Source organism: Polaribacter sp. AHE13PA, from assembly GCF_019278505.1.
GTDB lineage: Bacteria > Bacteroidota > Bacteroidia > Flavobacteriales > Flavobacteriaceae > Polaribacter.
Genome location: NZ_CP058985.1, coordinates 3,788,357 through 3,903,699 on the forward strand (window position 1 = coordinate 3,788,357; position 115,343 = coordinate 3,903,699).

The following is a 115,343-nucleotide window of genomic DNA, read 5'->3' on the forward strand; positions in this document are numbered from 1 at the left end:
AACCAAAATGCTCTCTGTAATGTTGTCTTTAATTGATGATTTTTCTGAGTATCAGTTTGTAATTGGTGGGGCTCCAAGTCAAGATTTTAGTTTTTATCAAAGTATTATTGGTGATCGTAAAGTTTCTTTTATCAACAATAAAACGTACGATTTATTAAGTATTTCTTATGCAGCAATTGTTGGGTCTGGCACTGCAACTTTAGAAACCGCTTTGTTTAAAGTGCCACAAGTGGTTTGTTATAAAGGCGGAACAATCTCTTATCATATTGCAAAAAGAATAATCACTTTAAAATTTATTTCTTTGGTTAATTTAATCATGGATAGAGAAGTGGTAAAAGAATTAATTCAGAATGATTTTAATAAGCAGAATTTAAAAATTGAATTGACCAAGATTTTAGATGATACCTATCGAGAAAAATTGTTTTTAGAGTACTTTGAATTAGAAAAGAAATTGGGAGGTAAAGGTGCTTCAGAAAAAGTAGCGAAACAAATTGTAAGTGATTTAAGAAAAGGAGATAACTAATTCTAAATTGTATGAACTATAATAATAAAAAGTTTAGAGTTGTTCAAAATGCTGATAATGGTGAAACTTCAAAAGAAACCATTTTTACATACAAGCAAAAAGGTACTATTTTAACGTCTGAATATAAAGGAGGACAAATAGTTAAAGGTCATTTAATCGGTCTTGTAGATGAGCATGGGAATATAGAAATGCGTTATCATCAAGTAAATCTTAAAGGGGAATTAATGACAGGTATTTGTTATTCTAAACCTGAAATAGAGGTTAACGGAAAAATTACTCTTTATGAAAATTGGACGTGGACTTCTGGTGATAAAACAAGTGGAATGTCCGTTTTAGAAGAAGTTTAATGAAGGTACAAATGATACGTAAAAGAATATTAATATGAAGAAATGGAGTTTTTTAATAGTTGTATTTTCTTTATTATTAAGTTCTTGTTCATCCACTAAAACGGTTGTTAAAAATACACCAAAACCAATTACTAAAGCGGATAAAATAGTAGCAAATGCCTTAGAATATAAAGGTGTTCGTTACAAATTTGGAGGAACTACCAATAAAGGGATGGATTGCTCTGGAGTGGTATATGTTGCCTTTGGAAACGAAAACGTACAATTGCCAAGAATCTCTAGGGATATGGCAAAGAGAGGTGATAAAATTGCTTTAAGTAAAGTTAAAAAAGGTGATTTATTGTTCTTTAAAACAAGTAAAAACAGACGAGGGAATATCAATCATGTTGGCTTGGTGGTTTCCCATTTAAAAGGACAAATTAAGTTTGTACACGCCACTACTTCTAGAGGTGTAATTGTTTCTGCACTATCAGAAAAATACTGGAAAAATGCCTTCGTAAAAGCAACAACAATCTTGTAATTAATAGTTAACGTTTTTTTTTAGTAACTTTAACTTGCTATGAAAAGGTTGTACAATTACATACCCTTGCACTTTGTTGTGCTTGTAATTATTGGAATTTGTTTCCAGTTTTTCACTCAATTTTGGACTTTTAGTTTTCTTAGGGCCACTATTTTTTTGGTAGGTTTATCTGTTTTATTTTTTCTGATAAAACATAAGGTTTTAAGAACATGTACTGCTCTTGTTTTATTCTTTTGTATTGGTGTTTCGGCTGTTTATGTGGGTGATGACAGAAATTATGATTCATATTATAAATATCATTTAAAAGACAATTCTAAGGTTGTTTTACAGATTCATAAAATATTAAAACCTGGTAATTATTACCAAAAATATGAGGCTGCTATTATTCAGGTTGATGATCTGAAAACTACAGGAACAATACTTCTAAATGTAAAGAATGATAGTAGTGTAAATTCGTTACAAATTGATGATCAGTTATTCTTAAAACCTACTTTAAAAGAGTTAATTCCGCCTTTAAATCCGCATCAATTTAACTATAAGTCTTATTTAGCAAAACAAGGTATTCATCATCAATTATTTGTGGATACAAATCAGTTTTTAAAGCTTCGTACTCAGTCAGCCACTTTATTTGGTTTGTCGGCGAAATTTAGAAATCAAATTCAGGAAGCATTACAGAAATACCATTTTAAGAAAAATGAATTAGCGGTTATTAATGCACTTTTGTTGGGGCAACGACAAGATATTTCTAAAGAATTGATTGTAGATTATCAAAGAGCAGGAGCAATCCATATTTTGGCAGTTTCTGGTTTACACGTTGGTGTTATCTTATTAATTTTATCTTTCGTTTTTAAACCTGTTGAAAGAATTAAGTACGGAAAGTTTATAAAAACACTCATCATTGTTTCTTTACTTTGGATGTTCGCATTTATCGCAGGTCTTTCTGCATCTGTAGTTAGAGCGGTTACCATGTTTACTTTTTTTGCTATTGGGTTGTCTTTTCAAAGAAAAAAGGTAGTAGAGTTTTCCTTTATCTCTTCCATGCTTTTTTTACTATTGATAAAACCTATGTTTCTTTTTGATGTTGGTTTTCAACTTAGCTATTTAGCAGTTTTTGGTATTCTTTGGACACAACCTAAATTGTATGCAATATGGAAACCTAAGTTTAAATTTGTCGATTTTTTCTGGCAATTGTTTACCGTTTCAATAGCAGCCCAAATAGGAATATTGCCTTTAAGTATTTATTATTTTCAACAATTTCCAGGGTTATTTTTGGCATCAAACTTAGTTATTATTCCTTTTTTAGGGGCAATTTTAATCGGAGGGATTTTAGTCATTATTACATCACTTTTAAATATTCTACCTCAGGTTTTGGCAAATATCTATGGAATGATTATTTCTTGGATGAATGGTTTTGTAAGTTGGGTTTCTCTTCAAGAAGAATTCTTATTTAAAGAAATTTCCATTTCATTTGTTACGATGTTGTTTTGGTATGTATTCTTGTTTTTAGGAGTTTCATTCTTAATCAAAAAATCATCTAAAAATTTGATTTACTTTTTAGTTTCAATAGTACTTTTACAAACTGTTTTTCTATTTGAAACGAAAGAAAATAAATCGAAAGAAGAATTGATTGTGTTTCATAAAAGTAGATTTTCTGTGATTGGAAAGAGAGTAGGAAGACAACTCTTTTTGCAACACGACATAGATAGTATGAGGTTTAAGAATGAAAATAGTATTAAAACGTACCGAGTTTCAGAAGGTATTGATGAGGTTAAGGAATTCAATTTTAAGAACTTTCTTCAATTTTCTAAAAAGGATATTTTACTGATTGATAGTTTGGGGATTTATACGATTTCTGGAATGAGGGAACCAATTGTAGTTTTGCAATATTCGCCAAAAATAAATTTATCAAGATTGATAAAAACAATAAAACCATCACAAATTATTGCTGATGGTTCTAATTATAAGAGTAGTGTAAATCGTTGGGAAGAGACTTGTTTAAAACATCAAATTCCATTTCATTATACAGGTCAAAATGGAGCGTTTATCATTGATTAAAATAAACTTGTAGGTGTTTATGTCTATAATAGTATTATTTTAAACTGCTTTTAAAATCGGTATTAAAGTCTTCCCATTTTTTAGTTTTGTATACTTCTTCAGAAAAATAGACTAATATTTTTTCCATAATTTCTTTGTCTAAATAACCAGGGATTTTATCTAATAACTGTACATCTTCCGACAAAAAGAGGGTAGTTGGATACGATAATTTTCCATCCATTAAAGAAGCTGCTAATTGGTGATAGCCACGTCTACCTTCTTTTTGAAATTTAAATGTATGATCATTAAAAACAATGTCTTTTTTACCTTCTCCGTCTAGTTTAACAGCGTAAAAGTTTTTATTTATATAATCACCAATGGTTTTGTTAGAGTAAGTGTTTAAATCCATTTTTTTACAATAGCCACACCAATCTGTATATATATCAACTAAAATAGGTTTAGGATTTGCTTTGTTTAATTCGATAGCTTCTTCAAAATCAAGCCATTTAATATTTTCTTGTCCATTTGTATTTATACAAAATAGGCAAACAGCAATAAGTAATATCAGTTTTTTCATAATTATTGAGTCGTAATATTTATGTCTAATTTACAAAAAAAAAGAGCCTTTAAAAAAGCTCTTTTTTTCATTTATTTTGATGAAGTTTATTTTACTCCGTGCATTAGTTTTTTTAATAAAGGCGTTAAGCTCATAATTAAAAGACCTGCAATGATAGGTACAAAAGTGAAAATTAAAAAGAAGGTACTCATAGAGTATTTCGTTGTTATTTCATCAATCATTCCTCCCATCAAACCAGCTAATTTATTTCCCATACCAACAGCTATATACCATAGACCAAACATCATAGCAATCATTTTTCCTGGTACTAGTTTAGAAACGTAAGACAAGCCTACAGGAGATAAACTTAATTCACCTAAAGTGTGAAGTAAATAGGCTAAAATAAGCCAAATAACACTTACAGATGCTGTTTGTGCACCTTGAGGTATACTAGCAGAACCATAGGCCAAAACTAAGAACCCTAGTCCTAATAATATTAATCCGACACCAAATTTTACGGTTGCAGGTGGATTGAATTTACTTTCCCATATTTTAGAAAATAAAGGCGCAAATGTTATAATAAAGAATGAATTTAAAATACCAAACCAAGAAGCAGGTATTTCCGTAGAAACTTCACTAAACTGGTTTTTTAACATGATGATTACGATGATCCAAATTATCGCAAAACTGATTCCTAAGAAAAGATTAGATAATGCATATTTTTTAAAAGTAATTTTAAATAAACTAATTAAAACATAGGTAATAATCATTAAAGGAACAACAGTAAGTAGTGTATTTGCTATTCTAAAAATATTTGCAGCGCTACCTTCTAATACTCTATTGGTATAATCTTTAGCAAAAATAGTCATAGAACCACCCGCTTGTTCAAATGCAGCCCAAAAGAAAATAGTAAAGAATGCTAAAATACCAACAACAATATATCTGTCTCTTTGTACATTGCTAGGTACATCGTCATAACTCTTTTCATCTTTGTTAGCAACTGCATCAGATAAATCAACAATTTTACTTGGCTTTGTACCAACATTACCAAAAATGCTTTGAGCGAAATAGAATTGTAACATTCCGAAAAACATAAAAATACCAGCTAAACCAAAACCAAAATGCCAACCATAAGTTTCACCTACATAACCACAAAGCATAATACCTAAAAAAGCACCAGCATTTACACCCATATAAAAAATAGTAAATGCACCATCCTTTTTTTCTTGAGCGTTTTTATAAACACCATTAATAATTGAAGTAATATTAGGTTTAAAGAAACCATTTCCTGCAATTAGTAAACCAATACCTACATATAATGCCCAAGGAGTATCGAATGCCATCGCTGCGTGTCCAAGTGTCATTAATAAAGCACCTATAACAACTGCATTTCTGTATCCTAAAAATCTATCGGCTAAAATACCTCCAATAATAGGAGTAAAGTAAACTAACATTGTGTATGTACCGTATAAACTTAAAGCATCTTCACGACTCCAAGCCCAACCGCCATCAGTTAATGATGAAATTAAAAAAATAACTAATAATGCACGCATTCCATAATATGAAAAACGCTCCCACATTTCTGTGAAAAATAAAATAAATAAACCTGCTGGGTGTCCTAGCAATAATTTATTGTTCATTTCTGAACCTTCAAATCTGTATTTGGCTGTATTCATGTAAAAAAAAATAAAATTATATAAGTATAACAAACCTCATTAAGATATCATTTATGAGGTTTATTATTTTGTTTCATTAATTATCAGCTAGTTCGAAACCTTCTGTTTCTTCATTTTTAATTGCTTGCCTATCTTCAGCTCCATGTGTTAGCCTCTTTAGAGGTTTTAATATTGCAATAATTAATAAACCAAAAATTGTACATGTTATTGCGATTCCTGTAAAAACTTCAAAATCTCCAGCATCTTCAGATAGACCTCCAATAAAACCTGCGACTTTATTACCTAAACCAGTTGCAGCAAAATATGCTCCCATCATTAGAGAAGCGTATTTTAACGGTGCTAACTTAGTGATAAAAGACAATGCAACCGGAGAAGCACAAAGCTCACCAATAGTATGAAAAAGGTATGCTAATATTAACCAAATCATTGCAGATTTTTCTGCTACTTCATCTCCATTCATAACCACTTCAGAAGCAGCTTTACTCATAAAGAAAAAACCAAAAGCCATAATAATTACACCTATCGCCATCTTAAATAAAGAAGAAGATTCTCTTCCTTTCTTTTTCCAATTATACCAAAACCCACCAACTGCAGTACCTAAAACAATAATAAAAAAGGCATTAACAGATTGAAAAACAGCTGCAGGAATTTCATTTCCAATTAAAGGTAAAGAGAAAGATAAAATTCTATTTGTTTTTTGTTCTGTATATAAACTCATTAACCCACCGGCTTGTTCAAAAGCACCCCAAAAAACAATAATTATTAAGAAAGAAAGAAACATTACTAACATTCTATCTTTTTCAATTTTAGTTAAAGGCTTTTTTAGTAATTCTTTATCAGGTGAATCTGCATTACCGATAAAATTTCCAACACTACCTAAATATTTTAAGCCATACATATATACAATTTGTCCCAGTGCCATACCAATACCTGCAAGACCAAAACCATAATGCCAGCCATATTTAGCGGCAACTGCACCAACTAAAATAGCTCCTAAGAAAGCTCCCAAATTAATTCCTATATAGAAAACGTAAAAACCTTTATCTCTTCTTTCGTCTCCTTGTTTGTACAAACCACCAACCATTGTAGAGATGTTTGGTTTTAAAAAACCTACACCAATAACAATAAAAAGAAGTCCTGTAAAGAATGCCCATTGTGCTTCTACGGCTAAAATTCCATGACCAATACATAGTAAAATTCCTCCCAGCATTACTGCTTTTTTCTGTCCTATAAATTTATCTGCAATCCAGCCTCCAGGAATGGAAGTTAAATACACAAACATGGTATATGTTCCGTAAAAAGATAAAGTTTCTCCATTAGACCAACCAAAACCAGATTGAGGATCTCCTATAATAATTGGAGCAGCAAGATATAAGGTTAAAATTGCACGCATTCCATAATATGAAAAACGTTCCCACATTTCAACAAAAAATAATACGTACAATCCTACAGGATGCCCAAATAATTCTTTTTCGTGTGGTTCTTTTATTAAATTACTCATAGTTTATCCTTTTATTTAGTTGATTCTGTATTTAAATTTTCGTCGATAAAGTTAGTCATTTTTGTGAACAAATTTAAACGAGTATTTCTTCCTTTATAAATTCCGTGTGCTCGGTCTGGTACAATAAACATATCAAATTGTTTATTAGCTTCAATTAAAGAATTTATCATTCTGTAAGAGTTTTGTACATGTACATTATCATCACCAGTTCCGTGAACTAATAAGTAGTTTCCTTTTAATTTATTTGCATAATTAAATGGCGAATTATCATCATAACCACTTGCATTTTCTTGTGGAGTTTGCATATAACGTTCTGTATAAACAGAATCGTAAAAACGCCAAGAAGTAACCGGAGCTACTGCTATTGCTGTGGTAAAAATATCATTTCCTTTTAAAATACAATTGGTGCTCATAAAACCACCATAAGACCATCCCCAAATACCAACATTATTATTGTCTATATAAGAACGTTCTACTAATTTTTTTGCTGCTGCTATTTGATCTTCAACTTCATATTTACCCAATTCTTTCTGAGTTACCTTTTTAAAATCGGCACCTTTAAAACCAGTACCACGTCCATCAACACAAACTACAATCATTCCCTTTTGGGCTAACATATTGTGCCAATAATCATTGCTACCGTTCCAAGTATTTCCAACTTGTTGAGAACCTGGACCAGAATATTGAAACATTAATAATGGATATTTCTTGTTTTCATCAAAATCTAAAGGCTTAATCATCCACATATTTAAGTCGTTTCCGTTAATGTTGATTGTAGAAAACTCTTTAGGACTCATTTTATATGCCGATAATCTTTCTTTTAAAGCATCATTATTTTTGATCACCTTTAACATTTGTCCTTTAGCAGTGTATAAAGAATAAATAGGTGGTGTTTCTGCTGATGAATATGTGTTGATAAAGAAGTTTAAGTTTTTACTGAATGACGCAGTATTTTGTCCGCTTTCATTACTTAATAACTGTTTCTTTTTTCCTTTTATGTTGATAGAATACACACCTCTATTGATAGATCCGTTTTCTACAGATTGATAATAGATGGTTTTCTTTTTTTCGTTAAAACCGTAGTAGTTGGTTACTTCCCAATCTCCTTTTGTAATTTGATTGATTAATTTACCATTAAAATCATAATGATAAATATGGTTGTAACCATCCTTTTCGCTTGTCCAAATAAAACTGTTATCAGCTAAAAAAGTAAGATTGTCTGTAATATCTACATACGCTTTATCAGTTTCATTTAATAATAAAGAAGCAGTAGCATTTTGAGAATTAACTTTGTGTAGGTTTAAGTTATTTTGATGACGGTTTAAAGTCGTTGCAACTAAAATATCTGAATCATTAGACCATTTAATTCTAGGAATATATTCATAATCTCCTAAAGAAATTTTTTCTGTATTTTTAGATGAAAGCGTATACATGTGTAAAGTAACATCTGCATTTTTTTCACCTGCTTTCGGATACTTAAAAACTTGTTGTGTTGGGTATAATTCTGTACCAACAACATCCATAGAAAAAGTAGGAACGTTGGTTTCATCAAAACGTAAAAAAGCTAAATGAGTTCCTGTTTTATTCCATTCAAAAGCTCTTACAAAAGCAAATTCTTCTTCATAGACCCAGTCTGTAATTCCGTTGATGATTTCATTTATTTTACCATCCGTTGTTACCTGAGTAATTTGGTTTGAAGCTACATTTTTAATAAAAATGTTATTGTCTTTTGCATACGCCACATTTTTATTGTCCGGAGAAAAAACTGGTTCTTGAATTGCCTCACCAATCAACGTCAATTCTTTAGAAGCAATATCATAAGCATAATAGGTTCCTTTTTTAGAATGACGATAAATTTGTTGGAAGTTGGTTCCTAAAATCAGTTTGGTTTCATCATTATTAAAACTATAAGAAGAGAAACTACTTAAACCTTTTAAATCGGCACTATTTACAATTGTTTCAACTTTTTCTAAAGTTTTGTAACTGTATTTATCCACAGTAACCGATCTAGATGATCTATTAAAATCTAAAACAGCATAATAATCGCCATTCATAGAATTTAAAGAATTCATTCTATCTGCAGAAAATGTTCCGTTCCAGATTTCTTCTAATGTTATGTTTTTTTTGTTTGATGTTTTACTTGCATTTACTTGTGCAAATGTTATACAGTTAATTAATAGTAAAATAACTGTAAGGGAGACTCCTTTTCTCATTGTAGACCTTGTATTTGATAAAAGTTTGCCAAGTTTACGCAAAAATCCATAAAAAATATCTTAAAAATCCATAAATGTTGATTATCTATTAATGTTTTAACAGTTTGACTTATCTTTGTTGTTGATAGTTTTATACCCAAATTAATGAGCAAACTTATTTCTGGTTTTTCTAAGTTAACGAAAGATGAAAAAATTACGTGGTTAACAGAGAATTATTTCCACAATCATTTCCATACAAAAGATATAATTAAACAATATTGGAATGATGATGCTGAATTGCAACAACTTCATGATGACTTTATTGAGAATACAATTTCTAACTTTTACATGCCTTTTGGTATTGCACCAAATTTTGTGATTAATGATAGAGCTTATGTAATTCCTATGGTGGTAGAAGAAAGTTCTGTAGTAGCAGCTGCTTCTTTGGTTGGTAAATTTTGGAGTACAAGAGGAGGTTTTAAAACCAAGGTAATTGGTACAACAAAAATTGGGCAAGTCCATTTTATGTATGCTGGAGATAAAACCAATCTTGAAGACTATTTTAATAAAAATAAAACAGAATTATTTGCTGCAACGGCTTCTATCACTAAAAATATGGAAAAACGTGGTGGTGGAATTTTAGATATAAAATTAGTTGATAAAACTGATAAATTAGAAAACTATTACCAACTACATGCAACCTTTGAAACGAAAGATTCAATGGGTGCAAATTTTATAAACTCATGCTTAGAAGCAATTGCTAAAAAGTTTGAAAAAGACGATATAGAAATTGTAATGAGCATACTTTCTAACTACGTTCCAGAATGTTTGGTTAGGGCAGAAGTGAGTTGTAAGATAGAAGAATTAGGAGGTGAAAATCCTCAGAGATTTGCAGAGAAATTTTACCAAGCAGTAAAAATTGCAGAAATAGAGCCTTATAGAGCGGTAACGCATAATAAAGGAATTATGAATGGAATTGATGCTGTTGTTTTAGCAACTGGTAACGATTTTAGAGCAGTAGAAGCTGGTGCGCACGCGTACGCTTCTAAATCCGGACAATACTCTAGCTTGTCTCATTGTACTATTGATGATGGAATTTTTAAATTCTGGATTGATATTCCGTTGGCTTTAGGAACCGTTGGTGGCTTAACAGGTTTACATCCTCTAGCAAAGTTATCTTTAGAAATGTTGCAAAAACCATCTGCAAGAACTTTAATGCAAATTATGGCAGCAGCAGGTTTGGCTCAAAATTTTGCAGCTTTAAGAGCTTTAACGACTAAGGGAATTCAGCATGGACACATGAAAATGCATTTACAGAATATCTTAAATCAGTTTAATGCTACCGAAGAAGAAAAAGAAATAGTTACAGCTTTTTTTGATAAAAAGACAGTGACACATTCTGCAGTTGTAGAAAAAATAGATGCTTTAAGAAAACCTTCTATCAATTGGATTGATTTTTTTAATAAGAACTTGGTAAGTTATAAACTGGCTAAGATTTATGAAAAGACAAAGCCGCTTTTTGGGAAGATGAATGGGCAACAAATGATAGAACATTTAAGTTTTTTATTACAAATTTCTAATGGAAAAATAGCTGCTGATTATTATGTTTCTGATGAAAAATCAGCAAGAAGAAAACCTTTTTTAAATACAGAAGGGGAGTTGCAAGTTGGGTTTAAAGCAAGTATGTTGTCTGAAGAACCAAATGCCTTAAAATTTAATTCTGTAGGTGAAGCAATTCATGATTTATTCATTCAAATTGATGCTTTTAAAGTTCATTTTGAAATAGCCAAAGCTGAAAATCATCCGTTTTTTGGAGAGTTAGATTATGAGTATTGGCAAAAATTTCATGTAAAACATTTTACACATCATTTTAAACAATTTGGATTGGTATAATGAATTTTTATTCTAACGGAAAACTTTTATTAACAGGAGAATATCTTGTTTTAGATGGCGCAAAATCTTTGGCAATTCCAACTAAATTTGGACAAAATTTAAGTGTTGAGAAAATAAAAGAACCTCAAATTATTTGGGGAAGTTTTACACACACCGGAGAATGTTGGTTTGAGGCTGTTTTCGATTTAAAAAAACTACGTTTGATAAATTGTACCTTCAATTCCGATAAAGAAGGAAGTGGAGAGGTTATTGCAGAAACGTTGTTAGATATTTTAAAAGAAGCTAAAAACTTAAATCCAGATTTTTTAGCATCAGAAAACGGATTTGTTGTAAAAACAAACCTTACATTTCCAAGAAATTGGGGATTAGGAACTTCATCAACTTTAATAAATTCTGTTGCATCTTGGGCAAAAGTAGATGCTTTTAAGTTGCTTTGGAATTCCTTTAAAGGAAGTGGTTATGATATTGCTTGTGCACAAAACGATACGCCAGTTTTTTATCAAATAGAAAATAAAGAACCTGTTGTTGAGCAAGTAACATTCAACCCGAGTTTTAAAGAGAATTTGTTTTTTGTTCATTTAAATCAGAAGCAAGATTCTAAAGAAGGAATTGCAAAGTTCAGGGAGAGTAACATTAATTTTGATAAAGAAATAAAGAGAATTTCAGAAATTTCTGAGGAATTTTTAACTACAAAATCATTACAAGAATTTGAGGAATTAATAGTTGAACATGAACAAATTATCAGTTCAATTATAAAACTAAAAACAGTTAAAGAGAAGTTGTTTCCAGACTATTTTGGATCGGTAAAAAGTTTAGGTGCTTGGGGAGGAGATTTTGTTTTAGTAACAGGAGACGCATCAACACCAAGCTATTTTAAAAATAAAGGATTTGAAACCATATTGACTTACAGTCAGATGGTTTTATAATAAAATATTAGGTCTCGACTGCGCTCGACCTGACAATTAATATTCTAAATGTCTCCTCGAGCGCAGTCGAGAGGTTTTATACAAGATAAACAAATGAGTAAAGTAATAATTATTGGAGGAGGAGCAGCAGGATATTTTACAGCGATAAACGCTAAAGAAAATAACCCTGAATTAGATATTACAATTCTCGAAAAAGGAAAAGACGTTTTACAAAAGGTGAAAATTTCTGGAGGTGGAAGATGTAATGTTACACACGCATGTTTTATACCAAAGGACTTAACAGAATTCTATCCAAGAGGAAAAAAAGAATTGTTAGGGCCTTTTCACCAGTTTATGACAGGCGATACTTTTGAATGGTTCGAAAACAGAGGAGTTCCTTTAAAAATAGAAGACGATAATCGTGTTTTTCCAGAAGCAAATACAAGTCAGGCAATTATAGATTGTTTTCAAAATGCTGTTGATAACTTAGGAATTAAAGTGTTAACAAACTGTGGTGTAAATTCGGTTTCTCAACAAGATAATAAATGGATTATCAACACAAAAGAACAAGTTTTTGAAGCAGATAAATTAGTAATTGCTGCAGGAAGTTCTAAAAAAGTATGGGAATTATGCCAAACATTAGATCATAGCGTTGTAGAACCAGTTCCGTCTTTATTTACCTTTAATATTAACGATAAAAGATTGGTAGATTTATTAGGAACTTCTGTGCCAAATGCTACAGTTACCATTTCTGGAACAAAATTAGAAGCATCCGGACCTTTGTTAATTACACATTGGGGAATGAGTGGTCCCGCGGTTTTAAAATTATCCGCCTTTGGCGCAAGAATTTTGGCTGATAAAAATTATCAATATAACGTAGAGGTAAACTGGTTGTCTAGACCAACCGATAAAGTTTTAAATGTTCTTTTAAATTTAAAAAAGAAAGAACCTAGAAAAACGGCTATTTTAAAATCGCCATTTGCTGAGGTTTCTAAAAGATTGTGGGAGCGTTTTGTACTTGCAGCAGGAATTAGTGCAACTCAGAATTGGGCAGATTTAAATAATAATCAATTAGAAGGTTTAGCAAGTCAATTGACAAAAGGTGTTTTTAATGCCAACGGAAGAACTACTTTTAAAGATGAATTTGTAACTGCTGGAGGAATCGATTTAAAAGAAATTAACTTTAAACGCTTTGAAAGTAAGAAACACCAAAATCTATTTTTTGTTGGTGAAGTTTTAAATATTGATGCTGTTACTGGAGGTTTCAATTTCCAGAATGCGTGGACAAGTGGTTTTATTTGTGCAAATGCTTTGGCAGAAGATTAAAATATTAAAAATGTCATTGCGAGGAACGAAGCAATCTGTTATTTAACGGAGAGGTTGCTTTGTTCCTCGCAATGAAGAGTGGTGTAAAAATAATAAAAGAGAATATAATTATGGCAAGAGCAGAATCGAACGAGTTTAAAAACGGAACAATAGCACCTGATTTTACTTTATTAAATACAGTTGATAACTCTTTTGTTTCTTTAAATGAAGCAAAGGGAGGAGAAGGAACTGTAATTATGTTTATTTGTAATCATTGTCCGTTTGTAATTCATGTAAATAGTGAGTTGGTAAAAATGGCGAATGATTATCAGGAAAAAGGAATTAACTTTATTGCGATAAGTGCTAATGATGTTGAGAATTATCCACAAGATTCACCTGAATTGATGAAGCAACTTGCTAACGATGAAAACTATTCTTTTCCGTATTTATACGATGAAACGCAGGAAGTAGCAAAAGCGTATGATGCTGCATGTACCCCCGATTTTTATGTTTTTGATAAGGATTTAAAAGCTGTTTATCACGGACAATTAGATAATTCTAGACCAGGAAACGGAAAACCGGTAACAGGAATTGATTTACGTAATTCTCTTGATAATTTATTAGAAAATAAACCCGCTTTAGAAAACCAAAAACCAAGTATGGGGTGTGGTATTAAATGGAAATAGGATCTATTAGACATCATTATTTATTTCAATCCAATATCCGTTTGGGTCTTGAAAATACACCTGTAGAATACCATCATTTCTAACATAATCTTTGTTTGGTGTACCGATCCAATCGGAATACTCAATTTTTAATTCTTTTAAATGGAGTATAAATGTTGCAATATCCTTGGTTGATAAAGCAAAGTGCACAGCTTTATTCGTTTTAATGATCGCATCAGGACGAGGAATTATATGAAGTTGTTTTCCTTCACCAAGAGATAACCATCTTGTTTTTGAATTAGAGGCAGTATTTTTAATTTCTTTTAGTTGTAGTACTTTTTGATAAAACGCTATAGATGTATCTACATCTTTTACAGAAAGGGCAATATGATTAAATATAAAAGGTTGCATTTATAAAGTTTTATGAGGAGTTTACTTTTCCTAACAACAAAACTAATAAAGAATATCTAACTTCAATTGACGTACCTCTTTTATTTTAATCAAATTCAATGTAGTTTTTTACATCGATCTCTAGGAAAACGTCAATAACCTATTGATTATTGAGTGCTGTATAAATAATAACGAATCTTACTTGATGTATATAAATAAGTAAGATTCGTTATTATTTTAAGGGTATTATGCAGCTTTATTTTGTTGCTGATTTTGAAGTAATGAATTAATTATTTTGTTCCATTTTTCTATAGAATCAAACTCATTGCCAGGTTGAAAATTAATATCTGAATTATAAAATTCAAGAACAATACTAGGTTTGTTTTTACCGATAACGTTTAGTTTTAAGTTTAACTTGTCTAGTGTTGTTTCGTTCTTTCCTATAGATTTACTGATGTTATTTATCTCGCTGTTTTTAATAGTGTTAAGATCTATAAACTGAAGATTAACTTGCTCTTTTGTTTTTTGTAAAAATGAAATTGCATGTTTATTTTCATCTAAACCAATTGCATAACATTCACTAATTTCGTGCTCTGTAATTTCAGAATTATGCTGTTTTGCAAACTCTTTCAATGAGTTTAATACTTTTTTTTCTTTATTTTTTTTGTTTTTATTTGTTAATACAAAAGGTAGTGCACATAATGCAATACATATTACTCCTATTATTATTGTACCTAAATCCATTTTATGTTTTTTAATTTTTTTAATATATTGATTTTTATATGAAACGGGTATCCGCAACATATAAATGTTTTATTTTAACTACGTAAAAGGTAGTTGTTAGTAAATAAAATAAAGGGTTACCAAAAATTATGGAAAGGAAAAATAAGATCAGACTTTCGTTGTCTAATTAGGGTGTTTTCTAAGTAGTTTTTATACTGTTTAAACTTAGAATTGAACTCTAGTTTAGTTGTATAAGAAATTGCTAATAAATCGTCTGAAGACAATTTAAAATTGGGTAATGAAAAATCTATTGTTTCAGAAACTAAGTTTTCTGATTGTTGTGTATGCGCATGAAATACTTTAGAAGCTGTAACTAAATAGGTAAGCTGTTCTGTATCTTGGTTCGCATTTTGTGCGTTAAAATAAGAAGTTGTATTTGCAGAAAGATACATCCCAGAACAATAAATTGAAATGAGTAATAGTACTTTTAGTATTTGGTGTTTCTGCTTCATTATTTTTTGCCATACAAGTTATGACATTGCAAAATTAGTTAATTTTATATTAGGAAAAATAAAAAAGTGTATTTGTTGTATAATAATTAACAATCTTATCCAACTTCACCTCGATGAGGTTTTAATGCATCTCTATAAACTTTCATATCTTTTTCATCTACTGTAATGAATGCAGAAAATAACATTGGATTTTTTTCTTCAATATTAATTTCAAGAAAAGTTAAGTTTTCCATTTCAGCAAATTCTTCTAAATGAATGGTATGATGTTTTGCGGTTTGTTGTGCATCTGGACCTCTAAAATCCCACAATAATTTTATTTTTCTACTCAATGTCTTCGTTTTTAATGGTTGATAAAAATGAATAATTCTCCACTTTCAAAAGTAATTTTTATATTGTTTGTAATTGCTTTATTTCTTGTGCCAATTCTTTCTCCGAAAGTTAAGTCTTCCTTATCTAAAGGATATTGCAATCCTACAGTACTAATGTTTTTTGCTTTTGGGAAAGGAACTAATGAAATGATCTTACCTGCAGAATTAGAAATAGAAGTGCTTTTATCCGCTAAAAAATAACGACTATGATTGTCAAAAAAAGTAAGACTTAATTTATTTTTCCACTGAATGGCGGTGTGTAAATTTCCTAAAAAATGGTCTTGTTCTTTTCCGCTTGCACCAAAAACATCAACTTTTTTAAACCCTTTATCAAATAAGATTTGAAGTATTTTATCAAAATCTGTAAAATCTTGATTCGGAGTATGAATTACTTCAATACCTTTTGGTAGGTTTTCTATAGAATCAAAATCGCCGCTAATAAAATGGGGTTTTATTTTATTTTTTTCTAAAAATTGATAAGCGCCATCTGTAGCACAAATAATTTCGTATTCCTCCAAATTAGGAATTGCTATTGGAGGTTCTCCGTTTAGAAGTAGAAAAACTTTTTTTGTATGCATAGAATGCAAAAATACCCATTTCAGAATTAATGAAATGGGTATTTTTATCAAGTAATTTTTTACTTATTCTTTTTTAATCCACGTAAGTGCAATTACACCTAATCTACCAATAAGAAAAATGATAAAACCAAATAAAGTTGCTGTAATTGCACATTTTAACCCCACAGCTAAAACACCGTGAGATACACTGTTTGCTATTGCAATCACAGTAAACATTTGGTATAATCCGAGAAAAAGACCAAAAAAACCAAAAACAAGCGCAAATAAACTTACAGATTTAATAAGTTCTCTGTTTTTATCTGAATTTACTTTAAAACTTTTTGCAATTAAAAAAAGTGTTAAAAAGAATAGAATTAATAAAGGGATCATAAATTGAGTACCTCCTTCGGTTATGTAAGTCATAATATAAGTTTTTAAATTCGTTTCAAAAATATTGGTAATGTTTGTTCTTAAAATATATTTGAGATGAATGAATCCTTTTTACTTGGTTTCTACAAAAAACAGGTAGTTTTAGTATAATAAGTGTCAAATTTGTTTTTTAGAGATTAAAATAAGTAATCCGTCGCTAATTATCCTAAAAATTAAATCTTTATTTTTATTTTGTAACATATGCAAAAAGAACTGATATTAGTCTTAAAAAAAATACCAATACATTTTTTATGTTGGATGATTGTTTGGTTTTTCTTCAAAAGTTTTTTTAGTGTAGGTTCATCAAACAAAGCTTTTTTATTTTGGTTTTCTTCTCTTTTAAGTATTGTAACATTAATTATTGCGTATGTTTTTGTATATGATTTAATTCCTAAATATTTATTAAAAAAACAATATAAGAAATTTGTTCTTTATACTATTTATTCAGGTGTTTTTGTCGCTACAACTATTTTAATGATAGAAGTAGTGGGGTTTGTGTTTTATTTTAATTTAGAATTTAAAAAAATGCCAGCATTAACTACAAATCCTGCTGTAATTTTGGTTTGTATTTTTTTTATTGTGATTTTGGCAAGCGGAATAAAAATATTAAAAAGTAATTATAAGTCTTTAGATGAAAAAAAGACTTTAGAAAATAAATTTTTACAAACTAAGTTAGAGTTAAAAGAACAAGAGTTAAAGTTCTTAAAAATGCAAATTCATCCACATTTTTTATTTAACTCTTTAAACACAATTTATGGTTTTGCAATCGCTAAAGCGGATGAAGCACCAGAAATGATTTTAAAATTATCTAATTTATTAGATTATATTCTATATCAAGTAGAAAAGCCAAAAGTGCCGTTAGTAGAAGAGATACATCATTTGGAAGATTATATTTCATTAGAGAAAATGCGTTTTCATGATACTTTAAAAGTGAATTTCAGTAAAGATAAACTGAACGATTCTCTTCAAATTCCGCCAATGTTATTAATTCCTTTTGTAGAAAATAGTTTTAAGCATGGTGTAATTATTGACGGAGTTTTAAATGTTGATATTCGTCTAAAAACAGCAAATAATTGTTTGTTTTTTGAGATTGAAAATTCATCCAAAAGAAAAGAAGAAACGAATACTGGAATTGGACTTCCGAACATTAGAAAACGTTTAGAAATGTTGTATCCAGGCAAATATCAATTAGAAATAATTGAAAATAATGATACTTTTAAAGTACATTTAAAAATTGAGTTTTAATTAAAATTGTCATTTCGACAGAAAGAGGTACGAATGACGAGAAATCTCAAGGTACTTACAATATGAAAACAAATTGCTGAAAAATGAATACCATTAATTGTGTTATTGTTGATGACGAGCCAATTGCTAGAAATATTTTAGAAACTTTTGTGGCTAAAATTCCGAATTTAAATTTGGTGAAAAGTTGCAAAAATGCCATGGAAGCTTTCGAAATAGCAAATTCTAATAATATAGATTTATTCTTTTTAGATATTAATATGCCAGACATTTCTGGTTTGTCTTTGGCAAAATCAATAAACAAGAAGTCTAAAATTATTTTTACAACAGCTTACAGAGAATATGCTGTTGATGGTTTCGATTTGCAAGCCGTAGATTATTTGTTAAAACCTATAGCTTTTGATCGTTTTTTACAAGCCGTTAATAAGTTTTTTGAAACGCAAACTGTTATTGTGAGTCAGGTTGATGTTGAAGAACCCTCTGTTAAAAGCGATTATATTTTTGTGCGTTCAGAACGTAAAATGGTAAAGATTAATTTTGATGATATTCTATATGTTGAGAGTTTATCTGATTATATCAAAATTCATACAAAAGACACCGTTTTAGTAACTAGAGAAACGATTAGTAATTTGGAAATGAAATTGCCTTCTCAACAATTTTTAAGAATTCATAGGTCTTATATTATCAATTTAAATAAGACAGATTCTTATACGAATGAATTTATTGAAATTGAAAAAAATGCAATTCCTATAAGTAGAACGTACAAAGAAAATGTACTTAAAAAGTTAACTGAAAATTCTTTGAAATAGTTTTATCTTTGGTGCAAAATCAAGACGTTTGGATACAGCACAATTTATTTCGAAATCAAATAACAATTCGGTAGAAAAAGCAAGCTTTACTTGGCAAACACCAAGTAATATTGCGTTGGTAAAATATTGGGGAAAGAGCAATCCGCAAATACCAAAAAACGCTTCTATTAGTTTTACATTAAACAATTGTCATACAATTACTACGATTGATTTTGAGAAAAAAGTAAAGTCGGAAATAGTAGATTTCGATTTGTTTTTCGAAGGAAAACAAAAAGATGCATTCAAACCAAAAATTGCAGAATTTTTCACAAGAATACAAGAATATTGTCCTTATATTTTTGATTATAAAATGATAATTAATTCGGAAAATTCTTTTCCACACTCTAGCGGAATCGCATCATCTGCAAGCGGATTAAGTGCCATTGCTATGTGTTTAATGAGTTTAGAGGCTGAATTAAATCCTGATTTATCAGTAGAAGAAATTAATAAAAAAGCTTCTTTTTTAGCACGTTTAGGATCTGGAAGTGCCAGTAGAAGTATAGAAGGGCCAATGGTTGTTTGGGGAAATCACCCAGAAATAGAAGGAAGTTCAGATTTGTATGGCGTACAATTTCCATACAAATTACATACTGTTTTTCATAATTATCAAGATGCTATTTTGTTAGTAGACAAAGGCGAAAAACAAGTTTCTAGTACAGTTGGTCATAATTTAATGCATGAGCATCCGTATGCAGAAAGTCGTTTTACACAAGCAAATGATAACTTGAGTAAGATATCAGAAATTTTACAAAACGGAGATATAAAAGCATTCGTCAGTTTGGTAGAAAGTGAAGCATTAACGTTGCATGCAATGATGATGACAAGCAATCCGTATTTTATTTTGATGAAACCAAATACCTTAGAAATTATCAATAAAATTTGGGAATATAGAACCGAAAATGATAGCAATATCTGTTTTACCTTAGATGCTGGTGCAAATGTGCATGTGTTGTATCCTGAGGTAGAAAAAGAAAAAGTGAATCAATTTATAGATAAAGAACTTTCTAAATACTGCCAAAAAAATCAGTATATTTATGACTCTGTGGGGTTTGGAGCTAATAAGAAATAAAATGTCTGAATTAAAAATAATTTAAATGAAAGCTTTTATAAAGTTACTATCAATTTTAATTTTCTTTTTAACAATAACCATTTCTGCTCAAAAAACTACGTGGTTAGATGCAGACTTAAAGGAAACAAATAAAGTTAAATCATATTATTACAAAGTAGTTCCTACTGATGGTAACGAAGTAAAGTATTACTACAAAAGCGGTAATATTTTTAGAAAAATAGGCTATTCTGAAGGGAAGTATGATGGCGTTTTTTCTGAGTTTTATGAATCTGGCGAATTAAGAACTTCTGGAACCTATGTGGATGGTTTAGAGGAAGGTGTTTGGAAAACGTATTATAAAAACGGAAAGAATAAGGAAAAAGGAAAATATACAAAAGGAGAAAAAGTTGGTGTCTGGAAAACTTTTTACAAGAATTTTTAATAAGGTTTTGTTAATTTATTAATTCGTATTTTTGCAACACTATAAAAAAGAAAAATGAAAGGACCATTGTTTTATGCTAAAATTCTTCTCTTCGGAGAATATGGAATCATCAAAGATTCTAAAGGGTTGGCTATTCCGTTTAATGCTTATAGAGGAGCGTTAAAAACGTCATCAGATTTATCTGAAAATCGCAAGGTTTCAAATGAAAATTTAGGACGTCTTTGCAATCATTTATCTGCTTTAAAAACAGATTTAGTTACTTTTAATTTAAAAGATCTAAAGACAGATATAGAAAACGGAATGTACTTTGACTCTTCTATACCACAAGGTTATGGAGTTGGGAGTTCTGGTGCTTTAGTAGCTTCTATTTATGATAAATATGCTGCTGATAAAATAACTGTTTTAGAAAACTTAACGAGAGAGAAGTTATTAAAGTTAAAACAGATTTTTTCTTTAATGGAATCTTTCTTTCATGGTAAAAGTTCTGGTTTAGATCCTTTAAATAGTTACTTAAGTTTGCCAATTTTAATCAACTCTAAAGACAATGTAGAGCCAGCGGGTATTCCTTCTCAAAAACAAGGAAAAGGTGCTGTTTTCTTGTTAGATTCTGAGCAAATAGGAGAAACGGAGCCTATGGTTAACATCTTTATGAATAAGATGAAAAACGAAGGTTTTAGAAAAATGATCAGCGAAGAATTTGCAACTACTACAGACGCTTGTATCGAGGATTTCTTAGGAGGAAACGTGAAATCTTTATTTGGAAATGTAAAATCATTATCCAAGATAGTTTTAAAGAACTTTAAACCGATGATTCCTGATGCTTTTCATAAAGTTTGGGAAAATGGAATTAAAACAAATGATTATTACCTGAAACTTTGTGGTTCTGGTGGTGGTGGTTATATTTTAGGTTTTACTGAAGATTATGAAAAAGCTCAAAAAAGTCTTAAAGATTATAAGTTAGAGTTGGTTTATAGATTCTAAATATATGCCTAGTTTTAAAGTCAAAAGAATTATTTTTAAACTTTTAAGCTTAGTTTCTGTAATCAGGGGGTATAATATTCTTGTTTTAGTTTTAGCGCAATACTTAGCGGCTATTTTTGTTTTTTCGCCTACAAAATCTCTCAGAACAATTGTTTTTGATGCAGACTTGTTATACATTGTTTTAGCAAGTATATGTGTGGTGGCGTCTGGTTATATTATTAATAATTTTTATGATGCAAAGGTAGATCGCATAAATAGACCATTAAAAACGGGCTTAGATAATTATGTAAAACAGTCTACGAAGTTAAAGCTTTATTTTACTTTAAATTTTTTAGGTTTTATTTTTGGTTACCTAATATCTGTTAGAGCAGCTTTGTTTTTTGCTATTTATATATTTGCTATTTGGTTTTACTCTCACAAGCTTAAGAAGTATCCTTTTACAGGTTTAGTTTCTGCTACTATACTTACCATTTTGCCTTTTTTTGCTGTATTTGTGTATTTTCAGAACTTTTCTAAAATCATTTTTGTTCATGCAATTTTCTTGTTTCTAGTAATAATGGTTAGAGAGTTGTTGAAAGATTTGCAGAGTATGAAGGGAGCAATTGTGAATGATTACGATACTTTTCCTGTTTTTTATGGAGAGGTAAGAACAAAGAAATTATCAATATTCTTATTGTTTTTAACGTTGTTTCCTATTGTGGTTTTGTTTAGTTACCCAGCTTTAAGCTACATGAGATATTATTTTTACTTTGCTTTATTTGTTCTTGTTTTTTTAGGCTTTTATTTATGGAATTCTTCCGAAACGAAACATTATAGATTAATGCATAACGTTTTGAAAGTGTTGCTTTTAATAGGGGTTTTCTCTTTAATTTTTATAAAGCCTGAACTAATTGTAGAAAAAGTAATAGACCGATTGAATTAAGGTTTTTTTGCGTATTTTTGCAAAAATTTTTAAGTAATGAATTCAAATAAAAACTCGTCGAGAGGACGACAAGAAGGTAAAAAAAGTACTCCTTTAAGTAGAAAAAGCAAACCTGTAGCTAGAAAAACTCCAAAGAAAACTTTTACCAAAATTAAAGAAACTCCAAAGGCAAGTAATGACGCCTCAGGAATCCGTTTAAATAAATATATTGCAAATTCGGGTGTATGTTCTCGTAGAGAAGCAGATACGTATATAGAGCACGGTAGTGTAGAGGTAAATGGAAAGTTGGTGACAGAAATGGGATATAAAGTTCAGCCAGACGATATTGTTCGTTTTGATGGAACTTCTATTACACCAGAACAAAAAAGATATATTTTACTGAATAAGCCTAAGAACTACATTACCACTATGGATGATGATAGAGGTAGAAAAACAGTAATGGAATTGATTGCAAATGCATCAAAAGAAAGAATTTACCCTGTAGGTAGGTTAGATAGAAACACAACTGGTTTGTTGTTGTTTACTAATGATGGTGATTTAGCAAAGAAATTAACACACCCAAAACATAATGTTCGTAAACTATATCATGCATCTCTAGATAGAAAATTAGAGTTAAGAGATTTAGAGAAACTACGAGGAGAGGTTATTATTGAAGGTAGAAAAGTGTTTATTGATGCTGTTTCTTATGTAGATGGTCAACCGAAATCAGAAATTGGTATCGAAATCCATTCTGGTAGAAATAGAATTGTTCGTAAGATATTTGAACATGTTGGTTATAAAGTAAGCAAGCTAGATAGAGTTGTTTTTGCTGAATTAACTAAGAAAAACTTACCGAGAGGTAGGTGGAGAGAGTTAACTAATTTAGAGGTTACCAATCTTCAGATAATGAAATAGAATAATTAAGAATCCAGCTTTTAGCTGGATTTTTTTTTACATATAATCTTATGTTTATAGATAGTTGATCTGAGTGCTTTAATTCAGTTTAGGTTCATAAGGTGTTTGTTTACATTATATACTTTTACGAAACAATATTTAGGTATAATAATCAAAGGATGTAACAGTTGTGAGTTGGGCGGAAAGTTTATAAAAGCAAAAAACCGTTGAAAATCGAAAGATTAACAACGGTTATTGTACTGAAGGCGGGACTTGAACCCGCACGGCCATTACTGACCACTGGATTTTAAGTCCAGCGTGTCTACCAATTCCACCACTTCAGCATGGTATTTTTATTTATAAAGTAAAGATGATAATTAAATCAAATTTTACTTTTTTATTTTTAATGAACTTTTTTATAGTTGTCCTTATTTCTAAGGAGTGCAAATATATTATCTTTATTAGTAGTACGCAATGTTTAAATGGAGAAATAATTAATTATTTTTATATTTTTACATAAAGTGTTAATAGTCTATTGTTTAATGTTTTTTTTATTTGATATAGAGCTGTTATTATTGATGATCGTTTAAGTATAAATTTAATAAAAAGCGAAGAGTAGGCGAGTGCCTAAGTTTGTAAAAGCAAAAAACCGTTGAAAATCTAAAAGATTAACAACGGTTATTGTACTGAAGGCGGGACTTGAACCCGCACGGCCATTACTGACCACTGGATTTTAAGTCCAGCGTGTCTACCAATTCCACCACTTCAGCATGGTAATTGAATAGAGCGAAAGACGGGATTTGAACCCGCGACCCCCACCTTGGCAAGGTGATGCTCTACCCCTGAGCTACTTTCGCAGTCATAATTTTAAAAGAACTTTTCTTTTTAATTACCCTTATTCCTAAGAGCGGTGCAAATATAATATCTTTTATTATTCTGACAAGTTTTTTATTTATTTTTTTTCACTTTTTTATTGATAGCGATTTTTACATGATTAATTGGTTCTTGATACTGTAATTACATGATGTAGGGGTTCAGTAATTTAGCTTTTATAAATTATGCGTAGATTTACGTGATAACAATTAATGTGTTTAAATATGAAATTAATAAAATATGTAGCTTTTACTTTTTTAGTGCTTCTTGCAATATCATCTTGTAAAAAAACATCAGAAAAAGTGGTTATAAATGATGTTAAGAGTCAGCAACCTAATATTATTTGGTTAATGGCAGAAGATATGAGTACCGATTTGGAAATCTATGGAATGCCAAACGTAAAAACGCCATATTTAAATAAAATGGCATCAGAAGGTATTCGTTTTGATAATGCTTTTGTAACCAATCCAATATGTTCGCCAAGTAGATCTGCAATGATGATTGGTACACATCAAGTTAAAACAAACTCACAGCATCATAGAAGTAATAGAAAGGTACCTCTAGATTCTATATATAAACCGTTTACAAAATTGTTAAGAGATGTAGGTTATACTACAATATTAGGTCATCATGGAGTGATGAAAAAAGGAAGGAAGACAGATGTTAATTTTAAAAGTAAGCCTATTGGGAAATGGGATGGAAAAACGGAGTTTGGTTTGTTTGATAAATATGATACGTTTACAAAAGAAGATCAACCTTTTTTTGCTCAGATACAATTAGATGTTACACATAGGGGAGATTGGTGGGATGACGTTAGAGAGAAGTCTAAACATCCTGTAGATGCTAAAACAGTAACGTTACCTCCATATATGGCAGATGATCCTGCAATACGATTGGATTGGGCTAAGTATTTAGACCAAATCGAATATATGGATAATGAAGTTGGAATGATTTTTAAGGAATTAGAAGACAAGGGAATGGCGAACAACACAATTGTAATCTTTATTGGAGATAATGGTCGTTGTAATATCCGAGGAAAGGGGTATTTACAAGATACTGGGTTAAGAATTCCTTTTATACTGTATTATCCGAAGCAATTTAAAGGTGGTCAAGTTAGAAAAGACGTGGTTTCATCAACAGATATTACTGCTACAATTGTAGATTTTGTAGGGATTGAAGTTCCTGATTATATGACCGGAAAACCAATTTTTAAGAAAGACTTTGAGAGGGAATTTGTTTATGGTACAAGAGATTTATGGGACGAAATTGAAGAAAAGTCTAAAGCTGTAATTTCTGAAGATTGGTCTTATATTAAAAATGAGAAACCAGAGATTCCTTATGATGCACAACAAGCTTATTTAGAGTTTTACAGACCTGCTGTACATGTGATGAGAAAACTGTATAAAGAAGGTAAATTAAATGACGCTCAAAAACCATTTTTTGAAGCAACAAAACCTAAAGAGGAGTTGTATAATTTAAAAGAAGATCCACATCAGTTAAATAACTTAGCTTCTAATAAAAAATACAAAGAGATATTAGAAAAGCTACGTGTAAAAACATTAGAATTTGAGAAAGCTATGACTCCAGATAATATTGTTTATAATCCGGCTCCTGTTCCAGGTTTAGCTTTTGTTAAATGGTTTGAAAAAGAACATCCAAAAGTACATCAGCAAATGAAAGAAGGTGTTGAGGTTGGTTATAAAAAATATAGTAAAGCTTATAAAGAATATTTAAAAAAGAGCAACAGTAAGTAAAATAAAAAAGCATCCTAAATTTAGGATGCTTTTTTTATGAAAATTAGTAATCTTACTCTTAAGTTAATTCACTTTATGAGTGCGATATCTAAAAGCAACTGTGTTACTTATTTTGCTGCTGCGTAACGTTTTTCAACTTCGTTCCAGTTAATTACATCAAAAAATGCATTGATATAATCTGGTCTTCTGTTTTGGTAGTTTAAGTAGTAAGCATGTTCCCAAACGTCTAATCCTAAGATTGGAGTTCCGCCACAAGTTACACCTGGCATTAATGGATTGTCTTGGTTTGGTGTAGAACAAACTTCTACTTTACCTCCTGGTAAAACACATAACCAAGCCCAACCAGAACCAAACTGAGTAGCTGCTGCTTTAGAAAAAGCGGCAATAAAATCATCTTTAGTACCAAAAGCAGCTTCAATAGCATCTTTTAATTCACCAGATAAATATCCTCTATCATTTGGGTTTAAAACTGACCAGAATAATGAATGATTGTAAAAACCACCACCATTATTTCTAACAGCTCCATTGCTCATATCTAAATTAGCAAGAATATCTTCAATAGATTTTCCTTCTAAGTCCGTATCTGCAATTGCATTGTTTAAGTTATTTGTATATCCTTGGTGATGTTTACTATGGTGAATCTCCATAGTTCTTGCATCAATATTTGGTTCTAACGCATCATAAGCGTATCCTAATTCCGGTAATTGAAAAGCCATTTTTTTATGTTTTTTAAAAGTTAGTATACTATTTACGTTTGTAAAATTAACCATAAATGGATGGTTTTACAAGTATTTTATGTTTTGATAATTGATTACAGTATAAATAAGATTTATTCTCCGTGTATTTGCATAAATTCCTCTAACTGATTTACCATATTTTTACTTCCACAAATAAAAGGAACTCTTTGGTGTAGCTCAGTAGGCTCCACATCCATAGTCCTTGTATAACCATCAGAAGATTTTCCGTTAGCTTGTTCTGCAATAAAAGCCATTGGGTTACATTCATAGAGTAAACGTAATTTTCCGTTTGGGTTTCTAGAACCTTTTGGATACATATAAATACCTCCTTTTATCATGTTTCTATGAAAGTCAGAAACCAAAGAACCAATATATCTACTGGTATAAGGTCTGTTTCCTTCTTCTTCCTGGCAGTATTTAATATATTTTTTTACACCTAAAGGAAAGTCTAAATAATTTCCTTCGTTTACAGAATACATTGTTCCGTCTTCTGGGAACTCCATATTTGGGTGAGATAAGTAAAAAGAACCAATTGCAGGGTTTAATGTAAAGCCATTAACACCATCTCCAGTGGTGTAAACAATCATCGTAGAGGTTCCGTACACTACATAACCAGCAGCAACTTGTGCACTTCCTTTTTGTAAAAAATCTTTTAATTCTACAGGAGTACCTGTAGGAGTAATACGTCTATAAATAGAGAAGATCGTTCCTACCGAGACATTTACATCAATATTAGACGAGCCATCTAAAGGATCAATTAAAACAACATATTTATTTTGATGATTTTCATCGTTACTATTAATAGAAATAAAACTATCTTCTTCTTCACTAGCAATACCACAAACAATATTCCTTCTTGTTAAAGTCTGTATAAACTTATCATTAGCATACACGTCTAATTTTTGTTGATCTTCACCTTGAATATTTGTGTCTCCAGCTGCACCAATAATATCTACCAAACCAGCTTTGTTAACTTCGTGATTTACCACTTTTGCTGCTAATCTTATAGAATTTAAAAGACTAGAAAGTTCTCCAGAACTATATTTAAAAGCATGTTGATGTTCAATAATAAATTCACCTAAAGTTTGTTTTTTTCCTGTCATTTTGCGTGTTATGTTGTTAATTTTAACAAATATCTATATTTTTTAAAGTTACTACAACGTTTTAGTTATTTAATTTTCCTTTAGAAATTTAAACAATTCAAAAATAATTGTCTAAAATCTTCAAATATTTTTGGTAGATATGTAAATAACTATCTTTGATTAAAATTTATAAAAAGATGGACTTTACTGTAAGATTAGGAGAAGAAAAAGACATGCAATCTGTACTGAATTTAATCACAGAATTAGCAGTTTTTGAGAAAGAACCAGATGCTGTAGAAGTAACAGTAGATGATTTAATAAAAGATGGTTTTTCTAAGAATCCTAAGTTTAAAGTTTTTGTAGCAGAGCAAGAAAATAAAATTATTGGTATTGCTTTGTTTTACGAACGTTATTCTACATGGAAAGGAAGAACTATTCATTTAGAAGACTTAATAGTAACCCAAAGTAAACAGAAAATAGGCGCAGGAAAAGCTTTGTATACAGCTGTTTTAAAATATGCTCATGACAATAATTTTAAGAGAGTTGCGTGGGAAGTAATAGATTGGAATACCAATGCAGTAGAATTTTATAAAAGTACAGGTGCCACGTATTTAAACGATTGGTCTGTAGTACAAATGGACAAAGAAAACTTATCAAAATTTATTCAAAATAATTAAAATGAAGATTTTTAAATTTGGAGGAGCGTCTGTAAAAGATGCAGCAAGTGTAAAAAATGTAACACAGATTTTACAAAGCGAAGGAACAGAAAATACAGTAGTTGTTATTTCTGCAATGGGTAAAATAACCAATGCTTTTGAAGAGGTTATAGACGCATATTATAATAAGACAGATAAGTTGTCTGAAAACTTAGGTATTATAGAAGACTTCCATAAAAATTTAATGAATGATTTGTTTGATAAGGGTGATGAAATTTATAAAGAAATTGATATCCTTTTAGGTGAATTAAGCTGGTTTTTAGCCAGAAATACTTCGCAGAGATATAATTATGTATATGATCAAATTATCTGTTTTGGAGAGCTTTTATCAACAAAAATAGTAAGTGCATATTTAACTAAAATTGGTGTAGAAAATAACTGGTTCGATGTTAGGAATTACATAAAAACAGATAGTAATTATAGAGATGCAAAAGTAGATTGGGATTTAACCCAAGAACTAATTAATAAAAAATTAGATGCTTCTAAATTAAATATTACTCAAGGTTTTATTGCAGCAAATGATACAGAAAACACCACTACTTTAGGTAGAGAAGGTTCGGATTATACGGCAGGTATTTTTGCGTATTGTTTAGATGCAGAGAATGTTACAATTTGGAAAGATGTTCCTGGGGTTTTAAATGCAGACCCAAGAGTCTTTGAAGATACTACTTTATTAGAGCAAATTTCTTATGAAGAAGCTATAGAAATGGCATTTTACGGAGCTTCTGTAATTCACCCAAAAACATTACAGCCCCTAGAAAGAAAAGATATTCCGTTATTGGTGCGTTCTTTTGTAAATCCAAAGGAAACAGGTACAAGAGTTTCTAAAGGAAAAATGTTAGAACCTTTTATACCTTGTTTTATTGTTAAAAAAGATCAGATTTTGGTTTCTATTTCTGCATTAGATTTTTCTTTTATGGTAGAAAATAATATCAGTTATATCTTTCAAAAATTACATGATTATCAATTAAAAGTAAACTTAATTCAGAATTCTGCCATTAGCTTTTCTGTTTGTATTGATAATAAATTTAACAAGTTCGATGAATTTTATAATGAGTTAAAAACGCAGTTTAAAATTGATGTTCAGAAAGGTGTAGACTTGTTTACTGTACGTCATTTTGATGATAAGGCTGTAGCGAGTATAGAAGCTAAGGGAACTCCTTTATTAACACAAGTAAATAAAGAAACAATTCAAATTGTTTTAGTAACAAAATAACTTCACAATATAAAAAAGTCACTAATTTTACACGTTTTCATGGAAGTAAAAGCTTTAAGTTTTAATAGCTAGTAAATCTTTGATGCATGTAAAACTGGTGTCTTTATTCTGTTTTAGTAACTAAATAGTAATTCAATATTTATTTTTAGTAAGTTTGCAGTTCCGTCTAATTATAATATATGGCATTAGTAACAGCTAAAGAGATTGCGCAAGTAATTGGTTTACATAAGTTTGGTTTTTTAGGAACTTTTATTGGGTGGATTCTATTAAGGATACTTCGTATTTCTGCAATCAATAGAATCTACGCTAAGAATAAAAATAAAAAAGATTTAAATTTTTTAAACAGTATTTTAGATGATTGCGATATCAAATTTGAAATTCCGGAAGAAGATTTAAAGAGAATTCCAAAAGATGGCCCTTTTATTACGGTATCTAACCATCCTTTAGGCGGTATAGATGGTGTTTTATTACTAAAATTACTCATTGAAAAAAGAGCAGATTATAAAATTATAGCCAATTTTTTACTACACAGAGTTGAGCCTTTAAAGCCTTTTGTAATGCCTGTAAATCCTTTTGAATCAAGAAAGGATGCTAAATCTAGTGTAGCTGGTATTAAAAATGCATTATTACATTTAAGAGAAGGGAATCCTTTAGGTATTTTTCCTGCAGGAGAAGTATCTACTTATAAAGATGGAAAGCTAAATGTAGATAAACCTTGGGAAGAAGGCGCTGTTAGGTTTATTAAAAAGGCGAATGTACCTGTAATTCCTATTTATTTTCATGCAAAAAACAGTCGTTTATTTTATTTTTTATCAAAAATATCAGACACTTTAAGAACTGCAAAATTACCATCTGAAGTAATATCTCAAGGAGGTAAAGTTATAAAAGTAAGAATAGGGAAGCCAATTTCTGTAAAAGACCAAGAAGAATATAAAGAGATTTCTGCTTATTCCGAATTTATCAGAAAGAAAACATATATGTTGGCTAATCCTTTTGAAAAAGCACATAAGTTAATATCTGCCCAAGCTTTAAAGATTCCTAAAAAGGCTGCTAAAAAAATAACACCTCAAAGAAATACAGATTTATTTATTAAAGAAGTAGATGCTTTAAGAAAAGGAGATGGTAGGTTGTTAGAAAGTAAGAACTACGAAGTGTTTTTTGCCAGTGCAAAAGAGATTCCTAATTTATTACATGAAATTGGTAGATTACGAGAAGTTACTTTTAGGGCTGTAGGTGAAGGAACCAATAAGGAAATAGATTTAGATAAATTCGACAAATATTATCACCATTTGTTACTGTGGGACAGAGAAGCGAACTGTTTGGCAGGAGCTTACAGAATGGGACTTGGAAAAGATATTTATAAAAAATATGGTATTAATGGTTTCTATATTCAAACTTTGTTTAGAATTGAGCCAGAATTATTTCAAATGATGGACAATACCATAGAAATGGGTAGAGCTTTCATTATTGGTGAATATCAACAAAAGCCAATGCCACTATTTTTATTATGGAAGGGAATTGTACATGTTACTTTACGTTATCCAGAATATAAATACTTAATGGGCGGAGTTTCTATTAGTAATCAGTTTTCAGACTTCTCAAAATCTTTAATGATAGAGTTTATGAAATCTCATTATTACGATCCATATATTGCACAATACATTCATCCGAAGAAAGAATACAAAGTAAAATTAAAAGACGGTGACAAAGATTTTGTGTTTGATGCTACAAAAGCAGATATGCAGAAATTCGATAAAATTATCGATGAAATTGAACCAGGAGCACTAAGAATTCCTGTATTGATTAAAAAATACGTAAAACAAAACGCACGTTTGGTTGCGTTTAATGTAGATCCTAAATTTAATAATGCCGTAGATGGCTTAATGTACATCAAAGTATCAGACATACCAGATAGCACTGTAAAACCAGTTATGGAAGAATTTCAGGCAGAGTTAGAGCGTAAGGCTACAGAGTTACAGGATAAATAAAAAAAAATATTTTTATTAGGGCGTTACCCAAAAGGGTCGGGCTTTACGTTTCAAGTCCTCGGTCGTTCCTCCCTGTGGGCTTTTCACTGCAATCCCTAACGCGGGCTTGTTTGTAGAAATATGTCTTCTAATTTTATATTTTACTTCTTTAAGATGAATTTCTGTCGCTAGTTTCTAAAGAATGATATATAAATTTAGTATTTAAAAAAAATTTGGTTTTCCTGCTTTATAACAAGAAAACCAAAAGTTAATATAATTTGTGAAATAGGTTATGCACGCACATTTCCATCTCCAATAATATAATACTTATTGGTGACTAATTTCTTTAATCCTAACGGACCTCTGTGGTGTAATTTGTCTGTACTTATCGCTAATTCTGCACCAACACCTAACTGACCACCATCTGTAAACCTCGTTGAAGAGTTTTTGTAAACAGCAGCACAATCTACTTGTTGCATAAAATTATCAGCATTTTCATCATTAGTTGTCATTATTGCGGCAGAATGACCTCCAGAATATTTGTTAATCATTTTGGTAGCTTCGTCTAGATTGTCTACAGCACCAATACAACACTTTAAAGCTAAGAATTCTTCTTTCCAAACACTATCTTCAGGAATTACCTTCTCGTCTGTTAATGTTTTTTGAATACTCTCATCAACTAAAATAGTAACCTTCTTTTCTTTTAAAACAGTTTGTAAGTCTTTTAATTTTGACTCGTAACCTTCTATGTTTTTATTGATAAGGATTTTATCTAATGCATTACATGCAGAAATTTTAGCAGTTTTTGCATTGATGATTACCGCTAATGTTTTGTTCCAGTCGGCACTTTCATCAATATAGATAAAGTTATTACCTCGTCCGCTAATTAAAACGGCACAAGTTGCATGTTCTTTTACAAAACTAATTAAGCGTTCTCCTCCTCTTGGTACAATTAAATCTAATTGTTCTGTTGGGTTTCTTAAAAATTCTTGTGTTTCGGTTCTATCCATTTGCAAGAACTTAATATAATCTTCACTTAGATTATTTTCTGTTAATGCTTTGTGCCAGAAATCTACTAATATTTTATTACTGTATAAGGCTTCTTTACCACCTTTTAATAAAATTCTATTGTTAGATTTAAAGGCTAAAACGGCCGCTTCTACAGTAACATCTGGTCTCGATTCATAAATAATCATGATGGTACCAAATGGTGCTGTTTTGTTGGTTACTTTTAATCCGTTTTCTAAAGTAATATCACTAATAATTTGATTTACGGGATCTTCTTGTGCTTTAACTTCATTGATGGCTTTTATCATTCCATCAATTTTTTGATCGTTTAAAATCAAACGGTCAAACATTGCCTGATCTTCTTTATTAAAAGCATCTAAATCTCTTTTGTTTGCTTTTAATAAGGCTTCTCGATTTTCATCAAGAATCTTGGTCATGCTTGTTAGTACGTTATTTTTAATGGTTGTTTCTAATAATTTCATCTTATAGATTTTAAAGTGCCACTTTTGTACCGACGGACTTTCCGTCAATAATATCAATAATGGTGTTATCTCTTTTTCCGTTTGCAATAAAAGTAGGGATGTTGTTAGATGCAGCTTCTTGGGCATAATCTAACTTAGAACCCATTCCGCCTCTACCTTCACCAGGTTTTTTATTACTATCTTTTATATATTTATCTAAATCGTCATCTGGATTTACATTGGTAATTAAATTACTGCTTTCAGCTTCCGGATGTCCTGTGTACAATCCGTCTATATCTGTTAGAATAATTAATTTATCAGCATTTATTAATTGTGCAATTAAACTAGCCAGCTCATCATTGTCAGAAAACATAGACATGGTTACAGAAACAGCATCATCTTCATTGGCAATAGGAATTACGCCTTCTGCTAACAAACCTTCGCAACAATTAATCATGTTTTGTCTGTGTACGCCAGGAGAAAAATCTCTTTTTGTAGGTAAAACCTGTGCACATTTCATACCGTAATCATTAAAAAGGTTGTAATAATGACGCATCATTCTTGGTTGCCCTATAGCAGAATACACTTGCCTTCTTTGCGTATTATTTTCAATACTAGATTCTCCTAGAATTTCTTTACCTGCAATTACAGATCCAGAAGAAACTAGAATACAAATAATACCACGTTCGTATAATTCTGCAACTTGTTTTACCAAGCGTCTTAAAACAGGTCTAACAATTCTGTTATCTCTGTTTGTCATTACATTGGTACCTACTTTAATTACTATTCTTTCTTTATACATTTTAATGTTCTTTACCCATTTCTACAGCTCTGTTAAAAGCGGCAAAAGCGGCGTCTTTAATTAATTCATTTACATTATTATCTTCCATAGAGTCTAAAGCGGCACGAGTTGTACCTCCTTTAGAAGCTACTCTTTCCATCCAAGAATTTGGCGATAAATTAGATTGATTAAATAATTCGATAGCTCCAGTAAAAGTCTGACTTACTAAAACAGAAGAATCGTTTTTAGAGAAGCCCATTTTTAAGGCAGCTTCCATCATACTTTGCATAAAGTAGAATACATAAGCAGGTCCACTTCCTGAAATTCCTGTAGAAGCGTCAATCAGTTTTTCGCTGCTTACTTCCATAGATTTACCAGTGGTGTCTAATAAGCTTTCTACGGTTAATTTTTCTAATCTAGATACTTCTTCTGAAGTTACATAAGATGTTAAACCTTTACCAATTTGGGCTGGTAAATTAGGCATTGCTCTTACTATTTTTTTTAATCCAGAATATTTTTTAATGTTATCTATATTAACACCAGCCATAATAGATACAATAACCTGACCCGGTTTTGTAAAGGGTTTTAATGCTTTAAAAAGTTTTTCTGCATGGTATGGTTTTACAGCAATAAAGATGATGTCTGCTTTTGGTACGCAGTCTTCTAGTTCTTTAAAGGCATCAAAATGAGAAATTTCATTTAACTCTTCTAACTTTTCTGCAGAATTATCTAAAACCATAATGTTTTTTTTCTTTAACAATTTAGATTTAGACATTCCTTGAGCATACGTTAGCCCCATATTTCCTGCGCCAATTACTAGTATTTTCATTTTTTTATTTTAAGTTACTATTATTCTTTTTGAATTTTATTCTGAGTGTTATTTATGTAATGTCATTTGAATTTTTTGTGATACAAATCCGTTTTTCTTGAATAACTCGATCGCATTATTATTTTTATTAATGTTTAGAGATAGGTTTCCGTTGCAGTATTTGGTAGCTTCTTTTATTAGTTTTGTAGCAATTTTTTGTTCTCTATATTCTTTATGAACTGCCAGGTAGGTAATTAGGTTTTCAGATTGATATTCACTCATCCCCGTTTTATTAACTACAATTGCTCCAATTATTTTGTCTTTTTCTTCTATAACAAATGCATAGCCACCTAGATTAGATGTTTCTTTGGCAGCATATAAAAGTGATTTACGAATGGCACTTTTGTCCTCTTTACAGTCGTCTTCTAAGTGCTTGTGTAAAAATTTTGAAATTTTATTAATATTTATGTAGGACATCCTCGTAAAGGCGTCAAAAGTTTTAATCATCATCATTATTTCTATTGATTTGATTTATCTAAAACGATAAAAAATGAAAAGCTAAAAAGCTTAAAAAAGAAGTTAAACGCTAGGAGCGTTTATTTAAAAAAAGAGTGAGGAGGTATGAATTTTTTAGGTTGGTTTTTAAACACTAAAAAATTAAAGTTGAATATTCTAAAGTTACGCTGTTTGTGTATCCTTATTTTCATAATGCAAAGGTACAAAAAGCATATGCTACTATCAAATTATATAGGTTTAATACCAAAATATCTTGTTTTATAGATTTATAAAGGTAAAAAAATGTAGTTGTCTAAATATTATGTGTCAATATTGTTAGCGGGACGTAAAATTGTTTTTTTTTAAGTGATGCATACATCCGAAGAAAATGCTCCCAAACAAATGATTGTGGTGTTTTTTGTTAAATCCGATATCCATAACATTTTGTAAGTGACACTGGTTTCTTTAGGGGGATGATCTCTTGTTTTATTTTCGATAATTTTAAAGATTTGATTCTTTAAAGGATTGTTGGTTTTAGTTTTTACCTATTAATGTATGATACATATTGATTGGCTTGAATTCTGTTTAGCATAGTTATTCGTATTTAAGCTTAAATACAAGCTAGCTCAAATTCAAAGCATGACAAAAAAGCAGACTTTTTCATTTGGTACAGTTTTGGCAATTATCTCTAAAAATAAACAGTATGAAAACCTTTTTAAAAATTTTATTAACGGCTTTAGCAGTAATTGTTTTAGCTAATATTTTACCAGGTATTTCTGTAGCAGGTTATGTTGCGGCAATTATTGTTGCTGTGGTTATATCGTTACTAAATATGTTTGTAAGACCACTTTTAATCTTTTTTACATTACCTGCAACTATTGTCACTTTTGGCTTATTTATTTTTGTAATTAATGCGTGCATTATATTATTGGCAGATAAGTTAGTAGATGGTTTTGCTGTTTCTGGATTTTTTGCTGCCCTATTATTCAGTGTTTTACTGTCTATTTTTAGATCGGCATTATTTTCATTATTAAAAGAGGATACCAAAACAATTCAAAACTAAATAACAATACTGAATTAGAAGTATTTAACATTTGTGCAATCAATTAAAATTATTAATTTTGCACTCGATTTTTCAAGATAAAAGAACAAGAAATGAATATTACAAAAGAAAGCATTGATGCGTTAAACGCAGTTGTAAAAGTAGATATCGTAGCAGAAGATTATCAAGCAAAAGTATCAAGTTTATTAACAGATTACCGTAAAAAGGCAGATGTTCCTGGTTTTAGAAAAGGACATGTACCAATGGGGATGATTAAAAAGCAGTATGGTAAATCTATTATGATAGATGAGGTTAACAAGCTTTTACAAGAGTCTTTAAATAAATTTATAGCAGAAGAAAAATTAGAAATGTTAGGTAATCCTTTACCTAGAATGACTGAAGATTTTAACTGGGATGCAGAAGAGTTTTCTTTTGAATTTGAATTAGGTTTAGCACCTGTTTTTGAGGTAGATTTAAAAGCTAAAGATAAAGTTACACAATACAATATTATTGCAACAGAAGAATTACTTGACGAAGAAGTTAAGAACATTCAAACTCGTTACGGTAAAGTAAGTGCTATAGAAGAAGCTACTGAAGAATCTAATGTTACAGGTACTTTTGTAAATGAAGAACAAGAAATCAACAAAAAATCTACTTTTATCGTAAAAGACTTAAATGGTGATGAGAACATCGCTAAATTAGTTGGAGCTAAAGTTGGTGACGTAGTAGAGTTAGGTACAAAAGATTTATTTGAAGATGCTCATAGATTAGAACATGTTTTAGGTGTTTCTCATGATGTAATTCACGATTTAGATATTACTGTTTCTTTTACTGTAGAGGAAGTTACAAAAACAGAGCCAGCAGATTTAGACAAAGAATTGTTTGATAAATTATTTCCTGATGGAAGTGTAACTTCTGTAACTGAATTAAGAGAAAAAATTAAAGAAGACGCAGAAAAGCAATTTCAACAACAAGGAGATCAACAATTATTAAATGCTATTACAGAGTATTTAGTAGAAAGTACAAAGTTTGATTTACCAGCAGATTTCTTAAAGAAATGGTTAAGAACTGCAGGAGAAAAGCCTTTAACAGAAGAAGAAGCTACTGCAGAATTTGAAAAATCAGAAAAAGGTTTACGTTATCAATTAATCGAAGGAAAGGTGATGAAAGATAATGATATTAAAATAGATTATACAGAATTGGTAGACTATGCTAAAGGATTTATCCGTACGCAAATGGCTCAATTTGGTAATACAAATCCAGAAGAAAAAGAATTGGATGATATTGCTGGTAGAATTTTACAAAACCAAGAAGAAGCTCAGAAATTACAATCTCAGTTAATTAGTAACAAGTTATTAACTTTTTACAAAGAGAACATGAGTTTTAAATCTAAAGAGCTTTCTTACGAAGACTTTATTAAAGAAGTATATAAATAACAGTAAGTTATTTATAGGTCACCTCGAGCACAGTCGAGAGGTTTTAAAATTATAAATAATTAAAAACCTGAATTGTTATATTCAGGTTTTTTTAGCGACAAACTGAAACAAAATAGTAAGAAATAGTTCTTATATTTACAATATTAAACTTAAAAAAGCATCATAATAATGGATTACGGAAAAGAGTTCGAGAAATACGCAACAAAACATCACGGAATTAACAGCAACTATTATGGCAAGATTACAAGTAGTGTAACGCCATATATTATGGAAGAGCGTCAAATGAACATTACTCAAATGGATGTTTTTTCTCGTTTAATGATGGATAGAATTATCTTTTTAGGAACAGGAATTAATGACCAGGTAGCAAATATTATTCAAGCTCAGTTATTATTTTTAGAAAGTGTAGATGCTAATAAAGATATTTCAATTTATATCAATTCTCCAGGTGGGGGAGTGTATGCAGGTTTAGGTATTTATGATACTATGCAGTTCATAAAACCAGATGTAGCAACAATTTGTACAGGTATGGCAGCTTCTATGGGAGCCGTTTTAATGTGTGCAGGAGCAGCAGGTAAACGTTCTGCATTACCACATTCTAGAGTTATGATTCACCAACCTTTAGGTGGTGCACAAGGTCAGGCTTCAGATATAGAAATTACTGCAAGAGAAATTATAAAGTTAAAAGGAGAGTTGTATGATATTATTGCAAACCACTCTGGTCAAACTGTAGAAAAAGTACACAATGATTCTGATAGAGATTATTGGATGAAAGCAGATGAAGCAAAAGCGTACGGAATGATTGACGAAGTTTTAGCAAGAAAAAAGTAAATAGTTTGCTTTAAGCAATAAGTTCTATGCAGTTAGACTGCCTAGAGCTTAAAGCCTAGAGCCTAAAGCGAGGAAAAATGTCGAAAGAAGAAAATTTAGAATGTTCGTTTTGCGGACGAAAAAAAGCAGAAACAGACTTGTTAATAGCAGGTATGGATGCTCATATTTGCGATAAATGTATAGAGCAAGCGCACGGAATTGTAGAAGAAGAAATTACTGAAGCAAAATCTAGCGACTTATCTAAAGATTTAACGCTTAGAAAGCCTTTGCAAATTAAAGAGTTTTTAGATCAATATATTATTGGTCAATTAGAAACTAAAAGAGCAATGGCAGTAGCAGTTTATAATCATTATAAAAGATTATTACAAACCAAAGACGATAAAGACGATGTAGAAATAGAAAAATCTAACATTGTTTTAGTTGGAGAAACCGGAACCGGAAAAACCTTAGTAGCAAAAACAATTGCAAGAATGTTAAACGTTCCTTTTGCTATTGTAGATGCCACTGTTTTAACGCAAGCTGGTTATGTTGGTGAAGATGTAGAAAGTATTTTAAGTAAATTATTACAAGCTGCAGATTACGACGTAGAAAAAGCGCAAAGAGGTATTATTTTTATTGATGAAATTGATAAAATTGCTCGTAAAGGAGACAATCCTTCTATTACAAGAGATGTTTCTGGAGAAGGAGTACAGCAAGCTTTATTAAAATTATTAGAAGGTACAGTTGTAAATGTAGCGCCTAAAGGAGGTAGAAAACATCCGGAGCAAAAATTTATAGAAGTAGACACTAAAGAGATTTTATTTATTGCAGGTGGTGCTTTTTCTGGAATCGAAAGATATATAAGTAAGCGTTTAAATATGCAAGCTGTTGGTTTTGGTGCTTCTTTAGATGATGATAAAGTAGATGAAGACAACTTGTTACAATACATTATTCCTTCAGATTTAAAAGCTTTTGGTTTAATTCCAGAAATTATTGGGCGTTTACCAGTATTAAGCTACATGAATCCATTAGATGCGACCACGTTAAGAGCAATCTTAACAGAACCTAAAAACGCTATTATTAAGCAATATTCTAAGTTGTTTACAATGGATGATGTGGAGTTTATGATAGAAGAAGAAGCTTTAAATTATATCGTAGAAAAAGCGGTAGAATATAAATTAGGAGCAAGAGGATTACGTTCTTTATGTGAGGCAATTTTTACAGATGCAATGTTCGATTTACCAAGTTCTGATGAAAAAGAACTAAATGTAACTAAGGAGTATGCAGAAGCAAAATTATCTAATTCAACTTTAAAGAAATTAAAGGCAGCTTCTTAATTTTCTTTGGGCGTTACCACAAGGGTCAGGCTTTTGCACTCGCTTTTTTTGTAGAAAAACAAAAAAGAGCTCAAACAATTGCGCAATCCTTAACGCGTATCGCAAACTAAAAAAGGAAGTTTGTAAAAACAATTTTTTAAAATTTATACAAACCTCAAAGGTTTTTAAAACCTTTGAGGTTTTATTTTGTTAGAACTTTTTATAATAGAAAAAATAACGTTCTAATTATTATCTTTGTCATCACTTTCCAATAAAACCAATAAATGATATTAAGAAGTACCATAGACCGCATTTTCGAAACAGCTAGAGTAGAAGAGGTTATTGGAGAATTTGTTGTGCTTAAAAAAGCAGGAAGTAACTTTAAAGGTTTGAGTCCGTTTACAGACGAAAAATCACCTTCTTTTATGGTCTCTCCAGTAAAACAGATCTGGAAAGATTTTTCTACAGGAAAAGGTGGGAACTCTGTTTCCTTTTTAATGGAGCATGAACATTACACCTACCCAGAAGCATTAAGGTGGTTAGCCAAAAAGTACAATATAGAAATTGAAGAAGCAGAGCAATCATCTGAAGAAAAAGCTCAGATGAATGAACGAGAAAGCATGTATTTGGTTTCAACCTTTGCCAAAGATTATTTTCATGAGTTAATGCTTACTTCTAATAAAGGAAAAGCCATAGGATTGTCATATTTTAAAGAACGTGGTTTTACAGATGAAACTATTAAAAGGTTCGAGTTAGGATATTGTATGGACGAGTGGGATAATTTTACAAATGCTGCTTTAAAAAGAGGCTACGATTTAAAGTTTTTAGCATCCACAGGACTTACAATTGTAAAAGAGAACAAACAATTCGACCGTTTTAAAGGACGTGTAATGTTCCCGATACATTCTATGTCTGGACGTATTTTAGGTTTTGGAGGACGTATTTTAACAGCCGATAAGAAAGCTGCTAAATATTTAAATTCACCAGAAAGTGATATTTACCATAAAAGTAAAATTCTATACGGATTATACCAAGCTAAGAAAGAAATAGCCAAACAAGACAATTGCTTTTTGGTAGAAGGCTATACGGATGTAATTTCTTTTAATCAATCTGGAGTAGAGAATGTAGTAGCGTCTTCTGGGACTGCTTTAACACCAGATCAAATTAGGTTAATAAATAGATTAACAAAAAATATTACTGTACTTTTTGATGGAGATGCAGCCGGAATTAGAGCTTCCATTCGTGGTATCGATTTAATTCTAGAGCAAGGAATGAACGTAAAAGTAGTTCAGTTTCCTGATGGCGAAGATCCAGATAGTTTTGCAAAAGCCAATTCAAATGCAGAACTAGCAGCTTATTTAGAGGATTCTGCACAAGATTTTATCAATTTTAAAGTATCCCTTTTACTAAAAGATTCTAATAACGACCCTATAAAAAAAGCGGGTGTAATTAGAGATATTGTAACAAGTATAGCTAAAATTCCAGATGGTATTCAGCGAGAAGTTTACGTACAAGAATGTTCTAGAATTATGGATATTTCAGAACGTGTACTGTTTAGTGAGTTAGCGCAGTTGTTAAAAAAGGGATTACAAGAAAAAAGTAAATCTAGCAGACAGCTAAACACCCCACAACAAAACCCAAACGAGCCTCCACCAGATTATGCTAGTGGACAAGAACAAACTAAAATGGGCTTGGTTAAAGGTGGTGTAGTTGCTAACCAGAAAATAGATCAACTTTCTATTTTAGAAAATGAGATTATTAAAATTTTACTTTTATATGGAAATGAAGAAGTAGAGTTTACGGAAGAGGTCATAAATGTAGATGATGCAGGTAGAGAGAAAATAGATACAAGGAAATATGAAAATACGGTTTCAGCAGAAATTTATGTGCATTTACATGAAGATGAAATAGAATTTTCTAACGTACTTTTTCAAGAAATTTATACCGAAATTATTCATCAGTTAAATCAGTTAGAAAAACTAGATATTGATGGTTTAATTAATCATAAGAATTCAGAAATATCTACCATTGTAACTTCTATTTTAATGGAAAAAGAAAATCCTAATAGACAGCTAAGTAATTGGGAAGGGCAAAACATAGAGGTAAAGTCTGCTTTAGAAGTTTTGGCCAAAGATGTGAATGATGTGGTGTATAATTTAAGACGCGTTTTAATAGGAGAAAAGATAGATGAATTGATGAGTGAGGCTGTAGCAAACCAAGGCTCACCAATAGATTTAGAGGTTATTAGGAATTATACAAACCTGAAAATGAGGCTCTTTGAAAAGCTGAATAGAGTTGTTTAATATTATTAAATTGTAAAATCGGGTGTTTATCCCTATAGCATTAATTTATAATCAAATAGATTTTTTGTATATTGCACTCGCAAAAAGAAAACCCTCAGTATTATGAAAAGATCATTACAATTTTTAAAAATTATTCAATTATTCCTATTGTTACCATTTGAAATTTCATCAGGTTCTAAGAAAAAAGCATATTTAAAGATTAAAAAGATGATGGTTGCAGCAAATTTGCTGTAATAATAAAATTATAAATAGAAAAGCCTTAATTTAATAGAATTAAGGCTTTTTTTATGTTTCTATTTTATTTCATTTGGAATTTCACAAATAGGAATTGGTAGCATTTTATGTTGGTTAATTCTATTTAATCTTGTGTAAATTTTAAAAACTTCTAGATCTCTTCCAGAAAAATCATTTTCAGATTTTCCTTTTTCTTGCATCACCATGGCCCATTCTAATTCATCATAAGAAGCACCTATTTGATCTTCATCAGTTCTGCTATCCCCAAATAACCCATCTGTTGGTTGTGCTTTTTGTATGGAGTTTGGTACTTCTAAAAACTCAGATAATGCATATACTTCAGATTTCATTAAATCTGCAATAGGACTTAAGTCAACACCACCATCACCATATTTGGTGTAAAATCCAACGCCAAAATCTTCTACTTTATTACCTGTTCCAGCTACTAAATAGCTATGTAGACCTGCTAAATAGTATAAAGTTGTCATTCTAAGTCTAGCTCTTGTATTTGCTAAAGACAAATCTACTTTAGCTGAAGGATCTGCATTTGGTACAACATTTTTAAAATCCTCGAAAGTAGAGGTTAGATCTACTCGTACATCATAAACATTATCAAAATTATTTTTTAATTGTGTAATATGCTCTTGTGCTCTACTAACCTGAATTGGAGATTGATGAATTGGCATTTCTACACATAAAGTAGGTAAACCAGTTTTAGCACATAAAGTAGAGGTAAGGGCAGAGTCTATACCGCCAGAAACTCCAACTACAAATCCTTTTACTTTTGCATTCTCAGCATAATCTTTTAGCCATTTTATAATGTATTCGGCAACCTTTTCAGTCTTCATTGATAAACTATTTTAGTATTTTTAGCGTTCTTAAATCTAATGACTAAGGTACAAAGAATATGAGATTTTATTTTATGATTTTAATGGTTTTATGTGTGTTTTTTTCGTGTTCTGATAAAAAAAACACTCAAATTGATGTTTCTACAGTAAATATTGATTTTACCACAAAAAGATACGAAGTTGACTTTTATAATTCGACAGTAAATACATTACCTGCGCTTAAAAATAAATATCCTTATTTATTTCCAAAATCATTTTCAGATAGTTTGGCGATTTTAAAAATAGCCGATAAAGATGAGCAAGAATTATTTTTAGAGACTCAAAAGTTATATGCAGATATTTCTCCCTTAGAATCTCAATTAACCTCTCTTTTTAAGCATATTAAATATTATAATACCAATTTTAAAGCTCCCGATGTGGTTACTATGATTTCTAATATAGATTATAATAGTAGAGTGATTTATGCAGATAGTTTATTGTTTATTTCTTTGGATGTGTACTTAGGTAAAACACACAGGTTTTATGCAGATTATCCAAAATACATCAAAGAAAACAATACCAAAGAAAATATAGTTGTTGATGTAGCAAATTCTATGATAGAAAAGCAATTTGTAGCATTACCTAATAGAAGTTTTTTATCAAAAATGATTCATGAAGGAAAGAAATTGTATGCGTTAGATTTGTATTTGCCTACCATTTCAGATCAATTTAAAATTGGGTATTCAAGTGAAAAGTTAGATTGGGCTATTGACAATGAAGAAAATATATGGAAATATTTTGTAGAAAGAAAGTTGCTATTTAGCACAGAAACAGCCTTAAATAAAAGGTTTTTAGACAATGCTCCCTTTTCTAAATTTTATTTACAGAATGATAATGATTCTCCAGGAAGAATTGGTGCGTGGTTAGGGTGGCAGATTGTGAAGTCTTTTATGCAAAATAATGATGTATCTTTGCAGGAATTATTAATTATTGATTTTGAGGAATTATTCCAAAAATCAAATTACAAGCCTAAAAAATAATGTCAATAAAACATAATTCACAAATTAATTTTGAAATTGGTTTAGATGAAAACAAAGTCCCAGAAGAAATTTACTGGACAGCAAAAGATGGTGGTATAGATAATGAAGAATCCAAAGCGATTATGATTTCTGTTTGGGATCATAAGAAAAAAGATACTTTGCGTATGGACTTATGGACAAAAGAGATGCCTGTAGATGAAATGAAACAGTTTTATCATCAGACATTAGTGTCTATGGCAGATTCATTTGAACGTGCAACTGATGATCAGAAAATGAGTGCTACTATGCGTGACTTTTGTGATTATTTTGCAGAGAAATTAGAGCTGAAATAAAAGCACATTTATTTTTATAAAAAAGGTTGTCCAATTATTTTGGACAACCTTTTTCTATTTATTACAATAGTAAGAACTTTAATTTGTGTTTTAAGTAAATATAGAATATTGTCTAAATGTTTTGTGAGATTCTGAACAAAGTAAAATTAATTATGTATTTCATTTTTTATTACTTTAAAAAAGACAATTATATTTTTAATAAAAGCCATTACTCTTTTCTGGAGTAATGGCTTTTTATGTTAATAATAAAATTCGGTTTTGTAAAATTCCATTCAATATTGTTTGATACTGCAAAAAAAAAGAGGCTACTGATGTAGCCTCTTTTTTATAAAATAATGTGGTAATTATTCTTGAAGTACTTCTACTGGTACTTTCGCATTTATTGGTTTAATTTCAACCCTTCTGTTTAATTGTCTACCTCCAGCATTCTCATTAGAGAATTTAGGTCTAGATTCACCATAACCTTTAGGTTCTAATCTTTCGTTAGCAATACCTTGTTTGATCATGTATTTTCTTACACTTTCTGCTCTTCTTTGAGATAAATATAAGTTGTATCTATCACTATTTCTATCATCTGTATGACCTTCAATAACAAATCTTACATCTGGTACTTGTTTCATTAGTCCTACGATTTCATCAATAGTACTATAAGACACTAACTTAATTACATCTTTATTGGTATCAAAGTAAATACTAGTAGCTAACAATCCAATTTGTTGTGTAATGTTAACAGGAGCTACTGCTTCTTGTTTAGGACAACCTCTGTTTTCTACTGGACCTGGAGTATTAGGACATAAATCTTTTGCATCCATTACACCGTCTCCGTCTGTATCTATATTTAAAGGACAACCTTCATTTGATAGTGGTCCATATTCTAAAGGACATTTATCTTTGTAATCTGGTAAACCATCTCCGTCTGTGTCTACAGCCTGACCGTTACCATATACCATTGCACCTTTTGGAGTGTTTGGCTCTACATCTAATTCATCCATTACACCATCGTTATCTGTATCAACAATTTTAAATTGTGCTCCAGGAGCTTCTTCAGCAGCCCATATAATGTATTCTTTTTTCTTTCCTAATTTAAAAACAACTCCTAAACTAGTCACAAAAAAGCTTTCCCAAGTTTGTTTATCAGAAACAGCTGCGTCTAAATGATCTTCATTATTAAAGTACATACCTGTTCTAAATTCTAGATCTAATCTTCTACTTATTTTTCTTTTTACCCCTAGTTGTGCAGATAAAAAGATAGAACTTGCTTCATTTACACTATTTCTATCACGGTTGTAACCAAAGTCAACTAAAAGTTCATCTGGTGTTGCTCCTGTTGGATCCGTTTTATAAAGAGCAGAATCATATTGATGATATCCAACTCCAAAATATCCAGCAGCATGCCATTTAGTAGATTCTCTTTTAAACATATTTGTAAAACTTACGATTAAATTTAACTCAGCACCGTAAGATCTACCTTCAAAGCGAAAATCAGCATCACTAATAACATTATTTGGTACATATCTAAGAGAATATCCGTTTGAGAATGATTGTACTCCTCCAGACATTTTAGTATATGTAGCTTTAAGCTCTAAACCTAAGATTGGGTTGAACATTTTATCTACATATATATAACCACCAAAATTCCAATAATTAGAATCATCAGCAACGCTTATAGAACGTAAATCTCCATGCATGATAAAATTACTAAAACCACCACCAATTGCCCAGGTGTTATTGTCTTTAATAATGTCCTTACCTTTTACTTCGGTACTGTCTGTGTTTATGATGTTTTTTTCGGTAGATTGACCGAATGATTGAGCTATAATAGTACTGCTCAATAAAATAAATAGTATAATTCTCCTCATTTTAATTTGATTTTTTGTTTTAAATAATATAGGGGAATGATTCCCGCAAAAATATATATTTTTTTTTAGAATTGCTTTATTTTGTTAACAATGTTCTTGTAATCATCCTGATTGTTAAGAAAATCCATATCTGAAACGTCTATTACTTGTAAATTTAAACTTTTTTCGGTCTTAATAAAATTTTTGTATCCATTATGAATCCGTTTTAGGTATTCTGGTTCTATGTTTTGTTCATAAGATCTTCCTCGGTTTTTAATATTTTCTAAAAGACGTTCTGTATTTTGAAATAGATAAATGTACAAGTCTGGTTTTGTTATTTCTTTGTACATTAAATCAAACATTTTTCTGTATAATAAATACTCTTCTTTTTGCAATGTTACTTGGGCAAAAATTAAAGATTTAAAAATATAGTAATCTGATATAATGAAGCTCTTAAATAAGTCGAACTGCGCTAAATCATCGGTTAATTGTTGATATCTATCTGCCAAAAAACTCATTTCTAAAGGAAATGCATATCGTTCTTTATCTTCGTAAAATTTAGGAAGAAAAGGGTTGTCTGCAAAACGTTCTAGTACCATTTTAGCATTAAAATCATTTGAGAGTAAGTTGGCTAAAGTTGTTTTACCTGCTCCAATGTTCCCTTCAATAGCAATATAATTATACTTTTCAGAAATAGGAATAGGTCTTTCTAAAACTTCATTTAATTTCTCAATTTCTGATGGGTCATCACAACCCTGTAAACATACTGCAATGTCTTTTTTTTCTAAGGGATGAATCGTTGATGCAGCTATTTCTGCTAGAGGGAGCATTACAAATTTTCGTTGTAACATTTTAGGATGAGGTACTATCAATGCTTGAGATAAAATTATCTCGGCATCATATAGTAATATATCGATATCTATCTTTCTGTTTTGGTATCCTTCTAGTGAAGAGCGTTGCCTGCCTAATTCTTTCTCTATTTTTAATAAGGAATTAATTAAGGTTTCTGGTTCTAAATTAGTGGCTACTTTTATACAAATGTTAAAAAAATCGTCTCCATCAAATCCCCAGGCTGGAGTTTTGTAGATAGAGGATATTTTTTGAATACCACCAATGCGATCATCAATAGAATGAATAGCATTTTGCAGGTTTTCAAGTTTGTTACCTTGGTTTGTTCCTAAAGATAAATATGTAATATGTTGTAATTTCATTATTGGCTGCAAAGAAAATAAAAGCAATCTACAAATACCCTATAAACTAAAAAAATCGCCAAAATTAATTGGCGATTTTTAATATCAATTAAAAAAAGAAATTATTCTTCTTTTCTTGGTGCTCTAGGTTTTCTGTCATCACGTCCGCGATTATCTCTACTTCTGCTATCACGTCCACCAGAACGTTTATCATCTCTAGGTGGTCTTTCTACAAAACCTTCTGGTTTTGGTAAAATAGCTTTTCTAGAAACTTTTTCTTTACGTGTTCTTGGGTCTAAACCAAAGTATTTTACATCTAAAATATCTCCCATTTTAACAACATCAGATACATTATCTGTACGTTCCCAAGCTAATTCACTTACGTGTAATAAAACTTCGTTACCAGGAGCTTCAGTGTATTCTACAACAGCACCAAAATCTAACATTTTGATAACTTTTACTTCGTATACAGAACCTTTTTCTGGTTTAAATAACATAGACTCAATCTTAGCAATAACTGCTTCGATTCCTTCTGGTTTAGTACCTAAAATTTCAATGATACCTTCTTCTGTTACAGGATCTTCAGTAATTACAATTGTAGTTTCTGTTTCTTTCTGTAATTCTTGAATGTTTTTACCTCCTGGTCCAATAAATGCACCAATTAATTCATTAGGTATTCTTCTGTTAACCATTTTAGGAGCGTGAGCTTTTACATCTTCATTTGCAGCTGCAATAGTATCTGTAATTTTACCTAAAATATGAAAACGACCATCTCTTGCTTGTTTTAGTGCATTTACTAAAATTTCATAAGAAAGACCTTTTACTTTAATATCCATTTGACATGCAGTAATTCCTTCTGAAGTACCAGTAACTTTAAAGTCCATATCTCCTAAGTGATCTTCATCACCTAAAATATCAGATAAAACTGCGTAACGATCTCCATCAGAAATTAATCCCATAGCAATACCAGAAACTGGTCTTATCATTTTAACACCTGCATCCATTAATGCCATTGTACCAGCACAAACAGTTGCCATAGAAGAAGAACCGTTAGATTCTAATACTTCAGAAACAACTCTTACTGTATAAGGGCAATCTGCTGGAATCATTCCTTTTAAACCACGTTGTGCTAAGTTACCATGACCAACTTCTCTACGAGATGTTCCTCTTAATGGTCTAGCTTCACCTGTACAAAAAGGAGGGAAGTTATAGTGTAAATAGAAATTTTCTTCACCTTCATAAGATGGCATATCTATTTTCATTGCATCTCTAGAAGTTCCTAAAGTTACCGTTGCTAATGCTTGAGTTTCTCCACGCGTAAAGATAGAAGAACCGTGTACAGATGGTAAGTAATCTACTTCACACCAAATTGGTCTAATATCTGTAGTTTTACGTCCGTCTAAACGTAAACCTTCTGCTAAAGTTAATTCTCTAACTGCTGCTTTTTGAGATTTGTTGAAATATTTACCTACTAAATCTCCATAATCTGCTAACTCTTCTTCTGTAAAAGATGCTTTAACTTCTTCTTTAATTTCAGCAAAAGCATTTGTACGCTCTACTTTAGAAGTTCCTTTTTTAGCTATGGCATAACACTTATCGTAAGTAAGTTCGTTAATTTTTGCAGCTAACTCTTCATCTTCTCTTTCTCCTTCGTAAATTCTAGTTTCTTTCTTACCGAAAGCTTCAGCTAATGCAACTTGAGCAGCACACTGAACTTTAATAGCTTCATGTGCAAATTTAATTGCATCTGCCATTTCTTCTTCAGAAATTTCATCCATTTCACCTTCAACCATCATTACAGAATCGGCAGAAGCTCCAATCATCATATCGATGTCTGATTCTGCTAATTGTGCTCTTGTTGGGTTTATTACAAATTCTCCGTTTACTCTACCTACTCTTGCTTCAGAGATTGGGCATTCGAAAGGGAAATCTGATAATTGAATAGCTGCTGATGCTGCTAAACCTGCTAATGCATCTGGCATAACGTCATCATCATGAGACATTAATTGGATCATTACCTGTACTTCTGCGTGATAATCTTTTGGGAATAAAGGACGTAAAACACGGTCTACAAGACGCATTGTTAATACTTCTCCATCACTTGGTCTTGCTTCTCTTTTAAAGAAACCACCTGGATATCTACCTGCAGCTGCAAATTTTTCTCTATAATCTACTGTAAGTGGTAAAAAATCAACGTCAGATTGTTTGTAGTTAGAAACTACAGTACATAATAACATTGCTTTACCCATTTGAACAACAACAGAACCGTGTGCTTGTTTTGCTAATTTACCGGTTTCTAATGAGATAGTTCTTCCATCTCCAAGGTCTATAACCTCTCTAAATACTTTTGGAATCATAAATTTTAATTCTAAATTTTTAATTTGTTTGTTGTTGTGTTGTTGTACGTTGTTGCAATGGAAATTCAAAAATGCTGTTACTATTTTTGATTTTTTTTCCTGCCTTTGCAGGAATGAGGTTAACTAATTTAACCTTTTTTATATAGATTCTGTTTGTTAGTCAGAATTTAATACCTTTTTCTATCTCGGTTTAGTGAGAATAATTTTTACTATTCTAAAGGAATGCTTTAAAATTTAAAAACAAAAAAGAGGAACGTTTATAGCCCCTCTTTTCTATAAGAATTATTTTCTAATTCCTAATTCTGCAATAATTGCACGATATCTTAAAATATCAGATTTCTTTAGATAATCTAATAAACTTCTACGCTTACCAACTAACATTACTAATGAACGCTCTGTGTTATAATCTTTACGATTATTTTTTAAGTGCCCAGTTAAATGGTTAATTCTGTGTGTAAACAATGCAATTTGACCTTCTGAAGAACCAGTATCGTTTTTTCCTTTACCGTGTTTTTCGAAGATGCTTTCTTTTACTTCTTTAGTTAAATACATTCCAATATTATTTAAATGATTATTATGTATATCAATGATATTTTCATTGAAGCTGCAAAGGTATGATTATTTTTTTAATTTGAGATAGTAAAATATATAGATTATTTAGCTCTTTGTAATATGTATAATAATCTGTTTAAAGGTTTAAAACTAAGAGGTTACTTGGTTTTAAACCTTTAATAAAGAAGTTTTAAATTATGCTCTAACAGGTATGTTTTGTATTAAATCGATATACAGATTAATCTGTTTTTTTAAGTTCTTACGTTCGTAGATCGCATCTAAGAAACCATGTTCTAAAACAAATTCTGATCTTTGGAAACCTTCTGGTAAATCTTTACCTGTAGTATCTTTTACAACTCTTGGTCCTGCAAATGCAATTAATGCATTTGGTTCTGCAATGTTAATATCTCCTAACATTGCATAAGAAGCTGTAGTACCACCTGTTGTCGGATCTGTACATAAAGAAATATATGGGATATTTACTTCTGCTAATTGTGCTAATTTTGCTGATGTTTTTACCAATTGCATTAATGAAAGAGAAGCTTCCATCATTCTTGCTCCTCCAGATTTAGAAATCATTAAAAAAGGAATCTTGTTTTTAATAGAGTAATCGATAGCTCTTGCTATTTTTTCTCCAACTACAGATCCCATAGATCCACCAATAAAAGCAAAATCCATGGCTGCAATTACAATCTCTTTTCCTAAAGACAAACCTACGGCTGTTCTAACAGCATCGTTCAATTTTGTTTTTTCTTGAGCAGCTTTTAATCTATCTGGATATTTTTTTGTGTCCTCAAATTTTAAAGGATCTTTAGAGGTAAGGTTAGCGTCTAATTCTTTAAATTTATTTTCATCAAAAAATAATTCGAAATATTCCTTACTACCTATTCTTACATGGTACCCATCCTCTGGACTTACATATAAGTTTCTTTTTAATTCTTCTGTATCTATTATTTTTCCACTAGGTGTTTTGTACCATAACCCTTTTGGAGTGTCTTTTTTATCTTCTGTAGAAGTTTGTATTCCTTTATCCGTTCTTTTAAACCAAGCCATACTAGTTGTTGTGTTTTAGGTTATTTCTAAATTTATGTAAACAAAATTAGAACCGCAAATGTAAAAGTTTTTTCTTAAAAGTATCCTTTTTGATGTCTAAACTCATAAAAAAAGCACTTTGATTTTAATCAAAGTGCTTTTTAAAAGTATTTTATAGATTGCTTTTATAAAGTATCTACGTTGTTTAAGTCAGAAAATGCTTGTTTTAAACGTGTAATGAAAGTTGCTTCACCTTCACGTAACCATTTTCTTGGATCGTAATATTTTTTGTTTGGAGATTCAGGTCCATCAGGGCTTCCTATTTGAGATTTTAAGTAATCTGCTTTTTCTCCCATGTAGTCTCTAATTCCGCTCATAAAAGCATATTGCATATCTGTATCAATGTTCATTTTAATAACACCGTAACCAATAGCTTCTCTAATTTCTTCTAATGTAGAACCAGATCCTCCGTGAAATACAAAATCGATATGATTTTCTTCAACACCATATTTCTTAGTAATAAATTCTTGAGAATTTTTTAAGATTTTTGGAGTTAATTTAACGTTTCCTGGTTTGTAAACACCATGAACGTTACCAAAAGCTGCAGCAATTGTAAATTTATCACTTACTTTAGAAAGCTCTTCATAAGCATAAGCAACTTCTTCTGGTTGTGTGTATAATTTAGACTCATCAACATCACTGTTGTCAACACCGTCTTCTTCACCACCTGTAATACCTAATTCAATTTCTAAAGTCATACCCATTTTACTCATACGAGCTAAATATGTTTTACAAATCTCAATGTTTTCTTCTAAAGGCTCTTCAGATAAATCGATCATGTGAGAGCTATAAAGAGGTTTACCAGTTTCTTCGAAATGTTTTTCTGAAGCATCTAATAATCCGTCTATCCAAGGTAATAATTTTTTAGCACAGTGGTCTGTATGTAAAATAACAGGCACTCCGTAAGCAACTGCTAATTCATGTACATGTTTTGCACCAGCTATACCACCAGCAATGGCAGCTTTTTCACCTTCGTTAGATAAACCTTTTCCTGCATTAAATTGTGCACCACCATTAGAAAACTGAATAATTACAGGAGCATTTAAATCTCTTGCTGTTTCTAAAACACCGTTAATAGTGTTAGATCCAATAACGTTTACTGCCGGTAAAGCAAAACCTTTTTCTTTTGCAAAATTAAAAATAGCTTGAACTTCTGATCCAGTTGCAACACCTGGCTTTATATTATGACTCATGTTTGTATATTTTAATCATTAATTACTTATCAAAAGTACTAAAAATACAGCTGAATGTAAGCATAAAATAACGAAAACGTTATAGGTTTTATTTCTAATTTAGAAGGGATAGTTAATACCTATATTATAAACAGCATTAGAAAAGTTGTAGTTTTTAAGCCATTTATTACCAGTTAAATAAGGTTCATAAGTTTTAAAGCCAACATCTAAACGTAAAATTAAAAAACTAAAATCTAATCTAGCTCCAAATCCAGTACCTACGGCAATATCTTTTAGAGATGATACATTATTGAATTTAGATTCTTCATCAACAAATTCAGAACCGGTAATGTCCCAAATATTACCTGCATCAATAAATAAAGCTCCTTTTAATTTGCTAACCACATCAAACCTGTATTCTGCACTGGTTAAAAATTTAAGGCTTCCTACATTAAATTCTAGTCCTGTATTTCTACTTCCAGGACCCAATTCATAAGTTTGCCAAGCTCTAATATCATTAGAACCTCCTGCAAAATAACTTTTTGTAAAAGGGATATCTGAATTGTCATAAGGTATAATTGCACCTAAAAAAGTTCTAATTCCAAATACTGAGTTACCACCAACATCCCAAAATTTCTTATACTCTAAATCAGTTTTAAAGTATTGTGCTAGTGGTATGTTTGCAAGTGTTTTTTTGTTATTTACATTTGTTTTGTTTGATAGTAACCCTAAGGCATTTCCAGAATTTGCAAGTCTTACTTTAAAGAATGAGAAATTGTTATCATTAAAATTTGTTTGACTATTATACGTAAATGAATAGGCTAGCACAGGGATTAAGAAATCGGATGTTATAATATTATATCTATTTAAAATATTTAAAGCATCGTTGTATTCGTCAGAATTTGTTGTTTTAAAACTAGTGTCATTGGCAACCTTTCTCATAAAAGCTAATGCTTCTGGTACCTGATCATTTATATCCGTAGAAAGCGGATAGTTAGTATTGGTAGTAATATTATTAGCGGTATCATAAGCTTCAGCAACATCATCTAGATTCGAAAATTCCGAACTATAAATATCAAAATAACTACTAATGTTTAAGTTTTGAATATATTGTGTGTTTAAGATTTCTAATTGAATTGTTTTTTTGCATTATACTGCCACTTATAATCAGATAAAAAGGTAAATGTTTGTCTGTCTAAGCCTATATTTTTCTGAAAACTAGTTCCAATAGAAAACAAGGTTCTTGGTGACATTTCTTTAGGAACTAATTTATTTAATCCAAAAGGAGCAATAAGTCTTGGTATTTCTAAAGAAGCATCGGCACCAAATTCCCAACCAGGACCACTGTTTGAGTTAAAATAAGATCCTAAAAAAGATAACTTTAGTAACTCTGCACCTCTAAATGCATTTCTATTTGTAATTGAAAACTTTGCAGAAGAACCAATTTCTCTAATGTTAGAATGTGTTATTTCTGTTTCTAGTCCTAAAGTAAATTTTTCTATAGGTGCTAAAAAGATATCCATTTTTAATTCATTATCAGTTCCTGAAATTGGAGTGAATTTTATATTGGTAGATTTAAAGTTTTTAAGTGATTTTAAATGATTTCTTGTTAAGTTTCTTAAGGTGTCTTTGTAAATACTTCCTGGTTTTAAGAATATTGATTGAGATAGGTATTTTGGATTGTATTTAATTTTTCTGTGAGCTAAAAAGTTAATTCCATCGTACTTTAATGAGTCTATTAGAGGTTCCCCTTTTTTTGTAAATGAATAATCTGTAGTAACGTTTACCTCTGTTACTTTTTGTACTTTGTAAGGGGTGTTAATATAGGCGCCGTCTGTTTCTTGCAGTCTGTTTCCAGAAATTAAGAAATCTACATTTGTTTTGTTATCCGTTCTTGTAGAATCTACATAAAACCCTAAAGCAGATTCCGTAAAATTATAAATTCCATTATTTCTAAATAACTTTAAAACTCTACTTGCTTCATTTCTAAATACTTTGTCGTTATATTGGTTTCCCTTTTTTAACAGAGATGGTGTACTTGTATTTCTGTAAATGGAATCTAACACTAAAGACTCTATTTTAAAATTTATAGTATCTAAAAGTGTAGGTTTTCCTTTGCTTACTCTATATGCTACCGTAGCTTTTTTACTGATTGAATCCCTATTAATGTCTGATGTTACTTTCGATTTAAAATAACCTTGGTTTTTGTAATAGGTTAATAAGTTATTTTCGGTATTTTTCACTTTTCTCTCACTAACAATAACGGGCCCCTGATAATTTAAAAACCATCTATTTAACCCGATAAAAGTTTTTGCGTATGCAATACTTTGTTTTTCAGAAAAAACATTTTTAATAAAATTATAAGAACGAGGATTTTTTTCTCCCCAGGTAGCAGGCGTTTTAGGTTTGTTTGGATCTCCTATATTATAAAAATACAAACCAACAGGTAAGTTTAAAAACTTTGGATTGGGTTTTTGTAGAATGTATTTTTGAATATCACTACTATTATTTTTTACACTATCTACATATATATAATTTTGAGTAAGCATGTGTTTTCCTTCCGCAACATTCTTTGTAGAATTACATGAAACAAAAAGGAGTAATAATAAAAGGGATAAAGAAAGTTTTTTCATTAATTTAGCAGTGCTATCAAATTCAAAAATAGTATTTTTCGGCGGTTTATTTCCAATTACAATCAATTAATGAGTATCTCAAAAAATCAATTTAAATTAATAACAAGTTTATCTCAAAAAAAGTATAGACAAAAGCATAAATTATTTATAGCCGAAGGTATAAAGGTTGTGCAAGAAATCTTAAATTCTACATTTGAACTTGAAACACTTTTTTGTACGGATGATTTTTTTTCGGATGTTTTAGAAGAAAAAATAGTTCGTGTTTCTGAAGCTGATTTGAAGAAAATCAGTAATTTAAAAACACCAAATAAGGTTTTAGGTATTTTTAAAATACCTGACGAAAAACTTGATTCAGATAGAGGTTTAACGGTAGCTTTAGATGCTATAAATGATCCAGGGAATTTAGGTACTATTATTCGCTTATGCGATTGGTTTGGTGTAGCTGAATTAATTTGCTCTAAAGACACTGTAGATTGTTATAATCAAAAAGTAGTGCAAGCAAGTATGGGGTCTTTAACTAGAATATCTATTCGTTATGTAGATTTAACTGAATATTTGTCTGAAACCCAAAAACCAACTTTTATAGCAGATATGGATGGTGAAAATGTATACAAAACAAGTTTGCCAAAAGAAGGGGTTTTAATAATGGGAAATGAAGCAAATGGTGTTTCAGATACCATTAAAAAACTAATTACTCATAAGATTTCTATTCCAAGATTTGGAGATATTCAAGAAACGGAAAGTTTAAATGTAGCCACTGCAACAGCTATTCTGTTGAGTGAATTTAAGAGAGGATGTTAATTATTAATTTTGATAAACAGCAATAGCTTTACAGCTAATCTTTATTCAAAAGATAATGTTAAAAATATACCACGAGTTGCTAAATAGTTTATTGGAGATGTATATGGACTAGTTCCTCCAAAGGAACTGGCGTTATCTTCTACTAACTCGCTAGGTAAAGCGAAAATACCACGTATTGAAGGAGAAAATTTAAAGTAGTATAAGTAAATATCTATACCAACTCCAACTTCATACATGTAATTATGAGTAGTTGTTCTAAATTGACCTTGTTCATTATCATCACCTTGTTCATTACTAGAAAAATTATAGTTGTAAGAAACTCCGCCTAATACATAAGGTCTAATATTTTTATATCTGTCCGTGCTAAATTTAAAAATTAACGGAACATGTAAATATGTGGAATTTACCTCTCTAACCTCATCCGCTAGAGGGTAGTTAAGGTCTGTATTACCAAAAGTTATCTTTTTCGTATTTGTCATTAAACCTGGTTCTAAACGTAGGTTTACATTTTTATGTAAACGTAAATCTGCTATTAGACCTACATTGAACCCAATAGAAGGATCGATTTTTATACTTGTGCCTTCGATAGGAGTACTGTTATTGAAGCTGTATTTAAAATCATTCTGATTTAAACCAAGGTAAAAACCATAATGTATTTTTCTTTGATCAAAAGTAGGTAGGTATTCCACTTTTTCTCTCTGTGCATAAAAAGCGATAGAAGTTAAAAGGAAAAAACTGAATATTATAAATTTCTTACTCATCATTATTTACTTGCAGTATAAATTGTAGCAACTCCAAAAGTTACTGGTGTATCTTCTGTATGTCTAAACCCATTTTTTTGTAAAATATTGTTGAAAGCTTCTCCAAAAGGAAAAGAATTTGCAGATTCTGATAAATATGAATAGGCAACTTTATCTTTAGAAAATAATTTACCAACAACAGGTAAAAATAAATTAGTATATAATTTGTAACCTTGTTTAAAAGGGAATTTTGTTGGGTTAGAAGTTTCTAGAATAACCAAAACACCGGTTGGTTTTAAAACCCTAACAATCTCTTTAATTCCTTTATCTAAATTAGCAAAATTACGAACGCCAAAAGAAACTGTAATCGCATCAAAAGTATTGTCTGCAAATGGCATTTCCTCAGAATCACCAACAACCATTTCTATTTTATCAGAAAGTTTCGCTTTTGCAATTTTTTGTTTTCCTACTTCTAACATTCCTTCAGAAATATCTAAACCTACAATTCTATCTGGGTTTAAAGCAGCCATCATTATGGCTAAATCTCCTGTACCTGTAGCGATGTCTAAAATTTGTTTCGGATTGTTTTGTCCAACAATTTTTACTACTTTTTTACGCCATTTAACATCAATTCCTAAAGAAATTACTCTGTTTAATCCATCGTAGTTTTCAGAAATATTATCAAACATTTGAGCAACTTGCTCTTTTTTGCCAAGTTTAGAATCTTTGTAAGGGTTTATTTTTTCTGCTGACATTATTTTTTCTTTAAGCTTTTGGCACTATACTTTAAGAGTTTTTAAAGCATAGTGCGTATTGCAAGTTTATCCGTTAATTGCTACTACTTCGTTAATCTGATTTGGTAACATTTCTTTTAATAAGCTTTCTATTCCGTTTTTTAAAGTAGCGGTAGAAGAAGGGCAACCACTACAGGCTCCTTGTAAAACTACACGTACTATTTTGTTTTCTTCATCATAAGAACGGAAAGCAATATTACCACCATCACTTGCAACTGCAGGCTTAATGTATTCATCTAAAATATCTGAAATTTGTGCAGGAATTCCTTCTAATGCTACTTGTGGTTCAGGTATTTTGTTTTCTGATGTTGATTTTTCTTCGGTAGGTAGTTCTTTAATAATCGTTTTTCCAGAAACTAAATATTCACGAATAAAAGTTCTTACTTCTGCATAAACATCATTCCATTCTACCATATCGTATTTGGTAACGGAAACATAATTATCAGAAATAAATACTTCCTTTACAAATGGGAAATTAAAAATTGCTTGTGCTAAGGGAGATGATTTGCTAGCTTCATCTATATTTTTATACTCAACATCTGTTTGTGTTAAAGATTTACTACTTCCAAATTTCATTACAGATGGGTTTGGAGTTGCTTCTGCATAAACCTCTATAGCTTCTTTTTTAGAAGTTGGAGATTCGTTTACAACAACGCCATTGTCATTTAAATATGCTTCAATTTGTTCTTTAACTTCTTCTTGTACGTCTATCCATTCTAAAATGTCATAGCGTTGTACAGCAATAAAATTTGCGGTAATAAAAATCTTTTTTACAAAAGGTAAGTAGAATAACTCTTGCGCTAAAGGTGAGTTTTTAGCTTCATCTATATTATTATACTCATAACTTCCTCCATTGATTAAAATTTGATTAGTGTTAAATTTTATAATGGTATTATTTGTCGTTTCTTGAACTGTTATTTTTACGTCTTGCATGGTGCTAAATATTGATTTGCAAAATTAAGGGAAAAAAGGGAGATAGAATTGTTTTTGATATGTTAAATAAAAATCCGCTTGCGGATACTAGTTGTATCTACAAGCGGATTTTTTATAAGATGTTGTTATCGTTTACAAATTAAAACTAATCGATGCTGTAATCGTTTTATTGTCTATTTTTAATTCTGATGGATTTACTGCAGTATTAAGGTTTGAGTATAAATTATAAACACCAGTTCTATTATTATCGCTAAAAGAAAAGTCTAATTTCATATTCCCAAAGTTGTAACCTGCACCTAAAGAATATCCTTTTAAATTATCTGAGGCTATAGATGATTTGCTAGGATCTTGCTCAAATTTATAACCACCTCTTAAACTAAATCTATCCATACGCCATTCTGTACCAATATTAAGAGAATGTGTGTTTCTTAAGTCGTTTTCAAAAAACTCATTTTCAACATTAAAATCACCGTTGGATAATTTTATGTTTTTATAATTTTTGTTGATGTAGTCTAAACTAATTAAACCATCTTTCCCAAAAATAAAAGCGGCACTTGCGGTTATTTTACTCGGTGTTTTTAATTTATAAGATATAAATTGACGAGGATTGTTCTCAGAAAAGGAGTAAACTTCATCCAGGAAAAAAGCTGTTTCTCCAATATCAATATTACTGTCTTGGTTGTAATTTGTGTCTTGTAAGATTTCGGTATACCAAGTTGGTGTTTGGTAAGCTAAACCAAATCTGAAGTTTTGATTGGCTTTATAAATAAATCCTGCGTTTGCAGAGAAACCTGTTCCTGTTGTAAGGTTTTCTTGATATAATTCTACGTCAAGGATATTGCCGTCTTCATCACTATTTAACTCTGTTAAAACAGATTGTTGTGTGAAGTTTAAATCATAAAAATTAAGTCCTAAACCTACATGTAGTTTGTTTCGATGAACTGATGAGAAAGCGATGTTTAACTCTGTTGTTTCTCCGTTGTAATTTGTGTCGTAAAGTTGACCATCTGTGAAATTGTATATGGTACCTGGATTACGAGGGTTTGTGTCAAATCTAGTAACAGCTTCATTTCCTTGTGCAGAAAAACTGTCTTCAAAATCGTTAGTAATTCTATAGTTAAAACCAATTGCAAATTTATTCCAGTCAGATTTGTAAGCACTGTCAAAAACTAATACAGCACCGGCGTGAGAAAGGTTGAAATATTTATTATCAGTTGTTGTCTTTCTTCTATCGTTAAAGTTAGCGTCTCCAAATTTTGCAGAAATATCTGTATTTCTAGAATTTATAGTTCCTGTAAAATAGCTATTTGTAAATACAGAAATACCGGCAGGGTTAACACTCATTGCAGAAACATCTCCTCCTAATGCGCCAAAAGCGCCGCTCATTGCTGTAAATCGGGCAGAGCCATTATCATCATTCTTAGAAAATAAAACTCCCAAATCTTGGTATCTTAAAGATTGAGAATAAGACGTAACTGTTGCTGCGAATAAGATAGCTATCGTTATAATTTTTTTCATACTAGTATTTGTTTGTTACCTTTTAAAGATTGTAAAACTTTTCTTATCCTCTTCTTCTAGATGAGGATGAAGAAGATCTACTAGAGCTACTACTTCTGGTAGAAGAACTTCTAGTTGGTGTGCTTCTTGTTGATGAAGATCTAGATGGAGTACTTCTTGTAGATGATGATCTAGTTGAAGACGAACTTCTTGTAGATGGTGTATATGTATTGTTACTTCTACTAGAAGTATTGGTTCTACTTCTAGTTGATGTATTTCTTGTAGAATTTGAGCTTCTAGTTGTTGCAGCTCTGCTAGTATTTCTATTTGTTGTTGAATTAGAACTTCTAGTAGTAGAAGGTGATGATGCTCTTCTTACAACTACAACTTGCCTATTGTTTCTATTATTTGTATTGTTATTTACGCTTGCGCTATTATTTCTTCTTGTTGTTGTTGTTGTAGATCGACTTCTAGTCCCGCTGCTTCTTGTGCTACTACTTCTTGTTCCGCTGCTTCGTGTAGAAGTACTACTTCTAGTACTTCTTGTAGGAGTTGTGCTTCTTTTTGTTGTTGTACTAGTTCTTCTGCTTGTAGTGTTTGTAGGTCGTCTATTTACGGTACTACTTCTTCTACTTGTTGTATTTCTGTTTCTAGAATTAATGGTACTACTTCTTCTATATGTACTATTGTTAGTTGTTCTTCTTCTGTAAGTATTGTTTCTGTAGGTATTATTAGTGTACCTATTATTGTAATTTCTGTATCTGTTAGTATAACCATAATGATAAGGTTGGTAATAATAAGGAGAATAAAAACCTATATTCCAAGCATAATAATTATGGTAAGGATGCCAATAAGGATTATGATTCCAAGCATATCCTCTATAATTCCAGTTTCTATAACCCCAAGTATCGTAGTAATTATAACCGTAATAATTATTCCAATATGGACTTTCAATTACATTTATATTTACAGCTACATCGTTGTTGCTGTTTTGCCCCCAAGGTTGGTTAGATTTATAGTTTAATGTTTCATCTATATCGGCTTCATCAATATAAATGGTATCTGCAGAATTGTAGTTGTCAACATCAGTAAAAACATCGTTATTATCTACATTTTCTAAACTATTTAATTTGTTTAAAAAATAATTATCATTGTAATCATCATATTCATCTTGGTCAACATAGATTACATTTCTATTTTCATTATTTGCTGTATCGCTACCATAAATACCATCATTATTATACGCACTTTGGTAAGTACCGCAAGAAACCAATACTAAACTAGTTGTTAGTATAGTTAATAGTTGGCTTAGGTTAAGATTTGTATATTTTAGTTTCATAATGAATATATTTAGATGAATACTTATTTTATTAATTAAATGTAGTTAAAACTCTTTAATTTATAGTAGTTTTGTGTTGTTTTCGTATATTATAACTAATTTTTAACAAACATTTACACAATAAAGGTTACAATATTTGTGCCAAACTTTTGATTATGAGTAAACATTTAACAAAAAGAGCCGACGATTATTCTAAGTGGTATAACGAGTTAGTAGTGAAAGCGGATTTAGCTGAAAACTCTGCCGTTAGAGGTTGTATGGTTATTAAACCTTATGGTTATGCCATCTGGGAAAAAATGCAAGCAGAACTAGATAGAATGTTTAAAGAAACTGGGCATGAAAATGCTTATTTTCCTTTACTTGTGCCTAAAAGTCTATTTGAAGCAGAAGAAAAAAATGCAGAAGGTTTTGCTAAAGAGTGTGCTGTTGTTACACATTATCGTTTACAAAACGATCCTGAAAATCCAGGTAAATTAAGAGTAGACCCAGAAGCTAAATTAGAAGAAGAATTAGTGGTAAGACCAACTTCTGAAGCAATTATATGGAATACTTATAAAGGGTGGATTGAATCTTATAGAGATTTACCTTTACTTATAAATCAATGGGCAAATGTAGTTCGTTGGGAAATGCGTACACGTTTGTTTTTACGTACAGCAGAATTTTTATGGCAAGAAGGGCATACTGCTCATGCAACAGAAGCAGAAGCTATAACAGAATCTAAGCAGATGCAAGATGTTTATGCTGAGTTTGCAGAAAACTTTATGGCTATGCCAGTGGTAAAAGGTGTAAAATCTGATAGCGAACGTTTTGCTGGAGCAGTAGATACCTATACTATTGAGGCTTTAATGCAAGACGGAAAAGCTTTACAAGCAGGAACAAGTCATTTCTTAGGTCAGAATTTTGCAAAGGCATTTGATGTGAAGTTTACTTCTAAAGAAGGAAAACAAGAACATGTTTGGGCTACTTCTTGGGGAGTTTCTACACGTTTAATTGGTGGGTTGATTATGACACATTCCGATGATTTAGGTTTGGTATTACCTCCTAAATTAGCGCCTATTCAAGTTGTAATTGTTCCAATTTACAAAGGAGATGATCAATTAGAGGCTATTTCCGAAAAAATGAATGTAATTGTAAAAGAATTACGTTCAAAAGGAATTTCTGTAAAGTTTGATACTAGAGATACATATAGACCAGGAGCTAAGTTTGCTGAATACGAATTAAAAGGAGTGCCTGTAAGAATTGCAATAGGAAATAGAGATTTAGAAAATGGTACTTTAGAGATTGCTAGAAGAGATACTTTAGAAAAACAAATCGTAGCACAAGATGATGCTGTTTCTTTTATTGAGAACCTTTTAGAAGAGATACAAGAGAACTTGTTTAATAAGGCAATCGACTTTAGAAAAGAACATACAACTGTAGTAGACGATTTTAAAGAGTTTAAAAAAGCGATTAAAAATACTGGTGGTTTTGTATCTGCTCATTGGGATGGTACAGAGGAAACAGAAGATAGAATAAAAGAATATACCAAGGCTACAATTAGATGTATACCTAATGATGCTAAGGAAGAGGCTGGTGTTTGTGTTTTAACAGGAAAACCGTCTTCTAAACGAGTTCTTTTTGCAAAAGCATATTAATTTAGAAAAAAAATCATTTTTTTTTCTAAAACTATTGTGAGAATTAAAAAACATTGTATATTTGCAGCCGCAATTAGGATATACTTAATTGTTCTGGTCCGTTCGTCTAGGGGTTAGGACGCATGGTTTTCATCCATGTAACACGGGTTCGATTCCCGTACGGACTACAATGTTTTATTAAAAAAAACAAATTAAAGTATTATGGCAAATCACAAGTCAGCATTAAAGAGAATTAGAAGTAACGAAGCTAAAAGGTTACGTAATAAATATCAGCATAAAACTACTCGTAATGCTGTAAGAGATTTACGTGTTGTAGAAGATAAAAAAGATGCTGAAGAGAAATTAGTCAAAGTTATTTCTATGTTAGATAAATTAGCGAAAACTAATATTATCCATAAAAATAAAGCGGCTAACTTAAAATCTAAATTAACAAAGCACGTAGCTGCATTGTAAGATTTACGCCTAAAAACATTTAAAACTCTGAATATTATTATTCAGAGTTTTTTTTTGCCCTTATTTTAAGTTTTAAAACTTATCTATCTAATTTTTTCGGAAAATGCTGTGTAGGTTTTCTTTAATATCTACTACTCGTATGATATTTATTTAAAATTCATAATTTTCTTATTTTCTAAAAAAGCAGAAATGTAATTTAGTTAATTGATAATAAGGGTGTTATTTCGTATTTGATTTGTGTTAGTTCGATGTTGATCAGTTATTTTATAAAAAAAATGTATATTTTATAAAATTTACTTGCAGGAATTAAAAAACATTGTATATTTGCAGCCGCAATTAATGCATTGTTAATTGTTATGGTCCGTTCGTCTAGGGGTTAGGACGCATGGTTTTCATCCATGTAACACGGGTTCGATTCCCGTACGGACTACAAGTTTTAATATAAAAAACTAATAAATTAAGTATTATGGCAAATCATCAGTCAGCATTAAAGAGAATTAGAAGTAACGAAGCTAAAAGGTTACGTAACAAATATCAGCATAAAACTACACGTAATGCTGTAAGAGATTTACGTGCTGCAGAAGATAAAACAGATGCAGAAACAAAATTAGGTAAAGTTATTTCTATGTTAGATAAGTTAGCTAAGAATAACATTATCCATAAAAATAAAGCTGCTAATTTAAAATCTAAATTAACAAAGCAGGTTGCTGCATTGTAAGGTTTTAAAAGCATATAAAATTTAAAAGCTCTGAATGAAAATTCAGAGCTTTTTTTTGTTCTAAATTTAAATAATTATTTTGATCTAGCTTAAAGTTGGTTTTTAACTTTAGTGTTAGGAGAGATCTGTAAGTTTAAGGTGTATAATTTATCTTCTAAGGGCTTTTTATTCTTTCATGAGAAACACTCAACAAAAAAAGAGGAATCATTTCTGACTCCTCTTTTTTATGCACTAACTTTATATGATGTAGAATTATTTTATATCTAAGAATATTCCTCCAGAAAAAGAAGGGCTTGCTGCTATTATTTTACCAGAAAAAGCAGAGTCGAAGCCTAGTGAAACACCTAGTTTCTTAGTAATATAGTAAGCCGTTTCAAAACCAAAACTACTGTATTCAATATCGTTTGCAAAAATACTTCCATTACTATTGGTAGCATTTAATGATCCATTTTTTAAAGATTTTACAACATTTAACCTTGTAATTAACCAAAGCTTATTGTTTATTAAGTTGATTCCTGTTTCTAAGCCAGTTCTAAATTCATCAGAAAAACCTTCACTTCTATTGTTGTAACCTAAATAAGATTTTAAATAAACAGGTTTGTCTTTATAAGATGTGGAGTAACCTAGAGATGATGATAGAATTTGATTAAATTCTCCATCTCCGTTTTGAAAACTACCATCGCTACCACCATTATTATCACCTGTTGGTAATCCTAATGTAAGTTTTATATCTGCAGCCCAATTTCCCCTTTTGTATAAACCATACCTAAAACCTAAATCTACATCTCCAAAAGAATTTACTGTTTCTCCTTGGCTAATAGTTCCTCCTGTAGTGCCTGAAATTTGATTATTTTGAGAAGAGCTAGCAAAGAATGGTACGTATGCAATAACATCAAATTTATTACTTAGCCCATATTCGGCATAGATACTAGTGTTAAACAAAGTTCTAGTTCTATTAGGGTCTTTTGCTCCAGTATCTGTATAATGCTCATCATACTGTAATTGCCAACCTGCAAGTTTGTAATACCCTTTTCCTTTTTCTTTAGTCCATTGTGCAAAACTAATGTTACTTGCTAATACTATTAAAACGAATGTAATTATATGTTTTTTCATGTTTCTTTTATTTAGTTTCTCCATTTCCTACGTCTACACCAAATGGTTTACACCAATATAATAAATGTGTAAAATCATTAATACCTGTGTTTTTTATAATATATGTGTGGGCTCCTTCAAACACAGTAACTTTTTGTATTTCTTTAGCATTTGCTACTGTATTTATATTATTTGTAAAGTATAAGTATAAACCAGGTAGTCTGTCTGATGCTTTGTAGTTTTCGTCAATTGTTAACTCTAAATCATTTGTGTTTGGTATTTCTTTTAAAGTAAAATCACCTCTAAGTTCATAACTGCTTGATGTTTTTAAAGTTCCTGTTTTTTCTTGAGTGGTGTTGCCAATAACAATTACTGTATCTTGGGTTGTTAGCGTGTTATTAGAAGAGTTTACTGTTGCTGTAACTACAGCTTCTCCCGGTGCAATTGCGGTTATTAAGCCCGTATTAGAAACTGTTAATACGTTTGTGTTAGAACTTTGCCAAGTAATAGCAGTGTTCTCTGTTTCTCCACTACTGTTTGTGTATGTTGTGGTATATTGGTGGGTATTGTTAATGTTTAAGTCTTCTATTGGGTTGTTAATACTTATACGTTCATCAATAGTTACTACCGTTACTGTATCTTCCGTGTTAATTATATTTCCGTCTGCTGTTGTGGTACTTGCTGTAATGGTTGCTAAACCTTCACTAATAGCTGTAATTAAGCCTTCGCTAGAAACCGTAATAATAGAGGAGTTAGAGCTATTCCAAGATACTTTTAAATTGTCTATCTCTCCCAGTTCATTTGTAAAAGTTGTAGTGTATTGGTGTGTTTTAGAGATGATTATATCTTCAATAACATTATCTATTGTTAGTTTTTTATCAACAGCTATAACTTCTATATTGTTTTCGTTTGTAATAATACTTCCACTTTCAGTTGTTACAGAAGCTTTAATTACAGATGTTCCTATAGATAGTGCTTTAAGTAAGCCTGTATTAGAAACAGATATAATGTCCGCATTGCTGCTGTTCCAATTAATTTTAGGAGTTGTTATTTCTCCTATATTATTAGTGTATTTTGTGTTGTATAGATGCGTGTTTTTTATACCAAGTTCTGTAATGGTGTTGTTAAAACTTAATATTTCTGGTTGATTATCTGCGATAATATCATCTTCAATACAGCTATTAAAAATGAGTGAAAGGAATAGAATAAATTGGAAAGATCTCATTGGTGTTATTTTAAAAATTCTAAAAATTTTGTCGTAGAAAAAAGCAATTGTTTACAATATTTATTATAATAGTTAACTTTTTTTTAAGAAAATCCTTAAAATTAAGGAAACTCGTATAAAAACTATAAAATGAAAAATTTAATTTGATATTAAATTAGTGAGGAACTTAAAAGGAACTTTTCATTTTAAAAGATAAAAAATGTTTCAAAAAGTTTTAATCCTAGAAGATTTAGATGTAATTAATAGAGGAATTAAAATCAGGAGAAGAGTTTTCAGATTTAAAGATTATAGTTTTTTCTGTTGAAGATAAATCTTATAAAATTCAGCACTTGTATAAGAACCTAAAGATAGATGATATGTTTGGAAGAATGGAAAAGAATTAAGGAACGCTATGCACGCAATTTTTACTACAAATCAGTTTTATATTTCGCCAGAATTAAATACTACGGTTCTTCCAAAGAAAGTTCTAGAGATTACCGATTTTGATGTTTTTTTAATAGCTTCACTTTCTATGGGATCTCTGTAAGAAGAAATAAGTAAAAGGCTAAAAAAAGCTTTTTTATCCCTCTAGTATAAGTGCTATGTAAAAAAGATTAAAACTTTTAAAGGAACATTTTAATGCAAGTAATCCAACGCATTTGGCTGCTATTGCTAAAGATTTTGGGTTAGTGTATTCAGTGTGAATTAATACTCCTTTTATATCATAAATTTCCACTTTAGTATTTTCTGAAAAAGTAGATTTTTCGCTATATTTTGTTGCTTGGTTTAGTAGGTAAATTACCAAATAAAAATCGAATAGAAATAACTTAGATAATAGGCTAAGACTAGCAATAAATTAGATACAGTTTAAATCTGTTTCTTAATTTTTAATAACATTATTTTTATGAATATTAAACTTGTAAAAATGGATAATGAAATAAAACACATTGGTATGCCTGTAGAAGTCTTTGGGCATTGTGCAATTTCTAATAGTTGTGTTGTTGTGCCGTATAAAGCAATAGAAAAAGCAAGTCCTGTTCCTATAAAATAGATATACTTATTCCATTTTAAAAGGTGTGCGAATAAAGGTATTATAAAGCAACCCATTATAATATAACAAGCCGGTATGTTAAATATTTTAGGGCAAATAGATTCGTTTATATATTCATTGTAAACTAAACTACTTGCACCTAAAATACTTAAAACAAAAATCAGTATTAAAATAATATGTAATACTTTTTTAAGTTTCATTACTCTTGAGTTAAATCAGTTACTGTAACCGTTTCTGAAATTTTAGGAATTGTTAATAGTGAATTTATTTTAGGGTTTTGGAAGGTATATTCTTTTCCGCTAATATATTTTACACTAACACTTTTTATAGCATCTTTTCCTAAACCAAAATGTAAAGTGGCAGATTGATCACTAGTTAACCCTTCTCCAACTATAAAATCTTCGGTTATTTTTTTACTGCTTGATGTTATTACTTCAACTTTTGCTCCTAAATTTTCAGCATTATCATCTAATTTTACTTTAATAAAATTATTATCACCTCCATCGTTAATGTATGCTAAAACGGGTGTTCCTATGTTTACCCAAATCATGTCTAAATAGCCATCTTTATTAAAGTCACTTACCAAAGGAGTAATTGCATAATTAGGGTTTACAACACCACTTTTTTCTTCTGTAGCAACAAAAGTGTGGTCTTCTTTTTGGGTTAAAAATCTACTTGGTAATTTAAATATTTTATGTGGTGGAAAATCAATGTAGTTTTCTGCCACAATTAGTTCTTGTAAGCCATCGTTGTTCATATCTGCAAATACTGCTCCCCATGAAAATTCAAAATCTTTAGTTTGCGTTTTTTCGGCTACATCTTCAAACACGAAATTTCCTTTGTTTTCGAAAAATATCCAATTAGGATTAAAAAGACTTTTGTCTTCAATATTTCCACTAGCAACAAAACTAGGAACTGTAGATCCTGTATTTGAAAACATAAAATCTACTAAGCCATCATTATTATAATCTCCCACAGCTATTCCCATTGGGTATCCATATTTATTGGTAGATGGGTTTTCTTTCATTTCAAAAGTTCCATCTCCTTTGTTTTTGTAAGTTCTAATTTCGCCTGTATCATAAGCAATCACAAGATCCAGCCAAGTATCGTTATCAATATCAATCAAAATCCCCATAAAAGTATTATGAATGTATTCTAAACCAGCTTCAATAGTTGTGTTTTTAAAGGTATTGTCTCCATTATTGATTAGTAAAAGACTTTGAGGACCATAATTTTTGCTAAAATTATTCTGCCCAACCATTTGTTTTTTTCTAATGTAATTAGCAACAAAAATATCGGTAAAACCATCTTTATTTACATCACCTAAAGTTAAACCTAATGGTGTTGCGTTGTCAGCCAAATCATATTCTAACTTCTTTGGTGTAAATTTTCCGTTGTTATTATAATAAATTACAATGCCATCTTCCCTAGAAAGAATTAAGTCAGTAAAACCATTGTTGTCAAAATCGGTGGAAGCTCCACTTAAAGTTGTCTTATTTTCTTTCTTAGGAAGTCCTACTTTTTCTGATATAGAAATAAATTTCCCTTCCTTATAACTAAAAATTTCATCTTGCTGATTGTATCCTCCTCCTAAAAATAATTCATCAACACCATCATTATCAATATCAATTAATACAGATGCGGTAACAGGTAAAGATTCAGTTCCGTTAAATTGATGTGTAAAATCGATGGGAATTTCCTTGAATGTAGGAATTAAATTGTCTGCTATTGCATTGTTGTATGGGGTATTTCTATCAGTGCTAAATTTAACAGCTACAATAATTACTAATAATACTATTAGTGTTAATATAATCCCTGCAATTCTTTTTATTATTTTCATATTGATAATTGGTTGATTTTTTTGAGTTGATATAATGATAAACTAAATACAATAAAATGAACAACATTCATTGCTATTGGTGCTATGTATTTTCCTATTTGTGGAGAAATAAAGTACAATGTAAATACAGAAATTAATAAAACGATAGGGTTAAAAATAGCCATCCATTTCTTATAATAGGTTCCTCCTTTTAGTATTGTAATACTAAAAAATACAGAAAGTAAAAGAATGATTACTCTTAATATCTGAACAAGAGATTCACTAATTAAGGTGTAATTGTCTAATATTTCTTGATAAATATTAGTATCAATATCATTTTGAAGATGAACAATTGTTCCTAAAAAAGCTCTAGAAGTAATCCAAAAACCGCCAATTGTAAAAGCTAAAATACCTAATCCAAAAACGATAGAAGCTAGTTTTTTATTCCCTTTTTCTAGCATTTTATAAATATGATAATAGCCTAAAAAATAAAAAGGAACACCAAGTACAGCTAAAAAATGCCCTGTTATCAAACTATTTTTTGGTACAAATTGGAAAAACTGATAGTTGTCTGCATTACCAATAATATGTGGACTAAAATGAAGAAGAAACTCTCCAATACCAACAAGAACACTTCCTAATATTCCAAGAATTCCTGTTATAAATATTTTATTTTTATCTAATAGCATTTATTTTACGTAATTTTTAATTCTATAACTTACCTCGTTAGGATAGTAATTTAAGGTTTTTTCCTTTAATACATATTGAATATCAATTGTATCCGTACAATTTTGCTATTTTATCCGAATATTTCTTTGATATAGTCATCTGTCGATCAAGTTGACAATAACTAACAAAATAATTTTAACATTATTTTAATAAGGTGGTGAAGCAGACTGTTTTTGTGTTATAAAGTGCAACTTACTGTAATGTTTAATTTTTTACATTGATAAGAATGGTAGTCTTCAATACCTATTCAACCACCATTTTAAAGTACTTTTAGTTTGAAAACTTCCTTTATCTAATTCTTTCAGCATGGTAGTCATTTTTTTTTGGTCTTGTAACCATTTTCCGAATGCTTCTTTTCCCTCTTTACGTTTACAATATCCACAGCCCCATTGCTCGTTATGGGTTACAATTTGTATAAAATGATTTCCTCTAGAAGGGCAATTTGCAACCCAACTATTTTTATTAAAACCAGAAGGGATTGGGTTTAATTGGTGTTGTTTTAATAATGAAATTAATGGTGTAATTTTTTGAGAGGCTTTTTCTTTTTCAGTTGATTTTGACTTTTTTATATCAACTATAATTTGCTGAAGCTCTTATTGAGTAAAAATAACACTGTCTCTTCATGTAGGGAATCCATCGTAGAGGTAGTTTGACTCAATTAATGGATGAACAGTGAATATATAAGTAACCCTTTATTTGAAAATGATGGAACTCCGCAAGAATTAAAATCAGGAGAAGAGTTTTCAGATTTAAAGATTATAATTTTTTCTGTTGAAGATAAACCTTATAAAATTCAGCATTTATATAAGAATATAAAGGTAGATGGCTATGTTTGTAAGAATAGAAACGGATTAAAAGAATTAATGAATGCTATGCATGCAGTTTCTACAACAAATCAGTTTTATATTTCGCCAGAATTAAATACTACGGTTCATCCAAAGAAAGTTCTAGAGATTACCGATTTTGATGTTTTTTTAATAGCATCACTTTCTACGGAATCACTGCAAGAAGAAATAAGTAAAAGCCTGAAAAAAAAAGGGTGTTTTACCTCTAGTGTAAATGCTATAGAAAAAAGATTAAAATTTTTGAAGGAACATTTTAATGCAAGTAATCTTGCGCATTTGGTTGCTATTGCTAAAGATTTTGGGTTAATGTAATTTTTTTTAAAATAAAAAGGTGCTAATTGCTGGAACCCGTAAAATTTATATGTTTTATTGGAATATCTTTGAATAGAAATTAGAAAAAGAAACTATTGAAAAGGAAAGAGTGCTCATTACAAGCCTTACGGAAACCCGTGAGGCTTTTTTAAGTCTTTGTTTTAACTCTAGTTTATTAAAAAATAATGCTATTTAGAAATATGTCATTATATAAATAAATTTGTTACAACTTCATTTATTATAATTTTTGTGTATTTTAATATTGTTGGGGGACAGTGTTTTCAGTCATTAAGTTATTTTATTTGAAGTTTTTTTTTCTATACAATCTTTATAAAGCTTTTTAATTTTAAAACTATTGATCTTTATCATAGTTTATTTTTAAGTATTTTATTTTCTAAAGCACATTTTCTACCTTTCAAATTAGTCATTTTTTTTACTTCAATAAAGTAGTATTATTGCTGCTTTTTATTCAAATTATTTGTGCTTTTTTTAGGTTTTAAGGAATAGTGAGGTTGTTTAGAAATAAACAATAAAAGCGTGTTGTTTATTCCTGAAAAGTAGATAAATTTGTACTTTATTTTTTAACTAAGAATGGTTATCAAGTTTAAAAACTTGATATTAAAATGGGAATCTAGTTTAATTCTAGAACTGTCCCGCAGCTGTAAGCTCTAAAGTTGAAATCCGAATAGTCACTTTTCGAAAGAATGGGAAGACCGGGTGGAAGGAGTAAGTCAGAAGACCTGCCATTTTTTTATTAATTCATTAAGCTTTCGAGGATTGAAGCTAGAATTAGGAATCTGCCTATCTAAAATTTTAGATATGTAGCACTTCTCTTATTCTATCCTCGTACGCAAAATTTAAGTATGAGGAATTCTTTTTTACATTCTTTTTGGTGCATATTTTTGATTATAGGGTGCTGTAATTCGAGTTTTTTACATGCCCAAAAAATTGATTCAACAAAAGCAGTTCAGCTTAAAGAAATCTTTTTAGTAACCAATAAAGAGAAGCTTAAAAAACACTTTTCACCAGTTACTGTTCAAACTTTAAGCGGGAAAACTTTAAGTCGTTTAAGTAATTCTAGTGTTGCAGATGCAATTCGTTTTTTTAGCGGAGTTCAGTTAAAAGATTATGGCGGAATTGGTGGTATAAAAACCATAAATGTAAGAGGAATGGGCTCGCAACATACCGGTATTTTTTATGATGGTGTTCAATTAGGAAATGCACAAAATGGACAAATAGATTTAGGGAAATATTCTGTACAAAACATGGAGGCTGTTTCCTTATATCAAGGGCAGCGTTCAGATTTAGATCAATCTGCAAAATCGTATGCTTCTTCCAATAGTATTTATCTAAAGTCTAAAACACCTCAATTTTCAGAAGGGAAAAATAATAATACCAATGTCAGTTTAAAAACAGGTTCTTTTGGACTGGTGAATCCTTCTGTAAATTTAGACTTCAAAATTAATGACTACTTAAGTGCACGTCTTAGTACAGAATATCTCAATGCCAACGGTAAATATAAATTTAGATACACCAATGGAAGTTATGATACAATAGCAACGCGTAATAATGCAGATATTGAATCTTTTAGGGCAGAAGCGTCTTTGCATGGCTCGAACGGAATTAAGAATAATTGGAATGTAAAACTATATCATTATGATTCTGAACGAGGATTGCCAGGAGCTATCGTTGCCAATCGTTTTAAGCGTCCGCAACGTTTATGGGATCGAAATAATTTTCTGCAAGGTGCATTTACAACCCATGTAAACGACTTCTATTTTTTTGTATTAAGAGGTAAATATGCGCATAATTATTCTCGTTATGTAGATCCAGAAATTATAAAAGTGGATGGTGAGTTAGATAACCGATATACACAAGAAGAATATTATCTGTCAATGGTAAATACGTTTCAAGTTTTACCGTTTTGGAAATTATCCTTGGCAACAGATTTACAAAAAAACACGATGGATGCAAATTTGTATCGATTTTCATATCCTAAAAGAATCACGCTTTTATCAGCTTTAGCTGCCGATTTTAATTTTGATAAAATTCACATTCAAGCAAGTTTATTAAGTACAACAGTAGATGAAACGGTACTATATTATGAAGCTGCAGAAGATTTACAAAAGTATTCGCCTACAATTATGATGAATTGGCAACCTCTTAATTCTAATAAATTTAGAATAAGGAGTTTTTATAAAGAAATTTTTAGACAACCCACTTTTAATGATTTGTACTATACATTTATCGGAAATACTTTTTTAGATCCGGAAGATGCTACTCAGGTAAATCTTGGATTTTCTTATCAAACTGACTTTAAAAAAACAGCATTTGATGTACAAGCTGATGTGTATAAAATTTGGATAGATAACAAAATCGTTGCGGTACCAGGAGCTAATTTATTCCGTTGGTCTATGTTTAATTTAGGTAAAGTAGAAACAACCGGAATAGAAACAAATGTAAAAGCGAGTGGAAGTATAGGTAAAAAATTTAAGTACAATACCAACCTAAGTTATACGTACCAAGAATCTATAGATGTTACTGCTGGCGCTAGTAATTACGGAGATCAAATTCCCTATATACCAGTGCATAGCGGTAGTATAAGTGCTATGATAGATTACAAAAAAATAGAATTTAATTACAGTTTTATTTATACAGGAGAAAGATATAGCCAAAAGGCAAACATCAGTTCTAATTATTTAGATCCGTGGTTTACACACGATTTAAGTTTGGGGAAAATGCTTTTATTTAATCAAAAGAAATTAAAAGTTTTAGTAGCAGTAAACAATGTCTTTAATCAACAATATGCGGTAGTAAAAAACTTCCCGATGCCAGGGAGATCCTATCGTTTTACTTTAAATTTTTTATTATGAACAAAAGAAAATTAAGTGTACAGATTGCATCAGCTTTAGCTGTTGTATTTTTTTTCAATGCATGTAGCAGCAATGAGAATTTTGATGACTCAGTAAATCCAGAAGTTCCCACAGAACCTATTGTAGAATTAAAGGGGTTTTATTTACTGAATGAGGGTAATATGTCTATGAATAAAGCGGCTTTAGATTATATGGATTTTGAGACCGGAATTTACGAAAAAGAAGTTTTTAGAACAGCAAATCCAGAAGAAGTTGGTGGCTTGGGAGACGTTGGTAACGATATGGGTATTTATGGTTCTAAATTATATGTGGTTGTAAATGCATCTAATAAAGTAGAGGTTTTAGATGTAAATACTCGTAAAAAAATTAAGCAAATAAATGTTGATAATTGCAGGTACATTAAGTTTTACAACGGAAAAGCGTATTTAACAACTTACTTAGGTAGTATTGGAGATCCGAATGCTGTAAACGGAAAAATCATGGAAATTGATACTACAAGTCTTAGCGTTACGCGTTCTGTGGATGTAGGTAGACAACCCGAAGAATTGGTGATACATAACGATAAAATCTACGTGGCAAATTCAGGAGGGTATAGTCCGCCAGAGTATGAATCTACAGTTTCTGTAGTTGATATTGCTAGTTTTGAAGAAACAAAACGTATAGAAGTAGACATCAATCTTCATCGTATGCAAATTGATAGTGAAGGGGACATTTATGTTTCTTCTAGAGGAGATTATTATCAAACACCTTCTAAACTTTTTGTAATTGATACAGAGTTAGATGAAGTAAAACAAACGTTTGATTTGGCCGTAAGTAACATGACTATTTTTAATGATATTATGTATATCTACAGCACAGAATTTAGTTATCTAACAGGAGAAAATACAATTTCTTATAACAGGTTAGATACAAAAACAGAAACCATTCTTATTGATTCTTTTATTGCAGATGAAGATAAAGAGCTTATAAAGATTCCTTATGGCATTACGATAAATCCAGAAACTAAAGACATTTTAATTACCGACGCTAAAGATTATGTAACTCCAGGAACATTGTATTGTTTTTCATCTGAAGGTGCTTTTAAGTGGTCTGTAGAAACAGGAGATATTCCTAACAAAGTAGTATTTAAAAATTAATAATTATCATTCAATAACCAACTTTTTAAATTAAAATTATGAACAAATTTAGTCAACTTTTAAAACCACGTGTAGTTTTCTTAACCTCTTGCTTTTTAGTAATAATGGCATCGTCTTGTACTTCAGAAATAGACCTTTTTGGTGTTCCTCCTGTAATTGAATTATCAGAAAAAAATAATGATATAGAAATATTAATGGGAGAAACCATTAATTTTTCGGCAACAAAAATGAATGATGCAGAATACACAGAAGAATGGTCTTTAGAAGGTAGCGTTACATCTTCTACAGCTACTTATGATTTTATTCCAGAAAAAACTGGAACTTATACCGTAACGTATAAATCATCTAATAATGCAGGTGTATTTAGAAATGAGTATACTATTGTGGTAAATGCAGTAATCCGTCCTATTACAGAGGAAAGTAATTTGTATGTAACAACTTTATTAGATTATTTACCTGCACCTGGTCAAAGAATTAATAGTTCAATTGGTACTTTAGAAGGAGCTAAAACTCTTGAAGGCAAAAAAGGAATGGTTACTTTAGGAGCATGGGGAGGTACTGTTTCTTATACTTTTGATCATACAGTTATAAATACAGAAGATGCAGCTGATATAATGATGTATGGAAATGCATTTTCTGGTTTTGCAGAACCTGGTGTTGTTTGGGTAATGCAAGATGAAAATGCAAATGGAATTGCAGATGATACTTGGTATGAAATTAAAGGAAGTGCAGATGCTTTAGAAGGAACCATAAAAAACTATAGTGTAACTTACTCTAGACCTAATGAAGCTTCAGAAGTTGTAACTTGGACAGATAGTGAAGGAGAAAGTGGTGTTATATCAACAAAATTTTACCCAGAATTTATTACAGAAGATTCTTATACAATTACAGGGACTCTTTTGACAGATAATAATATTGACATGAGCAACCCTAGCTGGATTAAAAGTAACGCTTTTGAATATGGATATGCTGATAATACTCCAGGAGGTGATAAATTAGATATTTCAGACGCTGTTGATAACGAAGGAAATACGGTAAACTTAACAGGAATTGACTTTATTAAAGTTCAAACAGGAATCTTAGCAAATATGGGGTGGTTAGGAGAACTTTCTACAGAGGTAACAGGAATAGCAGATTTAAATATGTTAGACAATTAAATAATTTGTTTTAGTATAGGGTGAATGTTAGTATTCATTTCTATTTTTAATTGAAACCTAAAAACCTCTTCTTAATCATTAAGAAGAGGTTTTTTTTAATTATTATCTTTATTGTGTAATGTATATGAGTGAAAAAATAGAGATAAATATCCACAAGCTTAATGCAAGTATAATAGGTTTTATTCCTGTTGATTTTAAGTCTTTTATAGAGATTGTAGTTCCTACAAGAAACAAGGTTACTACCAAGGTTCTTTTAGAATAAAAAACAATTTCAGAAGTAATTGCTGTAGGAATTAAATGATAACTATTTATAAAAATAGCTACCACAAAAAGTAAAATAAAATAAGGAATTGAAATTTTTTCTCCTTTTGTTTTAAATATGAACATAGATAAAATAGCCAAGGGTATTATCCAAAGTGTTCTTGATAGTTTTACTGTTGTAGCAATTTTTAATGCTTCATCTCCATAACTTAAGGCAGCACCCACAACAGAACTAGTGTCATGTATAGCAATAGCACACCACAATCCAAATTGTTCTTGAGATAAATGTAAAAAATGTCCTATAGCAGGGAAAACAAACAAGGCTATAGAATTTAATAAAAAAACAAGACCTAAAGCAATACTTATCGTTTTGCTATTTGCTTTAATTACTGGAGAAATAGCGGCAATGGCACTTCCGCCACAAATAGAAGTTCCTGAGGTAACTAAATGCCCTAGTTTTTTATCTAATTTTAATAACTTGGTAAGTATTAAACCCAAGCTTACAGTTAAAAAGATAGAGAAGAAGGTAAGACTAAAAGCTTGTTTACTTGTTGCTAATGTTTCTTTAAGTAGCATTCCAAAACCCAAACCTACTACCGCTACTTTTAAAAGGATATGAATTGCTTTATAGCTTTTAGATTTAAATGGGCTTTTAAAGATAATAGCAAATACAAAACCAAGTAATAAAGCCGTTGGACTATTCATTGGACTAAATAGTGCAAAAATTATAATTAAGAAAAAGATAATTTTAGGGAATGTCGTTTTCATATCGAGATTTATTTATCGATACAAAACTAAGGACTAAGAATAACTATTAAGCAAACTAATTTATTGTTTAATATAACTAAAAGTTATAGTTGTTTAGTGTGTATTTTTCAAAGTAGCTCATTAGGTTAGATTGATACCCTGTTCTAGAAACAAAATAAAACCATCTATCAATAGAAAAGTCTTTTACATCTATTATTTTAAGCTTGTTATTTGTGAGTTCTTCAGAAATAGCATGAATAGAAATAAAGGCAAAATTATCAGAATTTAAAAGATAATTTTTAATTGCCTCTGTACTGTTTAGTGTTACCACTGTATTTAGTTTTTTAATGTGGTATTTATTTAAATGTTCTACAACTATTTCTTTAGTACCAGAACCTAGTTCACGCATAATAAACGGAATTTTTTGTAAAACTTCTAAACTAATAACTCCTTTCTTAAAAGTGTTGTTTTTAGCATTTGTAACTAACACAATTTCATCTTTCATAAACTTACTAAACTGTAATTTACGATTGGTGTTTTTACCTTCTATAATTCCGAAGTTTAATGTTTGGTTTAGTATGAGTTCTTCAATATCGTCTGAGTTTCCAGCAGTTATTTCAAATTTAGTATTAGGAAATTGTACTCTAAATTTTGCAATTACTTTAGGCATAATATAATTTGCCAAAGTGGTACTCACACCAAAGTTGATTAAATCTGGATGATTTTCATTTTTATGCAAGAATTGATTTTCCATTTCTGCATAAATTTCTAAAATTTTATTGGTGTAAATTAAAAACGCCTTCCCTTCATTTGTTAATTCTATGGAGTTTCTTTTTCTTAAAAATAAAGTAGTTTTATAAGATTCTTCTAAATTTCTAATAGACTTAGAAATAGCAGGCTGAGAAATAAATAATTGTTCAGCAGCTTTTGTAAAACTTAAATATGTTGCAACGGTTTTAAAAATAAGAAGTTTTGTTTTCATCAGCAGTTTAGTCTAAAATAGAATTATCAGTAAAATGAATCTATTATTTCTTTGATAGCCTAAAGGTACGTGTAATCTTATTATTCTATAGTTTGTAAACTGATAATTTTATAACACTGTTTGTAGAATTTATAATAATAAAAAACTCGATACTAATATAGTATCGAGTTTTTAAAAATTTATTAAAATCCGTTTCCAAGATTCTCTGGAGCTGATGAAGCTTGAGCTTTTTGAGGGCTTAAGATCATATAGGTACCTAAGGCTGTTAAAGCAGCATATTTACCATATTTACCTATTTCTTTTAAAGCTTCTTTTCTATCTATTTTTTTTTTGTCTTTAATATTCATGTGTTCGTTATTAAGAGGTTAGTCTATAATTATTTTTTTAGAAACTGATTTTCCTTCAGCAGTAACTTTTACAAGGTAAACTCCTTTAGAAAGACCATTTAAATCTAGAGGGCTATATTTTTCTGAAGATTGGTTTTCTTTTAATATAGTTTTACCATTAAGATCAAATAAATCAATTTTTAAAGTTCCAGTGTTTGTTCCTTTTATTTGTAAGAAGTTATTCTGATTAAAAATCTGAATTTTTGATACATCATCTGAAATTACACTTAGAGCTTGTGAAGAGATGTGTACATAAAAACGCCCAAAACCATTAGCATCACTAGTTAATGTTAATGTGTATTTTTCTGTATCGCTTAACTCGTAAGAACTACCAGTCTCTTTATCTTCTAAGAAAATTTTTAATCCTTCTAGTAAATTACTATTTAAAGCAGAAAAAGTAATTTCTTCATTCGCTTTTCCTTTAAGGTTTAAAGGAACTATTTGATTTTCGTAATCGTTATTAGGTATAGACTGAATTGTATAATCTTTATCGCTAGAGTTGTCTAATAATTTAGTTGTTAAGTCAAATGCAGATGAATTAAAATTGATAATATCTTTTCCAGCATCAAAGCCTGTAGTTGCATCTTCAGAAAAGATAATATCTGTATTTACTTTTATAGCTCCTTTTGCAACATATAGTTTTACAAAAGGTGTTGTTTTAGTAATTTTACTAAAAGTATGATTACCTGTTAATGATGTTTTAGTACCTAAATAAGCATTGTTAAAAGTAACTATTTCATCAGTTCCAGATGGTTTCATTTTTATAAAGAATCCTTGCCCTGGAGCCAATACTTTTAAATCTGCAGAAGCATCATTTGTAAAAGCAACATATTTTTCTTGGCTATTTTCCCAAACATATACTGCTGGCGCATCAACTGCAAGTTTTGTTGTGTTTTCTAAAATAAAGTTTCCTGTAGCTTCTTTATTTGCTGGGTAATATGCTGTAAAAGGATTACCAACTGCAACCCATTTGTTATGCGTGGCATCTATATTTAAAGAACTTGTTTGTATAGTACCTGTAAAAGTAACTTCACCATCTGTTCCTTTAGACATAGAATATCCAATACCTTTTTCGAACTCTACATATGCATCAATGTTTACATCAAAATATTCCCATTTTTCATTGGTTGCATTTGTATCATTATATTTAGCAATTGCATATCTGTTTGGATCTGTGCCAGTATCTGTATTCTTTCTAATATCATTATTTGCATCTAAAGCAAAATCTTTTACTTTTTGTCCTGTAACAGGTGGTGTAACAAGGCTCCATTTAGAAGCTAATAAACCACCTCTAACATAGGTTACTTTACCTGTGCTATTTCCTTTTGCAATTAATACACCACTATTAGCTGTATCAGAATATATGTATATACCGCTATTTGTAGAATGAGAATCAACATCATTTTCAACTGTTAAGTCAGCATTTTTTTCAATATTTAAATAACCACCGTCTGCAATTTCTAAAGATTTTGCAACGGCACCATTAGAATCTAAAGTTACCTCTTCGGATGTTTTTATAAAAACATCATCTGCAGTTGTTGGTAAAGTTTTACCTTCCCAACTAGAAGTGTCTGACCAATATACGTTTGCAGGAGTTGTATTATCAAAATATTTTTGGTCATTATATACCCACATACCTCTACCAAATGTACCAACATAAATGTTTCCGTTATTCGGACTTATCTTAATATCACTAATTCTTACATTTGGTAAATCGGTACCTAGTTTAGACCAGTTGTTAGTAGAATTGTCGGTAAAATAAACACCTATTTCTGTAGCTAAATAAATAGTTTCATTATTTTTATTTGGATCTAAAATAACTTTAAACATGATGATATTAGGTAGGTCACCACTAATATTTGTCCAAGTATCTCCGTTATTTATACTTTTATAGACTTTATTTCCTGCACTGTAACTTTTTACTGTTGCATATACTGTATTTGTATTGGGTACGGCATATACGCTATTAATCTTAACACCACTTGGGTTTGCTATGGTAGACCAAGTTGCTCCGTCATCTACACTTCTTTTAAGTGTTGAAACTTCTGCAATTTCTCCAATAGCAAATATTCTAACAACAGCATTATTAAGAGAAACGTCTAAAAATTCTGTTTTTGTTAACCCTGAGCCAAGTGCTGTAAAAGTATCCGAAGCTCCATCATTATAATCAAGATCAACATTACCTCCTTTATCTGTAGTTCTTTTTACATCTCCATGACCTACATAAATGATGTTGGCATCTGTTGGATGCGTAGCTATAGGAGAAATAAATGCCGCATTTGCTGCATCTGACTTAAGAATTTTGATAGCTGAAGCGTAACCATTTGCATAGCCATCATCAGTTCTACTTAATTGGCCATTAGTACCCCCTAAATATCTAATATTAGGTTCAGCTATATCAATAGCAGTTCCTGTTCCATCTCCTGCAACAGCTGCAACCCATTTTTGTTCTCCGCCTTGTAAAACTTTAGAAAAACCATCATTATCTTGGTTTGCCATCATATAATCATCACCATTTAAACCATGAGTAATTGCAATATTATAAGATTGTGTTATAATTAATCCGCTAGAAATATCAGGGAATTGTGCATCTGAAGTTGGTGAAAAAGACCCCATTCTAAGTCCTGCATCATTTCCATTGATAATATGAGAATTATCTGTAAATAATAAAAAGTGATGATCTGCATGTACATGAATTTGACCTGTTGGTACAGGATTAGAATATGCATTTAAAACAGGAGTAAAAGTATCTCCATTATCTGTAGATTTCCATCCTTGTACACCACCCACCATTAAATTATTTGGGTCTGTTGGAGAAACGGCAATACATTGTATATAACCACTTTGAGAATCAAATGGGGTAGCTTCTTCATTAATAAGAGCTGTAACGTTAGTAGCTTTTTTTAAATCTGCCGCAGTATCATCAAAGTCAAAATAATATTTTCTAAAAACTCCGTCTTGATTAATACCATAAAAATATTCGGTATCTCCAGGAGAAGCAGCGAGTCTTAATATTTTTGAGCTATCACCACCTGGAAAAGCAGGATGTACTTTAAAGTTATTTCCTCCATCTTTAGAATAATAAATTGCATCCCAATAATCTGAAACTACAATTTTTTTTGAATCATTTGGGTCAAAAACCATTGATTGGAATTTGGCTTCGTAAGCAATAGGGGTAGAACCATTACTTGTAACAGTCATGTTAGTCCAAGTTGCCCCACTATCTGTAGATTTTTTTATCTCAGAGTTTGTTAATGCAAATATTGTGGAGGTGGAACCAGGTGCAAAGGCTATATCTCTTATATATTCATTTTCAGATAAAGAAAAAGTAAGTCCGGTTGGTAGCCAAGTTTCTCCTGCATCTGTAGACTTAAATAAACCTATAGAACTAACATGTTGGCTATCTCTATCTCCGGTTGCCATATAGAGAATATTTGTATTATTTGGATCTATTAAAATATCTGTAACCCCCATACCAGCAAGATTATCCGTTTTTGGAGACCAAGTAGCACCACCATCTGTAGTTTTCCATAACCCACCAGAAGGAGTACCTACATACATAATCATAGGATTATTAGGGTCTAAAGCGTTTGGGTCTACAGCTACAACATCAACTCTACCAGGACCAGGGTAATCGAAATTACCATTTTTTTCTACAATTGCTGTTGGACCAATTTGTGTCCACGGCTTTGTTGTAGAAGCTGTTGCACTTTTAGCTTGTATACTTGGTTTATTTGATCGGAGATCTAAATAATCTTCTTTATTAACTGCATCTTTTGGAAAAGTACCGTCTGTATTTACTCTATCTTTCCAAATCCAAACCCAACGTTCAAATTGTTTTTTTTCTTTTTTCTCTAATCGAGTTTCGGCTTTTTTAGCGTATTTACTTTTTTCTATAAACTGCTTTCTTGTTTTATTTACAATTTCAAAGAAATTACTATTTTCTTTTAAAGCTTCTTTTTTATAATTTATTGTTTGTGCTTTTACCTGAAAGCAACCAATAAAAAATAAAGTAAAATAAACGATGTGTAATGTATTTTTCATGTTTTATTTAATGTTAAAAGTATGTTAATACAAATATCATATTTTTTTAATTTAAAAACATTCAGGGTCAATAAATAAAACTACGCACAAGCTACGCACTTTGGTATCATGCTCTTTAGTTGTTATTTAATTAGAGGGTATTTAAGTTGGGGGTTCCTTTTTTTCTTGAAGTGTGTTGTGCTAGTTAGTATTAATAATTGGGATATTTTTTATATCGTTAATTGTAACAATAGCACTATATTTTATTTAAAAGCACTTAAATTAGATAAAACCAGTAGTAGTAATTGTTAATGTGTTTCCCTCGATCAAAAGGAACACACTAGCCAAACATAGTCCCCCAACTACTTTCAGCTACAATAATTGTAAAATTACTTACTACTGGTAAAATTTTATTAGATAGAGTTAATTCTGCTTTATTAGAAATTTGTATTACCTAACTCATCAATATTTATTTACATCATACATTTCTGTACTTGTTAAAATAATGTCTTCATGAATTCAGTTTTGATGTGCTCTACTTTTTGGTAGATGTATATCGAATCAACTATTTTTAGATCAACTATTGGGTAAAAAGTTAAACGTTTATTTGCGATCACAAATTATTCTCTAAAAGTATTTTTGTCTCATTAAAGAATCAATCATGTTTTTAAAATAGGGAATTAATTAAAAGTACAAATATGGATAAGTTTAAAAGAATAGTTCTTGTTTTATACTACTCACTAACTACGCACATTAATAATAAAATTAACGTTGGTTTTATAGCATTTTTATAAAATATTGCCATAGAACTTCTTATCTTTCTTTTTAGGTTAAAGTTATTAATTGCTATGGTTGTTAATGAAACTTTACTATTTTTGTTTATTATCCTAACAAATTTTAAAGTCTCCGCTTATTTTGATTAAAAATAATAATAACAGCATTTTTAAGCTGATAATCTTTTTTCTAAGCATAAATTTTTATGCACAGGAATCAGGGGACATTTATTTAAAATATATAGATTCTGCGAGTAATAGAATAGATAATTACCCAAGAATAGCTGAGCAATTTTTAGACTCTATTCCTAATCCTTTAGAAAAAAATATTAAAGGTAAACTTGCAGATTATTATCATCTTAAAGCAGTTTTAAGTAGTTACTTAAATAGGAGTGCCGAAGTTTATCATTATAATATTCTTGGACTAAAATATGCAGAATTAGAGAAGAATTATAAGTTAGCTGGTACAGCTAGTATAGAGTTGTTCTATAATTTGTATATCGTAAAAAAAGATACTACAGCTCTAAACTATCTTAAAAAAGCAGAAAAATTCTATACAATTGTTAAGGATAAATATGGTTTGATAGATGTAATGCAAATGAAAGCATATACTGAACTGTATAATAACAATTATAAAAAAAGTAACGATTTAATTCTTGCCAAGTTAGATTATTATAAGTCGATAAAAGAGGATTCTTATTATCAATTATATGCTTTATTTATGCTTATAACTAATTTTGTAGATTTAAATGATGATGCAAATATTAAAAAATATTATACAGAGTTTAAAACTTTAGAGAACGATACTACCCTTACAAAATATCTTTATAACATACATGATGTTACCTTAAACATAAGTTTTTCTGATCTATTTTTGAGAAGAAAACAGTTAGATTCTGCTGCTATTTATTTAAAAAAGGTGGATGGTATGCGATCTTATATGAATAATTTTGATAAAGAAAATCAGTTTAAAAACTATATAGCTTATTACGATGAATTAGAGGATACACAAAATAAAAACAATTATATAGATTCCCTTAAAAATCATAATCAGAATTTAATAAGTGAAAATATAGACGCCAGTTTTAATATTAATGAATCTTTTTTAGAAAATTCTAGAATTTTAGAAGTAGAAACCAAGAAAAACTTTTTAAATAGAAATTGGATTGCATTTTTAGTTACTCTTTTAGTAGTAGGTGTTGTTTTTGTTTTTGTAAAATATAAGAGTCTAAAAAGAGTTTTAAAAGATTTTTCTAAACGGAGAAGAGAATATTCTCTAATTGAGAATAATCATGATAAATTAAAGTTGAAAGTTAAAGGCTTAGAAAACTATATCGTAGATTTAAAGAAGGAAATTAAAAGCATTTCTTCAATTACAAATATAGATGACCAAAGAAATAAAATAAAAAGCCTTCATAAAGATATTCATCATAGTTCTTCTGTTCTTTTAGTAAAAGGCGAAGATCATTTAGATTTAATAAATAACCTTAATGCAGAGTTTTTTAATCAAATGTCTATAAAACACCCAGAGTTAAACCCTTCTGAAGTGATTATATGTTACTATCTATTTATGGGCTTTAAAACGAAAGAGATTAGTGTTTTCTTAAACACTTCTGTTAGATCTGTAGAGAGTAAAAGATATCGAATTACAAATAAGTTAGGTGTTAAAAAAGAAGATTTTAAATTAGTAGATTATTTAAAAGAAACCTTTAAGGACACTACTTCTTTTTCCTCATAAAAATAAGAGTATTAACATCTAATTAGAGTTGGTTTTTCTATTGATATAAGCTAACTGTATGGAAATAGCTATTATATACTTATCCTTTTTAATTAAATTCTTTAAATTATAATAATATATTGTCAGATTACATCTCTATATCGTATAATTTTGTAGATAATTTATAATAGTAGCGGTTAGGTTACATTCTAAAAAAATAGCCTAGAATATTATAATGTGTACGATTACGATTCAGAAAAGAACTTTTATAGTTGGGGTTAATAGAAACTTATATTGCCATTAAAAACTTCCTAATAATAAAAAACTCTAAAGATTATTATCTTTAGAGTTTTTTATTAAATCTATACCTCATTTTTTAACTAGAGGCATGAGGTGTTTATTATTCAATTACTACTTTCTTATTGATTGCTCCTTTATCTGTGTTCATTTTAACAATGTAAATACCAGTTGGTATTTGTTTTTTGATTTCTAATTGGTAAGTAGATTTTTGTTCGTTAATATTCCAAGTACTTACTTTTTTACCAAGAATATCAAATAACTCTACTTTTTGAATGTTCACTTCTTGATTTTTAGAAATTACAATTTTGTTATTGTCGTTATCTGCATAAATATTGGTTTGTCCAGCGATTAGATCTTCTTCTACACCAAGTACACTGTCTTCTGTCGCTTCAAAAGCCAAAACAAACCTGTTTGTGTATGTACCTGCTTCTAATTGATATGCTGCACTAACATCATTTATTAGCTGTGTTTTACCAGTTAATTTGTCTTTGATGTATACGTTTTGATTGATGTTGTTTATTTCATCAATACCAATTGTAATAATACTGTTTTCGCTTACAATAACTTCTAGTGGTACTTCTAGTGCATTCGATATTTCTTGTACTCCAGAAATTACATAACTATTTGTATCATTTGGAAACTTCCAATAGAAATCAGTAGGGTTCACATCATACATTTCAGAGTCATACCCTTTTTCATATTCAAAAGAATTTGCTTGATTAAAAGAAATTCCAATTTGGCGATGTAAATTGCTTCCTTCATCATTAGAGTAGCTCATTCCTAATTTTAATATAGATAGGTTGTTATTAACTGCTTTTAAAGCTGTTTTCTGATCGCTTTTTAAGAATATAGATGTACCATCTCCTTCTGTTTTATATTCTCTTTGACTATTATTAAATTTAATTTGTCCGGTACCAATACCTTCTACAAAGAATCCTTGACCTATTGCAACATAAGGTTCTGGAGATTTGTATAAATTTTCATATTGACTACCACCAGAGTTCGCAACACAAGATAAAAGTCCGTCATCATCTTGAAATATTAATTTATTCATATATAATATATCTGAACCGTTGGTTGCTGTAAAAGTAATGTCACTACCCGCTGGTATGCATAAGTCTATTGTTATATCTTTATAAATTAGACGGGTAGAAGGAAAAGTAAACTCACCTTTATCTACATTATCAATTTTTATATTAAATTTCTTAGTTGAAAGTGATGCGTAGTTTATTTTTAAAGATTCTACTCCTCTAGGAATGTTAGAGAACTTGATATAATCATGATTATTTAAAGAGACTACATTACCTAAAATATTTGAAATTAATTGTTTAAGACCATTTGTATCTGCATCAGGTACGTGTTCAGCTCGAAGTGTGAAGTCAACAGGACCTGTCTCTCCCGTTTTTACAGCTGTTGCCATACTTACATTCTGAGCAGCATAACCACCAATATATCCCCCAAAATTATGACCAGCAGTTCCTGAAGCATTCGTTTCTGCTACATGTTGCCAAAAATAAAGTGTTGATATTAAATCGTTATTGTCATCTAAAAATTTTCTTGCATTTAAAGCAGAAGGGAAGGGGTTTCCAATTAAATAAGATTGTCCTTCAGTTATCTGTTTTGTTTTAAACTCACCATCATTAGGGGTACCCACAAATGTATAGTTTTGTTCTCTTCCAGGTCCTTTAAATGTATAACCATCACCTCTATCTATTGTTCCGCTTTTATATTTATGAGACCAATTTGCTCTTCCGTTACTAGCTGGAGCATACGTGTATACCCAGTAATCTGCTAAGGAAATACCCGATTCAGTAAAAGAACCATCATATCCACCAACAAAAGTAATTTCTTTAGGTGTATTTGCTGTTGTACCGTCTCTAAGAACAGATTCTAAAGAATAGGTTGCCTTATTTAAAGTAGTAACCGGAGAACTCATATAATTATAACGGTATTTACTTGGTACTTCTGAGTTTTGATCTACAAACAATCTTCCATCACCAGAAACAGTACTAGCATTTTCATGCGTCTGTATCAATTGAGCAGAAGAACCAGATAAACGAATGTCTCCGTCTAGCTCTATATCATTTGTAACTACTAATAATTGATCTGTTACTTTTAACTCATTTGTGTTAAGAACCTTTAATTTTCTAGCACTTAATCGATTATTTTGATGGTTGTAAGACTCATCAACTATAACATAACGAGACCTGTCTGGATAACCGTTGTCCCAAGTACCATCGGTATTTGTGGTAGTTTCCTTAATTCTATGTAAACCTAACAAAGTGTTAGCTTCAGAATTAGAATTCTCTATTTCTGAGATTAATGGATCTAAAGAGTGTCTTTTTGTACTATTGTCTCCAGTTTCATAACCAGATTGATATGAGTTTATGGCATCATCTATAAAAACTACCCATTCACTAGAATCATAATTTTTATTAGGTGCTGTTACTTGATCTATTCGAACAAATGAAGTTTTGTCGGTAATATCAGAAATTATATCATATCTATTTGCCCATGCATAATTTCCTGTAGCAGAAGAAAGTGTTATAATATCATTTGCTCCGCTGATATCAGTTAATGCGCTGTTTTCTATAATTGTTGCATCACCTAAATTTGTTATTTCAGAAGTTGTATTGTTTTTAAATAGGACAGATTTACCTACTTTTAATTCAGAATCTACCACAATTTCTTCAGTTGGTGTCACTATTGTTAGCGCATCTACCTGAGCTACTGTTTGATTCTTATACAATTGAATTTTAATGGTTTTAGCAGGAATATCTTCTAAACCTATATTAGTTATTTCTATCCATCTTTCAGTACCAAATTGATAAACTTGCGTAATCATAACGTCTGCAGCTTCTGGTATGTCCCTATAATCTAGGTTACCAGTAGTTGGGTTATTTGGATCGAAATTACCATCTGTATCTCCAAAAGAGTTTTCTAAAATAGCTAATGTTGTTACTATGTTATTAGGTGCTATTCCTCCATCATTTACTGTAAATCCGTTATTTAGAATGTCTAGGTTATCATCAAATGCATCATTTAAACCATCACCATCTGTATCTAATAATTTACCACTTGCATCTGTTGCTAGCTCATTTTGTAAATCCCCATTTTCAGCAATATCAAGTACACCATCATTATCTGAATCTTCATCTAAGTAATCTGGAGTATCCGTTCCATCAGTATTTTCTGGAATAAAGCCAATATTAGAGCCAAACTCATATTGGTCATCTACACCATTATTGTTACTGTCTGCGATGTTGTTTCCAACTCCAGAAGGTTTTTTATAACCACTTGTAGATTGTCCTTCAATATTATCAGGAATACCATCGTCATCAGCATCAATATCTATAAAATTTGGTTTCCCATCTGTATCTGCATCTCCTTTTAGGTAAGAGTTTGGTTTCCCATCTGCTGTTGTATTTGTTGCATCAGTATCTGGTCCGGTAATTATTAACGGATCGGTTTGAACATTATCATCAAAACCATCGTTATTAGTATCAGTTGTTAATTTACCGTTGTTATTAATGTTATCTACTTTACCATCTCTGTTAGCATCTGTACCACCAGCTTCAATAATATCTACAATACCATCGTTGTCTGAATCTAGGTCTATATGATTTGGGATACCATCCTTATCAGAATCTCCTGTAATATAAGAGTCTGGTTTACCATCGTTATTATTATCTGCTCCTGTAACTACTAAGGCATTGTTGCTATTATTGATAGTACCAACTTTTCCATCTACAGCGTCATCAAAACCATCGTTATCAGTATCGTTAATTAATGTTCCATTACTGTTGATGTTGTCTACTAAACCGTTTCCGTCTTCATCTACTCCGCCAGCTTCTATTAAATCTGGAATTCCATCATTATCGGCATCTAAGTCTAACATGTCTAATATACCATCTTGGTCTGTATCTCCGTTAGGGTAACTATTAGGTTTACCATTGTTATTTGAATCTGCTCCGGTAACTATTAATGCTTTTGCAACATTATTAGTTCCGTTAACATTTCCATCTACAGCATCATCAAAACCATCGTTATCAACGTCATTTCTTAAAGAACCATCAGAGTTAATAGTATCTACTAATCCATTACCATCAGTATCTATTCCGCCTGCTTCTACTAAATCTGAAATTCCGTCGTTATCAGAATCTAAATCTAAGTAGTTAGGAATACCATCGTTATCTGTATCACCAGTATCATATGTATCTGGCTTACCATCGTTGTTTGCGTCTGTGCTAGCTGTAAGTATTAAAGCGTTATTACTGTTGATAGCACCGTTTACATCACCATCTACATAGTCATTAAAACCATCATTGTCTGTATCGTTAAAGTTGTCTGCAATACCATCTCCATTGGCATCTGTACCACCAGCTTCTACAACATCTGGAATACCATCGTTATCTGAATCTAAATCTTGTGTGTCTTTAATACCATCACCATCTGTATCTGGGTTTGTAATAGCATTACCATCTGTACCACCTGTTACATTAGCGTCGTAACGATCATCTAAACCATCACTATCTGCATCGTTTATTAAAGTTCCGTTTGCATTAATATCATCTACTTTTCCGTTTCCGTCACCATCAATACCACCAGCTTCTACAATATCTGCGATACCATCGTTGTCTGAGTCTAAGTCTAGAAAATCTAATACACCGTCTTTGTCTGTATCTCCATTAGGGTAACTATTAGGTTTACCATTACCATCTGTGTCTACTCCTGTAACAATTAATGCATTGTTTTTATTATCTGTACCATTTACATTACCATCTACAGCATCGTCAAAACCATCGTTATCTACATCATTTATTAGCGTACCATTACTTCTTATGTTATCTATTTTTCCATCTCCGTCGGCATCAATACCTCCAGCTTCTGTAATATCAGTAATTCCGTCGTTGTCTGAATCTAAATCTATATGATTAGGGATACCATCTCGGTCTGTATCTCCTGTTGTATAAGAATCGGGTTTTCCGTCATTATTAGTATCACTTCCGGTAATAACTAGTGCATTGTCTTTATTGTTAGGTGTACCAAGTTGGCCAACATCACCATCAACTAGATCATCAAAACCATCATTATCTACATCATTTTTTAGCGTACCATCAGAATTTATATTGTCTACTTTACCGTCTCCATTAATGTCTGTACCACCAGCTTCTACGATATCTGGAATACCATCGTTGTCTGAGTCTAAATCTCGTGTATCAGGAATACCATCTCCGTCTGAATCTGGGTTTGAAATATTATTTCCATTAGCTCCACCTGTAACATTAGCGTCATAACGGTCATCTAAACCGTCTTTGTCTATATCGTTTACAAGAGTTCCATCAGTATTAATATTATCTACTTTTCCATTTCCATCTGTGTCAATACCACCAGCTTCTACGATATCTGGAATACCATCGTTGTCTGAATCTAAATCGAAGTGATTAGGAATACCATCTCCGTCGTTATCATATACATCAGGTATACCGTCATTATTAGAGTCTGTGTAATCTGTAGTACTTCCGTCTCCTCCATTACCATCATCATGGTTGTCTAAATAATTAGGAATACCATCTCCATCTTCATCACCTTCGGCTAAGTTTCCTCCATTTTCTATAGTGTCTGGTATACCGTCGTTATCATCATCTAGGTCGATGCTGTCTGCAATACCATCATTGTCATTATCCTTAATATCTCTATAATCTAGATTACCTGTAGAAGGATTACTAGGGTTGAAGTCATTATCTTCATCTCCAAAAGAGTTTTCTAGAGTAGTTAAGTTTGTTACTTTGTTGTTTGGGCTTACACCATCATTTACTGTAAATCCAATAGTAGGATTGTCTGTGTTGTCATCAAAAGCATCATCTAAACCATCACCATCAGTATCTTTTCCTGTAAGAACATTTTGTGAGTCTCCATTTTCTGCAATATCAAGAATGGCATCATTGTCTGAATCTGGGTCTAAGTAATCTGGTATTTTATCGCCATCAGTATCTACTGGGATAAAAACGTTACCACCAACTTCATAATTATCATCAATACCATTGTTATTACTATCTGCCATACTAGTACCAACTCCACTTGGAGCGATATAATCTGCAGTAGTTTGTACTTCTATATTATCTGGAATACCATCATTGTCTGCATCTATGTCTAGATAATCTGGTATGCCATCTCCGTCTGTAGATGTTGGTGTATTACCTGTACCTGCACTTTGTGGAATTCCTTTAGTTGATGGTGTTGTACCAACTACACCATCTGCCATTCCATCATTGTTGTCGTCTTTACCACCAGCTTCTATAACATCTGGAATACCATCGTTATCTGAGTCTAAATCTAAACGATTAGGGATCCCATCTCCATCTGAATCTGTATTACATAATTGTCTTACTAGAATATCATCAATAGCTAAATCGTTTCCATATTCTGCTTTCGTGTTGTTTCTAATAACAACGGTTATATTGCTGCTATTTAATGTAGTTAAAGGTGCTTTTGTACCATAATATTTCCATGCATCTTTACTGCCTGCTTCTTCTCTAACAATGTTTCCTGTATTTACAGGAGGACCTAAAAGTACTCCGTTTTGCCAAAGCTCTATTTGTATGTTAGGTAAAACTCTAAGAGGATCATTATTAATGTTATTATCAATATCTAAATTTAAGACCCAAAAAGATACATCTAAAAGTGCACCAGCTGTAATACCTGAAATTGTTTTCTGATAAATAACATCAAGTGTTTTACCTGCATTTACCATTAACATATTGTCGTTTGTAGGTGTTAAGCTACCACTTGTGTGATCACCTACAGTTTGCCATTTATCATCTGCCCAACTTGCAGAGTTAGGGATGTTATTAAATACTGCGTAAAGGTCATCCTGTAAATCACGACTAGTATTATTATCACGTGGATTTTTTAAATCTAAATAGTTATAATTTGTAGACGCTCCTCCAGATAAAGGAGTACTTATATTGTTTCCTATTCCAAAATCTTCATTAAGTAAAGGAGTTCCATAGATATCACAAGTGTCTTCATCAACATCTAAAATACCATCGTTATCATCATCTAAATCACAAATATCACTAATGCCATCTCCGTCTGTATCTAAGTTCCCAGAAGAAGCTGCATCACAACGATTCCCTACGGTTATATCATCATTTGTAGAGTCTCCAGAATCATAATTTGTAATAACTGTATCATTTGGACTTGTAACAGTAGCTGTTACTCCGTTTTGATAGGTTCCTAAATTTTGGTTTTCAGGTACTGCTATATCAAAGATAATGGTTACACTTCCTTTACCATCTATATCAAAAGTACCCCAATTTAGTGTAGTATCTCCTACTTGTGGTTTTGTTGTAGCAGTTTGTCTAGCATTGTTTAACACAACATTGGCTCCAGATACATAGGTAAAACCTGTGGGTAGAATATCTTTAGCTTCTATGCCTTTTAAATCTACATTAGTCGCATTTGTTAAAGTTATTTCGTAGGTACCGTTTTCGCCAATATTAACATTAGGAGTGGTTGTTTTTTTAGTTACAATTAGACCTCCTGTTGGTATTTTTAATACAATTAAGTCTATTAATATAAGGTCTTGCCATGATCCAACCTCTAACGTTAAATTTGTTGAATTAGGTGTAAAATTACTATTTACAACATCAATATCCCATGCTCCATAATTACCACCGGTTTGAGCATCGGTACCAGGAGCAGGGTCTGAAACCCCAGCTGAGTTAGCCCAATCATTAGGAAAATCACTAAATGCAGGGTCTGAAACTTTTATTTTTTCTCCATTAATAGCTGCATCCCCTTGTAAAGAAGCTACAGAAATACTACCTGCTACATCTCCAGAATATACTTTATAGCCTGTAACGGGTACGTCTACGTCTTCGTTTTCATATACAAAACCTTTTAAGCCATCATATACATATACTTGATTGATCCCCGTTTCTTCAGTTGGTGATTTGTAAACAACAAGCATTTGCCATGCTCTTACATTTTCTTGAGAATAAGCACAGGCTGAATTAAATCTTGATTGAACAGTGCTATTTGAAGATGTAGAGATCACATCTGCAGTATATGTTCCTGAAGGATTAGGCTGTGCTAAAACTTCTGAAGTAATATCAGCTAAATAACCTTCATATACAGGGTTGTAAGTACTAAATGCTACCGTTTCTCTAAAACTTTTATCTCTTGTAATGGTTTGTGTTGTTCCATTAGGAAACGTAATAGGTATGGTTGTAGATAATGGGTTGTAGCTAGTTAAATTAGATTTATCATGTTTTACAAGCGCAAACCATTGTACATATACAGCTTGTATCACTGCGTCTGCAGGTAAATTTAGTGTTGAACTAGTTGCAGCTCCATTACCTTTAGAACAATCAAAAGTAACACCACTATTTCTATTATATTTAATTTCACTATTACCTATTTGTTTATAGGTAAGGTTTGCACCAGAGTATTTCTTGTAAAATTCAATATTATCATTGGTGTCTCGGCCGGGGCCTTGCGCACTTACAGAAAAGGAAGTGTAAAATAATAATAGCGTTAGTACTGTTAAGCTTTTTAAGCTGTTCTTTAATAGGTATTGAATTTCCCCAAACTCACATACCTGAAAAGTAGTTTTTTTCATGGTGCTTTTGATTTAATTGTTCTTTGGGGGAGTTGTTAAAATCTTAAAATACGTTGGGGGAATACTATAAAATCTGCTTAGGGGCGCAGTTAAGGGGAGTGCAAAATTAATACTAAGTTCACATATGTACAAATAAATCGAAAGAATTATTTAAAATGTACAACACTAATTCTCTCTTTTTATATTTTAGAATTACATGAACGTAATATGTAGAGAAGAGCTATTATATGTCTACAAATAAGGTTTTAGCTACTTTAGATATTCGTATAATAATCGTTGTTACAATGTGGAATAAATAACTAGACAACAATTCGGTTTTATTAGTAAGTATCTAAAAATTGTTGAGAAAATAGTGAAGAATGGTTTTAAAGAGTATATGAATGAGCTAGGTAGGAGTTTTTTTGTCCAAAAAGAGAAGCTTCAATTGAAATACATAGTAGAAGAATAGCTTAACATTTAGAATACTGTTTATAATCTCTTTTTAGTTGAAGAAATTCATAATGATTGCTTTATATTTTATGTAATTTTTAATGATTAATCATTTTTTTTATAAAAAATGCTATTTAGTTTGTTTGTTTCAAATTTATCTTTAGATTTGTCAGTATAAACAAAGAGAATACAAATGTTAAATAATTATTTTACTCGTTTCTATTTTTACTTTTACTTTTTTAGTAAGAGAGGAGACTTTGTATCATGTTTTTAAGTAACATTCATATCATATAAAGTCTCGAATTCCATTCGAGGCTTTTTTTTTGACATTATTTGTAATAAAATGAATAAAATTATTGCCATACAAGGAGCTGAAGGCTCAAACCATCATAAAGTTGCACGCAACTTTTATGGAACCACTATACAATTAAAAGAGTGTATGTCTTTTGATGAGTTGGTAGCCAGTTTGCTAGACAATACCGCAGATTTGGGTATTATGGCTTTAGAGAACACCATTGCGGGGTCTATAATTCCTAATTATGCATTAATTGATAATAATAATTTACACATAATAGATGAAGAGTATTTGAATATTCATCATCATTTAATGGCTCTAAAAGGTCAGGGAATAGAAGATATTAAAGAAGTTTGGTCGCATCCAATGGCATTGTTACAATGTAAGGAGTTTTTTAAAAAATATCCACATATAAAATTAGTGGAAGATGTTGACACTGCTGAGGTTGCTAAAAGAATTTCGAAAGAAAATTTAGTAGGTATTGCTGCAATTGCTCCAAAAATTGCTGCAGAAATATTTAGTTTAGAAATTCTTGAAGATGAACTTCAAACCATAAAAGATAATTCTACACGTTTTGTAATTGTAAAAACTACTAAACCAGAAGTTAATAAAGAAGTTAATAAAGCTTCTTTAAAATTTCAATTAAACCATAAAAGAGGAAGTCTTGCAGCAATTTTAAATGTATTGAGTGATTGCAAAATGAACTTAACCAAAATACAGTCTTTACCAGTAATAGAAACTCCATGGAAATATTCATTTTTTGTAGATGTTACTTTTGAAGAATATAGTGAGTATGAAAAAGCAAAAGCGATTATAGAAATAATGGCAGAAGAATTCAAAATTTTAGGAGTTTATAAAAACGGTAGAAAATAGTATAGTTATGATACAACCAGCTAAAAGATTAGATACAGTGCAAGAATACTACTTCTCTAAAAAATTAAGAGAAGTTAGAGGTTTAGCAGCTGCAGGAAAACCAATTATCAATATGGGAATTGGATCTCCAGATTTGCAACCACCAACAGAAGTTTTAGAAGCAATTCAAAATAGCCTAGGTGATGCAAGTGCACATAAGTATCAATCCTATCAGGGCTTACCGGAATTAAGAAATGCAATTTCAACTTTTTATAAAAACAAGTTTTCGGTAGATTTAAATCCAGAAAACGAGATTTTACCATTGATGGGAAGTAAAGAAGGAATTATGCATATTTCTATGGCTTTTTTAAACGAAGGCGATAAAGTATTAATTCCGAATCCTGGATATCCAACTTATACTTCTGTAACGAAGTTAGTAGGTGCAGAACCTTTGTTTTATAATTTAAGTGATGCTACTAATTGGCAACCAGATTTTGAAGCTTTAGAAGCACAAGATTTAAGTGATGTAAAAATTATGTGGGTCAATTATCCGCACATGCCAACAGGAACAAATGCAACATTAGAAACGTTTGAAAAACTAGTAGCTTTTGGTAAAAAGCACCGTATTTTAATCATTAATGACAATCCATATAGTTTTATTTTAAACGATAATCCTATCAGTATTTTACAAGTAGAAGGCGCAAAAGACATTGCTTTAGAGTTAAACTCTTTAAGTAAGACTTTTAACATGGCAGGTTGGCGCGTTGGTATGTTGTTAGGAAAAGCAACGTACGTCAACGAAGTTTTAAAAGTGAAATCGAATATGGATTCTGGTATGTTTTACGGAATTCAAAAAGGAGCTATAGAAGCCTTACAATTATCTGATGATTGGTTTTTAGCACAAAATAAAATTTACGAAGAACGTAGAAGTTTAATTTGGCAATTAGCAGATAAGTTAGATGCAGTTTATAGTAAAAATTCAACAGGATTGTTTGTTTGGGCAAAAATACCTGAAGGAAAAAAATCTGAAGAAGTTACAGATGCAGTTTTATATGATCATGATATTTTTATTACTCCAGGAACCATTTTTGGCTCTCAAGGAGAAGGATATATTCGTTTTTCATTATGTGTAACAACAGATATAATTAAAGAAGCAATTAGCAGGTTTGATAAATAAGTTTGTAGTTTTTTAGTAGCAGTTTGCAGTTAGTTTGTTTACTAAAAAGAGACTTTATCGAATTAAAAATTAAAGTGTGTCATTCCGAATGAGGAACAAAGAGGAATTTCACTTAAAGAGAAAACAAAATGAAAAATATATACATGATTGGTATTGGTTTAATAGGCGGTAGTTTTGCTATCGATATTAAAAATAACAATCCGGATGTTGTAATTCACGGAATCGATACGAATGAAAGCCATTTAGATGAAGCGCTAAAATTAGGTGTAATTCAAAAGAAAGCAACTTTAGACGATATAGAAAATGCAGACTTGGTAATTATATCAATTCCAGTAGATGCAACTGCAAAATTATTGCCGACAATATTAGATAAAATTTCTGATGATGGTTTGGTTGTAGATGCAGGGTCTACAAAAGAAGCAATTTGTAAAGTGGTTGAACATCATCCTAAAAGAAGAAATTTTTTAGCAGCGCATCCAATTGCAGGAACAGAAAATTCTGGTCCAAAAGCAGCTGTATCCGGCTTATACGTTGGAAAAACAAATATTATCTGCGAAGTAGAAAAGACAACTTTTAAGCTTCAAGAAAAAGCTTTAAAGCTTTTTATAGACATTGGAATGCGTATTCGGTACATGGACCCAGTTTCTCATGACAAGCATATTGCGTATGTTTCGCACTTATCTCACATAAGCGCATTTATGTTAGGTAAAACGGTCATTGATAAAGAAAGAAATGAACGCGATATTTTTGATATGGCAGGTTCAGGATTTAGATCTACAGTGCGTTTGGCAAAAAGTTCGCCAGCAATGTGGACTCCAATTTTTGAACAAAATAAAGAAAACGTAATAGAAACATTAGAAGAGTACATCAATAATTTACAACATTTTAAAGAGTTGATGCAAAAAGATAGGTTCTCTGAAATTTTTAACGAAATGGAGAATACAAATCACATAAAACAAATTTTAAACGGCATAAAATAATAAGCCAAAACAAGTAGAAAAATGGAGAATACAAAAGAATTGAGAACATGGTTGGACGATATGAAATTAAATCATCCACTAGTAATAGCAGGGCCTTGTAGTGCAGAAACCGAAGAACAGGTTTTAAAGATTGCACACGAACTAAAAGATTCTGATGTAAGCTATTTTAGAGCAGGAATATGGAAACCAAGAACAAGACCAGGAATGTTTGAAGGTGTTGGTGAAATTGGTTTACACTGGTTAAAGAAAGTAAAAGAAGAAACAGGTATGAAGACCTGTACAGAAGTTGCAAATGCAGCCCACGTAAAGTTAGCTTTAGAGCACGATGTAGATCTATTATGGATTGGTGCACGTTCTACTGTATCACCTTTTATCATGCAAGAAATTGCAGATGCATTAGCAGGTACAGATAAAATTGTATTGGTTAAAAATCCAGTAAATCCAGATTTAGCTTTATGGTTAGGTGGTATCGAAAGATTATATACTGCAGGAATCAAAAATTTAGGAGCAATTCACAGAGGTTTTTCAACGTATGAAAAATCTAAATATAGAAATAATCCAGAATGGCAATTAGCTATCGAGTTTCAAAATAAGTTTCCAGATTTACCATTAATCAACGATCCATCTCATATTACAGGTAAGAGAGACATGATTTTTGATGTTTGTCAGACTGCTTTAGATTTAAACTTTGATGGTTTAATGGTTGAGACTCATTACGACCCAGAAAATGCTTGGTCTGATGCTGCACAACAAGTTACGCCGGATACTTTAAAACAAATAATGGTAGACTTAAAAGTGAAGAAAGAAACTGAGACTGCAGTTAGTTACAGAGAACCTTTAGAAAATTTAAGAGCTCAAATTAACGTGGTAGATGATCAATTAATCGATTTATTAGGTAAAAGAATGCAAGTTGCCGATAAAATTGGTCAATTAAAGAAAGATCAAAACGTAGCTGTTTTACAATCACGTCGTTGGAACGAGATTTTAGGAAACATGGTTATGGAAGGTAGTAGCAAAGGTTTAAGTGAAGAATTTGTTTTAAAAATGTTTAAGGCAATTCACCAAGAATCTATCGTTCACCAAGAAAAAATTATCAACGGATAATCTTTAAGCATAAATATTTATTTAAATACCTTCAAGTTTTATAATTTGAAGGTATTTTTTTTGGGCGTTACCAAGCAAAAAAGCTTGGTCAGGCTTTCGCACTCGCTTTTTTTGTAGAAAAACAAAAAAGAGCTCAAACAATTGCTCAATCCTTAACACATGGTGAATCCCAAAGAAGGACAAAAAACATCTCAAAACAATAAGAAGTCCAATAATTATATTACAGAAAACTTGTCATCAAAAATTTGTCATTTCGACGATAGGAGAAATCCTATAACATTGATAAGTCAAACTCAACCAAACTTTTTGTGATTTCTCCCAAAAGGTCGAAATAGCAAACAACTTACTTTAGTTAGGTAAAACAGCATGTGTTTAACAAAAAAAAACCGCCAATTGGCGGTCTTTCATATAAATAATGATATTCAATTATTTTGTATACGGAATTCTTCTAGATACTTTTCTCATTAAAATATTAATTAGATCTTGAGCATCAGAACCAAGAGATCCTTTAATTTTTTTATGATAATTAACTACTAATTCATCATCAATAGTACTTGTGAAATCCATATTCATAGTTGCGGTATTGGTTGCAAACATTCCACCTGTTAAAACAGCGAGTCCAATTGCAGCTCCATTAGACATTGGTTTAGAAGTTTCGTAAGTTCCAGAAATAACTGCTTCTACACCTAAGATTTCGCCTAATTCACTAGGTAAATATTCATCATAAGAATGAATATCTATTCCTTTCTTTTTCAATAAAGCATTCGTTCTTGTTGGGTTCTGAACAGCAACCAATAGAGTCCCTCTTTTTTTTCTAGTTAAAAACCAAGAATACATCGCTTTTTGTATGTCTAAAGCTTCACTTTTTCCCATTTCAATTATTTGTTCAGAAGTAAAATCTTTTAATTGTTTTGGTCTTAACTTAACCTGAACATGTAAAGGTAGAATAGCTATTGTTTTTGTGTTTTCTACATAAGTTTCAGCATCATCATGTACATATAATTTTGTTTGAGCATTTGTTGTTGTTATGCAAATTACAAGTGCAAATAGTGAGATAATTTTTTTCATAAATAAGTTTTGGTTAAAAAAAAACGAATATAGGGGTAACTTTAACAATTATTTTAAGATTTAATTTATTTTTTAACTTGATTAATGAAATAACTATTGAATTTGTTACTATTTTTCTTAATTCAATATTAATTCAGCATCTTTGTAGTAATGAAAGGAATCGTATATAAATCTACTGGAAGTTGGTATCAGGTGAAAGCTGATACCGGAGAATTTTACAAATGTAGAATTAAAGGAAAATTTAGAATAAAAGACATTAAAAGTACCAATCCAATTGCGGTTGGTGATAAAGTTGTGTTCGATTTAGAGAAAAAGAATGATGAAGAAACAGGTGTTATCAAAAAGATTTTAGATAGAGATAATTTTATTGTTAGAAAATCTGTAAATCTTTCTAAACAGACCCACATTATCGCTTCTAATATAGACCAAGTTTTCTTATTGATTACTATTAATAATCCGCCTACATTCGCCACATTTATAGATCGATTTTTAGTAGCAACCAGAGCTTATAGAATAGATACTATTTTGGTTTTTAATAAAATAGACTCTTATCAACTAGAGGAACGAGCAGAAATTTTATACTTAAAAGATATTTACGAAGCTATTGGTTATCGTTGTGTAGAAGTTTCATCTACGCAAAATAAAAATGTAGATACCATTAAAGAAATAATGACAGGTAAAACATCTATGTTTGTTGGTCATTCTGGTGTTGGTAAATCAACTTTGGTAAATGCTATTGAACCTTCTTTAAACCTTAAAACAAAAGAAATTTCAGATCAACATAATCAAGGGAAACACACTACTACTTTTGCAGAAATGTTCGATTTAAGTTTCGATGCAAGAATTATAGATACACCCGGTATTAAAGGATTTGGAGTTGTAGATATTGATAAATACGAATTAGGAGATTATTTTCCTGAGTTTTTTGCTTTAAAACAAGATTGTAAATTCAATAATTGTATTCACACTAAAGAACCACAATGTGCAGTAAAAGAGGCGTTAGAAGAAGAGCGTGTTTCTTGGTCTCGTTATAAGAGTTACCTTCAAATTTTAAGTGGAGATGAAGAGAAAGAACATTTTAGAACAGATGTTTGGAACGAAGAAGATAATGAGGAATAAACTTTATGAAAATTGTAATTCAAAGAGTATCGGAAGCTAGTGTAACGATCGATAATGCTAAAGTTGCAGAAATTAAAATGGGACTTTTAGTATTATTAGGTATTGTTGATGATGATACACAAGAAGATATTAATTTCTTGGTTAGAAAAACAGCTAATCTTCGTGTTTTTAATGATGAAAATCAGGTGATGAACAAATCACTCATACACATTGATGGTGAAGTAATTGTTGTAAGTCAGTTTACTCTACAGGCATCTACTAAAAAAGGAAATAGACCCAGTTATATTAAAGCAGCAAGACCAGAAATAGCCATTCCGTTGTATGAGAATTTTGTAGCAACCTTAGAAAACGAACTCGGTAAAAAAGTACAAACAGGTCAGTTTGGTGCAGATATGAAAGTAGCTTTGAAAAACGATGGTCCGGTTACAATTATTATAGATTCTAAAAATAAAGAGTAGTTTTTTAAAATGTTAAATGTTAATTTATCATAAAAACTATAATAATATTTTCCAAGGGAAATAAATAGTATATATTTGCAATAGAATTCATATTAACAAAAAAATAAAAAAATGAAAAGAATAATTTTATCATTAGTATTAGTAGCATCAGTTTTAACTGCATGTAAAGGAGAAAAAAAAGAAAAAGTAGAAGCTAAAGAAGCTGTAAAAGTTGAGGTTAATGTTGCTGAACTAAATAATGTTGATACCTCTGTTTCAGTTTTAAATTGGAAAGGAACAAAACCAGGAGGAGCCCATAATGGAACTGTAGCTTTAAAAAGTGGAGGTTTGTTAGTAGAAGATGGTAAACTTATTAATGGTGAGTTTGTAATTGACATGACTACTATTGTAAATTTAGATATTCCTGCAGATAAAGAAGGAAATGCAAAATTAGTAGGGCATTTAAGTAATGAAGACTTTTTTGAAGTAGATGCTTATCCTATTTCAAAATTTGTTATTACCAATGTAGAAGAGGTGGAAGGAAAATTAGCAGTTACAGGAAATTTACAAATTAAAGATGTAACAAAAAGTATAACAATACCTGCAACTATCTCTACAGAAAATGGAGTTACAGTATTTACAAGTGAATCTTTTAATGTAGATAGATCAGATTTTAATGTAAAATATGGTTCTAAAAAATTCTTTGAGGGATTAAAAGATAAATTTATAGATGATATTATGACTTTCTCTTTTGTTGTAAAAACGAAAGCGTAAATTAGATTAATTCAAATTCAATTTTAGAGGCTAAAAACGTATGTTTTTAGCCTCTTTTCTTTTTAATTTTTTTAACTTTGGACTGCTATCCCTATAATTGTATGAAAAAGTTTATTTCCCTGTGCCTATTTATTTCCTTGTTTTCAATAACTTCTACTTTTAGTCAAAAAGAAAATTACGCTTTCTTGTTAATTCCCAGTTGGTTAACAGAAGATGCAAATGCAGTTATTAGAGACAATTCTATAGAAATTACTATTGAGGAAGTAGATGAAATGACGGTGTTTAAAAAAGAAGTAATTACAGTTTTAAATAAATTAGGAGACAACTATGTTAGCATGTCTGCTCATTATGATGATGATACAAAAATAACGGAACTTTCCGCTACTATTTATGATGCTTTTGGTCGTGAGATTAAAAAGTATAAAGAAAGAGATTTTTTAGACGTAAGTGCAGTAAGTGGAGGAACTTTGTACTCCGATTCTAGAGTAAAATATATAGATCATACGCCAGTTTCTTATCCGTACACCGTAGTTTTTGAATCTGAATATAAAACATCATCCACAGGTTTTATTCCCAGTTGGTTTCCCGTAGAAAGTTATTTTTTATCCATAGAAAAAAGCAGCTACAAACTTTTAAACCCAAAGAAATTTACGGTTAGAACAAAAGAAAAAAACTTTAATTCTTATTCTATAGAAAATACCTCTACTGAGTTTAATCTAAACTATGCAATAAGCAATCAAAAAGTGGTTAAGTATGAAAATAATGCGCCTCTGTCTATAGATATTATGCCTTATTTAATGGTTGGGATAAATCAATTTTCCTTAAAAAAAATAGTAGGAGAAGCTACTAATTGGAGTGAGTTTGGTAAGTGGCGTTATGACTATTTAAAAAATGGAAAAGACGAACTGTCTGAGGATATAAAAGCAAAGGTTAGAATATTGGTAGAAGGTGTAACAGACCCAATAGAAAAAGCTAAAATTGTCTATGCTTTTATGCAAAATAAAACACGTTATATAAGTGTGCAAGAAGGAGTAGGAGGTTGGATGCCAATACCTGCTAATGAGGTGGATAAAGTGGGGTATGGAGATTGTAAAGGATTAACCAATTATACCAAAACACTATTAGACGCTGTTGGCGTAAAATCTCATTATGCAGTAATTTGGGCAGGAGCAGAACAGCGAGATGTAGAAAAAGATTTTTTTGGAATGCAAGGAAATCATGTTATTTTAAATATTCCAAATAATGGTAATGACATTTGGTTAGAATGTACAAGTCAGACAATTCCGTTTGGGTTTTTAGGAGATTTTACAGATGACAGAAATGTGTTGGTAATGACGCCAGAGGGTGGTATTGTTAAACGTACACCGGCTTATAAAGACGAAACAAACCTTCAGGAAATAAAAGCAAATATTCAGCTAGAAAAAAACGGAAATTTATCTGCTAGTTTAAAAAGAGTTTCTAATGGAATTCAATATGATGATAAATCATATTATGAAAAACTTACAGAAGAAGAACTTGTTAAGAATTACAAATCTAACGTTTGGGAGTATAATAATAACTTAGAAATTACAGCAGTAGATTTATTAAATGATAAAGAAGAAGTCGTTTTTAAAGAAGATTTAAAAATGACTATTAAAAGCTATGCTTCCGTAAATGAACAAGAATATTTATTTAGGGTAAATGTTTTTAACAAAAATGGTTTTGTACCTAAAAGATATAGAAGTAGAAAATTGCCTTTAAAAATTTCTAGAGGTTATAAAGATGATACAACATATAAATTTAAACTTCCGGAAGGATATGTTTTGAGTACTTTACCATCAGAAAAAGTAATCTCTACAAAATTTGGAACCTACAAAATTACTTTTACTAAAATAGATGATACCACTTTTAACTATCATAAAACAATGGTAATTAAGGCTGGAGTTTATGCTAAAGAAGACTATAATAATTATCGAAACTTTAGAAGAAGTATTGTGAAATATGAAAATTTAAGAATTGCTATAACCCCAAAATAAATAAAATGAAGAGAATTACAATTGTATTGCTATTATTAAGTCAAATTTCTTTGGTTGCTCAAGATTATAAGTTTGGTAAAGTGTCTAAAGAAGAATTAAAAGAGGAGTTTTACCCTTCTGATGCTTCTGCAGATGCTGCTTATTTATATAAAAGTAGAAGAACTTATTTTACCTATGTTCAAGATAAAGGTTTTCAAGTAATCACTGAAATTCATGAACGTATTAAAATTTATAATAAGTCAGGTTTTGATAAAGCTACAAAATCTATCACTTATTACAAACCAGAAAAAGGAGATAATGAAAAGGTAACCTCTATTAAAGGGTATAGTTTTGCATTAGAATCTGGTAAAGTAAAAAAGGAAAAGCTTTCTAAATCTTCAATTTTTGATGAGAAATTATCTAGATATAGAAGTATTAAAAAAATTACGTTTCCTAATGTTAAAGTTGGTTCAGTGTTAGATTTAGAATATAAAATAATTTCTCCATACCGTTCTATTGACGACGTAGATTACCAATTTGATATTCCTGTAAAATTATTAAATTATAAAATTGAAATACCAGAGTATTATAGTTTTACTAAAAAAACGAAAGGATATTATTTTATAGATATTAAAGAAGGTATAAAAAACGGAAGTATTACAATGTCTCAAAGAGTAAGGACGTCAGAAAAAAGTATGGGGGAAACTTTAACATCTCAAGTGGTTACCTCTAAAGTTAATCTTAAAACCAATATCGATATTTATGAATCGGAAAACATACCAGCTTTAAAAAATAACGAACCTTATGTAACAGATGTTAAAAATTATAGAGGAGGAGTTAAATATGAACTAGCTTCTACAAAGTTTCCAAATTCTATCTTAAAATTCTATTCAAATAATTGGGAAGATGTAAGTGAGCAAATTTATAAATCGGAAAGTTTTGGTGCAGAATTAGAAAAAACTAGTTATTACAAAGACGATTTAGAAGAAATTTTAAAAACGACAAAAACAGAATCAGAAAAGATTGATGCTATTTTTCAATTTGTAAAAAATCAAGTAAAATGGAATAACTATAATGGTATTTACACAGATTATGGTGTTAGAAAGGCGTTTAAAGAAAGGGTTGGTAATATTGCAGATATCAATTTAATGTTAACTTCTATGTTGCGATTTGCAGGTTTAGATGCAAACCCTGTATTATTAAGTACAAGGGTAAATGGTGTTCCTTTTTTTCCTACAATAGAGGGTTTTAATTATGTAATTGCTACCGTAGCGCTTCAAAATGGAGAGACTGTTTTATTGGATGCTTCAGAAGAATTTAGTGTACCAAATATTTTACCAACGAGAGTGTTAAATTGGAAAGGTAGAAAGGTTGCTAAGGATGGAACTTCTTCTTGGATTCAGTTAACATCTTCTAAACATGCATTAGAAGATCATAATGTTATGGTTAAAATTTCTGAAGACATGCTTGTAAAAGGATTAATTAGAACAAATTATGATAACCTAAATGCCTTAAATTACAGAAAGAATAATAATCATATAAAAGAAGAAGAGTTAAAAGAAAGTTTAGAAGAAAAATATGGATTTGAAATAGATGGATATAGGGTTGTAAATAAAGAAGACTTAGACAAACCTATTGTTAGAACTCTTCAGTTTAGTAGCGATAATTTAGTAGAAAATGTAAACGGAAAACTGTATGTAGAGCCTTTATTATTTTTATCAGAACATCAAAATCCGTTTAAATTAGAAGATAGAAAATTCCCTGTAGATTTTGCAACTCCATGGAAAGAAAGTAATACTGTTTCTATTCAGGTTCCAGAAGGGTATAAAGTAGAAACGCTTCCAGAACCATTGGCTATTGGGTTGCCAGATAGTTTGGGTGTATTTAAATTTCAAGTAACACAACAAGGAAATAAAATAAGAACCTTATCTGTTTTACAATTTAACAATGCTGTTATTGCTCCTCAATATTATGCAGCATTAAAAGGTTTTTATAGTCAATTAGTAGAAAAGCAATCAGAGAAAATTGTTTTAATTAAAATTTAATTTTAAAAAATTCTTCTAGACTTGTTTTAGAGAAATTTCTTTATTTTACAAACCCAAAACACATGTTTTGGGTTTTTCTTTTTAGATGTTATAAGAGTCTATAAAGTTATCTTGTATAGCTTTGGTGGAAGTTTGGTAGCATCTTTTTTTTAGAATTTCATAAAAATACAGATTATCGTTTTTTACCATTCTTATAATATATTTTCTTAAAAAAACAGACTAAAAAAAATAGAGTTCACAAATCTATAAGGGTAAATGTAAGTTACTGAATTCAATTTGCGTAAAACTTAGTAAAATCGTAACATTACCAAACGAAATTTTTACCATATGGAGAGCCAAAATATTAGACCAACAAACCTGGAAGACGAAAATATTATAGAAAATCAAGAGCTTAATATTTGGGAGGCTCTAATACCGGTTTTTGTATTGGTTGCTATGTTGTTTTACAATGTTTTCTTTGTTTATGGTGATGATGCTTTAAGTGGTAGTAATCAATTTATTTTGTTAATGGGAGCAGCAGTAGCTGCCATTGTAGGTTTTAAGAATAAGGTTTCTTACAAACAAATGATGGAAGAAGTCTCTGAAAATATAAAATCTACTTCTAGCGCTCTTTTAATCTTATTAATGGTTGGTGCTTTGGCAGGAACTTGGTTAATAAGTGGTATCATTCCTTCTATGATTTATTATGGATTACAAATCTTAAACCCAACAATATTTTTAGCCGCTTCGGTAATAATTTGTGCCATTATTTCTATTGCAACCGGTAGTTCTTGGACAACTTCTGCAACCGTTGGTATTGCTTTGGTGGGTATTGGAAACACATTAGGTATTCCTGCAGGTATGACGGCAGGAGCAGTATTGTCTGGTGCTTATTTTGGAGATAAAATGTCACCTTTATCAGATACTACAAATCTTGCACCTACAATGGCAGGTGGAGATTTGTTTACACATATTAAATATATGGCGTTAACTACAGTGCCAACAATTATAATTACATTATTGGTTTTTGTAATTATTGGTTTTTCTATAGAAACAACAGGTACACCAGATGTTTCAGATAAATTAGCGGCTATAGATGCTGCTTTTAATATTTCTCCTTGGTTATTTATTGTACCAATAACGGTGATATTTTTAATCATAAAAAAAACAGAACCTTTAGTAGCTTTATTAGTGGGTATTTTATTTGCAGGTATTGTTGCTGTAATTGCACAACCAGATATTGTTGTGAGTGTTGCCGGCGCAGATTCTTTAACTTTTAATTCAGCATATAAAGGAGTCATGAATGCAATTACAGTAGATTCTGCTGTAGAAACTACAAGTGTGGAGTTAAATGATTTATTTTCTGCCGGAGGAATGAATGGAATGTTGGGGACTATTTGGTTGATAATTTGTGCAATGGTTTTTGGTGGAATTATGGATGCAATTGGAGCTTTGGCAAGAATTAGTAAAGCTTTATTAAGTATGGCATCTTCAGTTTTTGGTTTGTTTGCAAGTACTGTTGCGAGTTGTTTGGCATTAAACGTAACGGCTTCAGACCAGTATTTGGCCATTGTTGTACCAGGAAAGATGTTTAAAAAAGCGTATGAAGATAAAGGCTTAGCACCAGAAAATTTAAGTAGAACATTAGAAGATTCTGGTACGGTAACTTCTGTTTTAATTCCATGGAATACCTGTGGAGCATATCAATCTGGAGTTTTAGGAGTAGGTGTTTCAGAATATTTTTTCTTTGCTATTTTTAACTGGTTAAGTCCTATTATGACTTTAATTTTTGCTGCTTTTAATATTAAAATTAAGCAATTAATTAAAAAATAACATGATTGTTCCCGCTGATTTTTTAGAAGCAGAACAGCTCACCCAAATTGCTTTAAAATCGAAAGCTTTTTGGGGGTATTCTAGCGATTTGATAGAAGGTTGGAGAGCAGACCTAACCGTAACTACTAAAACCATACAAACCTGCCAAGTGTATAAAATTATGGTTGATGACGTTACTGTTGGTTTCTATGTTTTAAACAATGCGAAGGAAGAACTTGTTAAATTAGAAATGTTATTTGTTTTACCTAAATTTATAGGAAAAGGTATCGGTAAAAAACTACTAATACATGCCTTAGAAAAAGCAATCGTTTCTAACGCAAAAACAATAGAGTTAGTTGCAGATCCTAATGCTATTCCTTTTTATAAATCTCAAGGTTTTGTAGAAAAGGAGCAAATAGGGAGTGCTATTTTGGGACGTTTTTTGTCTTTAATGCAAAAAGATTTAAAGCAATAGAAATTATTAATAATAACCACGGACTTCCGTGGAGCAAAACATCAAACCAATCTTTAGCTTGCATTGCATGTGTTCCAGAAAATGCACTTCCACCTAAAAGCCATTCAATTTTACCTAAAATATGTGGCGGATTAAAAGGGGCAAGTCCTAATGTTAAACTTGCTAGTAAAAAGAGTTTCCAGTTATCTTTAAGTTGTTTGATCATTTTTTTTATCAGTATATAATAAGATAAAATACTTTATCCGTCATATTGTGACTATATAAACCAGTTCCAAACCAATCCAAAACGAATTACAAAATCTCTATAAGGGTAGTTAGGCGCAGAGTAATAATTTTTCTCTGTAAAGCTAGAAGTTACATTTTCTATTTTTAAAAACAAACGAGTTCTTCGTACTTGTGCATTAAAGAAAACATCTATAGAAGGGAAACCTATCTCTTGGTCATTTTGTAAGGTAAACTCTGCTAATAACGGATTATAAGCATTCATTTTATACTTTGTAAAGTAGTTAAAAGTTGCACCAATATTTACAAACATTGGTTTTCCTTTAAACCAATAATCTTGGTAGTATAAGGTATTTCTAGTAACCAATTCTGGTACTCTAAAAACAGAACTTCCGCTACTTACATTCTGGTACATTATTGTATTATCTAAAGCAAACTTTTTTATTCTAAACTCTTTACTTGCTTTCACCTTTAAATATGAAATTTGGCCATCAAACTGTTGTGGTTTGTTGTTTTCATCAAAATATGTGTAGTTGTCAATATTGGTGAAATTTAGAGAAGCATTTAACCATTTAGAACTTAAATCAAACCCTAAATCTCTTGTGTTAACAGAGCTAAAATCATTATACCAATTGTAATCATCATATTTACTTTGATGTAATAAAGTGTTAAAGTTTGGCGATTTAGAACTAATTAATAAACTACCTTTTACGGCAAAAAGACTATCTTTTTTGTACAATGCCTCACCTTGTAGGAAACTCCCAGACAACCTACCACTCCCTGGGGCTAAATTACCAGTAGCGTTTAAATGAAAGTTTTTAATTCTAGCATTCCAATCTGCACCCACAGAAATAGCATTTCCTTCTAATTTAACTTTAGAAATGTTACTATCAGAATTTAGAATTGAATCATATCCGTAAGAATAACTAGAAAGATTTACTTTGGCTTTAAATTTACCAAGGACATATTTAGAATTAAACTCTAAGTTCATTTCATTATTTGTAATGGTATTTTTAGCTTGGTTATTACTAGCTCCAGAAGCATTAGATTCTCCAAAAAAATCTGTTGTTATTGTAGGTTGTGTAAAACTATATTCTTTAGTTTCTGTAGTAAATACGTGTCCTATTTTTAAGTTGCTAAAATCTGTTTTATTGATGGTGTCTTTATTTGCTAATAATTTATAACTATGTTCTAAATAAACTCTCCTACCTTCAAAATCATTTTCCGCATCATCTAAATTTACATCTAAATAAGATCGGGTACTATAGTCGGAATCGTTGCTTTCAAACTTATCAATTTCAGCTTGTGGTAAGCCTCCACTTTCTTCATTAAAGAAGTCTTGAGACGTTAAATGTCCTCGAATTTCATATTGATTATCTTCTGTTCTGTAGTGAAAAGCACCTCTAAAATTTCCATGACTCGCTAAAGATCTTCTGTAAGCTCCCAAAGAACGAATTCCTTTATATGAAAGAGAAACATTAAGTCTTCGAGAAAAATTTACAGTAAAAATAGCATCTAAAACTTGTCCTTGTTGTAAACCAGTTCTGTAAGTTATCTCTGTAGTTGGTGTAGGGACTTCGTAATATTTTATTTCGTCGATATCTAAATAACTAAACTGTTTTGCAGTAAAACCAATATCTGGCATTAATTTTAGATTGCTAAAATCATATCCTAAATTAGTAAAAGTTTGCCCTTGATTATGAAAAGCCAATAACTCAAAATTATCAGTACGCAAGTAATTGAACTTGTAATCCTTCTGAATTGATAAAGTGGTGTCTATATAAGTAGTATCTCTTTGGTGAGAAAATATTTTATAATCCGTATATTTTGTCTTTCCAGATAAAGTTACAGAGATTTCACCAGAATTTTTAATAGAATCATTCTGAGAATTAGGATTCCTTCCTAAACCATTTCCTCCACTTCCCAATTGAAAATCTGTTTGAGAGTATAGCGTGTTTGTTATAAATAAAACAAGTATTGATAAGAAAAATAACGATTTGTTCATAGGTTGTTTCTGCAATGGCAAATGTAAAATAATTTAACGAAAAGATTCGTTAATAATTATTATGAAATCTGTTAATTAAACTATATTTTTTACCTTTTATTTTAAGTTTCCTTAAAAAAGAGCCATTCCTATAGAAACAAGAACCTAAAAGAAAAAGTTTTCTTTTCTTTGCAAAATGTTAGCATCAAATTATAGTGGTTTTATTTTAGAAGCAGGTACAGATGAGGCGGGAAGAGGTTGTTTATGCGGGCCAGTTGTAGCAGCAGCAGTAATTTTACCAAAAGATTTTACGCACCCTTTTTTAAATGATTCTAAGCAGTTATCGGAAGCAAAGAGAGATGAATTACGTCCGTTTATAGAAAAAAATGCCATTGCTTATGGCGTTTCCTTTGTTTGGCAAGAAGAAGTAGATCTTATAAATGTTTTGCAAGCCTCTATTACGGGCATGCATCGTTCTATAGAGATGCTTAAAATACAGCCAGAATACATTATTGTAGACGGAAATAAGTTTAGAGACTACAACGATATTCCGCATGAAACCATTGTAAAAGGCGATGCAAAATATTTAAGTATTGCAGCAGCTTCTGTATTGGCAAAAACCTATAGAGATGAGTATATGGCAAAGATTCATAAAGAATTTCCTATGTATAATTGGGCTAAAAATAAAGGGTATCCAACAAAAGAACATAGAAACGGAATTCGTGAATTTGGAGCAACAAAATACCATAGAAAAACGTTTAAGTTGCTACCAGAACAGATTAAGTTAAAGTTGTAGATTGTTTTTAGAAGCTATTTATTGCTTTCAATTATATCTTTTTTCTGAAAAAGAAGAAAGGATACCATTTCAAAAGCATAGCATTCAACGATTCAAAAAAATATAAGAACAGAGTTAATCAGGGCTAGACTTGTTTGTCAGCTTTTAGAAAATCTCATACAATTATTTCCTTTTTATTAAAAAACTTCAACTATTTTTACGCTCCAAAATTTTAAGTAATGATTAGAAAAACCAAAGCAGAAATTACCAAATGTATTTTACATAAAGTAGCCAATAAATTTAATAGCGGACAAAATGTTTTTTCTGAAGACTTAATTCGTTTCGATCAAGAAAGTTACGATTTAATGAAAGGTTTTTTACTAAAACCGTTCGGAAATTTAACGCAGAGTTATCGTTTTACCAAGCATGAAGATGTACGTTTAAACGAGGTAAATAAATTTGCTTCCGAAGTTTTTAATGACGAAGAAAGTTTTGTAGAATACTCTAAAAGTATTGTAAATCATTTATTTGAGCAATCTAATTCAGCACAAATAAAAACCGGAGATGTCTTGGTTGTTTATATAGAAGGTATCGAATATAAAGATGTCTTAACAGAAGCAATCGGAGTTTTTAAAATTGAAAATAAAGTAGATTTCTTTCAAACGTATTTAGACGATAATGAAAGTTTTGATATTGTTGTACAAAAAGGAATCTCTACAAAAAGAATAGATAAAGGGTGTTTGGTTTTAAATACTTCTGATGAAGAAGGTACCGTTGTTTTTTCTGTAGATAATAACAATTACGATGCACAATATTGGGTTAAAAACTTCTTATCTGTAAAATTAGCAGACGATTACAATTCTCATACACAGAATTATTTAGAAATGTGTAAAGAATTTTCTGAAGAGGTAATTCAACCAGAATTAGGAATGCACGAAAAAGGAAACTTTTTAGCAAATACTGTAGATTACTTTAAAGAAAATGAAGCTGTAGATTACGCTACTTTTAAAGATGAAGTTTTTGAAGATGAGAAGCACAAAGAAAAATTTGACGAATATAAGAACCACTTCGAAAAGTTAAATGATGTGTTAATCAGAAATAACTTTGATGTTTCTGGAGTTGTTTTAAAGAAAGAGAAAAACAAGTTAAAAACAGAAATTAAGTTAGATACTAACATCAATATAAAACTAGATGTAGATGCACCAGAAGCGGCATCAGAATATTTAGAAAGAGGATATGATGAAGAAAAGAAAATGAAATACTATAAAGTGTATTTTAACGAAGAGAAGTAATTATCTCTTTCAATTTTAAAAAAAATCCCGCTTATGTTTATCAAAAACCTAAGCGGGATTTTTTTTAAGCTTCAATAAACTCTTCAACTTCAAAAAGTACTTTAAAGTGTTTTAAAATTTTAGCTTTTACTTCCTCTATATCTACTTTTCGGTTCAATTCAGCTTCCATAGAGGTTACTGCCTTTCCTTTAATTCCACACGGAATAATATTATCAAAATAACCCAGATTAGCATTGGCATTTAGAGCAAATCCATGCATGGTAACCCAGCGAGAAGAACGGATTCCCATAGCACAAATTTTACGTGCAAATGGTGTTCCTACATCTAGCCAAACTCCAGTTTCTCCAGGACTTCTTTCTGATTTTATACCATATTCTGCGATGGTTAAAATAATTGCTTCTTCTAAAAAGCGTAAATATTTATGTATGTCTGTAAAAAAATTTTCTAAATCTAGAATTGGATAGCCAACAATTTGCCCGGGACCATGGTAGGTAATATCTCCACCACGATTTATTTTATAAAAAGTAGCTCCTTTTTCTGCTAACTGACTTTCATTCAGTAACAAATTACTTAGGTCTCCACTTTTACCTAAAGTGTAAACATGTGGATGCTCTACAAATAAAAAGTAATTTTTTGTTGGGTTTGTATTCTCGTTTCTACGGTTATCAATCTTAATGGCTACAATTTCTTGTAATAATTCAGTTTGATAATCCCAAGTCTCCTTGTAATCTTTGACAGATAAGTCTTTTAATAGTATGTTTCTGTTCATCATTGCGACTACAAAGATAATTATTTCATTATATTTGATAACGATTTTATATAAATACTGTTTATGAAAACAAGATTATTGCTGTTATTTATTTTTGTTGGCTTCTTTTCTTCTATCGAGGTGATAAATGCTCAGACTTTTTTGAAGAAGATTGATAAAGACAATTATTCAATTCAAGAAGATCAAATTTATTCTAAGAAAAATTTTCCAAAAGCATACAATCTAGTTTCTATAGATGTAAATAACTTTAATACTGTATTAAAATCAAAATCTAGTTCTAAATCGGAACAGAAAATTATACAATTACCGAATACTGATGGAGGTTTTTCTAATTTTATTATCAATGAGACTTCAAATTTTGAAACCAAATTATCAGAAAAATACTCCATGATAAAGTCGTATTCTGCTCAAGGAGTAGATGATCCTACCGCAGTAGCAAAAATTAGTATTGGTACAGACGGTTTTCATGCAGTTGTGTATTCTGGTGTAGAAAAAACATTATATATAGACCCTTATTCTAAGGATAAAAAATCTTTAATCGTTTACAAAAGAAGTGATTTAGATACAGATAACGATAGTTTTAACTGTCATGTAGAAGAGGCTGCACGTAGAGGTGTTGCTGAAACTACTAGTTTAAAAAATGCGCAAGATGGAAAACTAAGAACTTTTCGTTTGGCCTTAGTTTGTAGTGGAGAATATGCGCAATTTCATTTAACAAATCAGAATATATCTGCAGCTGCTTCAGATGAAGTTAAAAAAGCTGCCGTACTTTCTGCAATGAATACGACCATGACAAGGGTTAATGGTATTTTTGAGAGAGACTTATCTGTAAGAATGACTATTGTTGGAGATAATGATAAAGTTATCTTTTTAGATGCAGCCACAGATAATATTACAGATGGAGATCCTGATAAAATGATTAATGAGGTACAGACTATTTGTGATACTGAAATAGGATCTGCTAATTATGATATTGGACATATTTTTAGTATTGGGGGAGATGGATTAGCCGGTGGAGGCGTAGTTTGTATTACAGGCCAGAAAGCCAAGGGAGTTACAGGAAGAAGTCAACCAATTGGTGATGCGTATGATATTGATTTTGTGGCACATGAAATGGGACATCAATTTGGAGCAAATCACACACAAAGTAATAGCAGTTGTAATAGATTTAGTAGCACAGCAGTAGAACCTGGAAGTGCTTCTACAATAATGGGGTATGCAGGTATTTGTGCGCCAAACATACAGTCTAAAAGCGATGATTATTTTCATGCAGTTAGTATTGCAGAAATGTGGAATAT

95 protein-coding genes, 5 tRNA genes, 1 pseudogene and 1 riboswitch (2 of these 102 running past the window's edge) are annotated in these 115,343 nt (G+C 30.6%); of the genes and pseudogenes, 55 read left to right on the forward strand and 46 right to left on the reverse strand.

Translation table 11 applies throughout. The features are described 5' to 3' along the window. The 4 genes in view from lpxB to H0I28_RS16090 are tightly spaced (at most 39 nt apart) and all read left to right on the forward strand, a layout consistent with a single transcriptional unit that may run on beyond the window. Positions 1-523, forward strand: partial view of a lipid-A-disaccharide synthase gene (lpxB, locus tag H0I28_RS16075; protein WP_218759759.1) — the 3' portion only. Its footprint begins 599 nt before the window's first position; only the last 523 of its 1,122 coding nucleotides appear in the window; the start codon falls outside the window, past its left edge; its stop codon occupies positions 521-523. 11 nt (positions 524-534) lie between these two features. Next, positions 535-870, forward strand: coding sequence for a n-acetylglutamate synthase (locus H0I28_RS16080; protein ID WP_218732424.1), 336 nt, complete (start codon positions 535-537; stop codon positions 868-870). Between the two features lie 34 nt (positions 871-904). Further along, on the forward strand, positions 905-1,387 hold the full coding sequence (locus H0I28_RS16085) for a C40 family peptidase (protein ID WP_218759761.1): 483 nt from the start codon (positions 905-907) through the stop codon (positions 1,385-1,387). Between the two features lie 39 nt (positions 1,388-1,426). Continuing rightward, complete coding sequence (locus H0I28_RS16090) at positions 1,427-3,442, forward strand: ComEC/Rec2 family competence protein (protein ID WP_218759762.1); 2,016 nt, start codon at positions 1,427-1,429, stop codon at positions 3,440-3,442. Positions 3,443-3,476: 34 nt separating this feature from the next. Here the strand turns inward: H0I28_RS16090 and H0I28_RS16095 are convergent, their stop codons facing one another. The 4 genes from H0I28_RS16095 to H0I28_RS16110 all read right to left on the reverse strand — a co-directional run bounded on the left by H0I28_RS16095 (position 3,477) and on the right by H0I28_RS16110 (position 9,367). Next, complete coding sequence (locus H0I28_RS16095; protein WP_218755133.1) at positions 3,477-3,998, reverse strand: DUF255 domain-containing protein; 522 nt, start codon at positions 3,996-3,998, stop codon at positions 3,477-3,479. Between the two features lie 86 nt (positions 3,999-4,084). Beyond that, positions 4,085-5,653: a peptide MFS transporter gene (locus H0I28_RS16100; protein ID WP_218759764.1), complete on the reverse strand. Its 1,569-nt coding sequence runs from the start codon at positions 5,651-5,653 to the stop codon at positions 4,085-4,087. Positions 5,654-5,729: 76 nt separating this feature from the next. Beyond that, positions 5,730-7,154: a peptide MFS transporter gene (locus H0I28_RS16105; protein WP_218759766.1), complete on the reverse strand. Its 1,425-nt coding sequence runs from the start codon at positions 7,152-7,154 to the stop codon at positions 5,730-5,732. Positions 7,155-7,165: 11 nt separating this feature from the next. Further along, positions 7,166-9,367 (reverse strand): S9 family peptidase, encoded by a 2,202-nt coding sequence (locus H0I28_RS16110; RefSeq protein ID WP_218759767.1) that lies wholly within the window; start codon positions 9,365-9,367, stop codon positions 7,166-7,168. A gap of 132 nt (positions 9,368-9,499) precedes the next feature. Here H0I28_RS16110 and H0I28_RS16115 point away from each other — a divergent pair. From H0I28_RS16115 to H0I28_RS16130, 5 genes and pseudogenes are all read left to right on the forward strand, one after another. Next, positions 9,500-10,780: pseudogene (locus H0I28_RS16115) on the forward strand (hydroxymethylglutaryl-CoA reductase, degradative); the annotation flags it as partial. 249 nt (positions 10,781-11,029) lie between these two features. Continuing rightward, the gene (locus H0I28_RS17620; RefSeq protein WP_254712748.1) at positions 11,030-11,239 is read left to right on the forward strand and encodes a DUF1569 domain-containing protein; all 210 of its coding nucleotides are present in this window, start codon (positions 11,030-11,032) and stop codon (positions 11,237-11,239) included. Further along, positions 11,239-12,165 (forward strand): GYDIA family GHMP kinase, encoded by a 927-nt coding sequence (locus H0I28_RS16120; RefSeq protein WP_218759769.1) that lies wholly within the window; start codon positions 11,239-11,241, stop codon positions 12,163-12,165. Before H0I28_RS17620 ends, H0I28_RS16120 begins: the two co-directional genes overlap by 1 nt. A gap of 93 nt (positions 12,166-12,258) precedes the next feature. After that, a complete protein-coding gene (locus H0I28_RS16125) occupies positions 12,259-13,470 on the forward strand; it encodes an NAD(P)/FAD-dependent oxidoreductase (protein WP_218759770.1) in 1,212 nt (403 codons plus the stop codon). A gap of 110 nt (positions 13,471-13,580) precedes the next feature. Continuing rightward, positions 13,581-14,135, forward strand: coding sequence for a thioredoxin family protein (locus H0I28_RS16130; RefSeq protein WP_218759771.1), 555 nt, complete (start codon positions 13,581-13,583; stop codon positions 14,133-14,135). 6 nt (positions 14,136-14,141) lie between these two features. On the opposite strand, the gene H0I28_RS16135 is transcribed toward H0I28_RS16130, so the two are convergent. The 6 genes from H0I28_RS16135 to H0I28_RS16160 form a co-directional block, all read right to left on the reverse strand. Next, entirely contained in the window at positions 14,142-14,525 is a 384-nt protein-coding gene (locus tag H0I28_RS16135; protein ID WP_218759772.1) for a VOC family protein, read from the reverse strand. Between the two features lie 225 nt (positions 14,526-14,750). Continuing rightward, positions 14,751-15,248, reverse strand: coding sequence for a hypothetical protein (locus tag H0I28_RS16140; RefSeq protein ID WP_218732436.1), 498 nt, complete (start codon positions 15,246-15,248; stop codon positions 14,751-14,753). A gap of 116 nt (positions 15,249-15,364) precedes the next feature. Further along, positions 15,365-15,739, reverse strand: a complete 375-nt coding sequence (locus H0I28_RS16145; protein WP_218732437.1) for a hypothetical protein — start codon at positions 15,737-15,739, stop codon at positions 15,365-15,367. 95 nt (positions 15,740-15,834) lie between these two features. Next, positions 15,835-16,068, reverse strand: coding sequence for a hypothetical protein (locus H0I28_RS16150; protein WP_218759773.1), 234 nt, complete (start codon positions 16,066-16,068; stop codon positions 15,835-15,837). A gap of 11 nt (positions 16,069-16,079) precedes the next feature. Further along, on the reverse strand, positions 16,080-16,685 hold the full coding sequence (locus H0I28_RS16155) for a thiamine diphosphokinase (protein ID WP_218759774.1): 606 nt from the start codon (positions 16,683-16,685) through the stop codon (positions 16,080-16,082). Between the two features lie 63 nt (positions 16,686-16,748). Beyond that, on the reverse strand, positions 16,749-17,087 hold the full coding sequence (locus tag H0I28_RS16160) for a MotA/TolQ/ExbB proton channel family protein (protein WP_218732440.1): 339 nt from the start codon (positions 17,085-17,087) through the stop codon (positions 16,749-16,751). A gap of 207 nt (positions 17,088-17,294) precedes the next feature. Between H0I28_RS16160 and H0I28_RS16165 the strand changes: the two genes are divergently transcribed. From H0I28_RS16165 to H0I28_RS16195, 7 genes are all read left to right on the forward strand, one after another. Further along, positions 17,295-18,338: a sensor histidine kinase gene (locus tag H0I28_RS16165; RefSeq protein ID WP_218759775.1), complete on the forward strand. Its 1,044-nt coding sequence runs from the start codon at positions 17,295-17,297 to the stop codon at positions 18,336-18,338. Between the two features lie 83 nt (positions 18,339-18,421). After that, the gene (locus H0I28_RS16170; protein WP_218759776.1) at positions 18,422-19,144 is read left to right on the forward strand and encodes a LytTR family DNA-binding domain-containing protein; all 723 of its coding nucleotides are present in this window, start codon (positions 18,422-18,424) and stop codon (positions 19,142-19,144) included. A gap of 28 nt (positions 19,145-19,172) precedes the next feature. Then, positions 19,173-20,252, forward strand: coding sequence for a diphosphomevalonate/mevalonate 3,5-bisphosphate decarboxylase family protein (locus H0I28_RS16175; protein ID WP_218732442.1), 1,080 nt, complete (start codon positions 19,173-19,175; stop codon positions 20,250-20,252). 25 nt (positions 20,253-20,277) lie between these two features. Continuing rightward, positions 20,278-20,673 carry a toxin-antitoxin system YwqK family antitoxin gene (locus tag H0I28_RS16180; RefSeq protein ID WP_218755140.1) on the forward strand — a complete coding sequence of 132 codons (396 nt, stop codon included), beginning with the start codon at positions 20,278-20,280 and terminating at the stop codon, positions 20,671-20,673. 54 nt (positions 20,674-20,727) lie between these two features. Beyond that, positions 20,728-21,654, forward strand: a complete 927-nt coding sequence (locus tag H0I28_RS16185; RefSeq protein ID WP_218759777.1) for a mevalonate kinase — start codon at positions 20,728-20,730, stop codon at positions 21,652-21,654. A 4-nt stretch (positions 21,655-21,658) separates the two neighbouring features. Next, entirely contained in the window at positions 21,659-22,576 is a 918-nt protein-coding gene (locus H0I28_RS16190) for a geranylgeranylglycerol-phosphate geranylgeranyltransferase (RefSeq protein WP_218732445.1), read from the forward strand. Positions 22,577-22,612: 36 nt separating this feature from the next. Continuing rightward, on the forward strand, positions 22,613-23,470 hold the full coding sequence (locus H0I28_RS16195; RefSeq protein WP_208891008.1) for a pseudouridine synthase: 858 nt from the start codon (positions 22,613-22,615) through the stop codon (positions 23,468-23,470). A gap of 237 nt (positions 23,471-23,707) precedes the next feature. On the opposite strand, the gene H0I28_RS16200 is transcribed toward H0I28_RS16195, so the two are convergent. The 3 genes from H0I28_RS16200 to H0I28_RS16210 all read right to left on the reverse strand — a co-directional run bounded on the left by H0I28_RS16200 (position 23,708) and on the right by H0I28_RS16210 (position 24,306). Then, positions 23,708-23,793 (reverse strand) — tRNA-Leu (locus H0I28_RS16200). Between the two features lie 340 nt (positions 23,794-24,133). Continuing rightward, positions 24,134-24,219 (reverse strand) — tRNA-Leu (locus tag H0I28_RS16205). A 15-nt stretch (positions 24,220-24,234) separates the two neighbouring features. Further along, positions 24,235-24,306 (reverse strand) — tRNA-Gly (locus H0I28_RS16210). Between the two features lie 240 nt (positions 24,307-24,546). Here H0I28_RS16210 and H0I28_RS16215 point away from each other — a divergent pair. Further along, positions 24,547-26,076: a sulfatase gene (locus H0I28_RS16215; RefSeq protein WP_218759779.1), complete on the forward strand. Its 1,530-nt coding sequence runs from the start codon at positions 24,547-24,549 to the stop codon at positions 26,074-26,076. Positions 26,077-26,183: 107 nt separating this feature from the next. Here the strand turns inward: H0I28_RS16215 and H0I28_RS16220 are convergent, their stop codons facing one another. Next, entirely contained in the window at positions 26,184-26,792 is a 609-nt protein-coding gene (locus tag H0I28_RS16220) for a superoxide dismutase (protein ID WP_218732448.1), read from the reverse strand. 113 nt (positions 26,793-26,905) lie between these two features. Further along, positions 26,906-27,916: a class 1 fructose-bisphosphatase gene (gene fbp / locus H0I28_RS16225; protein ID WP_218732449.1), complete on the reverse strand. Its 1,011-nt coding sequence runs from the start codon at positions 27,914-27,916 to the stop codon at positions 26,906-26,908. Between the two features lie 176 nt (positions 27,917-28,092). Here fbp and H0I28_RS16230 point away from each other — a divergent pair, with 176 nt between their 5' ends. The 3 genes from H0I28_RS16230 to H0I28_RS16240 all read left to right on the forward strand — a co-directional run bounded on the left by H0I28_RS16230 (position 28,093) and on the right by H0I28_RS16240 (position 31,815). Next, positions 28,093-28,572, forward strand: a complete 480-nt coding sequence (locus tag H0I28_RS16230) for a GNAT family N-acetyltransferase (protein ID WP_218732450.1) — start codon at positions 28,093-28,095, stop codon at positions 28,570-28,572. A gap of 1 nt (position 28,573) precedes the next feature. Then, positions 28,574-29,827, forward strand: coding sequence for an aspartate kinase (locus H0I28_RS16235; RefSeq protein WP_218759780.1), 1,254 nt, complete (start codon positions 28,574-28,576; stop codon positions 29,825-29,827). 179 nt (positions 29,828-30,006) lie between these two features. Next, positions 30,007-31,815, forward strand: a complete 1,809-nt coding sequence (locus tag H0I28_RS16240) for a lysophospholipid acyltransferase family protein (protein WP_218759781.1) — start codon at positions 30,007-30,009, stop codon at positions 31,813-31,815. A 269-nt stretch (positions 31,816-32,084) separates the two neighbouring features. On the opposite strand, the gene H0I28_RS16245 is transcribed toward H0I28_RS16240, so the two are convergent. Genes H0I28_RS16245 through H0I28_RS16260 form a run of 4 tightly spaced genes read right to left on the reverse strand, consistent with a single transcriptional unit; the run spans position 32,085 to position 35,365 of the window. Next, entirely contained in the window at positions 32,085-33,284 is a 1,200-nt protein-coding gene (locus tag H0I28_RS16245; RefSeq protein ID WP_218759782.1) for a glutamate-5-semialdehyde dehydrogenase, read from the reverse strand. Between the two features lie 10 nt (positions 33,285-33,294). Beyond that, entirely contained in the window at positions 33,295-34,065 is a 771-nt protein-coding gene (proB, locus tag H0I28_RS16250) for a glutamate 5-kinase (RefSeq protein ID WP_218732454.1), read from the reverse strand. 1 nt (position 34,066) lies between these two features. Beyond that, on the reverse strand, positions 34,067-34,873 hold the full coding sequence (proC, locus tag H0I28_RS16255) for a pyrroline-5-carboxylate reductase (protein ID WP_218759783.1): 807 nt from the start codon (positions 34,871-34,873) through the stop codon (positions 34,067-34,069). 48 nt (positions 34,874-34,921) lie between these two features. Further along, positions 34,922-35,365 (reverse strand): GNAT family N-acetyltransferase, encoded by a 444-nt coding sequence (locus H0I28_RS16260; RefSeq protein WP_218732456.1) that lies wholly within the window; start codon positions 35,363-35,365, stop codon positions 34,922-34,924. Between the two features lie 685 nt (positions 35,366-36,050). Here H0I28_RS16260 and H0I28_RS16265 point away from each other — a divergent pair. The 6 genes from H0I28_RS16265 (at position 36,051) to H0I28_RS17685 (ending at position 42,488) form a co-directional block, all read left to right on the forward strand. Next, on the forward strand, positions 36,051-36,410 hold the full coding sequence (locus H0I28_RS16265; RefSeq protein WP_218732457.1) for a phage holin family protein: 360 nt from the start codon (positions 36,051-36,053) through the stop codon (positions 36,408-36,410). A 92-nt stretch (positions 36,411-36,502) separates the two neighbouring features. Next, the gene (gene tig, locus H0I28_RS16270) at positions 36,503-37,825 is read left to right on the forward strand and encodes a trigger factor (RefSeq protein ID WP_218759784.1); all 1,323 of its coding nucleotides are present in this window, start codon (positions 36,503-36,505) and stop codon (positions 37,823-37,825) included. Between the two features lie 168 nt (positions 37,826-37,993). Next, a complete protein-coding gene (clpP, locus tag H0I28_RS16275; protein WP_165733763.1) occupies positions 37,994-38,656 on the forward strand; it encodes an ATP-dependent Clp endopeptidase proteolytic subunit ClpP in 663 nt (220 codons plus the stop codon). A gap of 77 nt (positions 38,657-38,733) precedes the next feature. Further along, a complete protein-coding gene (gene clpX, locus H0I28_RS16280) occupies positions 38,734-39,972 on the forward strand; it encodes an ATP-dependent Clp protease ATP-binding subunit ClpX (protein ID WP_218759785.1) in 1,239 nt (412 codons plus the stop codon). Between the two features lie 263 nt (positions 39,973-40,235). Further along, the gene (gene dnaG, locus H0I28_RS16285) at positions 40,236-42,254 is read left to right on the forward strand and encodes a DNA primase (protein WP_218759786.1); all 2,019 of its coding nucleotides are present in this window, start codon (positions 40,236-40,238) and stop codon (positions 42,252-42,254) included. A 102-nt stretch (positions 42,255-42,356) separates the two neighbouring features. Then, positions 42,357-42,488, forward strand: a complete 132-nt coding sequence (locus tag H0I28_RS17685; RefSeq protein ID WP_302849953.1) for a hypothetical protein — start codon at positions 42,357-42,359, stop codon at positions 42,486-42,488. A gap of 59 nt (positions 42,489-42,547) precedes the next feature. Here the strand turns inward: H0I28_RS17685 and nadE are convergent, their stop codons facing one another. After that, positions 42,548-43,336, reverse strand: coding sequence for an NAD(+) synthase (gene nadE, locus H0I28_RS16290; protein WP_218759787.1), 789 nt, complete (start codon positions 43,334-43,336; stop codon positions 42,548-42,550). Between the two features lie 59 nt (positions 43,337-43,395). Here nadE and gldB point away from each other — a divergent pair, with 59 nt between their 5' ends. Both gldB and gldC read left to right on the forward strand, forming a co-directional pair. Further along, complete coding sequence (gene gldB, locus H0I28_RS16295) at positions 43,396-44,355, forward strand: gliding motility lipoprotein GldB (RefSeq protein ID WP_218759788.1); 960 nt, start codon at positions 43,396-43,398, stop codon at positions 44,353-44,355. Beyond that, positions 44,355-44,687 (forward strand): gliding motility protein GldC, encoded by a 333-nt coding sequence (gene gldC, locus H0I28_RS16300; protein ID WP_165733758.1) that lies wholly within the window; start codon positions 44,355-44,357, stop codon positions 44,685-44,687. The genes gldB and gldC overlap by 1 nt, the downstream gene beginning before the upstream one ends. 344 nt (positions 44,688-45,031) lie before the next feature. On the opposite strand, the gene H0I28_RS16305 is transcribed toward gldC, so the two are convergent. The 8 genes from H0I28_RS16305 to H0I28_RS17630 form a co-directional block, all read right to left on the reverse strand. Then, positions 45,032-46,546 (reverse strand): OmpA family protein, encoded by a 1,515-nt coding sequence (locus H0I28_RS16305; RefSeq protein WP_218732463.1) that lies wholly within the window; start codon positions 46,544-46,546, stop codon positions 45,032-45,034. Positions 46,547-46,611: 65 nt separating this feature from the next. Next, positions 46,612-47,736: a 2-amino-4-hydroxy-6-hydroxymethyldihydropteridine diphosphokinase gene (gene folK / locus H0I28_RS16310; RefSeq protein WP_218759789.1), complete on the reverse strand. Its 1,125-nt coding sequence runs from the start codon at positions 47,734-47,736 to the stop codon at positions 46,612-46,614. A 101-nt stretch (positions 47,737-47,837) separates the two neighbouring features. Beyond that, the gene (locus tag H0I28_RS16315) at positions 47,838-50,072 is read right to left on the reverse strand and encodes a polyribonucleotide nucleotidyltransferase (RefSeq protein ID WP_218759791.1); all 2,235 of its coding nucleotides are present in this window, start codon (positions 50,070-50,072) and stop codon (positions 47,838-47,840) included. 282 nt (positions 50,073-50,354) lie between these two features. After that, the gene (gene rpsO / locus H0I28_RS16320; RefSeq protein ID WP_068449458.1) at positions 50,355-50,624 is read right to left on the reverse strand and encodes a 30S ribosomal protein S15; all 270 of its coding nucleotides are present in this window, start codon (positions 50,622-50,624) and stop codon (positions 50,355-50,357) included. 195 nt (positions 50,625-50,819) lie between these two features. Next, positions 50,820-51,677, reverse strand: a complete 858-nt coding sequence (accD, locus tag H0I28_RS16325) for an acetyl-CoA carboxylase, carboxyltransferase subunit beta (RefSeq protein WP_165733754.1) — start codon at positions 51,675-51,677, stop codon at positions 50,820-50,822. A 164-nt stretch (positions 51,678-51,841) separates the two neighbouring features. Beyond that, positions 51,842-52,909 (reverse strand): class II fructose-bisphosphate aldolase, encoded by a 1,068-nt coding sequence (gene fbaA / locus H0I28_RS16330; protein ID WP_208891027.1) that lies wholly within the window; start codon positions 52,907-52,909, stop codon positions 51,842-51,844. A gap of 99 nt (positions 52,910-53,008) precedes the next feature. Beyond that, the gene (locus tag H0I28_RS17625; RefSeq protein ID WP_254712800.1) at positions 53,009-53,830 is read right to left on the reverse strand and encodes a BamA/TamA family outer membrane protein; all 822 of its coding nucleotides are present in this window, start codon (positions 53,828-53,830) and stop codon (positions 53,009-53,011) included. 185 nt (positions 53,831-54,015) lie between these two features. After that, positions 54,016-55,521, reverse strand: a complete 1,506-nt coding sequence (locus H0I28_RS17630) for a hypothetical protein (protein ID WP_254712801.1) — start codon at positions 55,519-55,521, stop codon at positions 54,016-54,018. Between the two features lie 69 nt (positions 55,522-55,590). Between H0I28_RS17630 and H0I28_RS16340 the strand changes: the two genes are divergently transcribed. Beyond that, the gene (locus tag H0I28_RS16340) at positions 55,591-56,322 is read left to right on the forward strand and encodes an RNA methyltransferase (protein WP_218759792.1); all 732 of its coding nucleotides are present in this window, start codon (positions 55,591-55,593) and stop codon (positions 56,320-56,322) included. A gap of 41 nt (positions 56,323-56,363) precedes the next feature. Here H0I28_RS16340 and H0I28_RS16345 read toward each other — a convergent pair whose 3' ends face one another. From H0I28_RS16345 to H0I28_RS16365, 5 genes are all read right to left on the reverse strand, one after another. Beyond that, entirely contained in the window at positions 56,364-57,086 is a 723-nt protein-coding gene (locus H0I28_RS16345; protein WP_254712802.1) for a porin family protein, read from the reverse strand. Next, the gene (gene ubiE, locus H0I28_RS16350; RefSeq protein ID WP_218759793.1) at positions 57,086-57,817 is read right to left on the reverse strand and encodes a bifunctional demethylmenaquinone methyltransferase/2-methoxy-6-polyprenyl-1,4-benzoquinol methylase UbiE; all 732 of its coding nucleotides are present in this window, start codon (positions 57,815-57,817) and stop codon (positions 57,086-57,088) included. Before ubiE ends, H0I28_RS16345 begins: the two co-directional genes overlap by 1 nt. A 66-nt stretch (positions 57,818-57,883) precedes the next feature. Then, positions 57,884-58,789 (reverse strand): NifU family protein, encoded by a 906-nt coding sequence (locus H0I28_RS16355; RefSeq protein ID WP_218752038.1) that lies wholly within the window; start codon positions 58,787-58,789, stop codon positions 57,884-57,886. A gap of 132 nt (positions 58,790-58,921) precedes the next feature. After that, positions 58,922-60,307: an OmpP1/FadL family transporter gene (locus tag H0I28_RS16360; RefSeq protein ID WP_218759794.1), complete on the reverse strand. Its 1,386-nt coding sequence runs from the start codon at positions 60,305-60,307 to the stop codon at positions 58,922-58,924. A 43-nt stretch (positions 60,308-60,350) separates the two neighbouring features. Further along, positions 60,351-61,625, reverse strand: coding sequence for a hypothetical protein (locus tag H0I28_RS16365; protein WP_218759795.1), 1,275 nt, complete (start codon positions 61,623-61,625; stop codon positions 60,351-60,353). Positions 61,626-61,780: 155 nt separating this feature from the next. Here H0I28_RS16365 and proS point away from each other — a divergent pair, with 155 nt between their 5' ends. From proS to rpsT (H0I28_RS16390), 5 genes are all read left to right on the forward strand, one after another. Then, the gene (gene proS, locus H0I28_RS16370) at positions 61,781-63,259 is read left to right on the forward strand and encodes a proline--tRNA ligase (protein WP_165733746.1); all 1,479 of its coding nucleotides are present in this window, start codon (positions 61,781-61,783) and stop codon (positions 63,257-63,259) included. 95 nt (positions 63,260-63,354) lie between these two features. Further along, a tRNA-Glu gene (locus H0I28_RS16375) sits at positions 63,355-63,426 on the forward strand. 34 nt (positions 63,427-63,460) lie between these two features. Further along, complete coding sequence (gene rpsT, locus H0I28_RS16380) at positions 63,461-63,712, forward strand: 30S ribosomal protein S20 (protein WP_165733745.1); 252 nt, start codon at positions 63,461-63,463, stop codon at positions 63,710-63,712. Between the two features lie 358 nt (positions 63,713-64,070). Next, positions 64,071-64,142, forward strand: a tRNA-Glu gene (locus tag H0I28_RS16385). A gap of 36 nt (positions 64,143-64,178) precedes the next feature. Then, complete coding sequence (rpsT, locus tag H0I28_RS16390) at positions 64,179-64,430, forward strand: 30S ribosomal protein S20 (protein ID WP_068449447.1); 252 nt, start codon at positions 64,179-64,181, stop codon at positions 64,428-64,430. Between the two features lie 252 nt (positions 64,431-64,682). Here rpsT (H0I28_RS16390) and H0I28_RS16395 read toward each other — a convergent pair whose 3' ends face one another. Beyond that, positions 64,683-65,543, reverse strand: a complete 861-nt coding sequence (locus H0I28_RS16395) for a hypothetical protein (protein WP_218759796.1) — start codon at positions 65,541-65,543, stop codon at positions 64,683-64,685. Between the two features lie 7 nt (positions 65,544-65,550). Further along, positions 65,551-66,747, reverse strand: coding sequence for an Ig-like domain-containing protein (locus H0I28_RS16400; protein WP_218759797.1), 1,197 nt, complete (start codon positions 66,745-66,747; stop codon positions 65,551-65,553). 391 nt (positions 66,748-67,138) lie between these two features. Here H0I28_RS16400 and H0I28_RS17690 point away from each other — a divergent pair, with 391 nt between their 5' ends. Together H0I28_RS17690 and H0I28_RS16405 are read left to right on the forward strand one after the other, a co-directional pair. After that, positions 67,139-67,273 carry a hypothetical protein gene (locus H0I28_RS17690; protein WP_302850261.1) on the forward strand — a complete coding sequence of 45 codons (135 nt, stop codon included), beginning with the start codon at positions 67,139-67,141 and terminating at the stop codon, positions 67,271-67,273. Positions 67,274-67,630: 357 nt separating this feature from the next. After that, entirely contained in the window at positions 67,631-67,777 is a 147-nt protein-coding gene (locus H0I28_RS16405) for a hypothetical protein (protein ID WP_218732475.1), read from the forward strand. Between the two features lie 199 nt (positions 67,778-67,976). Here H0I28_RS16405 and H0I28_RS16410 read toward each other — a convergent pair whose 3' ends face one another. Both H0I28_RS16410 and H0I28_RS16415 read right to left on the reverse strand, forming a co-directional pair. After that, positions 67,977-69,617 carry a CRTAC1 family protein gene (locus tag H0I28_RS16410; RefSeq protein ID WP_218759798.1) on the reverse strand — a complete coding sequence of 547 codons (1,641 nt, stop codon included), beginning with the start codon at positions 69,615-69,617 and terminating at the stop codon, positions 67,977-67,979. Continuing rightward, positions 69,614-70,285, reverse strand: coding sequence for a DUF6796 family protein (locus H0I28_RS16415; RefSeq protein ID WP_218759799.1), 672 nt, complete (start codon positions 70,283-70,285; stop codon positions 69,614-69,616). Before H0I28_RS16415 ends, H0I28_RS16410 begins: the two co-directional genes overlap by 4 nt. 705 nt (positions 70,286-70,990) lie before the next feature. Here H0I28_RS16415 and H0I28_RS16420 point away from each other — a divergent pair. From H0I28_RS16420 to H0I28_RS16435, 4 genes are all read left to right on the forward strand, one after another. Further along, positions 70,991-71,482, forward strand: coding sequence for a response regulator (locus H0I28_RS16420; RefSeq protein WP_218759800.1), 492 nt, complete (start codon positions 70,991-70,993; stop codon positions 71,480-71,482). A gap of 575 nt (positions 71,483-72,057) precedes the next feature. Beyond that, a riboswitch (cobalamin riboswitch) is annotated at positions 72,058-72,245 on the forward strand. Positions 72,246-72,345: 100 nt separating this feature from the next. Next, on the forward strand, positions 72,346-74,355 hold the full coding sequence (locus H0I28_RS16425) for a TonB-dependent receptor (RefSeq protein ID WP_218759801.1): 2,010 nt from the start codon (positions 72,346-72,348) through the stop codon (positions 74,353-74,355). Further along, on the forward strand, positions 74,352-75,491 hold the full coding sequence (locus tag H0I28_RS16430) for a YncE family protein (RefSeq protein ID WP_254712803.1): 1,140 nt from the start codon (positions 74,352-74,354) through the stop codon (positions 75,489-75,491). Before H0I28_RS16425 ends, H0I28_RS16430 begins: the two co-directional genes overlap by 4 nt. Positions 75,492-75,529: 38 nt before the next feature. Further along, positions 75,530-76,648 (forward strand): PKD-like domain-containing protein, encoded by a 1,119-nt coding sequence (locus H0I28_RS16435; protein WP_218759803.1) that lies wholly within the window; start codon positions 75,530-75,532, stop codon positions 76,646-76,648. Between the two features lie 108 nt (positions 76,649-76,756). On the opposite strand, the gene H0I28_RS16440 is transcribed toward H0I28_RS16435, so the two are convergent. From H0I28_RS16440 to H0I28_RS16455, 4 genes are all read right to left on the reverse strand, one after another. Then, positions 76,757-77,677, reverse strand: coding sequence for a YeiH family protein (locus H0I28_RS16440; protein ID WP_218752054.1), 921 nt, complete (start codon positions 77,675-77,677; stop codon positions 76,757-76,759). A 76-nt stretch (positions 77,678-77,753) separates the two neighbouring features. Beyond that, entirely contained in the window at positions 77,754-78,638 is an 885-nt protein-coding gene (locus H0I28_RS16445) for a LysR family transcriptional regulator (protein ID WP_218732482.1), read from the reverse strand. Positions 78,639-78,820: 182 nt separating this feature from the next. Then, positions 78,821-78,985 (reverse strand): hypothetical protein, encoded by a 165-nt coding sequence (locus H0I28_RS16450; protein WP_218759805.1) that lies wholly within the window; start codon positions 78,983-78,985, stop codon positions 78,821-78,823. Between the two features lie 18 nt (positions 78,986-79,003). Beyond that, positions 79,004-83,068: a T9SS type A sorting domain-containing protein gene (locus H0I28_RS16455; protein WP_218759807.1), complete on the reverse strand. Its 4,065-nt coding sequence runs from the start codon at positions 83,066-83,068 to the stop codon at positions 79,004-79,006. 894 nt (positions 83,069-83,962) lie between these two features. Here H0I28_RS16455 and H0I28_RS16460 point away from each other — a divergent pair. Next, positions 83,963-85,558, forward strand: a complete 1,596-nt coding sequence (locus H0I28_RS16460; protein WP_218759809.1) for a hypothetical protein — start codon at positions 83,963-83,965, stop codon at positions 85,556-85,558. 379 nt (positions 85,559-85,937) lie between these two features. Here the strand turns inward: H0I28_RS16460 and H0I28_RS16465 are convergent, their stop codons facing one another. After that, the gene (locus tag H0I28_RS16465; protein ID WP_218759811.1) at positions 85,938-94,463 is read right to left on the reverse strand and encodes a T9SS type A sorting domain-containing protein; all 8,526 of its coding nucleotides are present in this window, start codon (positions 94,461-94,463) and stop codon (positions 85,938-85,940) included. A gap of 772 nt (positions 94,464-95,235) precedes the next feature. On the opposite strand from H0I28_RS16465, the gene H0I28_RS16470 reads away from it, so the two are divergent. The 4 genes from H0I28_RS16470 to H0I28_RS16485 all read left to right on the forward strand — a co-directional run bounded on the left by H0I28_RS16470 (position 95,236) and on the right by H0I28_RS16485 (position 99,300). After that, positions 95,236-96,060, forward strand: coding sequence for a prephenate dehydratase (locus H0I28_RS16470; RefSeq protein WP_218732487.1), 825 nt, complete (start codon positions 95,236-95,238; stop codon positions 96,058-96,060). 7 nt (positions 96,061-96,067) lie between these two features. Further along, the gene (locus H0I28_RS16475; RefSeq protein WP_218759812.1) at positions 96,068-97,216 is read left to right on the forward strand and encodes a pyridoxal phosphate-dependent aminotransferase; all 1,149 of its coding nucleotides are present in this window, start codon (positions 96,068-96,070) and stop codon (positions 97,214-97,216) included. Positions 97,217-97,344: 128 nt separating this feature from the next. Continuing rightward, complete coding sequence (locus tag H0I28_RS16480) at positions 97,345-98,196, forward strand: prephenate dehydrogenase (protein WP_218759814.1); 852 nt, start codon at positions 97,345-97,347, stop codon at positions 98,194-98,196. Positions 98,197-98,217: 21 nt separating this feature from the next. Further along, the gene (locus H0I28_RS16485; RefSeq protein ID WP_218752060.1) at positions 98,218-99,300 is read left to right on the forward strand and encodes a bifunctional 3-deoxy-7-phosphoheptulonate synthase/chorismate mutase type II; all 1,083 of its coding nucleotides are present in this window, start codon (positions 98,218-98,220) and stop codon (positions 99,298-99,300) included. Between the two features lie 426 nt (positions 99,301-99,726). On the opposite strand, the gene H0I28_RS16490 is transcribed toward H0I28_RS16485, so the two are convergent. Next, a complete protein-coding gene (locus H0I28_RS16490) occupies positions 99,727-100,368 on the reverse strand; it encodes a hypothetical protein (RefSeq protein WP_218759816.1) in 642 nt (213 codons plus the stop codon). A gap of 150 nt (positions 100,369-100,518) precedes the next feature. Between H0I28_RS16490 and rsgA the strand changes: the two genes are divergently transcribed. The 7 genes from rsgA (at position 100,519) to H0I28_RS16525 (ending at position 109,003) form a co-directional block, all read left to right on the forward strand. Continuing rightward, a complete protein-coding gene (rsgA, locus tag H0I28_RS16495; protein ID WP_218759817.1) occupies positions 100,519-101,487 on the forward strand; it encodes a ribosome small subunit-dependent GTPase A in 969 nt (322 codons plus the stop codon). Positions 101,488-101,492: 5 nt separating this feature from the next. Next, a complete protein-coding gene (dtd, locus tag H0I28_RS16500; protein ID WP_218759818.1) occupies positions 101,493-101,945 on the forward strand; it encodes a D-aminoacyl-tRNA deacylase in 453 nt (150 codons plus the stop codon). Positions 101,946-102,056: 111 nt separating this feature from the next. After that, positions 102,057-102,698, forward strand: coding sequence for a YceI family protein (locus tag H0I28_RS16505; protein WP_218732494.1), 642 nt, complete (start codon positions 102,057-102,059; stop codon positions 102,696-102,698). A gap of 185 nt (positions 102,699-102,883) precedes the next feature. Next, positions 102,884-104,713 carry a DUF3857 domain-containing protein gene (locus H0I28_RS16510; RefSeq protein ID WP_254712804.1) on the forward strand — a complete coding sequence of 610 codons (1,830 nt, stop codon included), beginning with the start codon at positions 102,884-102,886 and terminating at the stop codon, positions 104,711-104,713. A gap of 5 nt (positions 104,714-104,718) precedes the next feature. Continuing rightward, on the forward strand, positions 104,719-106,737 hold the full coding sequence (locus H0I28_RS16515; protein WP_218752064.1) for a transglutaminase domain-containing protein: 2,019 nt from the start codon (positions 104,719-104,721) through the stop codon (positions 106,735-106,737). 327 nt (positions 106,738-107,064) lie between these two features. Then, positions 107,065-108,549 (forward strand): Na+/H+ antiporter NhaC, encoded by a 1,485-nt coding sequence (nhaC, locus tag H0I28_RS16520; protein ID WP_068448874.1) that lies wholly within the window; start codon positions 107,065-107,067, stop codon positions 108,547-108,549. A 1-nt stretch (position 108,550) separates the two neighbouring features. Further along, complete coding sequence (locus H0I28_RS16525) at positions 108,551-109,003, forward strand: GNAT family N-acetyltransferase (protein WP_218759820.1); 453 nt, start codon at positions 108,551-108,553, stop codon at positions 109,001-109,003. Here the strand turns inward: H0I28_RS16525 and H0I28_RS16530 are convergent. Together H0I28_RS16530 and H0I28_RS16535 are read right to left on the reverse strand one after the other, a co-directional pair. Then, positions 108,954-109,208 (reverse strand): hypothetical protein, encoded by a 255-nt coding sequence (locus H0I28_RS16530; protein ID WP_218752066.1) that lies wholly within the window; start codon positions 109,206-109,208, stop codon positions 108,954-108,956. The two genes, H0I28_RS16525 and H0I28_RS16530, sit on opposite strands and share 50 nt — an antisense overlap. A 51-nt stretch (positions 109,209-109,259) precedes the next feature. Continuing rightward, positions 109,260-111,230 (reverse strand): putative porin, encoded by a 1,971-nt coding sequence (locus H0I28_RS16535; protein WP_218759821.1) that lies wholly within the window; start codon positions 111,228-111,230, stop codon positions 109,260-109,262. A 175-nt stretch (positions 111,231-111,405) separates the two neighbouring features. Here H0I28_RS16535 and H0I28_RS16540 point away from each other — a divergent pair, with 175 nt between their 5' ends. Both H0I28_RS16540 and H0I28_RS16545 read left to right on the forward strand, forming a co-directional pair. Further along, positions 111,406-112,005, forward strand: coding sequence for a ribonuclease HII (locus tag H0I28_RS16540; protein WP_218732501.1), 600 nt, complete (start codon positions 111,406-111,408; stop codon positions 112,003-112,005). A 218-nt stretch (positions 112,006-112,223) separates the two neighbouring features. Next, positions 112,224-113,276, forward strand: a complete 1,053-nt coding sequence (locus tag H0I28_RS16545) for a nucleoid-associated protein (protein ID WP_218732502.1) — start codon at positions 112,224-112,226, stop codon at positions 113,274-113,276. 64 nt (positions 113,277-113,340) lie between these two features. Here the strand turns inward: H0I28_RS16545 and lipB are convergent, their stop codons facing one another. Then, the gene (gene lipB / locus H0I28_RS16550) at positions 113,341-114,045 is read right to left on the reverse strand and encodes a lipoyl(octanoyl) transferase LipB (protein WP_218755222.1); all 705 of its coding nucleotides are present in this window, start codon (positions 114,043-114,045) and stop codon (positions 113,341-113,343) included. A 63-nt stretch (positions 114,046-114,108) separates the two neighbouring features. Here lipB and H0I28_RS16555 point away from each other — a divergent pair, with 63 nt between their 5' ends. After that, positions 114,109-115,343, forward strand: the beginning of a protein-coding gene (locus H0I28_RS16555) for a reprolysin-like metallopeptidase (protein ID WP_218759822.1). 2,488 nt of this gene lie beyond the right edge of the window; only the first 1,235 of its 3,723 coding nucleotides appear in the window; it begins with the start codon at positions 114,109-114,111; its stop codon lies beyond the right edge, outside the window.

Excerpts from the sequence above, each read along its gene's own strand:
- H0I28_RS16455 (WP_218759807.1), bottom strand. The coding sequence starts at position 83,068 with ATGAAAAATACATTACACATCGTTTATTTTACTTTATTTTTTATTGGT.
- H0I28_RS16170 (WP_218759776.1), top strand. The coding sequence starts at position 18,422 with ATGAATACCATTAATTGTGTTATTGTTGATGACGAGCCAATTGCTAGA.
- gldC (WP_165733758.1), top strand. The coding sequence starts at position 44,355 with ATGTCAATAAAACATAATTCACAAATTAATTTTGAAATTGGTTTAGAT.
- proS (WP_165733746.1), top strand. The coding sequence starts at position 61,781 with ATGAGTAAACATTTAACAAAAAGAGCCGACGATTATTCTAAGTGGTAT.
- H0I28_RS16155 (WP_218759774.1), bottom strand. The coding sequence starts at position 16,685 with ATGCATACAAAAAAAGTTTTTCTACTTCTAAACGGAGAACCTCCAATA.
- H0I28_RS16120 (WP_218759769.1), top strand. The coding sequence starts at position 11,239 with ATGAATTTTTATTCTAACGGAAAACTTTTATTAACAGGAGAATATCTT.
- H0I28_RS16235 (WP_218759780.1), top strand. The coding sequence starts at position 28,574 with ATGAAGATTTTTAAATTTGGAGGAGCGTCTGTAAAAGATGCAGCAAGT.
- H0I28_RS16100 (WP_218759764.1), bottom strand. The coding sequence starts at position 5,653 with ATGAATACAGCCAAATACAGATTTGAAGGTTCAGAAATGAACAATAAA.
- H0I28_RS16450 (WP_218759805.1), bottom strand. The coding sequence starts at position 78,985 with ATGAATATTAAAGACAAAAAAAAAATAGATAGAAAAGAAGCTTTAAAA.
- H0I28_RS17620 (WP_254712748.1), top strand. The coding sequence starts at position 11,030 with ATGTTGTCTGAAGAACCAAATGCCTTAAAATTTAATTCTGTAGGTGAA.
- H0I28_RS16345 (WP_254712802.1), bottom strand. The coding sequence starts at position 57,086 with ATGATGAGTAAGAAATTTATAATATTCAGTTTTTTCCTTTTAACTTCT.
- H0I28_RS16505 (WP_218732494.1), top strand. The coding sequence starts at position 102,057 with ATGAAAAGAATAATTTTATCATTAGTATTAGTAGCATCAGTTTTAACT.
- H0I28_RS17625 (WP_254712800.1), bottom strand. The coding sequence starts at position 53,830 with ATGAGAAAGGTTGCCAATGACACTAGTTTTAAAACAACAAATTCTGAC.
- H0I28_RS16190 (WP_218732445.1), top strand. The coding sequence starts at position 21,659 with ATGCCTAGTTTTAAAGTCAAAAGAATTATTTTTAAACTTTTAAGCTTA.
- H0I28_RS16545 (WP_218732502.1), top strand. The coding sequence starts at position 112,224 with ATGATTAGAAAAACCAAAGCAGAAATTACCAAATGTATTTTACATAAA.
- folK (WP_218759789.1), bottom strand. The coding sequence starts at position 47,736 with ATGAAATTACAACATATTACATATTTATCTTTAGGAACAAACCAAGGT.
- nadE (WP_218759787.1), bottom strand. The coding sequence starts at position 43,336 with ATGAAGACTGAAAAGGTTGCCGAATACATTATAAAATGGCTAAAAGAT.
- H0I28_RS16530 (WP_218752066.1), bottom strand. The coding sequence starts at position 109,208 with ATGATCAAACAACTTAAAGATAACTGGAAACTCTTTTTACTAGCAAGT.
- H0I28_RS16260 (WP_218732456.1), bottom strand. The coding sequence starts at position 35,365 with ATGATGATGATTAAAACTTTTGACGCCTTTACGAGGATGTCCTACATA.
- H0I28_RS16105 (WP_218759766.1), bottom strand. The coding sequence starts at position 7,154 with ATGAGTAATTTAATAAAAGAACCACACGAAAAAGAATTATTTGGGCAT.
- tig (WP_218759784.1), top strand. The coding sequence starts at position 36,503 with ATGAATATTACAAAAGAAAGCATTGATGCGTTAAACGCAGTTGTAAAA.
- H0I28_RS16145 (WP_218732437.1), bottom strand. The coding sequence starts at position 15,739 with ATGAAGCAGAAACACCAAATACTAAAAGTACTATTACTCATTTCAATT.
- H0I28_RS16445 (WP_218732482.1), bottom strand. The coding sequence starts at position 78,638 with ATGAAAACAAAACTTCTTATTTTTAAAACCGTTGCAACATATTTAAGT.
- H0I28_RS16080 (WP_218732424.1), top strand. The coding sequence starts at position 535 with ATGAACTATAATAATAAAAAGTTTAGAGTTGTTCAAAATGCTGATAAT.
- rsgA (WP_218759817.1), top strand. The coding sequence starts at position 100,519 with ATGAAAGGAATCGTATATAAATCTACTGGAAGTTGGTATCAGGTGAAA.
- H0I28_RS16480 (WP_218759814.1), top strand. The coding sequence starts at position 97,345 with ATGAAAAATATATACATGATTGGTATTGGTTTAATAGGCGGTAGTTTT.
- H0I28_RS16135 (WP_218759772.1), bottom strand. The coding sequence starts at position 14,525 with ATGCAACCTTTTATATTTAATCATATTGCCCTTTCTGTAAAAGATGTA.
- gldB (WP_218759788.1), top strand. The coding sequence starts at position 43,396 with ATGAGATTTTATTTTATGATTTTAATGGTTTTATGTGTGTTTTTTTCG.
- H0I28_RS16435 (WP_218759803.1), top strand. The coding sequence starts at position 75,530 with ATGAACAAATTTAGTCAACTTTTAAAACCACGTGTAGTTTTCTTAACC.
- H0I28_RS16340 (WP_218759792.1), top strand. The coding sequence starts at position 55,591 with ATGAGTATCTCAAAAAATCAATTTAAATTAATAACAAGTTTATCTCAA.
- H0I28_RS16470 (WP_218732487.1), top strand. The coding sequence starts at position 95,236 with ATGAATAAAATTATTGCCATACAAGGAGCTGAAGGCTCAAACCATCAT.
- H0I28_RS16465 (WP_218759811.1), bottom strand. The coding sequence starts at position 94,463 with ATGAAAAAAACTACTTTTCAGGTATGTGAGTTTGGGGAAATTCAATAC.
- lipB (WP_218755222.1), bottom strand. The coding sequence starts at position 114,045 with ATGAACAGAAACATACTATTAAAAGACTTATCTGTCAAAGATTACAAG.
- H0I28_RS16420 (WP_218759800.1), top strand. The coding sequence starts at position 70,991 with ATGAACAGTGAATATATAAGTAACCCTTTATTTGAAAATGATGGAACT.
- H0I28_RS17630 (WP_254712801.1), bottom strand. The coding sequence starts at position 55,521 with ATGAAAAAACTTTCTTTATCCCTTTTATTATTACTCCTTTTTGTTTCA.
- accD (WP_165733754.1), bottom strand. The coding sequence starts at position 51,677 with ATGGCTTGGTTTAAAAGAACGGATAAAGGAATACAAACTTCTACAGAA.
- H0I28_RS16305 (WP_218732463.1), bottom strand. The coding sequence starts at position 46,546 with ATGAGGAGAATTATACTATTTATTTTATTGAGCAGTACTATTATAGCT.
- H0I28_RS16230 (WP_218732450.1), top strand. The coding sequence starts at position 28,093 with ATGGACTTTACTGTAAGATTAGGAGAAGAAAAAGACATGCAATCTGTA.
- H0I28_RS16485 (WP_218752060.1), top strand. The coding sequence starts at position 98,218 with ATGGAGAATACAAAAGAATTGAGAACATGGTTGGACGATATGAAATTA.
- H0I28_RS16220 (WP_218732448.1), bottom strand. The coding sequence starts at position 26,792 with ATGGCTTTTCAATTACCGGAATTAGGATACGCTTATGATGCGTTAGAA.
- H0I28_RS16185 (WP_218759777.1), top strand. The coding sequence starts at position 20,728 with ATGAAAGGACCATTGTTTTATGCTAAAATTCTTCTCTTCGGAGAATAT.
- H0I28_RS17690 (WP_302850261.1), top strand. The coding sequence starts at position 67,139 with ATGCACGCAATTTTTACTACAAATCAGTTTTATATTTCGCCAGAATTA.
- H0I28_RS16515 (WP_218752064.1), top strand. The coding sequence starts at position 104,719 with ATGAAGAGAATTACAATTGTATTGCTATTATTAAGTCAAATTTCTTTG.
- H0I28_RS16125 (WP_218759770.1), top strand. The coding sequence starts at position 12,259 with ATGAGTAAAGTAATAATTATTGGAGGAGGAGCAGCAGGATATTTTACA.
- H0I28_RS16245 (WP_218759782.1), bottom strand. The coding sequence starts at position 33,284 with ATGAAATTATTAGAAACAACCATTAAAAATAACGTACTAACAAGCATG.
- H0I28_RS16400 (WP_218759797.1), bottom strand. The coding sequence starts at position 66,747 with ATGAGATCTTTCCAATTTATTCTATTCCTTTCACTCATTTTTAATAGC.
- fbaA (WP_208891027.1), bottom strand. The coding sequence starts at position 52,909 with ATGAGTCATAATATAAAGCCAGGTGTTGCAACTGGATCAGAAGTTCAA.
- H0I28_RS16085 (WP_218759761.1), top strand. The coding sequence starts at position 905 with ATGAAGAAATGGAGTTTTTTAATAGTTGTATTTTCTTTATTATTAAGT.
- H0I28_RS16430 (WP_254712803.1), top strand. The coding sequence starts at position 74,352 with ATGAACAAAAGAAAATTAAGTGTACAGATTGCATCAGCTTTAGCTGTT.
- clpP (WP_165733763.1), top strand. The coding sequence starts at position 37,994 with ATGGATTACGGAAAAGAGTTCGAGAAATACGCAACAAAACATCACGGA.
- H0I28_RS16355 (WP_218752038.1), bottom strand. The coding sequence starts at position 58,789 with ATGCAAGACGTAAAAATAACAGTTCAAGAAACGACAAATAATACCATT.
- H0I28_RS16090 (WP_218759762.1), top strand. The coding sequence starts at position 1,427 with ATGAAAAGGTTGTACAATTACATACCCTTGCACTTTGTTGTGCTTGTA.
- H0I28_RS16180 (WP_218755140.1), top strand. The coding sequence starts at position 20,278 with ATGAAAGCTTTTATAAAGTTACTATCAATTTTAATTTTCTTTTTAACA.
- proC (WP_218759783.1), bottom strand. The coding sequence starts at position 34,873 with ATGAAAATACTAGTAATTGGCGCAGGAAATATGGGGCTAACGTATGCT.
- H0I28_RS16240 (WP_218759781.1), top strand. The coding sequence starts at position 30,007 with ATGGCATTAGTAACAGCTAAAGAGATTGCGCAAGTAATTGGTTTACAT.
- H0I28_RS16110 (WP_218759767.1), bottom strand. The coding sequence starts at position 9,367 with ATGAGAAAAGGAGTCTCCCTTACAGTTATTTTACTATTAATTAACTGT.
- H0I28_RS16425 (WP_218759801.1), top strand. The coding sequence starts at position 72,346 with ATGAGGAATTCTTTTTTACATTCTTTTTGGTGCATATTTTTGATTATA.
- H0I28_RS16315 (WP_218759791.1), bottom strand. The coding sequence starts at position 50,072 with ATGATTCCAAAAGTATTTAGAGAGGTTATAGACCTTGGAGATGGAAGA.
- H0I28_RS16525 (WP_218759820.1), top strand. The coding sequence starts at position 108,551 with ATGATTGTTCCCGCTGATTTTTTAGAAGCAGAACAGCTCACCCAAATT.
- H0I28_RS16475 (WP_218759812.1), top strand. The coding sequence starts at position 96,068 with ATGATACAACCAGCTAAAAGATTAGATACAGTGCAAGAATACTACTTC.
- ubiE (WP_218759793.1), bottom strand. The coding sequence starts at position 57,817 with ATGTCAGCAGAAAAAATAAACCCTTACAAAGATTCTAAACTTGGCAAA.
- H0I28_RS16265 (WP_218732457.1), top strand. The coding sequence starts at position 36,051 with ATGAAAACCTTTTTAAAAATTTTATTAACGGCTTTAGCAGTAATTGTT.
- H0I28_RS16215 (WP_218759779.1), top strand. The coding sequence starts at position 24,547 with ATGAAATTAATAAAATATGTAGCTTTTACTTTTTTAGTGCTTCTTGCA.
- H0I28_RS17685 (WP_302849953.1), top strand. The coding sequence starts at position 42,357 with ATGAAAAGATCATTACAATTTTTAAAAATTATTCAATTATTCCTATTG.
- H0I28_RS16405 (WP_218732475.1), top strand. The coding sequence starts at position 67,631 with ATGAATATTAAACTTGTAAAAATGGATAATGAAATAAAACACATTGGT.
- H0I28_RS16535 (WP_218759821.1), bottom strand. The coding sequence starts at position 111,230 with ATGAACAAATCGTTATTTTTCTTATCAATACTTGTTTTATTTATAACA.
- H0I28_RS16130 (WP_218759771.1), top strand. The coding sequence starts at position 13,581 with ATGGCAAGAGCAGAATCGAACGAGTTTAAAAACGGAACAATAGCACCT.
- rpsO (WP_068449458.1), bottom strand. The coding sequence starts at position 50,624 with ATGTATTTAACTAAAGAAGTAAAAGAAAGCATCTTCGAAAAACACGGT.
- H0I28_RS16415 (WP_218759799.1), bottom strand. The coding sequence starts at position 70,285 with ATGCTATTAGATAAAAATAAAATATTTATAACAGGAATTCTTGGAATA.
- dtd (WP_218759818.1), top strand. The coding sequence starts at position 101,493 with ATGAAAATTGTAATTCAAAGAGTATCGGAAGCTAGTGTAACGATCGAT.
- H0I28_RS16165 (WP_218759775.1), top strand. The coding sequence starts at position 17,295 with ATGCAAAAAGAACTGATATTAGTCTTAAAAAAAATACCAATACATTTT.
- H0I28_RS16195 (WP_208891008.1), top strand. The coding sequence starts at position 22,613 with ATGAATTCAAATAAAAACTCGTCGAGAGGACGACAAGAAGGTAAAAAA.
- nhaC (WP_068448874.1), top strand. The coding sequence starts at position 107,065 with ATGGAGAGCCAAAATATTAGACCAACAAACCTGGAAGACGAAAATATT.
- H0I28_RS16410 (WP_218759798.1), bottom strand. The coding sequence starts at position 69,617 with ATGAAAATAATAAAAAGAATTGCAGGGATTATATTAACACTAATAGTA.
- H0I28_RS16160 (WP_218732440.1), bottom strand. The coding sequence starts at position 17,087 with ATGACTTACATAACCGAAGGAGGTACTCAATTTATGATCCCTTTATTA.
- rpsT (WP_165733745.1), top strand. The coding sequence starts at position 63,461 with ATGGCAAATCACAAGTCAGCATTAAAGAGAATTAGAAGTAACGAAGCT.
- proB (WP_218732454.1), bottom strand. The coding sequence starts at position 34,065 with ATGTATAAAGAAAGAATAGTAATTAAAGTAGGTACCAATGTAATGACA.
- rpsT (WP_068449447.1), top strand. The coding sequence starts at position 64,179 with ATGGCAAATCATCAGTCAGCATTAAAGAGAATTAGAAGTAACGAAGCT.
- H0I28_RS16365 (WP_218759795.1), bottom strand. The coding sequence starts at position 61,625 with ATGAAACTAAAATATACAAATCTTAACCTAAGCCAACTATTAACTATA.
- clpX (WP_218759785.1), top strand. The coding sequence starts at position 38,734 with ATGTCGAAAGAAGAAAATTTAGAATGTTCGTTTTGCGGACGAAAAAAA.
- H0I28_RS16140 (WP_218732436.1), bottom strand. The coding sequence starts at position 15,248 with ATGGATTTAGGTACAATAATAATAGGAGTAATATGTATTGCATTATGT.
- H0I28_RS16440 (WP_218752054.1), bottom strand. The coding sequence starts at position 77,677 with ATGAAAACGACATTCCCTAAAATTATCTTTTTCTTAATTATAATTTTT.
- H0I28_RS16540 (WP_218732501.1), top strand. The coding sequence starts at position 111,406 with ATGTTAGCATCAAATTATAGTGGTTTTATTTTAGAAGCAGGTACAGAT.
- H0I28_RS16095 (WP_218755133.1), bottom strand. The coding sequence starts at position 3,998 with ATGAAAAAACTGATATTACTTATTGCTGTTTGCCTATTTTGTATAAAT.
- H0I28_RS16395 (WP_218759796.1), bottom strand. The coding sequence starts at position 65,543 with ATGAAAAAACATATAATTACATTCGTTTTAATAGTATTAGCAAGTAAC.
- fbp (WP_218732449.1), bottom strand. The coding sequence starts at position 27,916 with ATGACAGGAAAAAAACAAACTTTAGGTGAATTTATTATTGAACATCAA.
- dnaG (WP_218759786.1), top strand. The coding sequence starts at position 40,236 with ATGATATTAAGAAGTACCATAGACCGCATTTTCGAAACAGCTAGAGTA.
- H0I28_RS16490 (WP_218759816.1), bottom strand. The coding sequence starts at position 100,368 with ATGAAAAAAATTATCTCACTATTTGCACTTGTAATTTGCATAACAACA.
- H0I28_RS16360 (WP_218759794.1), bottom strand. The coding sequence starts at position 60,307 with ATGAAAAAAATTATAACGATAGCTATCTTATTCGCAGCAACAGTTACG.